This window comes from Burkholderia sp. BCC0097 (genome assembly GCF_902832985.1).
GTDB lineage: Bacteria > Pseudomonadota > Gammaproteobacteria > Burkholderiales > Burkholderiaceae > Burkholderia > Burkholderia orbicola.
Genome location: NZ_CADFDM010000007.1, coordinates 113,129 through 224,985, shown reverse-complemented (window position 1 = coordinate 224,985; position 111,857 = coordinate 113,129). Strand labels below are relative to the sequence as shown.

The window sequence follows — 111,857 nt, the reverse complement described above, 5'->3', positions numbered from 1 at the left end:
TCGGCACGTTGCACGGGCTGCTCGAAGCGACCGCCGACGATTTCGAGGCGCACCCCGGCATCGGCCCCGCACGCTCCGCGCGGCTCGTCGCGGTCACCGAGATCGCGCGGCGCATGCTGGTGGAGAAGGTGGAAGAACGGATGCAGATCGACTCGCCCGGCGCCGTCGAGGATTGTTTGCGACTGAAGATCGGCACGCGCCAGTACGAAGTGTTCATCGCGGTCTATCTGGACGCGCGCAACCGCCTGATCGACATGGAGGAAATCGCGCGCGGCTCGCTCACGCGCATGGCGGTCTATCCGCGCGAGATCGTGCGCCGCGCGATGAAACATAACGCCGCGGCGCTGATCGTCGCGCACAACCATCCGTCGGGCGCGGTGCAGCCGAGCGCGGAAGACCGCCGCCTGACCCGCGTGCTGAAGGACGCGCTCGAACTCGTCGACGTGCGGCTGCTCGATCATGTCGTCGTCGGCGTCAGCGATACTTTCTCGTTCGCGCGGGCCGGTTGGCTGTAGACTGTGGCGCGGCGGCCCATCCCAGGGCGCCGCAACGACGAAGCGAAATTAGGTTTGATTTTTCTGAACTTTTTCTGCTAGAATCGTCGTCTGTCTTTTTTCCAACCAGTTCTAGCCATCGAAGGGCCTTGTCTGTAAGGGCTACGGCGTTCTGAGTGCAGCCATGGATCACGTGGCGGTGCGATGGAACCTTCACCGGCGATCGAACCCCGAATTTAGCGTATTAGGAGTGCTCTCATGGCACGCGTATGCCAAGTAACTGGGAAAGCGCCGATGAGCGGCAACAACGTTTCCCACGCCAACAACAAGACGAAGCGCCGCTTCCTCCCGAACCTGCAAAACCGCCGGTTTTGGGTTGAGAGCGAAAACCGCTGGGTGCGCCTGCGCGTCTCGAACGCCGGCCTGCGCCTGATCGACAAGAACGGCATCGATTCCGTGCTCGCTGACCTGCGCGCACGCGGCGAAGCCTAAGCCCAAGGAGCACAATCATGGCAAAAGGCGCCCGCGACAAGATCAAGCTTGAGTCGACCGCTGGTACGGGTCACTTCTACACGACCACGAAGAACAAGCGCAACATGCCGGAAAAGATGGCGATCAAGAAGTTCGATCCCGTCGTCCGCAAGCATGTGGAATACAAAGAAACCAAGATCAAGTAATCTCCGGTTTCTGCCAGCCTGACGGCGACCGAAAAGCCCCGCACATGCGGGGCTTTTTGTTTTGCGCGTGTTTTGCGCGCACGCTCGAGCCCGACGCGGTATGCTCTCCCCTTTCCGCGGCTGCGGCCGCCGGAACGCACAAGATCAAAAGCGTAACGATGGAGATGCAGCATGAAATTCGACGTGGCGATCGTCGGCAGCGGCCTGGCAGGGCTGTCGGTCGCACTCAACCTGGCCAGCACGCGACGTGTCGCACTGATCGCGAAACGTTCGATGATGGAGGGGGCGAGCGATAACGCGCAAGGCGGCATCGCGGCGGTCCTCGACTCGGCGGACAGCATCGAGAACCACGTCGACGACACGCTGGTCGCCGGTGGCGGCCTGTGCGACGAAGGCGCGACGCGCTACATCGTCGAGCACGGCCGCGAAGCAATCGAATGGCTGATCTCGCAAGGCGTACCGTTCACGAAGGACGACGCGGCTGAACTCGGCTTTCACCTGACGCGCGAAGGCGGCCACAGCCACCGGCGGATCATCCATGCGGCCGATGCGACCGGCCATGCGGTGCTCGCGACGCTGTCGGAGCGGGCGCGCCAGCATCCGAACATCACGTTCTTCGAAAACCACCACGCGATCGACCTGATCACGTCCGACCGGCTCGGCCTGCCCGGCCGCCGCTGTCACGGCCTGTATGCGCTCGACGTCGACAACGACCGCACGATCACGATCGAGGCGCCGCACACCGTGCTTGCCACCGGCGGCGCCGGCAAGGTCTACCTGTACACGACGAACCCCGACACCGCGACCGGCGACGGCATCGCGATGGCATGGCGGGCGGGATGCCGCGTGTCGAACATGGAATTCATCCAGTTCCACCCGACCTGCCTGTTCCACCCCTATGCGAAGTCGTTCCTGATTTCGGAGGCCGTGCGCGGCGAAGGCGGCCTGCTGAAGCTGCCCGACGGCACCCGCTTCATGCCCTCGCACGATCCGCGCGCCGAGCTCGCGCCGCGCGACATCGTCGCACGCGCCATCGACTTCGAGATCAAGAAGCGCGGGATCGACTGCGTGTATCTCGACATCAGCCATCAGCCGGAAGCGTTCCTGCGCGAACATTTCCCGATGATTCATGCGCGCTGCCTCGAATTCGGCATCGACATCGCGAAACAGCCAATTCCCGTCGTGCCGGCCGCGCACTATACGTGCGGCGGCGTCGTCACCGATCTCGCGGGGCGCACCGATCTCGCCGGCTTGTATGCGGTCGGCGAAACGTCGTACACGGGGCTGCACGGCGCGAACCGGCTCGCGAGCAATTCGCTGCTCGAATGTCTCGTGATCGGTCGCGCGGCAGCCGAGGCCATCGAGGCGGCCGGCTTCGACGCCGACACACCGGCCACGCTGCCCGCGTGGGACGAAAGCCGTGTGTCGGACGCGGACGAGGAAGTCGTCGTCGCACACAACTGGGACGAACTGCGCCGCCTGATGTGGAACTACGTCGGCATCGTGCGCACCGACAAGCGCCTCGAACGCGCGAAACATCGCCTGTCGCTGCTGCGCGACGAGATCCACGAGTACTACGCGAACTTCCGCGTGACGCGCGACCTGCTCGAACTGCGCAACCTCGTCGACGTGGCCACGCTGATCGTCAAGAGTGCGCACTCCCGCCGCGAAAGCCGCGGGCTGCACTACAGCCGCGACTGGCCGCATACGCTGCCGAAGGCATTGCCGAGCGTGCTCACGCCGCGCGTGCGCCGCTGAGCGGCGCGCCGCCCTTCCCGGCCGCGGCCGCAGCACAAGAAAAAAGCCGTTGGCGTTTGCGCGCCAACGGCTTTTTGTCTGATCGGATGACGTTCGGTCAGTCGACGATCCGCATCGAATAGTCGGTCGCCCGCACATCCTTCGTCAGCGCGCCGATCGAGATCCGATCGACGCCCGTCTCCGCGAACGCACGCACCGTATCGAAATTGACGCCGCCGGAGACTTCGAGCACGGCCTTGCCATCCGACACGCGCACCGCTTCGCGCATCATGTCGAGCGTGAAGTTGTCGAGCAACACCGACTGCGCTCGATGCGCGAGCGCCGTGTCGAGCTGCGCGAGCGTCTCGACTTCGATCTGCACCGGCACACCCGACTCCAGCGCGAACGCCGCATCGAGCGCCTCGCCGACACCGCCTGCCGCCGCGATGTGGTTCTCCTTGATCAGGATGCCGTCGTACAGCGCGAGCCGCTGATTCTCGCCGCCGCCCACGCGCACTGCGTACTTCTGCGCGAGCCGCAGCCCCGGCAGCGTCTTGCGCGTATCGAGGATCTTCGCGCGCGTGCCTTCGACGCGCTCGACGTAACGGCGCGTCGCGGTCGCGACGCCCGACAGCAGTTGCAGGAAGTTCAGCCCGTTGCGCTCGGCCGTCAGCAGCGCGCGCGCCGGCCCTTCGAGTTCGCAGACGGTCGAATCAGGCGTCATCCGGTCGCCTTCGCGATAGCGCCATTGCACGATGATCGACGGATCGATCCGGGCAATCACACCCTCGAACCACGGTACGCCGCACAGCACGGCTTCCTCGCGCACGATGATCCGTGCGCGGCGGCGCTCGCCGGCCGGCACGAGCCGCCCGGTCTGGTCGCCGGTGCCGACGTCTTCGGCGATCGCGTCGCCCACGTTGCGCGCGATCGCTTCGTCGAATGCCGCGCCGTATTGGGCGCGGACGGCTTCGAACAGCGGGGATACGGCGTTGCTCATGCCGCCCCCACGTTCGCGAACAGCGACTGGTCGCGCTGCAGATCACCGCTCGCCTGCACGCGCTTCTTGTGCGCGGCCGCGAATTCGAGCATCCGGTCGATCGGCAAACGCGCGCGCTCGCCGATCGCGGGATCGACGAAGATCTCGTTGTGACCGCGTTCGAGCACGTCGGCGAGGTTCGCGAGGCCGTTCATCGCCATCCACGGGCAGTGCGCGCAGCTCTTGCAGGTCGCGCTGTTGCCGGCCGTCGGCGCGGCGATGAAGGTCTTGCCGGGCGCGGCCAGCTGCATCTTGTGCAGGATGCCGAGATCGGTCGCGACGATGAAGCGCTTCGCGTCGAACTTGACGGCCGCGTCGATCAGTTGCGTGGTCGAACCGACGACGTCGGCCTGCGCCACGACGTTTTCCGGCGACTCGGGATGGACGAGCACCTTCGCGTCCGGATATTCGGCGCGCAGCAGGTCGAGCTCGATGCCCTTGAATTCGTCGTGGACGAGGCACGAGCCCTGCCACAGCAGCATGTCCGCGCCGGTCTTCTTCTGGATATAGCTGCCGAGATGGCGGTCCGGCGCCCAGATGATCTTTTCGCCGCGCGCGTGCAGGTCGGCCACGATCTCGAGACCGATCGACGACGTGACCATCCAGTCCGCGCGCGCCTTCACGGCCGCGCTGGTGTTCGCGTAGACGACGACGGTACGGTCCGGATGCGCATCGCAGAATGCCGAGAATTCGTCGACCGGGCAGCCGAGGTCGAGCGAACAGGTCGCGTCGAGATCGGGCATCAGGATCCGTTTGCTCGGGCTCAGGATCTTCGCGGTTTCGCCCATGAAGCGCACGCCGGCGACGACCAGCGTCTGCGCGTCGTGGTCGCGGCCGAAGCGGGCCATTTCGAGCGAATCGGCTACGCAGCCGCCCGTTTCGTCGGCCAGTTCCTGCAGTTCGGCATCCACGTAGTAGTGGGCGACCAGCACGGCCTTTTCACGGATGAGCAACGCCTTGATGCGTGCCTTCAGCGCAGCGCGCTCGTCGGCGGACGGCGCGTCGGGCACCTTGGCCCATGCCTGTCCGACGCCGCACACGGTCCCTGCTGCGACGGGCCGGTCGTACTCGACGGGTTTGATCGTCGATTGCATCTCCATATCTCCTGTCGGAGGGAGTAAGTGCTTTAGCACTTACTCCCTCCCCATGCTACGCGGTCGGCCGGAGTAAGCGTTTAAACGCTTACTCCGGCCCCAAGCCTCATACCAATCCCGGCGCCACCGATCTTTCAAAAACCGGCGGCCCAAATGAAAAAACCCCGCCAACGCGGGGTTTGTGACGTCCTGAGATTCTAATCGATTTCGAATCAGGCGTAGCGACGCAGGCGTGTCGCGAATTCCTGCAGCGCCTTGATGCCGCTTTGTTCTGCGCGATGGCACCAATCCTGCAATTGCGCGAGAAGCTGTTCGCGCGAGGCGGTCGAACGATCCCAGATCGCGGCAAGATCCTGGCGCAGCTGGAAGTACGTATGCAGCTTCTGGCTGTTCGCGAAGATTTCCGGCAGCAGCTTCTTCTGCGGCTCGTCGAGGCCGTCGGCGTCCTTGTGGAACCACTTGCGGGCACCGCGCATCAGCTGGTACTTCTCGCTCGACCCGAGTTCCTTCAGGTGCGCGAGCTCCTGGCGATACGCACGCTTCACGGCCTTGCCGTAACGCGCCATCACTTCGTAGCGGTTCGACAGCACGGCCTGCAGCGTTTCCTGGTCGAGCACCGTCTTCGGCTTGTTCAGGCGCGGCGTCGGCGCGACCTTCTTCACCTTCGCGAGACCGAATGCCGACATGATGCGGATGTACATCCAGCCGATGTCGAACTCGTACCACTTGTTCGACAGCTTCGCCGACGTCGCGAACGTGTGGTGGTTGTTGTGCAGCTCTTCGCCGCCGATCACGATGCCCCACGGGAACAGGTTCGTGCTCGCATCGGCCGAGTTGAAGTTGCGATAGCCCCAGAAGTGGCCGAAGCCGTTCACGACGCCCGCGGCCCAGAACGGAATCCACACCATCTGCACGGCCCACACGGTGAGGCCGAGCACGCCGAACAGCGCGACATCGATCACCATCATCATGCTGATGCCGAGAATCGGGTACTTCGAGTAGACATTGCGCTCGAGCCAGTCGTTCGGCGTGCCGTGGCTGAACTTGCGCATCGTCTCTTCGTTCTTCGCTTCCGCGCGATACAGCTCGGCGCCCTCGAGGAACACCTTCCAGATGCCGCGCGTCTGCGGGCTGTGCGGATCTTCCTCGGTCTCGCACTTCGCGTGGTGCTTGCGGTGAATCGCCGCCCACTGGCCGGTCAGCATGCCGGTGGTCATCCACAGCCAGAAGCGGAAGAAGTGGCTCGCGATCGGATGCAGCTCCAGCGCGCGGTGCGCCTGGCAGCGGTGCAGGTAGACGGTCACGCCGATGATCGTGACGTGCGTGACGGCGAGCGCGAACAACGCGACTTGCCACCACGAAAAATGCAGGAGCCCGTGGGAAAGAAAATCGAGCACAGAATTCAACAAGGCAGTTACCCGTGATGAGAGCGACGCCACGCTGGCGTCAGAAGAATGAAAGCATACCGCGTGTAGACCAGAATTTTACTTCAACCGTTCCAAGTCTTTGTAAAAAATGAATATTTTCTTGCCCTGACGCAACCCGCGCGGTCCACGTGCGGACTGGGAAAGGCCCGCGATCCGGTTTCGACCGCGGGATCGGTACGATTGACCGCCCGCGCCCGTTATGCGGCCGGCGCGTGCCCGTCCAGCGCACCGTTGGCCGCCGCCGGATCGCGCCCCGGCGCCGCGCCCGCCGCGGGAAAACCGTCCGGCAGCCCGACCACGCGCACTTCGCGCTGCGGAAACGGAATCGAGATCCCGTGCTCGCTGAACAGCCGCCAGATGTTGCGGTTCACGCTCGAGCGCACGCCCGACGTGCCTTTGGCGGCATCCTCGATCCAGAAACCGAGCTCCAGGTCGATCCCGTCCGCGCCGAAACTCACGAGGTACGGGGTCGGCGCGGGCTCGGTCAGCACGCGCGGCACGTCCTTCGCGGCGTCGGCAAGCAACGCGAGTGCCTGCTCGACGTCGCTCGTGTACGCAATCTGCACCGCGACCTTCGCATAGCCGCGCGTCAGGTACGACGACTGGTTCTGCACGACGTCGGTGATCAGCTTCTCGTTCGGGATCAGCGTCTCGTTGCCGTCGAGGCCGCGCACGACCGTGTAGCGCGTGCGGATCTGCGTGACGACGCCCTGCAGCCCGCCGACGCTGATCGCGTCGCCCAGCCGCAGCGAGCGGTCGAGCAGGATGATGAAGCCCGACACGTAGTTGCTGGCGATCTTCTGCAGCCCGAACCCGAGGCCGACGCCCACCGCGCCGCCGAACACGCCGAGCACCGTCACGTCGATGCCGACGAGCGACAGCCCGATCAGGATCGCCGCGAACACGAGCAGCGCGCGGCCGACCCGCGACAGCACGACCTTCAGGTTCGCGTCGAGCGTGCTCGCGCGCGACAGGCGATCCTCGAGCACCGAGCCGAGCCACATCGCGACCATCAGCGTCACGCACACCCACAGCGCGCCGGAGATCACCGACAGCAGCGTGAGGTGCGCGGTCGCGACCCGGAACTGCACGCTGTCGAGCCAACCGAGCACGTCGCGCTGGATGCCGAGTACGGTCATCACCATCGCGGCCCACACCACGGTCGACACGATCTTCTCGACGATCGACAGCCACGCGTGCGTGTGGCCGTCGCGCGCGAACACGCGCCGGGCGAAGAAGAACAGCACGTAGATCAGCCCGATGCCGAACAGCGGCACGAGCGCGAGGGACAGCAGCGACGTCGACATGAACGGGTCGAACGCGAGCTGCGCGCCGCCGACGAACACGCTGCCGAACAGCGGAAACAATGCACGCTTCAGGCTTTGCGCACCCGCGCCGGGCGCACGCCCGGCTGCCCGGCGCCGCGCGTCGATCCGGCCGTGCACGAAGCGCGCGGCCACCCACGCGAAACACAGCGCACCGATGAGGATCGCCGCCTGCCAGATCATCACCGGCTGGTGGAAATCGCGAATCACCGAGGCCAGCCGGTGCGACAGCAGGCGGCTCTGCAAACTCTCCATCGTCCGTCCGGGCAGTCGTTACTGCGCGGCGCGGCGCTCGAGCACCGCGGCGAAGAAGCCGTCGGTCGCGTGACGGTGCGGCCACAACGACAGGTAGTCACCCGTCTCGAGCTCGATGCGCTGGTCGGCCAGCACCTGCTGCGCCGGCACCAGCGTGAACTCCGGATGATCGGCCAGGAACTGTTCGACGATGCGCTCGTTCTCGGCGTCGAGCACGCTGCAGGTCGCGTAGACGAGCCGCCCGCCCTTCTTCACGAGCCGCGCGGCGCTCGCGAGGATCGACGCCTGCTTCGGCGTCAGCTCGTCGATCGCCGTACGCGTCTGGCGCCATTTCAGGTCCGGATTGCGGCGCAACGTGCCGAGCCCGCTGCAAGGCGCATCGACCAGCACGCGGTCGATCTTGCCGGCGAGCCGCTTGATCTTCGCGTCGTGCTCGCTGTCGATCAGCACCGGGTTCACGTTCGACAGCCCGCTGCGCGCGAGGCGCGGCTTCAGCTTCGCGAGACGCTTCTCCGAGATGTCGAACGCATAGAGGCGCCCGGTCGAGCGCATCATCGCGCCGAGTGCGAGCGTCTTGCCGCCCGCGCCCGCGCAGAAATCGACGACCATCTCGCCGCGGCGCGGCGCGACGAGCGAGCACAGCAGCTGGCTGCCTTCGTCCTGCACCTCGATCGCGCCTTCCTCGAACAGCTTAAGACGCGTCAGCGCCGGCTTGCCGACCACGCGTACGCCGAACGGCGCGAACGGCGTCGCGCCCGCTTCGATGCCGCTCACCCGCAGCGCTTCGATCACCTGGTCGCGGGTCGCCTTCTGCGCGTTGGCGCGCAGGTCGAGCGGCGCCGGGTAGTTCAGCGCGGCGGCGAGCTGCGCGAGTTCCTCGGCGTCGAAACGCTCAGACAGCGCCTGGTGAATCCAGTCGGGCAAGTTAGTGCGAATGCGCACGGGCAGGCTCGCCGGATCGATCTTCGACACGTGCTCGAGCCACGCGGACTCGGTGTCGGACAGGAACGGCTTCAGCGCATTGCGGCCCATCGTCTGCATCAGGCCGAGCAGCGTCAGGCGCCGCGCGGGCGTGCCCGTGCCGCTCTCGGCGAGATGCGAGAACTCCATCTTCCGGCGCAGCACCGCGAACACGGCCTCGGCGATCACGCCGCGCTCGGCATGCCCGAGCTTCGGGTGCGCGCGGAAGAACCGGCTCGTCGTCGCGTCGGCGGGGCCGGCGAACTTCAGCACCTCGGCGAGCAGGGTTTCGGTCTGGCCAATCAGGAATCCGTGCAGCTTCATACGCCCTCACTCGTTTCGGTTTGCGGTTGATCCGCGAAAATCCAGCGCGCCTCTTCGGGCGCGACCACTGCACGGCCGTCCTCGAGGCGCAGGCGCCCCTCGACGAACCAGCGCACCGCACGCGGATACAGCACGTGCTCGACCGTCAGCACGCGCCGCGCGAGGGCGGCCGCGTCGTCGCCGGCACGCACCGGCACCGCGCCCTGCGCGACGATCGCGCCGCTGTCGAGCTCGGGAATGACGAAATGCACGCTCGCGCCATGCAGCGCGACGCCCGCATCCAGCGCCTGCTGGTGCGTGTGGATGCCCTTGAAGCTAGGCAGCAGCGACGGATGGATGTTGAGCAGCCGGCCTTCGTATCGTCTGACGAATGCGGGCGTGAGGATGCGCATGAAGCCGGCGAGGACGACGAGATCGGGCGAGAAACGGTCGATCTCGGCGGCGAGCGCCGCGTCGAAGCTGTCGCGGCCGTCGAACGACCGGTGGTCGACCACCGCCGTCGCCACCCCGTGCGACGCGGCAAAAGCCAGCCCGGCCGCGTCGGGCCGGTTGGCGATCACGGCGGCAATCTCGGCCGGCCAGCGTTCCTGCGCGCACGCGCGGACGATGGCCTCCATGTTGCTGCCGCGACCGGAAATCAGGATCACGAGTTTTTTCATCCGCGAATTTTACCATTCGCCCTCGCGTTTCCCGCCTTCTCGGCCGTCGGCCCGCCCGAACGTTTATAATCTTCTGCTTTGCGGCCTTCCACCGCCCATTCCCCGACGCTGCATCCGCTATCGTGAAAGTCTTCCGCGGCCTGCCCAACGCCGAGAGCCGCGCCCCGTGCGCGCTGACGATCGGCAACTTCGACGGTGTCCATCGCGGCCACCAGGCCCTGCTCGCGCGCGTGCGCGCGGCAGCGGACGCGCGCGGCCTGCCCGTGTGCGTGATGACGTTCGAGCCGCACCCGCGCGAATTCTTCAATCCGGCCGGCGCGCCGCCGCGCATCGCGATGCTGCGCGACAAACTGGAAGCGTTGCGCGACCACGGCGTCGACCGCGTCGTCGTCGAGCACTTCAACCACACGTTCGCGAGCCAGTCGCCGCAGGCGTTCGTCGAACGCACGCTGGTGAACGGGCTGCACGCGCGCTGGATGATGGTCGGTGACGACTTCTGCTACGGCGCGAAGCGCGCGGGCACCTTCGACACGCTGAAGGCGGCCGGCGAGCTGCACGGCTTCGAGGTCGAGCAAATGGGCACGGTGGCCGGCAGCGACGGCACGCGCATTTCCAGCTCCGGCGTGCGTGCGGCGCTCGCCGCGGGCGATCTCGACGCGGCCGCGCAGGCGCTCGGCCACGGCTACGCGATCAGCGGCCACGTCGCGCACGGGCTGAAGCTCGGCCGCGATCTCGGCTTCCCGACGCTGAACCTGCCGATCCAGCACAAGCGGCCGGCGCTCGCGGGCATCTTCGTCGTGCAGGTGCACGGCCTCGGCCCCGAGCCGCTGCCGGGCGTCGCGAGCCTCGGGCTGCGCCCGACCGTCGACGATTCGGGCCGCGTGCTGCTCGAAGTCCATCTGCTCGACTGGCACGGCGATGCGTACGGCAAGCTGATCCGTGTCGAATTCCTGAAGAAGCTGCGCGACGAGGCGAAATTCGACGATCTCGAGGCGCTGTCGCGCGCGATCGCGCTGGACGTCGCGAATGCGCGCGCGTACTTCATCGAGCGCGACCGTGCGCCGGGCAGCCGCGCGACCGGCTTCGCGACGTCGGCCACCGACCGAATTAGCTGATCCGGACGGCGGCGCCGCGCGCCGCACCCTCGCGCCGCCCTCGCGCGCGCCTACCCGATTCACGACGCCCGAGCGTCCCCGATTTAGATAGCGATCCCATCATGAGCAACAAGAAAGCCGATTCGAAACCGCAGGCCAAGTATCCGGTCAACCTGCTCGACACGCCGTTCCCGATGCGCGGCGACCTGCCCAAGCGCGAGCCGCAGTGGGTCAAGGAGTGGGAAGACCGCGGCATCTACGAGAAGATCCGCGCGGCCAGCAAGGGCCGGCCGAAGTTCATCCTGCATGACGGCCCGCCCTATGCGAACGGCGACATCCACCTCGGCCACGCGGTGAACAAGATCCTGAAGGACATCGTCGTCAAGTCGCGCAACATGGCCGGCTTCGACGCGCCGTACGTGCCGGGCTGGGATTGCCACGGGATGCCGATCGAGATCCAGATCGAGAAGCAGTTCGGCAAGTCGCTGCCGGCGGCCGAAGTGATGAGCAAGGCGCGCGCGTACGCGACCGAGCAGATCGAGAAGCAGAAGGTCGGCTTCAAGCGCCTGGGCGTGCTCGGCGACTGGGCCAACCCGTACAAGACGATGAACTTCGTGAACGAGGCGGAGGAAATCCGCGCGCTCGGCAAGATCATCGAGAAGGGCTACGTGTATCGCGGGCTGAAGCCGGTGAACTGGTGCTTCGACTGCGGCTCGGCGCTCGCCGAAGCGGAAGTCGAGTACAAGGACCGCACCGACCCGACGATCGACGTGATGTTCGCGTTCGCGGAACCGGAAAAGACCGCGCACGCGTTCGGCCTGCCGGCGCTGCCGCGCGCCGAGGGCGGCATCGTGATCTGGACCACCACGCCGTGGACGATCCCCGCCAACCAGGCGCTGAACCTCCATCCCGAAATCATCTATGCGCTGGTCGACACCGAGCGCGGTCTGCTGATCATCGCGCAAGAACGCGTTGAAGCCTGCATGACCGACTTCAAGCTGACGGGCCGCGTCATTGCGACCGCGCCCGGCGTGAAGCTCGCGAACCTGCGCTTCCACCACCCGCTCGCATCGGCCCACCCCGGCTACAAGCGCACCGCGCCGGTCTACCTCGGCGACTACGTGACGACCGACACGGGTACCGGCGTCGTGCACTCGTCGCCCGCGTACGGTATCGAGGACTTCCAGTCGTGCAAGGCGCACGGGATGACCGATTCCGACTTCATCAACCCGGTGATGGGCGACGGCCGCTACATCGAATCGCTGCCGCTGTTCGGCGGCCTGTCGATCTGGGACGCGAACCCGAAGATCGTCGACGCGCTGCACGCGGCCGGCTCGCTGCTGCGCAGCGAGAAGTACACGCACAGCTACATGCACTGCTGGCGCCACAAGACGCCGATCATCTACCGCGCGACGTCGCAGTGGTTCGCCGGCATGGACGTGACGCCGCAAGACGGCGGCAAGACGCTGCGCGAAACCGCGCTCGAAGGCGTCGACGCGACCGCGTTCTACCCGTCGTGGGGCAAGCAGCGCCTGTTCAGCATGATCGCGAACCGTCCGGACTGGACGCTGTCGCGCCAGCGCCAGTGGGGCGTGCCGATGGCGTTCTTCGTGCACAAGGAGACCGGCGAGCTGCACCCGCGCACGCTCGAGCTGCTCGAGGAAGTCGCGAAGCGCGTCGAGCAGTCGGGCATCGAGGCGTGGCAATCGCTCGACCCGCGCGAGCTGATCGGCGACGACGCGAACCTGTACGAAAAGAACCGCGACACGCTCGACGTGTGGTTCGACTCGGGCACGACGCACTGGCACGTGCTGCGCGGCTCGCACAAGGATCAGCTGCAGTTCCCGGCCGACCTGTACCTCGAAGGCTCGGACCAGCATCGCGGCTGGTTCCACTCGTCGCTGCTCACCGCATCGATGATCGACGGCCGCGCGCCGTACAAAGGCCTGCTCACGCACGGCTTCACGGTCGACGGCGAAGGCCGCAAGATGAGCAAGTCGCTCGGCAACGGCATCGACCCGCATGAAGTCGCGAACCGCCTCGGCGCGGAAATCATCCGCCTGTGGATCGCGTCGACCGACTACTCGGGCGAGCTCGCGATCTCCGAGGAAATCCTGAAGCGCGTGACGGAAGGCTATCGCCGCATCCGCAACACGCTGCGCTTCCTGCTCGCGAACCTGTCGGATTTCGACTTCGCGCAGCACGCGGTGCCGGTCGACGAATGGCTCGAGATCGACCGCTATGCGGTCGCGTTCTCGCAGCAGTTGCAGACCGAACTGCTCGGCCACTACGAGAAGTACGAATTCCACCCGGTCGTCGCGAAGCTGCAGACGTACTGCTCGGAAGACCTCGGCGGCTTCTACCTCGACGTGCTGAAGGATCGCCTGTACACGAGCGCCGCCGATTCGCGCGCGCGCCGCTCCGCGCAGACCGCGCTGTACCACCTGACGCACGGCCTGCTGCGCGTGCTCGCGCCGTTCCTGTCGTTCACTGCGGAAGAAGCGTGGAAGGTGTTCCAGCCGGCGAGCGACACGATCTTCACGGAAACCTACTATGCGTATCCGGAAGTCGCCGGCTCGGCCGCGCTGATCGAGAAGTGGGCGCTGCTGCGCGACGTGCGCGGCAACGTGACGAAGGCGCTCGAGGAAGCGCGCACCGCGAACCGCATCGGTTCGTCGCTGCAGGCCGAAGTGGCCGTGCATGCGAGCGGCGCGCGCTACGACGCGCTGACGAGTCTCGGCGACGACCTGAAGTTCGTGCTGATCACGTCGGCCGCGACGGTCGTCAAGGTCGACGACGAAGCGCAGGAAAGCGTCGACGTGGCCGCGTCGAAGTACCAGAAGTGCGAGCGCTGCTGGCACTACCGCGAAGATGTCGGCGCGCACGCCGAGCATCCGACGCTGTGCGGCCGCTGCTTCTCCAACCTGTTTGAAAACGGCGAAATCCGGAGCGCTGCGTAACCATGGCGAAGACCCTGTCGAAACCGGCCAGCGGCGCGCTCGCGCCCTGGCTCGGCATTTCGCTGATCGTGATCCTGTTCGACCAGCTGTCGAAGATCGCGATCCTCAAAACGTTCGCGTACGGCGCGCAGCATGCGCTGACGTCGTTCTTCAACCTCGTGCTGGTGTACAACCGCGGCGCCGCGTTCGGCTTCCTGTCGACCGCGAGCGGCTGGCAGCGCTGGGCGTTCACCGCGCTCGGCGTCGGCGCGACGCTCGTGATCTGCTTCCTGCTGAAGCGCCACGGCCACCAGCGGCTGTTCAGCGTGTCACTCGCGCTGATCCTCGGCGGCGCGCTCGGCAACGTGATCGACCGGCTCGTCTACGGCCACGTGATCGACTTCCTCGATTTCCACCTCGGCGCGTGGCACTTCCCGGCGTTCAACCTCGCCGATTCCGCGATCACGGTCGGCGCGGTGCTGCTGATCTACGACGAGCTGCGACGCGTGCGCGGCTCGCGCTGAGCGCGCATACTCCGTGTCGACGGCCGGCTTCGCGCCGGCCGTTCCGTTTGATCCCAGGAGGCCTGAGTTGGCACACGCAGAACTTGCAGGAAAACACCTCGTTCTCGGCCTGACGGGCGGCATTGCCTGCTACAAGATCGCCGAACTCACGCGGCTGCTCGTGAAGGCCGGCGCGACCGTGCAGGTCGCGATGACCGACGCCGCCACCCAGTTCATCACGCCCGTCACGATGCAGGCGCTGTCGGGCCGGCCCGTCTATACGAGCCAGTGGGACGCGCGCATCGACAACAACATGGCGCACATCGACCTGTCGCGCGAAGCCGACGCGATCGTGATCGCGCCCGCGTCGACCGATTTCCTCGCGAAGCTCGCGCACGGGTTCGCCGACGATCTCCTGTCGACGCTGTGCGTCGCGCGCGACTGTCCGCTGCTCGTCGTGCCCGCGATGAACCGCCAGATGTGGCAGAACCCGGCCACGCAACGCAACGCCGCGCAACTGCGCGCGGACGGCGTATCGGTGCTCGGCCCCGATTCGGGCGCGCAGGCATGCGGCGAAGTCGGCGACGGCCGCATGCTCGAGCCCGAGGCGATCTATGAAGCGATCGTCGCGCATTTCGCGCCGAAGGTGCTCGCGCACCGCCGCGTGCTGATCACGGCCGGCCCGACGTTCGAACCGCTCGACCCGGTGCGCGGCCTGACCAACCGCTCCAGCGGCAAGATGGGTTTCGCGCTCGCGCGCGCCGCGCAACAGGCCGGCGCCGACGTGCATCTCGTCGCCGGGCCGGTCGCGCTCGACACACCGTGGGGTGTGTACCGCCAGGATGTACAGACCGCGCAGCAGATGTACGACGCGGTGATGCATGCAGTGGCCGACGCCGACATCTTCATCGCGGTAGCCGCCGTTGCCGACTGGCGCGTCGACCAGCCGGCCGAGCACAAGATGAAGAAGACGGCCGACCGCAAGATGCCAGCGCTCGCGTTCGTGGAGAATCCCGACATCCTCGCGTCGGTCGCCGCGCTGCCCGACGCGCCGTTCTGCGTCGGCTTCGCGGCCGAAAGCGGCGACCTCGACGTGCACGGCGACGAGAAGCGCAAGCGCAAGAACGTGCCGCTGCTCGTCGGCAACCTCGGCCCGCTGACGTTCGGCCGCGACGACAACGAAGTCGTGCTGTTCGAGGCCGCGGGCCTCACGCGCCTGCCGCGCGCGCCCAAAGACGAACTCGCGCATGTGCTCGTCGCGGAAATCGCGAAGCGCCTGCCCGACAACCGCCTGATCTGATCCCCGCGCGGCGGCGCTTGCCGCCGCGCCCTTCTCCGACCGATTCGACGACCGCATGAAACTCGACCTGAAGATTCTCGACGCGCGCATGCGCGACTACCTGCCCGCCTATGCGACCACCGGCAGCGCCGGCCTCGACCTGCGCGCGTGCCTCGACGCACCGGTCACGCTGCAGCCGGGAGAAACCACGCTCGTGCCGACGGGCCTCGCGATCCACCTTGCGGACCCCGGCTATGCGGCGCTGATCCTGCCGCGCTCGGGCCTCGGCCACAAGCACGGGATCGTGCTCGGCAACCTCGTCGGCCTGATCGACTCCGACTATCAGGGCCAGCTGATGGTCTCGACGTGGAATCGCGGCCAGACCGAGTTCGTGCTGAACCCGTTCGAACGCCTCGCGCAACTCGTGATCGTGCCGGTCGTGCAGGCGCAGTTCAACATCGTCGACGAATTCACCGAGAGCGATCGCGGCGAAGGCGGCTTCGGCAGCACCGGCCGCCACTGAGTTACGCGGCATGAAAAAAGGGGCCACGCCGAGTGGCCCCTTTCCTTTTCACGCGCCGTCACTTGCCGGCGGGCTGCGCAATCCGCGCGGACGCCGGTTCGCGGCGCCGCGCCTGCGCGATGCTCGCGTAGACGACCATCGCGACCAGCACGCCGAGCAGCACCGCCGACGAGCCGACCGTGCCGAGCGCAAGCCCGCCCTTCGCGACCGGCTTCGTCAGCAGGTCGCCGACCGTCGCGCCGAACGGACGCGTGAGCACGAACGCGGCCCAGAACAGCAGCACGCCGGAGATTCGCGTGAAGTAGTGCGCGAGCACGATCGCCGCCAGCAGGCCGCCGATCAGCAGCGCGCCGCCGCCGAAGCCGAGCCCCGAGCTGTCCGCGAGGAAGTCGCCGAGCGCGGTGCCGAGCGTGTTCGAGAACAGGATCGCGATCCAGTACAGCAGCTCGACCTTGCGCGTACGGATCAGGTCGACCGACAGCGATTCGCCGCTGAGGCGCCAGACCGCGAAGATCGCCAGCAGGATCGCGACGAGGATCGACGCGCCGGCCGCATAGCCGAGGCCGAGCGTGCGATCCATGAAGTCGGACATCGTCGTGCCGGCCGTGCTCGTCGCGACGATCACGGCCCAGTAGATCGCCGGGTGATAGCGCGTCGTCCTGAGCTGGGCGCCCAGCGTCGCGAGGAAGAAACCGAACAGCAGGATCGAGCTCACCGCGTAGCCGACGTTCAGCGTCATCGACAGCAGGTCGCCACCGGTTTCGCCGAGCGTCGTCGCGCAGATCTTCATGATCCAGAACGCGAGCGTGATTTCGGGCAGTTTGTTCATTCGAACCCCTTTTTGCAGGAAGCGGCGCGCCGGTGCGGATCGGCATGCCATGCAGACAGGATCGAATGTAGTCGCCGCTCGCTTAACGGAACCTTAGCGAACGTGACGAACGGCAGCGAGTGCTCACGCCGGCGCGGTCAGCGCGCGTGCTGGTGCCGGTAATGCAGCGCGTAGGCGAGCGTCAGCAGCACGGCGAACACGACGCCGACCACCATGGTCATCCGGAATTCGCGTGTGAAAGCGGTCGTCAGCAGGATCGCGGCGACGAGCCCCGCGCCGAGCAGGCTGCCGACCGGGTGCCCCCACATCCGGAACGCGAGCGCGGGCCCGCGATACCGCGCACGGAACCGCAGGTGCGTGACGAAGATCATCAGCCACGTGAACAGCGCGCCGAACATCGCGATCGCCATCATCACCGTGAACGCGGTGTCGGGCGCGAGCGCGACCAGCACGGCCGCCACCGCAACGCCGCTCGTCGAGATCCACAGCGCCGCCCGCGGCACGCCGTTCGCGCCGAGCCGGCCGAACACCGCGGGCGCGAGGCGCGCGCGCGACAGGCTGAACATCATCCGCGTCGTCACGTAAAGCTGGCTGTTCATCGCCGACAGCGCGGCGATCAACAGCACGAAATTGATCACGCCGGCCGCATACGGCACATGCGTCGCGGCCATCACCTTCACGAACGGGCTTTCGTCGGTGCCGGCCTGCGTCCACGGCACGATCGCCAGCATCAGCGCGAGCGTCAGCAGGTAGAACAGCACGAGCCGGAACACGGTCGAGCGGAATGCGCGCGTGACCGCGTGCTGCGGATCGCGCGCCTCGCCGGCCGCGATCGCCACCGCTTCGATGCTCATGTAGCTGAAGATCGCGACGATCACCGCGACCCAGGTACCCCACGGCCCCTTCGGCATGAAGCCGCCGTGCGCGGTGTAGTTCGCGAAGCCGATGCCCGATGCGGCCGGCGCCGCCCACACGAGATAGGCGCCAAGCACGATGAACACGACGATCGCCGCGATCTTCAGCAGCGAGAACGCGTATTCGACCGTCCCGTACAGCGTCACGCTCGCGAGGTTCACCGCGATCAGCAGCGCGGAGAAGCCAATGACCCAGTACCAGCCGGGCACGGCCGGGAACCAGTACTTCATGAACACCGCGATCGCGCTGATCTCGGTGCCGATCGCGAACACGACCGCGAACCAGTACGCATAGCGCACCAGGAAGCCCGCAAGCGGGCCGACGTAATGCTCGGCATAGGCGCCAAACGAGCCGGCCGTCGGATGCGCGACGGTCATTTCCGCGAGCGCGCCCATCAGCAGCAGCGCGATCAGCGCGCCGATCGCATAGGACACCAGCACGCTCGGGCCGGCGAGCCCGATCGCGAACCCGCTGCCGAGGAACAGCCCCGTGCCGATCGCGCCGCCGATCGCGATCATCGCCATCTGCCCCGACGTCAGCGCGTGGCGCAACCCTTGTTCGCGCGCGACGATAGCGTCGAACGATCGTTGTTGTTGTGTCACTGCGTTACCACTCCCCTGCACCACCATCGCGCCGCCGGCGCCGGATAAAACGAAACGGCGCGGAGAACTTCCCGCGCCGTTCGCATGAACAACGAATTATCGCTTACTCGACTTCGACCGTCTCTTCGTTCGGCTTGTGCGGCGGATTCGCCAGCTTGTCGAACGACAACTGCACCTTGTCGCTTTCGTCGACGTCGACCGTCACGTGGCCGCCGTTGAGCAGCTTGCCGAACAGCAGTTCGTCGGCCAGCGCGCGCCGGATCGTGTCCTGGATCAGCCGCTGCATCGGCCGCGCGCCCATCAGCGGGTCGAAGCCGTGCTTCGCGAGATGCTTGCGCAACGCGTCGGTGAAGAGCGCGTCGACCTTCTTCTCGTGCAACTGTTCCTCGAGCTGGATCAGGAACTTGTCGACCACGCGCATGATGATTTCCTCATCGAGCGAGCGGAAGCTGATGATCGAATCCAGCCGGTTGCGGAACTCCGGCGTGAACAGGCGCTTGATGTCGGTCATCTCGTCGCCGGTTTCGCGGCGCGTCGTGAAGCCGATCGTCGCCTTCTGCATCGACTCGGCGCCCGCGTTCGTCGTCATGATGATGATGACGTTGCGGAAATCCGCCTTGCGGCCGTTGTTGTCCGTCAGCGTGCCGTGGTCCATCACCTGCAGCAGCACGTTGAAGATGTCCGGATGCGCCTTCTCGATTTCGTCGAGCAGCAGCACGCAATGCGGCTTCTTCGTGACGGCTTCGGTCAGCAGGCCGCCCTGGTCGAACCCGACATAGCCCGGCGGCGCGCCGATCAGCCGGCTCACCGCATGACGCTCCATGTACTCCGACATGTCGAAGCGGATCAGCTCGATGCCGAGCGTGAACGCGAGCTGGCGCGCCACTTCGGTCTTGCCGACCCCCGTCGGGCCGGAGAACAGGAACGCGCCGATCGGCTTGTCCATCTTGCCGAGGCCCGCGCGCGCCATCTTGATCGAGGCCGCGAGCGCGTCGATCGCCGGATCCTGGCCGAACACGACGCTCTTCAGGTCGCGATCGAGCGTCTGCAGCTTGCTGCGATCGTCCTGCGACACGCTTTGCGCCGGCACGCGCGCGATCTTCGAGATGATTTCCTCGATCTCGCTCTTGCCGATCGTCTTCTTCTGCTTCGACTTCGGCAGGATGCGCTGCGCGGCGCCCGCCTCGTCGATCACGTCGATCGCCTTGTCCGGCAGGTGACGGTCGGTGATGAAGCGCGCCGACAGCTCGGCCGCGGCCGACAGGGCGCCCGACGAGTACTTGACGCCGTGATGCTCCTCGAAGCGCGACTTCAGCCCGCGCAGGATCGCGACCGTCTGCTCGACGCTCGGCTCCGTCACGTCCACCTTCTGGAAGCGCCGCGACAGCGCCGCATCCTTCTCGAAGATGCCGCGATACTCGGTGAACGTGGTCGCGCCAATGCACTTGAGCGTGCCCGACGACAACGCCGGCTTCAGCAGGTTCGATGCATCGAGCGTGCCGCCCGACGCGGCGCCCGCGCCGATCAGCGTATGGATTTCGTCGATGAACAGGATCGCGTGCGGGCGCTCCTTGAGCTCCTTCAGCACCGTCTTCAGCCGCTGCTCGAAATCGCCGCGATATTTGGTGCCCGCCAGCAGCGCGCCCATGTCGAGCGAGTACACCTGCGCGTTCGCGAGGATGTCCGGCACTTCGCCGCGCGTGATGCGATACGCGAGCCCTTCCGCGATCGCGGTCTTGCCGACGCCGGCTTCGCCGACGAGCAGCGGGTTGTTCTTGCGGCGACGGCACAGCACCTGCACGACGCGCTCGACCTCCGGCTCGCGACCGATCAGCGGATCGATGCGGCCGTCCTTCGCCATCTGGTTCAGGTTCTGCGTGAACTGCGCGAGCGGGGTTTCCTTCTGCGCGTTCGCGTCTTCGCTTTCCGCATTCGCATCGGTCGACTTCGCGGCTTCGCCGCTGTTCGTCTTCGCGATGCCGTGCGAAATGAAGTTCACCACGTCGAGACGCGTGACGCCCTGCTGCTGCAGGTAGTACACGGCGTGCGAATCCTTCTCGCCGAAGATCGCGACCAGCACGTTCGCGCCGGTGACTTCCTTCTTGCCGTTCGACGTCGACTGGACGTGCATGATCGCGCGCTGGATCACACGCTGGAAACCGAGCGTCGGCTGGGTATCGACATCGTCGGTACCCGGGACGGTAGGTGTGTTGTCGTGGATGAAATTGCGCAGGTTCTGACGCAAGTCCTCGATGTTGGCCGCACACGCGCGCAACACCTCGGCTGCCGTCGGATTATCCAGCAGGGCCAGCAGCAGGTGCTCGACCGTAATGAATTCATGGCGCGCCTGGCGTGCTTCCATGAACGCCATGTGCAGGCTGACTTCCAATTCCTGGGCAATCATGCTTCCTCCATCACGCACTGCAGCGGATGCCCTGCCTGCCGCGCATGGGTAACGACTTGCTCAACCTTGGTCGACGCGATGTCCCGCGTATAGACCCCACATACCCCTCGCCCTTCGCGATGGACCTTCAGCATGATCTGCGTGGCCGTCTCGCGATCCTTCTTGAAATACTCCTGGACCACCATGACGACGAACTCCATCGGCGTGAAGTCGTCGTTGAGCAGCACCACCTTGTACATCGAAGGCGGCTTGAGCTTCTGCTGCTTGCGTTCCAGGACGGTGCTGTCCTGCTTGTCCGGGATAATCGCCATACACCCATTCTAAACAACTCGGACAGGCCCGCAATCCTGCCATTACCCGACCGACCGGCCGGCGCCCTCCCCGGTGTCCCGGAACACGCGATCGTCTTCGCGCCATACGAAAGCCGGCTGCGGTGCCGGCTTTCACGCATGGCGCGGAACACGAACCGTCAGGGGGAAGCTCACCGGAACGTCGTGTCCGCATCCAGTATCCCACAAGCCGGGACGACTCGAACGCGTGTCACTCGAGCCTGGTATATGAGCCGATTATGCGGCTTTTCAAGCCCCCGCGCTTGGTCACATGCTGCAAAGCAAAGCCGGAAAAACCCTGAAAATGGGTTCTTTACAACGACCCTCTAAACGTCTAAAAATTCCACTTGACACTCCAATAAAGAGCGCCAACAATCAAGCTGGCACTTTTTTCAATTTGCCGATTGGCGAAACGAAAGAGGCCGAGGTGAGCTTGTGAGGGGGGAACGGCCGTATTTTGGTCGTTTAGCTTTTCGAGCGTGCTCGTGGTAAGTAGCAGCGACTGTGTGACAGGGGAAGTAGGAAAATGGCAACTGGTATCGTTAAGTGGTTCAACGACGCGAAGGGCTTCGGTTTCATCACTCCCGACGAGGGCGGTGAGGATCTGTTTGCGCACTTCTCGGCTATCACCATGAATGGCTTCAAGACGCTGAAGGAAGGCCAGAAGGTGAGCTTTGACGTCGTTCAAGGACCGAAGGGCAAGCAAGCGTCGAACATCCAGGCCGCATAAGGCATCGGATATCGGACGAAGAAACCCGGCGCACAGCGCCGGGTTTCTTTTTTTGTGGCCGGCCAATCGATAATCGATTGGCCGGCCTTTTCGTTCAATCCCGATAATTGAACACACATTGTCTTGTCACGCATGCAGATCGGATATCGAATCCGCATGTGAAACATATCCGCGGCTTCGTTACACGACCTTCAGCGTACCCATCATGCCGAGATCCTCGTGTTCGAGAATGTGGCAATGAAACATGCGCTCGCCGGGCATGTCTTGCGTGACGAGCAGCGACACGGTTTCACCGCTGCGCACGTTCACGGTATCGCGCCACGCGCGGAACGGCTCGCTCGTGCGCGAACCGGCCGACGTCCGCTCGATCACCTGGAACTGCGTGCCGTGCAGGTGGAACGGGTGGTCCATGTCCGTCGTATTGCGGATCTCCCAGCGCTCGACGTCGCCGCGGCGGCTCGTCAGCGTCGCGCGGTGCGGCGCGTAGGTGTCGCCGTTGATCGTGAAGCGCATGCCTGCCGGGCGGCCGTGCGCCGCGCCCTTCATCATCGCGTCCATGTCCATTTCCTCGCCGAACGCGACCGTCTTGTGCGCGACCGGTTCGCCCAGCGGCGGTACCGCGCGCAGCGTGGCAGGCAGTGCGCGGGCCTCGGCGGGCGCAAACGCGACATCGGCCAGCGCCTGCGCCGGATCGGGCGGCAGGCTGCCGTGGCCGTCGTCGTGCGACATCGCCATCTTGCGGCGGTCGTACTCGGCCGCCTGCAGCACCGCGCGCGACGCGCGGTCGCCCGCGCGCACCAGCAGTTCCGCCCGCTCGCCCGGCGCGATCAGCAGCGACGTCACGCGCCGCGGCGCGTCGAACAACCCGCCGTCGGTGCCTGCGTGCTCGAACACGCGGCCGTCGTCGAACGCGATGCGCAGGTAGCGCGCGCTGCATGCATTCCAGACACGCCAGCGCTCATCGCTCGCGACGTCGATGCGCGGCCGGCGCGCGCCGTTGACCAGCACGAATTGACCTTCCCGGCCGTTCATCCAGTCCATCATGTCGTTCGGCGCAATCGTGCCGTCGCGTGCAAGCTTCAGGTCCGACACGAACAGGTGACGCTCGGGCCAGCCGGCTAGCGGATCGTCCGCGGCGCGCACGACGAACGGGCCGGCCAGCCCGCGGAACACTTGCTCGGCGGTCATCATGTGCGGATGCGGGTGGTACCAGTAAGTCCCGGCGCTGCCCTTCGGCAGCGTGAAGCGATACACGCGCGACGCGCCGGGCGCAACGGGATCGGACGGATTGCCGTCCTGGTCGGGCGGCACGGGCAGGCCGTGCCAGTGGATCGTCGACGGCTGCGGCAGCTTGTTCACGAACCGGATCTCGACCGTATCGCCCTCGCGCACGTCGATCAGCGGGCCGACCACGGGGCCTTGCGTACCCGCGCCGAACTGCCAGAACGTCGTCGGCCGCGCGCCGCGCAGCAGCGGTCGCGCCACCGGTTGAGCGACCAGCGTCGCCCGGAACGTGCCGGGCTCACGGCTTTCGTTGGCGAGCGTGCGCAACGTCGCGAGCGGCGCGCCGGCCGGCAGCGCGTCGGCGGCCGCGAGCGCGGCCGGCGCGGGCTGGCCGTGCGCCGACATCCCTGACATACCCGACATGCCCGGCATGTCGTCCATCGAATCCATGCCGGCCATGCCCGCGTGACCGGCATGCTGCGCCGACGCGGTGCGTGCGAACAGCGACGCGGCCGCGACGCCGATGGCGCGCGACAGGAAGGTTCTCCGTCTCATCAATCGATCCTCGTTGTTCATGCAGCGCCGCGCGACAGCCGCGACGGTCGCGTCATCATAACCGCAGGGCCGGATCGAAAAACGCCGCCACCGGGCAGGCGGCAATACGCCGCGGCAAGCATCGTCACCGCGGAGGGACAGCGCCCTGATCGGCGCCGCCGGGCGGTGCCTTGGCAACCATCGTTACTTATCTGTCGCCCTTTGCGCCCTCAGCAAACACGCTTTGCGCCTTCCAACCCGGCCCTGGCATACGCGCTCGCGGCCTCGATGGTCCGCAAACCCACCTATTTTTCACGATGCGGAACAAGTCACTGCGTTATAAAAATTCGTGATGCAGAGCACAAATTTCCCGTTTCGCGATGCCGAAAAACGTTCCGCAATACAAAACGACGCAAATAAATTATTGTTTTTAAAACAGAATTTTTGTTTCGAGAAGCCGTTCTACATGCACCATCCGAGCGGGGCGCGGACGTAGACTTTGTTCCATGCACTGACGCTTCGCCACGACGTTCGACACGGAACCCGGCGCAAGCAGCCAGTCGGGCCACAGCCGGCCGAGCCGGCAGGCGGCACAACAGAATCGCTCGTGATCAGAAAGGGAGAACGGAAATGAAGGGATTTCGCTTTGGTTCAGCGCTCGGGTCGTTCTACATCCTGCCGGCAAACGGCGGCTGGGAAGCGACGTTCGGCAACGCCTCGCTCGGCGCGTTCTCGTGCCCGGAAGTCGCGGCCGACCGCATCTCCCGCGGCGACTGCGCGCAACCGTCCGAACTGGACACGGCCACGCTCGAAGTGCCGGACGAAATCGCCGAATGGGAAATCGTTCACGTCTGAATGGCAAGCCTCCAACGACAAACGCCCCGGGCGACCGGGGCGTTTTTCTTGTGTGCCGGGCGGCGAACGGTTCAACCCGCCGCACCGGCACATGTACGGGCTCGCGCGCTGGCGCGGCCGGCGTCAGGCGAGCGCGTCGACGATGCCGTTCAGCGTCGCGCTCGGGCGCATGGCCTGGCTCGTCAGCTCGACGTTCGGACGGTAGTAGCCGCCGATCGCCTGCGGCTTGCCTTGTGCGGCCGCCAGTTCTTCCAGGATGCGCGCTTCGTTGTCGGACAGCGCCTTCGCGACACCCTCGAACTGCGCCTTCAGCGCGGCGTCCTCGGTCTGCTCGGCCAGCGCCTGCGCCCAGTACAGGCACAGATAGAAGTGGCTGCCGCGGTTGTCGAGGCCACCGACCTTGCGCGCCGGCGACTTGTTCTCGTCCAGGAACTTGCCGGTCGCCTGGTCGAGCGTCTTCGCAAGCACGAGCGCCTTCGGGTTTTGATAAGCGTTGCCGAGGTGTTCGAGCGACGCGGCCAGCGCGAGGAATTCGCCGAGCGAATCCCAGCGCAGGAAGCCTTCCTCGACGAACTGCTGCACGTGCTTCGGCGCGGAACCGCCCGCACCCGTTTCGAACATCCCGCCGCCGGCCATCAGCGGCACGATCGACAGCATCTTCGCGCTGGTGCCGAGTTCCATGATCGGGAACAGGTCGGTCAGGTAGTCGCGCAGCACGTTGCCGGTGACCGAAATCGTGTCCTTGCCCGCGCGGATGCGCTCGAGCGAGAACCGCGTGGCGTCGACCGGCGTCATGATGCGGATGTCGAGGCCGTTCGTGTCGTGATCCTTCAGGTAGCGTTCGACCTTCGCGATGATCTGCGCATCGTGCGCGCGCGCCGGGTCGAGCCAGAACACGGCCGGGGCGCCGGTCGCGCGGGCGCGGTTGACCGCAAGCTTGACCCAGTCCTGCACCGGTGCGTCCTTCGTCTGGCACATGCGCCAGATGTCGCCCGACTCGACCGCGTGCTCGAGCAGCACGTTGCCGGCTTCGTCGATGACGCGCACGACGCCGTCCGCCGGGATCTGGAACGTCTTGTCGTGCGAACCGTATTCCTCGGCCGCCTGCGCCATCAGGCCGACGTTCGGCACGCTGCCCATCGTGACCGGATCGAACGCGCCGTGCTGCTTGCAGTCTTCGATCACGGCCTGGTACACGCCCGCGTAGCAGCGGTCCGGAATCACGGCCTTCGCGTCATACAGCTGACCGTCCGGGCCCCACATGCCGCCCGAATCGCGGATCATCGCCGGCATCGATGCGTCGACGATCACGTCGCTCGGCACGTGCAGGTTCGTGATGCCCTTGTCCGAGTTGACCATCGCGAGGCGCGGGCGCACCGCGTACTCGGCCTTGACGTCGGCTTCGATCGCTTCGCGCGTGTCGGCCGGCAGGTCCTTCAGGCGCGCGTACAGGTCGCCGATCCCGTTGTTCGGGTTGAAGCCGGCCTTCGCCAGCACGTCCGCATGCTTCGCGAGCGCGTCGCGGTAGAACACCGACACGAAGTGACCGAACAGGATCGGGTCCGAGACCTTCATCATGGTCGCCTTCAGGTGCACCGAGAACAGCACGTCCTGCGCCTTCGCGTCGGCGATCTGCGCTTCGATGAAGCTGCGCAGCGCGTTGCGGCTCATCACCGACGCGTCGATCACTTCACCGGCCTTCACGGCCGTCTTTTCCTTCAGCACCTTCTTCGCGCCGTCGGCCGTCGTGAGTTCGATCTTCACGCTGCCGGCATCGGCGATCAGCGCCGACTTCTCGCTGCCGTAGAAGTCGCCTTCGGTCATGTGCGCGACGTGCGCCTTCGACGTGGCCTTCCACGCGCCCATCTTGTGCGGATGCTTGCGTGCGTAGTTCTTGACCGACAACGGCGCGCGGCGGTCGGAGTTGCCTTCGCGCAGCACCGGGTTCACCGCGCTGCCCTTGATCTTGTCGTAGCGCGCCTTGACGGCCTTCTCTTCGTCGGTCGACGGATCTTCCGGATAGGCCGGCAGCGCGTAGCCCTGCGCCTGCAGTTCGGCGATCGCGGCCTTCAGCTGCGGCACCGATGCGCTGATGTTCGGCAGCTTGATGATGTTCGCTTCCGGCTTCAGCGTGAGCTGGCCCAGTTCGGCCAGATCGTCGGAACCCTTCTGCTCCGACGGCAGGACGTCTGCGAATGCCGCGATGATGCGGCCGGCGAGCGAGATGTCGCGCGTTTCGACGGCGACGCCGGACGAACGCGTGAAGGCCTTGACGATCGGCAGCAGCGAGTAGGTCGCGAGCGCCGGCGCTTCGTCGGTGAGGGTGTAGATGATCTTGGGCGAAGTGGACATGGTGGTCAAAGCATTGCTACGTGATTGTGGGACTGAGGAGCGCCGGCGGTAACCGGCGGGGAGCGACCGGGTCGATCGCGAAAGGGGCGCCGGCTCAGCCGGGCGGTGGTGTTGCGAGGGCCGTCATGGTCTACCTTGCAGGGCTTGCGGGCCGCTTCGCGGCGCCGCGGCCCGCATGCCGGGCCGCCCTGCCAACAAACCTGCCATCCACGAAACGCTCCGGCGCCGGCAGTCAGCGCCGGGGCGGCCGGCACCGTGCCGGCCCACCCCGGAAGGGGTCTTACATGTTCTCGATCAGCACTTCGCCGAAGCCGGAGCACGACACCTGCGTCGCGCCTTCCATCAGGCGCGCGAAGTCGTACGTGACGCGCTTCTGCAGAATCGACTTCTCCATCGCGGCGATGATCGTGTCGGCCGCTTCCGTCCAGCCGAGGTGGCGCAGCATCATTTCCGCCGACAGGATCTCGGAACCGGGGTTCACGTAATCCTTGCCCGCGTACTTCGGCGCCGTGCCGTGCGTCGCCTCGAACATCGCGACCGAATCCGACAGGTTCGCGCCCGGCGCGATCCCGATGCCGCCGACCTGCGCGGCCAGCGCGTCGGAGATGTAGTCGCCGTTCAGGTTCAGCGTCGCGATCACGTCGTATTCGGCCGGGCGCAGCAGGATCTGCTGCAGGAACGCATCGGCGATCGAATCCTTGATCACGATCTCGTTGCCCGTCTTCGGGTTCTTCACGCGCATCCACGGGCCGCCGTCGATCAGCTCGCCGCCGAATTCCTTCTGCGCGAGCGCGTAGCCGGCGTCACGGAACAGGCCTTCCGTGAACTTCATGATGTTGCCCTTGTGCACCAGCGTGACCGACTTGCGATCGTTGTCGATCGCGTACTGGATCGCCTTGCGCACGAGACGCTCGGTGCCCTCGGTCGACACGGGCTTGACGCCGATCCCCGAGGTTTCCGGGAAGCGGATCTTCTTCACGCCCATCTCGTCCTGCAGGAACTTGATGACCTTCTTCGCCTGCTCGGAGCCCGCGGCCCATTCGATGCCCGCGTAGATGTCTTCCGAGTTCTCGCGGAAGATCACCATGTCGATCTTCTGCGGCTCGCGCACCGGCGACGGCACGCCCTTGAAGTACTGGACCGGGCGCAGGCACACGTAGAGATCGAGCTCCTGGCGCAGCGCGACGTTCAGCGAACGGATGCCGCCGCCGACCGGGGTCGTGAGCGGCCCCTTGATCGACACCACGTATTCCTTCAGGACCTGCAGCGTTTCGTCCGGCAGCCACACGTCCGGGCCGTACACCTTGGTCGCCTTCTCGCCCGCGAAAATCTCCATCCAGTGGATCTTGCGCTTGCCCTTGTAGGCATGCGCGACCGCCGCATCGACGACCTTGATCATGACCGGGGTGATATCGAAGCCCGTACCGTCGCCTTCGATATAGGGAATGATCGGCTGATCGGAAACGTTGAGCGAGAAGTCCTTGTTGACGGTGATCTTGTCACCGCCCTCCGGAACCTTGATGTGCTGATACGGCATGATCGACTCCAGTGACGTGGCTGAGCAGGTGATGCTGGTCGAAGCTGCGCGCGCGGCGGGGGCGCGGCATGGCCACCCCGTGACGGCAACAGCGAGCCGCTATTCTAGCGCCCCAACCGGGCACTTCGGCGCGAACCGCGGCACTGCGTATCAAGACCTCACTTATGTCTTATATAAGACAGAGGACTTGCCGTTCCGTATTATGCATTAAGATTCCGCCATTTGCCATAGACCGCCCGCCCCCGCTCCCTGCGGGGCGCCGGGCGGGCGCCCCGCCATGAACCTGATCGCCCTCAACAAGCCGTTCGGCACGATTTGCCAGTTTTCCGCGCACGAGACGCGGCCGTCGCTCGGCGACTGGGTCAAAACGCCCGGCGTGTATGCGGCCGGCCGGCTCGACGCGGACAGCGAGGGGCTGCTGCTGCTCACCGACGACGGCGGGCTGCAGGCCCGCATCGCGGAGCCGCGCCACAAGCTGGTGAAGCGCTACTGGGCGCAGGTCGACGGCGCGCCGGGGCCGGCCGACCTGAAGGCGCTCGCCCGCGGCGTCGACCTCGGCGACTATGTGACGCGCCCGTGCCGCGCCGAATTCATCGAGCCGCCCGACACGCTGTGGCCGCGCAATCCGCCGATCCGCTACCGCGCCGCGATCCCGACCACGTGGATCGAGCTGGCGATCACCGAGGGCAAGAACCGGCAGGTGCGCCGGATGACGGCGGCCGTCGGCTTCCCCACGTTGCGCCTGGTGCGCGTCGGCATCGGCGCACTGGACATATTCGCGCTCGGCATTGCACCGGGAGAAACGATCGCGCTGCCGCCGCGCGCGCCGTGGGACGGTTTCGCGCCCGCCGGATGACGAATCCGGGACGTGCGCATTTTTCGTCATCTTTTTCGTCAACCGCCTGCGGAGATCGTGCGTTAAACCACGCAGATGCCAACCTTAGCTATCCGGCATTGGCAGCCGAACCCGTGTTTGCGTCACGAAAGCGACGTTTTATTCGAATACGATTCGGCGCCCGCAGCGCAAAGAGAAATTTCTCGAAGCGTCTGTCAACCGAAAGGTGGATGGCACCGTTAGACGACATGACTCCTATTGCCGGGTCATTTGGTTAATTAACTAAAGCTGAGGAACACAACATGAACAAACTGATCGCCGCTCTGGTCGCTGGCCTCTTCGCAACGGCTGCTTTCGCACAAGCTTCGGCTCCGGAAGCTGCTCCGGCAGCAGCAGAAGCTGCTTCGGCACCGGCTAAGCACGCTGCCAAGAAGCACCACGCTGCCAAGAAGCACCACAAGGCATCGAAGAAGGCTGCAGCAAGCGACGCAGCAGCACCGGCAGCTGCTTCGAACTAAGTAAGCTGGCTGTAATAACGCAGTCAAGAACACGCAGTCTTGCCGTTCTTACGGCGTTGAAAGGCAGATCACCGCAAGGCGATCTGCCTTTTTCTTTTTTGTGCCCGCCGGCGCGCATCGCGTACCATGCGGGTCTCGTTTTCCAGACAGGAGCCATGCTGTGCACTTCTCCCTGCGCCCGTCGCTCGGCCGCCTTGCGCGTGCCGCCGTGTTTCCCGCCGCGCTCGCCGTCTTCGCACTCGGCATGCAGGCCGCCAGCGCGCAAGTGCCGCCCGGCGCCAAGCAGCCGAGCGAGTTCCCGCGCGTGAAGCTGCGCGCCGGCATGTACGTGATCGACGCGGCCGTCGCCGCGAACGACGCCGACCGCGAACAGGGGCTGATGTACCGTTCGCAGCTCGCGCCGAACGAAGGCATGCTGTTCGTCTTCAACGAGAACGCCGTGCACTGCTTCTGGATGAAGAACACGCTGATTCCGCTGTCGATCGCGTTCATCCGCGCGGACGGCACGATCACCGACATCGACGAGATGCGCGCGGAAACCACCGACAACCACTGCCCGCGCAACAACGGCGTCTATGCGCTCGAGATGAGCAAGGGCTGGTTCGCCGCGAAGGGCATCAAGCCCGGCATGAAGCTCGACGGCCTGCCGCGGGCCCAGTAACCGCAACGGTCCGCGCGGCGGCATCGCGCCACGCCCCGACCGAACAGCCGGCCGCCCGTCATTTCCTGTCGGGCGCCGGTTTTTTTTCGTCCGCCCGCGGCGCTCGCCTTGATTCGGCACCCGCTGCCCGCATCTGCAAAAGCCACGGACAAGCGCTATCCTTTAAGTCTCGCTAGTTCCAGCCCGGGCCGGCACCCAATCAGCCGGCCCGCTTACGATCCGAACCACCAGGAGGTTCACGTGCCCCGCAAAACCCCCATCGAGCGCTATCGAAATATCGGGATCAGCGCTCACATCGATGCCGGCAAGACCACGACGACCGAGCGCATCCTGTTTTACACCGGTGTGAGCCACAAGATCGGTGAAGTGCACGACGGCGCGGCCACGATGGACTGGATGGAGCAGGAGCAGGAACGCGGCATCACGATCACGTCGGCGGCGACCACGGCCTTCTGGAAGGGCATGGCCGGCAACTATCCGGAGCACCGGATCAACATCATCGACACGCCCGGGCACGTCGACTTCACGATCGAAGTCGAGCGCTCGATGCGCGTGCTCGACGGCGCGTGCATGGTCTACGACTCGGTCGGCGGCGTGCAGCCGCAATCGGAAACCGTGTGGCGCCAGGCCAACAAGTACAAGGTGCCGCGCATCGCGTTCGTCAACAAGATGGACCGGATCGGCGCCGACTTCTTCCGCGTGCAGAAGCAGATCGGCGAGCGCCTGAAAGGCGTCGCCGTGCCGATCCAGATTCCGATCGGCGCGGAAGATCATTTCCAGGGCGTCGTCGACCTCGTGAAGATGAAGGCGATCGTGTGGGACGACGAAAGCCAGGGCGTGAAGTTCACCTACGAGGACATCCCCGCGAACCTCGTCGAGCTCGCGCACGAATGGCGCGAGAAGATGGTCGAGGCCGCCGCCGAAGCGAGCGAGGAACTGCTCGAGAAGTATCTGCACGACCATGAATCGCTGACCGAGGACGAGATCAAGGCCGCGCTGCGCCAGCGCACGATCGCGAACGAGATCGTGCCGATGCTGTGCGGCAGCGCGTTCAAGAACAAGGGCGTGCAGGCGATGCTCGACGCGGTGATCGACTACCTGCCGTCGCCGGTCGACGTGCCCGCGATCCTCGGCCACGACTTCGCCGATCCGGAAAAGCCGGCGGAGCGTCATCCGAGCGACGACGAGCCGTTCTCGTCGCTCGCGTTCAAGATCATGACCGACCCGTTCGTCGGCCAGCTGATCTTCTTCCGCGTGTATTCGGGCGTCGTGGAGTCGGGCGATACCGTGCTCAACGCGACGAAGGACAAGAAGGAGCGGCTCGGCCGGATCCTGCAGATGCACGCGAACGAGCGCAAGGAAATCAAGGAAGTGCGCGCGGGCGACATCGCGGCGGCCGTCGGCCTGAAGGAAGCGACGACGGGCGACACGCTGTGCGATCCGCAGAAGCCGATCATCCTCGAGAAGATGGAATTCCCGGAGCCGGTGATCTCGCAGGCCGTCGAGCCGAAGACGAAGGCCGACCAGGAAAAGATGGGCCTCGCGCTGAACCGTCTTGCGCAGGAAGATCCGTCGTTCCGCGTGCAGACTGACGAAGAGTCCGGCCAGACCATCATTTCGGGGATGGGCGAGCTCCACCTCGAAATCCTGGTCGACCGGATGAAGCGCGAGTTCGGCGTCGAGGCGACGGTCGGCAAGCCGCAGGTCGCGTATCGCGAAACGGTGCGCACGACGGCGGCCGACGTCGAAGGCAAGTTCGTCAAGCAGTCGGGCGGTCGCGGCCAGTACGGTCATGCGGTGATCACGCTGGAGCCGAACCCCGGCAAGGGCTACGAGTTCCTCGACGAGATCAAGGGCGGCGTGATTCCGCGCGAGTTCATCCCGGCCGTCGACAAGGGCATCATCGAGACGCTGAAGAGCGGCGTGCTCGCGGGCTACCCGGTCGTCGACGTGAAGGTGCATCTGACGTTCGGTTCGTACCACGACGTCGACTCGAACGAAAACGCGTTCCGGATGGCGGGCTCGATGGCGTTCAAGGAAGCGATGCGCAAGGCGAAGCCGGTGCTGCTCGAGCCGATGATGGCCGTCGAGGTCGAGACGCCCGAGGACTTCATGGGCAACGTGATGGGCGACCTGTCGAGCCGGCGCGGCATCGTGCAGGGGATGGAGGACATCGCGGGCGGTGGCGGCAAGCTGGTACGCGCCGAGGTGCCGCTCGCGGAAATGTTCGGCTATTCGACGTCACTGCGTTCGGCCACGCAGGGCCGCGCGACGTACACGATGGAGTTCAAGCACTACGCGGAAACGCCGGCGAACGTGTCGGAAGCCGTGATCAACGCCAAAGTGAAGTAAGCGCGGCTCGCTCGCTGGCGCATGCGTTCAAAGCCCGTCCGGTTCGTTCCGGACGGGCTTTTTTCTTCCGGCGCGCATCGCGTTCGTGGCTTTTTGATCGGCGCGCCGAGCTTTTTTTAGCGTGCCACAATGGATGGCGATTCGTCAGATGGAACCCGCCCGATGCCGCCCACCCCTGCCCTGCGCCGCCTGCTGACCCTCTATGCCGGCCTGATCGCCGCGAACGTCGCCGTCTGGCTGTGGGCGCTCGCCGTGCTGCGCGATCATCCGCTGCTGTTCGGCACCGCGGCGATCGCGTACGGGCTAGGGCTGCGCCATGCGGTCGACGCGGATCACATCGCCGCGATCGACGTCGCGACGCGCAAACTGATGCAGGACGGCCAACGTCCGGTGAGCGTCGGCCTGTTCTTCTCGCTCGGCCATTCGACGATCGTGATCGCCGCGACGCTCGGCATCGCGCTGACCGCGTTCGCGTTGCGCGACCGGTTCGATGCGTTCCGCGACATCGGCGGCACGATCGGCACGGCGGTATCGGCCACCTTCCTGCTGGTGCTCGCGTGCGTGAACCTGATGATCCTGCGCGACGTGTGGCGACGCTATCGCGGCGCTTCCGGGCACACGCACGACGGCGCGCACGATCATCGTCCCGTCGGCCTCGTCTCGCGGTTGCTACGGCCGTTGTTCCGGTTCGTGTCGAAGAGCTGGCACATGTATCCGGTCGGCGTGCTGTTCGGGCTCGGTTTCGATACTGCAACCGAAATCGGCCTGCTCGCGATTGCCGCCGCGCAGGCGAGCCAGGGGCTGCCGATCTATACGGTCATGCTGTTCCCCGCGCTTTTCACCGCCGGCATGACGCTGATCGACTCGACCGACAACGTGCTGATGATTCAGGCGTACGGCTGGGCGATGGACGATCCGCAGCGCAAGCTGCTCTACAACGCGAGCATCACGTTCGTGTCGGCGGCCGTCGCGCTGGCGATCGGCGGGATCGAAGCGGCCGGCCTGCTGGCCGACAAGCTGTCGCTGACGGGCCCCGTGCGCGACACGCTCGATGCGCTCGGCGAACGCTTCGGCTCGATCGGCTATGGCATCGTCGCGCTGTTCCTCGTCTGCTGGATCACGTCGATCCTGTTCCACCGCTGGCAACGCGCGGCCGACGCGCCGGCGCGCTGAACGACGCCCCGACGTTTCATTCCGGAAACAAAACCCTCCCCAACGACGTTGCATGCGTGGTCACGCGACTGCGCCCGCCTTGCGCCACGGGCCCGCGCGGCCGGTGGCACGAATCTCGCAGAGTGGGATGCGCACGGCGGGCCCGCGTGCCGATCCGCGTTCGCGGCCAGCGTCAGGCGCTGGCCCGAAGGCCATCGGCCGACGATAGGACAACGAATCTTTTAAGCCCCCCTGCACCACACGTGAATAGTCGCGCGGCAACGAGGCATCGCGCGCATGGGGAGGCCATGATGCATAAGACGAAACAACCGTTCCGCACGGCGGGACGGCGCCCTCGTGCAACCTTGCTGGCCGCGGCCGCTTTGGCGTGCTGCTGCTCGTATGCCGTCGCACAGAACACCACACCTGACTCCGTGTCCGACGCAAATGCCAGCGCGGACACCATCATGACGCTGGTCGAGAACGCATCGCCGTGCGCCGCCAATCCGGCTGCGTGCGCGGTGCACGTTTATGCCGGGCGGGGCGTCGGTAATGGCGGTGCCGGTGCGGGCGGCAGCGGCAGCGGCAATGGAAACGGTAGCGGCGGAAACAACGGGAACGGCGCCGTCGGACCTGCCGGCGTCGGCGGAACGACCGGTGGTACCTCAGGCAGTACGAGCGGCACGGGCCGTGGAGGCAATGCGTCCGGCAACGGTGGCTCGGGTGGCGGGACCTCGGGTGGCGGTACTTCCGGTGGCGGTACTTCAGGCGGCGGCACTTCGGGTGGTGGCACTTCGGGTGGTGGCACTTCGGGTGGCGGCACTTCGGGTGGTGGCACTTCGGGTGGCGGTACTTCCGGTGGAGGCACTTCAGGCGGCGGCACCTCGGGTGGCGGCACTTCGGGTGGCGGCACTTCGGGTGGCGGCACTTCGGGTGGCGGCACTTCGGGTGGCGGCACTTCGGGTGGCGGCACTTCGGGTGGCGGCACTTCGGGTGGCGGCACTTCGGGTGGCGGCACTTCGGGTGGCGGTACTTCGGGTGGCGGTACTTCGGGTGGCGGTACTTCGGGTGGCGGTACTTCGGGTGGCGGTACTTCCGGTGGAGGCACCTCGGGTGGCGGTGGCCACGGTGGTGGTGGCGATGGTGACGGCGGTGGTCACGGCCATGGCGGCGGCCATGGTGACGGCGGTGACGGTCACGGCAACGGCGGCGGCCATGGTGACGGCGGTGGCGGTCACGGTGGCCATGGTGACGGCGGTGGTGGTCACGGCAATGGCGGCGGCCATGGTGACGGCGGCGGTGGCCACGGCAATGGCGGCGGCCATGGTAACGGTGGCGGTGGCAACGGCAATGGCGGCGGCCATGGCAACGGTGGCGGTGGCGGTGGCGGCGGCAACGGCGGTGGCAACGGCGGTGGCAACGGCGGCGGCGGCGGCGGCGGCGGCCATGGTAACGGCGGTGGTGGCCACGGCAACGGCGGCGGCAACGGCAATGGCAACGGCAGCGGCGGAGCCGGCAATGGCGGCGCCAACGGCGTCGGCAACGGCCGCGGCAATGGCGGCAACAGTGGCAATGCCGGCGGCGGCAACGGTAACGGCGGCGGAAGCGCAGGTAACGGCGGCGGGAGCGGCGGCGCCAACGGCACCGGCGGCCACGGCAATGGTGGCGGCAACGGTAACGGCAATGGCAGCGGCGGCGCCGGCAACGGCGGTGCCAACGGCGTCGGCAACGGCCATGGCACCGGCAACGGCAATGGCGGCGGTCACGGCAACGGCGGATCGTCCGGCGGCAACCACTGACCCGACGCGTTGCCCGGCCGAAGTCGGTCAGAGCATCTCGAGCGCGCGCTTGCTGCGCGGCGGACGGAAATATGCGTCAAGCTGCGCGCGCTCGTCATCGCTGAACACGACATCGAGCGCGGCGCGGTTGTCACGCACGTGCTCGATCCGCGCCGCCTTCGGAATCGCGAATACGCCCGGCTGCGCGAGCACCCATGCCAGCGCGACGCGCATCACCGACACGCCGCGCAGCCGCGCGATCTCGTCGAGCGGCGAGCGTTTCGGCAGCCGCCCGTGATCGACCGGGCTGTACGCCATCGCAGGAATCCGATGATCGGCCAGCCACGGCAGCAGGTCGAATTCCGGACCGCGTCGCGCGATGTTGTAGAGAATCTGGTTGGTTGCGCACGCACCGCCGCCCGCCTCGTCGACGAGCTCGGCCATGTCGGCCGTATCGAAGTTGCTCACGCCCCAGTGGCGGATCTTGCCCGCGCGCTGCAACGCGTCGAAGCCCTCGACCGTTTCCGCGAGCGGCACCGACCCGCGCCAGTGCAGCAGGTACAGGTCGAGGCGATCGGTACGCAGGCGCTTGAGGCTCGCGTCGCACGCGGCGACGACGCCGCGCCGGCTCGCATGGTGCGGATAGACCTTGCTGACGAGGAACACGTCGTCGCGCAGGCCGGCGAGCGCGTCGCCGACGAGTTCCTCGGTCGCGCCGTCGCCGTACATCTCGGCGGTATCGACCAGCGTCATCCCGAGTTCGATGCCTTCGCGCAGCGCGGCGATCTCGTCCGCGCGCCGCGCCGGACGCTCGCCCATTTCCCAGGTACCCAGGCCCAGCTTCGGAATCGTCTCGCCGTTCGGCAAGACGACCGTGGCGATCGTGTCTGTCATGCGTGTCCTCGTCGCGGATTCGTGGCCGCTCACCGCGGCCGAAGCATCGGATACGACGCATCAGTGTAGTCAATCGGTGCGCCCCCGGCCTATTACGCGGCAAAAACCGGCTATAACGGCGCGGCATGATGACTTAGAATGGCCGCAACCTGATCGATACCCATTGTATGAAGGCACCCACGGACGACCGCTGGCAGGATCTGCGCCCCGACCCCGACAACGATACGCCGCTCTACCTGCAGCTCGCCCGCAAGCTCGGCGATGCGATCCACGACAACCGCTGGACGGCCGGCGAAGCGCTGCCTTCCGAGCGTGTGTTGTCCGAGGCGCTCGGCGTGTCGCGCATCACCGCGCGCAAGGCGATCGCGCTGCTCGTCGAGCAAGGCCTGATCCGCCGTACCCAGGGCGCGGGCAACTTCATCCAGCCGCGCTACGAAGATCCACTGTCGCGGCTGTCGAGCTTCAGCGAGATGCTCGAGCGCCGCGGTTTCAAGCCGAGCTCGCAGTGGCTCGCGCGCGAAATCCAGCCCGCCAACCGCGACGAAGTGATCCAGCTCGGACTGTCGCCGGCCGCATCGGTTACGCGCCTGAAACGCCTGCGTCTCGCCGACGGCATCGTGATGGCCGTCGAGAACTCGACGTTCCCCGCGACGCTGATTCCCGATCCGCAGGCGATCGTCGGCTCGCTGTACAGCTATCTCGAAGCGCGCGGCACACCGATCGTGCGCGCGCTGCAGCATTTCCGCGCGGTCAACGCGACCGACGAGATCGCCGAGCAGATGGGCATCGCCCCGCACGACGCGCTGCTGCTGATCACGCGGATCGGCTATACGTCCGACCAGCGCGCGATCGAGCTGACCGATACCTACTGCCGCAACGACTACTACGATTTCGTCGTCGAGCTGCGCAAGTAACGCGAGCCGCGCCACCGGCCCTCACAGCCAGCGCGCGTCGTCGGTGCCGAGCGGCACGGGCGGCCGCGCGAACGACGGCGGCGTCGCCGACAAGCGCTCGGCCGGCCGCACGGTGTCGAGCGCGCCGAACGGCGACGCGATACGGTCGATCCGGTCGCGCACGTCGGCCAGCGCGAGATCGGGCGCCTGCAGCCCGTCCGGCACCGCGCCGAACGACTGCAGCCAGCGCCCCGTCTGCGCGAGCGACATCCGCACGTGCCAGCTTCCCCCTTCGCGCGCCCGCCGGGCGAGCGCGATCATCGCGCCGAACGCCGCGAGATACCCCGTTGCATGGTCGAGCGCCTGGCACGGCAGATGGCGCGGCCCGCTCGCCTGCGCGGCCTGCTGCTCGTGCCATGCGATTCCGCTCGCCGACTGCACGAGGCTGTCGAACCCGCGCCGCTGCGCCCACGGCCCTGCATGCCCGTACGCCGATACCGACACATAGACGATGCCGGGCCGCCGCGCCGCCAGCGCCTGCGGCGTGAAACCGCGCGCGGCGAGCGCGCCGGGGCGGTACGACTGCAGAAACACGTCCGCGTCGCGCGCCAGGGCGTGCAGCGTATCGACGCCTGCCGCGTCGCGCAGATCGATCCACGTCGAACGCTTGCCGCGCCCGTTGTCGATCACGAGCGGCGCGATGTTCGGCAGGTGCGGACCGTTGACGAGCAGCGTCTGCGCGCCGTGCGACGCCAGCGTGCGGCCCGCGACCGGCCCCGCGATGATGCGCGTGAGATCGAGCACGCGCACGCCGGCCAGCGGCTGGCTCGCCTCGCCGCGGCCGATCGGCTCGGCCGGCGCGTCGCCGATCCGCTCGATCTCGAACAGCGGCAGCGACGCGATCGCACGCGCCTGCTCGTGCGCCGCCCATTCGTCAGGGGTTCTGATCAATGCCGCGCACAGGCCGGCCTCGGCCAGCGCGGTATCGAGCGCCGCGCCGTCCCAGGTACGGATCGCCGCGGCGACGTCGGCGGGCTGCGGGCCGCAGCCGAGTACGTCGAGAATACCGTGCAGGTGATGCGGAAAATTCGCGTGCAGTTGAATCCAGCGCCCGTCGCCCGTCTCGAAGAAGCCGGTCACCGGATGACGCAATTCCGGCGGCGGCCCGTCGTCCACGCGCAGGTAGCGTTCGCTGCGGAACGCCACGAGCGCGTCGCGCACCGACACGTCGACCGATTGCGCCACGCCCGTCCGCAGCCGATGACACTCGGCTGCCGCGAGCCCGGCTGCGGCGATCGTCGCGGCGGCGAGCGTGCCGACATGAAACGTCGACGGTAGCGTCGGGTCCTGCCCGGTCACGGTCGTGCGGGCCAGCGCGTCGCATTCGCCGCGTGCGAGTTGCCAAAGATGCGCCAAGGCGGAATCGGGTGTCATGGTGAAGGAAACGCCGTTGAGGAGACGGAATCGAGTCTAGAATTCGCGACAGGCGCGATCAATCTTGATTGCGCGAATCAATACATAACGAATAGTTGTAGCGCGCCGGCGCTTCATGCGCGGCGACAGGAGCTACCGGCATGACATCCGTCACTGCGCAGGAAGCGGCCGGCATGCTCGGCGTCAGCGTGAGCACCCTTTACGCGTACGTGAGCCGCGGCTTGCTGCACTCGCTGCCCGACGGCGCGACCAAGCGCCGCCGTTACGACGCCAACGAAGTGCGCGTGCTCGCGCGCCGCCGGGCCGACGCGAAGCGCGCGGGCGGCGTCGCCGAACGTTCGCTCGACTGGGGCGTGCCGGTCCTGGAATCGCGGATCACGCAGATCGCTGACGGTCGCCTGCGCTATCGCGACACCGATGCGATCGCGCTGGCCGACACGGCGACACTCGAAGAAACGGCCGCGCGGCTGTGGGACTGTCCGCCCGCGCGGCTGGCCGCCGCGTCGCTCGCGTCGACCGGTTTCGACGCGGCGCAGTGGGACGACTGGGCGCGTCGCTGGGCGCACCTCGCGCCGCTCGAACGCACGCTGGTGCTGCTGCCGGCCGCCGCCGCGTCGCTGCCGCGCCTGTGGGCGCAGGGGCGCGACGCACAGCTCGATTCCGCGGCGCTGCTGCTGCGCGTCGCGACGGCCGCGCTCGCCGGCATCGCGCCGGGCGACGCACCCGTGCACCAACAGCTCGCCGCCGCGTGGCGCGTGCGGCGGCGCAATGAAGCCGACCTGCTGCGGCGCGCGCTCGTGCTGTGCGCCGATCACGAACTGAATCCGTCGACCTTCGCGGTGCGCTGCATCGCGTCGACCGGCACCCATCTGTTCGGCGCGATCTCGGGCGGGCTCGCGGCGCTGTCGGGGCCGCGCCACGGCGGCGAGACGTTTCGCGCCGGCACGCTGCTCGACGAAGCCACCCGCGCCGCCGATCTCGATCGCTACCTCGCGCTGCGGCTGGCGCGCGACGAACGCGCGGACGGCGGCCGCACTGCCCTGTCCGGCTTCGCACACCCGCTGTACCCCGACGGCGACCCGCGCGCGCGGGCGCTGCTCGATGCGCTGCACGCGGCGGCGCCCGAGCGGCCGGCGCTGCGCGCGGCGCACGCGCTCGCCGCACGCGTCGAAGCGGCGACGGGCCTGCGGCCGGCGATCGATTTCGCGCTCGCGGTGCTGGAGCGCACGCTCGCGCTGCCCGACGGCGCGGCGTTCACGCTGTTCGCGGCCGGCCGCACGGCCGGCTGGATCGCGCATGCGCTCGAACAGTACGCGGACGGGAAGCTGATCCGCCCACGCGCCCGCTACGTCGGCAGTGACGCGGCCGCGTGACGCCGGCCGTCACGCCACGCGGCGAACGGGCGCCACCACGCAGGCGCGGTGCGCACGGCCGGCGCCGCGAGCGGGCCGAATGCGAACGTCGCGCCGCGCGGCCCGGCGCTGACCCACGCGCGCATGCCGGGCAGCAAGGTCAACGATGCGCCCGCGCCCAGCCAATGATCGTCGGGCCGGCCTTCGACGGTCACCCACACGTCGCCCTCGGCCACCTCGAGCAGCGTGCGATCGACGATCCGCCATCGTCCGGCCGGTTCGTCGCCGTCCATCACGTAAAGTCGCAGTTCGCGCATGGCAGCCTCCTGGTCGCACGAGTTCGATGACGCCAGTATTTCGGACAGTGACGGCACACGGACAGATACGGCCGCAGACACTTTTGGCTGAACTGTACTGGCCGGCCGATGGGGACAGGCTTCCCGCGGGCCGGCCCGGGCCGACCCGGCCGGCGGCCGCACGACATACCGCGCCGAACCTGCACGGCGCGGCGGCTTTCCCTACAATGTCGGCTGTCCCGCGCCACCGCCCCCGCCGTCATGTTCCAACGCCCGCCCGCCGCCGCTCCCGGCGAAAAGAACCTCACCGTAATGCTCTGGCTCGTTGCGACGGGCTTCTTCATGCAGACGCTCGACGCGACGATCGTCAACACGGCGCTGCCGTCGATGGCCGCGAGCCTCGGCGAATCGCCGCTGCGAATGCAATCGGTCGTGATCGCATACTCGCTGACGATGGCGGTGATGATCCCCGTGTCGGGCTGGCTCGCCGATACGTTCGGCACGCGGCGCGTGTTCTTCAGCGCGATCCTGGTGTTCTCGCTCGGCTCGCTGCTGTGTGCGAACGCGCATACGTTGACGCAGCTCGTCGCGTTCCGCGTCGTGCAGGGCGTCGGCGGCGCGATGCTGCTGCCGGTCGGGCGGCTCGCGGTGCTGCGCACGTTCCCGGCCGAGCGCTACCTGCCCGCGCTGTCGTTCGTCGCGATTCCGGGCCTGATCGGCCCGCTGATCGGGCCGACGCTCGGCGGCTGGCTCGTGAAGATCGCGTCGTGGCACTGGATCTTCCTGATCAACGTGCCGGTCGGCGTCGCGGGCTGCATCGCGACCTTCTACTCGATGCCCGACTCGCGCAACCCGGCCGCCGGCCGCTTCGACCTGAAGGGCTATCTGCTGCTGACGATCGGCATGGTCGCGATCTCGCTGTCGCTCGACGGGCTCGCCGATCTCGGCATGCAGCATGCGGCCGTGCTGGTGCTGCTGATCCTGAGCCTCGCGTGCTTCGTCGCGTACGGGCTGTACGCGGTGCGCGCGCCGCAGCCGATCTTCTCGCTGGAGCTGTTCAAGATCCACACGTTCAGCGTCGGGCTGCTCGGCAACCTGTTCGCGCGGATCGGCAGCGGCGCGATGCCGTACCTGATCCCGCTGCTGCTGCAGGTGAGCCTCGGCTACTCGGCGTTCGAGGCCGGGCTGATGATGCTGCCGGTCGCGGCGGCCGGCATGTTCTCGAAGCGGATCATCACGCGGCTGATCACGCAGCACGGCTATCGCAAGGTGCTGCTCGTGAACACGATCATGGTCGGCGTGATGATGGCGAGCTTCGCGCTGATGCGCGACACGGTGCCGGTGTGGGTGAAGGTCGTGCATCTCGCGCTGTTCGGCGGCTTCAACTCGATGCAGTTCACCGCGATGAACACGCTGACGCTGAAGGATCTCGGTACCGGCGGCGCGAGCAGCGGCAACAGCCTGTTCTCGCTCGTGCAGATGTTGTCGATGAGCCTCGGCGTCACGGTCGCCGGCGCGCTGCTCGCGACGTTCACCGGCATGCTGCGCACCGTGACGCCGAGCAACACGCTGCCGGCGTTCCATGCGACGTTCATCTGCGTCGGGATCATCACGGCCGCGTCCGCGTGGATCTTCGCGCAGCTCGCGCCGGAGATCCGCAGCACCGCGCGCAAGACCGACCCGTCCGAGCGCGCGTGACGCCCGGCGCGCGCCGAATCGGGCCGGAACGCACCATCGCGGTGCAACACGGCCCGGCGCGCGTGCGCGTACCGACCGCGCGACGGCAGCCGCACGCGACGCCCTGCCGTGCATGCTTCTTGCTCGCCTATTCTGTGGGTAAACTGGCAGTCTTCCTTCGGCCGACATCATGAGCATGATCGAAATCGATCCCCCCGGCTTTCAGCCGCCCCGCCCGGTCGCCGGCGACGACGGGAACCGGCGCACCGTGCTGTACGGCGGCTACACCGTGTTCAGCGTGTTTCAGCCGGTTTTCTCGGTGTCGCACCGGCGCGCGATCGGCTATCACGCGTCGCTGCGCGCGCACGACGAGGAAAGCCGCCAGGTGGCGTCGCACGAGGTGTTCACGCAGGCGGCGCGGCGCGGCGACCTGCTCGAGCTCGGCCGGCTCGCCGAATCGTTGCATCTCGGTAACTTCCACGCGTTCGACAGCCACGACGAATGGCTCTTCCTGAGCCTGCATCCGGCCGCGCTGATGGACACCATCTACGGCGACGCGCTGCTCGCGAATCTGAAGGCGCTCGGGCTGCCGCCGCACCGCGTGGTGCTCGAGGTGCCCGAGCAGGCCGGCGGCGAGACGCCGCGCTATGCGGCGATCATCGACGGGCTGCGCAAGGCCGGCTTCCTGATCGCGCTCGTCGGGTTCGGCGCGAAGCATTCGAACATCGATCGCGTGTGGCATTTGCATCCCGACATCGTCACGCTCGACCGCGGCATCCTCGCGCAGGCGAGCGAGCACTCGCATCTCGAACGCGTGCTGCCGGGACTCGTGTCGTTGCTGCACGAATCCGGCCAGCTCGTGCTGATGGGCGGGCTCGCGACCGAACGCGACGCGCTGATCGCGCTCGAATGCGACGTCGATTTCGTGCAGGGCCAGTACTTCGCGGGGCCGAGCGTCGATCCCGTGCAGCCGCAGGCCGCCGCGGGCTGCATGGATACGCTGTCGGCCGCGCTGCGGCTGCGCGTCGCGCAGCGCGAACGCACGCAGGCGGAACGGCTCGCGCCGTACGTGGCCGCGCTCGAGGACGCGAGCCGCAAGCTCGGCGCGGGCGAATCGCTCACCGATGCGGCGGCCGCCGTGCTCGGGCTGCCCGAGACCGCGCGCTGCTTCCTGCTCGACGCGTCGGGCCGCCAGATCGGCGACAACGTGCTCGCGCGCGGCAGCGTGTCGCAACGTGCGAAGCGCTTCCGCCCGCTGCTGCATTCCGAAGGCGCGAGCTGGGAACGCCGCCCGTACTTCATCGACGCGATGCGCGCGCCCGGCGGCGTGCATCTGACGCCACCCTACCTGTCGATCAACGAGGCGCACCTGTGCGTGACCGCGTCGATCGCCGCACCGGCCACGACCGGCATGCAGGTGCTCTGCGTCGACATCAACTGGGAAGCGGCACTCAGCCGCGAGTGAGTTCGCCGGCGCGGCGCGCTCACGCGTCGCCGCCCGCCTTGCGCACGATCAGCCGGTGCACGCGCTTGCCGGACGACGCGCTGACCACTTCGTGTTCGTCGATCACGTGCACGCCCGCGCCCAGCGCCGCATGCATCCGCGCCGAGTCGAGCGGTGTATAGAGGCGGCCACGTTCGTCGCGCAACATGCCGCCTCCGGCCACCCGCCAGCTCAGGTACAACGTGCCGCCCGGCATCAGCAGATCGGCCAGCCGCGCGGCAGCAGCCGCTGCGTCCGCCTGTTCGAGATGCATGACGACCGTTTCGCACAGCACGTTGCGAAACGCGCCGGACGGTACGCCGCCCAGCGCCGGCAGCGCGGCCAGTTCGAACGTCAGATCGCGATGGCGCCGCCGCGCCTCGTCGAGCAGCGCGGCGCTCGCGTCGTAGCCGCGCACGTCGAAGCCGCGCGACGCGAGCCAGGCCGTGTCGCGCCCCGCGCCGCAGCCGACGTCGGCGGTCAGCCCCGGCGAGAAATGCTGTTCGAGCAGCGCATACATGTCGTCGGGCGCAGCCTGGTCGAGCCAGTCCTGCGCGTATTGCGCGGCATGGGCGTCGTAGGCATCGAGAGTCGGGCGATCCACCATGGCGATTGCTCCGCAGGGGCGTCGGATGACGCACTCCGCATCTTAGTCGTTGCGGCCGGCCCGCACCGCCGGCAAGCGCCGCGAAGCCAGCCTACGCGGCCGGCACATGGCCCTCACGCGGCGCCTGCGCGGCCAGATCGGCCCACAGCGCGTCGCCGCGCCACGCCGGACGCGTCGCCGCGCTTTCCGCTTCGTGGACGAGCGCGCACAGCCGCGCATTGACCGGCGCCGGCGCGTCGAAGCGCCCGGCCAGCCGCACGATTTCGCCGTTGATCCATTCGACTTCGGTCGCCCGGCGCATCGCGAGATCGTCGGACATCGACGAGCGCGCCAACGGATCGATCGCGAGCATCCGGCCGCCGAGCACGCGGAAAGCCGCATCGGGCAGATCGAGCATCGCCGGAATCCATGCGGCCGGCAGCGGCGTCAAGCGTGCAGGCCGGATCGCGGCCCGCGCCAGCCAGTGCAGCGCCTCGCGCTGGGCCAATGCGACGCAGCGCCGGTACGTGCGTTGGGCGAGTTCGTCGCGCAGCGGCAGGTTCGCGAGCGCATTGACCGCATTGTTCAGGTTGAGCAGCAGCTTCGCCCACTGCACGGCGCGCATGTCGCGATGCAGCACGAGCGGCAAGCCGGCGCGCGCGAACAGGCCAGTGAACGGCTGCAGCGAGGGCGACGCGTCGACCGCCAGCCTCCCGGCCGAGCCCTGGTGAAACGCGCCGGGCCCGCGCTCGATCACGTTGAACGGCACCATGCCGGCCAGCACGGTCGCTTGCGGAAGTACGTCGCGCAGCACGTCGGCGTTGTGCAGGCCGTTCTGGAAGCTGATCACGGTCGTGCCCGGCCGCAGCACGCCGGCCAGTTGCGCGGCGGCCTCGCGCGTGGCGGCCGACTTCACCGCGACCAGCACGAGCCGCGCGTCGGCCGCCGCGGCCGGATCGACGGCGAATCGGACATCGGCCGGCGCGAGCGCCCCGCGATAGCCGCGCCGGTCGGTCAGCGTGAGTCCGTGCAGATGAATCGCCTCACCGATGCGCGCGCGGCCGACGAGCGTGACGTGCGCGCCGGCTGCCGCGAGGCGGCCGCCGAGATAGCAGCCGACCGCGCCCGCGCCGAATACGCAGACCGGCCCGGCCGACGCATCAGACATGCGAATGCGCGCCGCCATGCACGGGGCCCGCGCGCCGCTCGACTTCGCGGCGCACGTCGCCGCGCAGCCCCGCGAAGAACGCGACCTCGGCGACGACGAACAGCGGCCCGACGATCAGGCCGGCCAGATCGTCGACGAACGCGGGCTTGCGGCCTTCGAACCAGTGCCCGACGAACTGCACGATCCAGCCGACGACGAACGCGCCGATGCCGATCGCGAGCCATTGCGCGGTCGGCAGCGGCGCCAGCGACTGCGCGGCCCACAGGCCGAGCGCGAGCAGCACGGTCATCGCGATCCCGAACCGCAGGTCGAGACGCAGGTAGAACAGCGCGGACACGACGGCGAGCAGCAGCGCCGGCGACAGCGCGATGCCGGCCAGCATCCCGAGCGCCGGCCGCGACAGCAGCACCTCGACCGCGAACACGATCATCGGGATGCCGACCAGATGCGTCGCGATGTTGCGCGCGTCGCGATGGTAGGCCGCATACTGGGAAAGATGGTCCTCGAGGGTCTTCATGGCGTCTCCTGATCGGTTATCGAGCGCTATGATGCGCGTCACGCCCGAGAACCTCTGTCAGCTACCCGACATCGCGTGCCCATGCCTTCTTCGCTCGCCCCGTACCTGCCGCAGATCGAAGCGAACCCGTGGTTCGCCGGGCTGCCGCCCGCGCTGCGCGCCGACCTGATCGCCCGCGCGACGCTGCGCCGCCTGCCGTCCGGCCACGCGCTGTTCCGGCGCGGCGACCCGCCGTGCGGGCTGTACGCGGTACTGGCCGGTTCACTCACGATAGGTGCGGTCGATCCGCAGGGCAAGGAAGCGCTGCTGACGGTGGCCGAGCCGGTCACCTGGTTTGGCGAGATCGCGTTGTTCGACGGCCAGCCGCGCACGCACGACGCCATCGCGCTCGACGATGCGCTGCTGCTGCACGTGCCGCAGGCCGCGCTGCTCGCGATCCTCGATACCACGCCGCAATACTGGCGGCAGTTCGCGCTGCTGATGGCGCAAAAGCTGCGCCTGAGCTTCCTGACCGTCGAGTCGATGAGCGTGATGCCGGCCGCGCAGCGGCTCGCCGCGCGGCTGCTGATGATCGCCGAAGGCTACGGCGGCATCAGCGCCGGGCGCACGCATATCCGGCTGTCGCAGGAAACGCTCGCGTCGATGCTGTCGCTGACGCGGCAGACCACCAACCAGTTGCTGAAGGCATTGCAGGCCGACGGCGCGGTGCGGCTGCACGTCGGCGAGATCGAGCTCGTCGACATCGACGCATTGCGCCGCGCGAGCGGGCTCGGCGACGGCGCGTCCTGAACGCCGCGCAACGGCCTCTGTCGGCCTTTGTCGACTGCTGCGCGCTGCCCCGCGACCGCCGAGTTGCGCTATCGTGGCGGCTCCTTCCGTCCGCCGCGCGCACCGCCTTGAACACGTCGACCGTCCCCGCCCCCGCCCGTCATCCGTGGCCCGTCTTCATTGCGTTCCTGCGGCTCGGCCTCACGTCGTTCGGGGGACCGGTCGCGCATCTCGGCTACTTTCGCGCGGAATTCGTCACGCGGCGCGGCTGGCTCACCGAGCGCACCTATGCCGATCTCGTCGGGCTGTGCCAGTTCCTGCCGGGGCCGGCGAGCAGCCAGGTCGGAATGGCGATCGGTCTCGCGCGTGCCGGCTATGCCGGCATGTTCGCCGCGTGGCTCGGTTTCACGCTGCCGTCGGCGCTGCTGATGATGCTGTTCGCGCTCGGCGTTCACGCGACGGGCGCGCCGATCGAAGCCGGCGCGCTGCACGGGCTGCGCATCGTGTCCGTCGCGGTGATCGCGCAAGCCGTATGGGGCATGGCGCGCACGCTGTGCCCGGATGCACGGCGCGTCACGCTGATGGCCGCGGCCGCCTGCGTCGCGCTGCTCGCGCCGGCCGCCTGGACACAGATCGCGGTGATCGTCGTGGCTGGCGCCGCCGGTCTCGTGCTGCTGCCGCAACCGGCGCGCGACGCGCACGAACCGTTGCCGCTGCACGTGTCGCCCCGCGCGGGCGTGCTGTGGCTCGTGCTGTTCGCGGCGCTGCTCGTCGCGCTGCCGTTCGCGGCCCGCGTGCTGCGCTCCGATACGCTCGCCGTCGTCGATGCGTTCTTCCGCACGGGTGCGCTCGTGTTCGGCGGCGGCCACGTGGTGCTGCCGCTGCTGCAGGCGGCCGTGGTCGCGCCCGGCTGGGTCGGCGATTCGGCGTTTCTCGCCGGGTATGGCGTCGCGCAGGCCGTGCCGGGGCCGCTGTTCACGTTCTCGGCATTCCTCGGTGCGTCGCTGCGCGATGCGCCGAACGGCTGGCTCGGCGGCACGATCGCACTCGTGTCGATCTTCGCGCCGTCGTTCCTGCTCATCGCCGGCACCGCACCGTTCTGGGAACGCCTGCGCCGCAGCGCGCACATGCAGGCCGCGCTCGCCGGCGTGAACGCGGCCGTCGTCGGGCTGCTGCTCGCCGCGCTCTATCACCCGGTCTGGACCGACACGATCGTCGCGCCCCGCGACCTGGCCGCCGCGCTGGTCGCCTTCGTCGCGCTGGTGTTCTGGCGCGTGCCGCCGTGGGCCGTCGTGATCGCGAGCGCGGCGCTCGGCTGGCTGCTCGGCATCGCCGGCTGATCCGGCGGACGCGGCACGTTCGGGGCGCGCCAAAAACAAAAAGCCCTCGAAACGAGGGCTTTTCTTCGATGCCGCGCGCCGTGGCGGCGCGCAGGCGCCGGACTTACGCGAAGTTCTTCGCGGCGAAGTCCCAGTTCACGATGTTCCAGTACGCTTCGACGAACTTCGGACGGGCGTTGCGGTAGTCGATGTAGTACGCGTGTTCCCACACGTCGATCGTCAGCAGCGCCTTGTCGGCGGTCGTCAGCGGCGTGGCGGCGTTGCTCGTCGACACGATGTCGAGCGAACCGTCGGCCTTCTTCACGAGCCATGCCCAGCCCGAACCGAACGTGCCGACCGCGGCCTTCGTGAACGCTTCCTTGAATGCGTCGTACGAACCCCACTTCGCGTTGATCGCGTCGCCCAGCGCGCCCGTCGGTGCGCCGCCGCCGTTCGGCGACAGGCTGTTCCAGAAGAACGTGTGGTTCCAGACTTGCGCGGCGTTGTTGAAGATGCCGCCCGACGACTTCTTCACGATCTCTTCCAGCGGCAGGTTTTCGAATTCCGTGCCCGGGATCAGATTGTTCAGGTTCGTCACATATGCCTGATGGTGCTTGCCGTAGTGATACTGGATCGTCTCGAGCGAGATGGTCGGCGCGAGTGCGTCTTCAGCGTACGGGAGCGGCGGGAGCGTATGAGCCATGGCGATTCCTTCGTTGAGTATGTAGGGAGGCTGTGTTGGATGCTGCCGAGCGTCCGATTGTAGGCGAGGACGAATAACCCCGCAAACTCACGGGCCATTTATCCGCGGTATGCGGAAAAGCGCCGCTGGCGCGACGTCCGGCAGGACGACCCGGACGATGCGCAGCATTCGTGCCCGGCCGCGCCGCATGCGTTGCAGCGATCCTCGCGTGTCGCGCGCGCCGCTTCTTACGTCAGATCGTATCGGTCAGCCGCGGCTGCACGTCGGCGAGCGACACGTCCGCCGAGCCTTCGGCGAGATGCACGGTCAGGCGCCGCTGCGGCTTCAGCGCGTTCGGCGCGCGCACCGCGCGGCCCGTCTGCGCATCGATCAGCGCCGCATAGCCGCGCTCGAGCGTGCGCTGCGGGCTCAGCACCTCGAGCCGAGCGGCACAGGCTGACACACGCGCCGTGTCGCGCTCGTGACGGCGCTGCAACGCGCTGGCGAGACGCTGCGACAGCCCCGCGAGCGCATGGCGCGCCTGCGACGCATCGGGCCGCGCGCGCTGCCAGCGCAACTGCGCGAGCGCGAAACGCGCACGGGCATCGCGCACCGGCCGCGACGCCGCCGATGCCAGCCGCACCGCGAGCTGCTCGACGTGCGTGCGCTGCCGCTGCAGCCGCTCGGCCGGACTCACGAGCCGGCGCGCGAGCCAGTCGAGCTGCTGCGCGCGCTGTTCGAGCCGGCGCGCCATGCCGCGCGCGAGCGCACGCTGGCGCTCGTCGACCTCGCGCAGCAGCAGCGCCCGCTGCGGGCTCGCGAGTTCGGCCGCGCCGGTCGGCGTCGGCGCGCGCAGGTCGGCCGCGAAGTCGGCGATCGTGAAATCGGTTTCGTGCCCGACGCCGCTGACGACCGGCAGCTCGCTCGCCGCGATCGCGCGCGCCAGCGCTTCGTCGTTGAACGACCACAGATCCTCGATCGAGCCGCCGCCGCGACAGACCAGCAGCACGTCGACCTCGCGCCGCGCATTCGCGGTCGCGACGGCCGCGACGAGCTTTTCGGCGGAACCGGCGCCCTGCACGGGGGCCGGATAGACGATCACCGGAATATGCGGCGCACGCCGGGCGAGCGTGGTCAGCACGTCGCGCAGCGCGGCGGCCTGCAGCGACGTGACGATGCCGATCGCGCGCGGGTGCGCCGGCAGCGGCCGCTTGCGCTCGGGGGCGAACAGGCCCTCGGCCTCGAGCTGCGCCTTCAGCCGCAGGAATGCCTCGTACAGGCGCCCCTGCCCGGTGCGCCGCACGGCTTCGACGTTGAGCTGCACTTCGCCGCGCGGCTCGTACATCGTGACGACCGCGCGCACCTCGATGCGATCGCCTTCGCGCGGCGTGAATTCCGCGTACTGGGCGCGGCCGCGGAACATCACGCAGCGCATCTGCGCCTGCTGGTCCTTGATCGAGAAATACCAGTGGCCGCTCGCGGCGCGTGTGAAATTCGACACTTCGCCGGAAATCCACAGCAACGGAAACGAGCGCTCGAGCATCGTCGAAATCGCACGATTGAGCGCCGAAACGGGAATCACTTCGTCGCCGCCGCGCGTGGCGCCGGGGGCGGAAAAAGGGGAATCGGAAAGCATGGGCGGTCGGATGAATGCTGGCGGCGTCACGATAGTCCGACACGCGCGCGGCGTCCAGCGCCGCCGCATTCGCCCCCGCGCACGGAAGGTGTCCACACTCTGGCATTCGTCCGCGTAAAACGCTCGGAAACCGCTAAAAAAACCAGACGATTCTCTGTAACACCTTGATTTTTATAATTTTTTAAACCTTTCAGAATGATTCTCATCCGATTCGAGGCCCGCCGGACGGGCGTTTGAGGCAATCGACCGGGGAGTTCTTCACAGAGTTATCCACAAGGCGCCGCGATCCGGCCCCGCACGCTGCGGCGGCCGGTCGCGCTTGCCGCGCCGGCGTGCGGCGCGCTAGAGTGCCGCCTTCCACGGACCCAGCGGCATGCGCCGCCCAACGGAGAATCCGCCTTGACGAATCCGTCCCTCGCCGCGGCGCACGACGCGCCGCGCCCGGCCCGATGAGCGCGCCCGGCGGCCCGCTCGCGCGACTCGAAGCGCGCCTGACACGCGAATGGCAGCGGCGCGGCGCGCTCGCGTGGGCGCTGACGCCGTTCGCCTGCGTGTTCGGCCTGTGCGCGGCGCTGCGGCGCACCGCTTACGCCCGGGGCTGGAAGCAGCCGGTCGACGTCGGCGTGCCGGTGGTCGTGGTCGGCAACGTGACCGTCGGCGGCACCGGCAAGACGCCGACCGTGATCGCGCTCGTCGACGCGCTGCGCGCCGCCGGCTTCACGCCCGGCGTCGTGTCGCGCGGCTACGGCGCGAACGTGAAGGCGCCGACCGCCGTCACGCCGGCGTCGCGCGCGGGCGCGGCCGGCGACGAACCGCTGCTGATCGCGCGCCGCACCGGCGCGCCCGTGTGGGTGTGCCCCGACCGCGTCGCGGCCGCGCAGGCGCTGCGCGCCGCGCATCCGGACGTCGACGTGATCGTCAGCGACGACGGCCTGCAGCACTACCGCCTCGCGCGCACCGTCGAGCTGGTCGTATTCGACCACCGGCTCGGCGGCAACGGCTTCCTGCTGCCGGCCGGCCCGCTGCGCGAGCCGCTGTCGCGGCACCGCGACGCGACGCTCGTCAACGATCCGTACAGCGGCGCGCTGCCGCCGTGGCCCGACACCTACGCGCTCGCGCTGACGCCGGGCGCCGCGTGGCACCTCGACCAGCCCGCGCTGCGCCGCCCGCTGTCGCAATTCGCGCACGAGCGCGTGCTCGCCGCGGCCGGCATCGGCGCGCCGGAACGCTTCTTCGCGACACTGCGCGCGGCCGGTCTCGCGCCGGCCACCCGCGCGCTGCCCGACCATTACGCGTTCGCCGACAATCCATTCGTCGACGATGCCGTCGATGCGATCCTGATCACCGAGAAGGATGCAGTAAAATTGGGCGCTTCCTGGCGCGACGCCCGACTGTGGGTGGTCCCCGTCGAAGCCGCGCTCGACCCTCGCCTCATTGCCCTCGTTGTGGAGAAACTCCGTGGACGCTCGCCTGCTTGAAATCATTGTGTGCCCTATCTGCAAAGGCCCGCTCCACTACGACCGTGCCGCGCAGGAGCTGATCTGCAACGCGGACAAGCTCGCGTACCCGATCCGCGACGGCATCCCCGTGATGCTGGTCGACGAAGCGCGCCAGACCGTCGAAGGCACGCCGGTCGATCCGGCCGGCCGCTGAACCGCCGCGCCGCTCGCCCGGCGCCCCGATTCGACACCGTGACGGCCCGGCCCCGGCCGGGCCGCCGCACTCCGCCGGGCGACCGGCTTCCGGCGTCGCCCGCCCCGTTCTTCCCAGCGCTCCCCCGATGACTCACCCGCCCCCCTTCATCGCCGTCATTCCCGCCCGGCTCGCGTCGACGCGGCTCCCGAACAAGCCGCTCGCCGATCTCGGCGGCAAGCCGATGGTCGTGCGTGTCGCCGAGCGCGCGCGCGAAGCGGGCGCGCAGCAGGTGCTCGTCGCTTCCGACGCGCAGAGCGTGCTCGACGCGGCGCGCGATCACGGCTTCGAAGCGGTGCTCACGCGCGCCGATCATCCGTCCGGCACCGACCGGCTCGCGGAAGTCGCGGCGGCCTTCGGCTGGCGCGACGACACCGTCGTCGTCAACGTGCAGGGCGACGAGCCGCTGATCGACCCCGTGCTCGTGCGCGACGTAGCGTCGCACCTGGCCGCGCATCCGGCGTGTGCGATCGCGACCGCCGCTCACCCGATCCACGACGCGGCCGACGTGTTCAATCCGAACGTCGTGAAGGTCGCGCTCGACGCGCAGAGCGTCGCGCTGTACTTCTCGCGCGCGCCGATTCCGTGGAGCCGCGACGCGTACCAGCCGCACTGGCCGAACGTCGCGGCCATGCCTGCACCGGCTTTCCCCGTCTATCGGCACATCGGCCTCTATGCGTATCGCGCGCGTTTCCTGCGCACCTATCCGTCGCTCGCGCAGGCGCCGATCGAACAGGCCGAGCAGCTCGAACAGCTGCGTGCGCTGTGGCACGGCGAGCGCATCGCAGTGCTGATCACCGAATCCGCGCCCGAAGCCGGCATCGACACGCCGGCCGATCTCGCACGCGTGCAGGCCCTTTTTCAGCCGGGTTCAAAATAACCCGTGGCATAATCAGGCGATTGTGCGAGCCGTCCGCGACCAGCGCGTCCTCGCTTGACCCCGCCCGTGGCCCTGCCGGCAGCCGCGCGTCGCCTTGGCCGACGCGCCGCATCAGACCGGTCCGCCACGCGCCGGGCGAGCCCCGCGCCCGCTGTCGCCGACGCCTTTGTGTCTCGCCACACGAATCTACATACTTGGAGATATCACCATGCGTTTGATCCTGTTGGGCGCGCCCGGCGCGGGAAAGGGCACCCAGGCAAACTTCATCAAGGAAAAATTCGGCATTCCGCAAATCTCGACGGGCGACATGCTGCGCGCGGCCGTCAAGGCCGGCACGCCGCTCGGCGTCGAGGCGAAGGGTTACATGGATGCCGGCAAACTCGTGCCGGACGCGCTGATCATCGGCCTCGTCAAGGAGCGCCTGAAGGAATCCGACTGCGCGAACGGCTATCTGTTCGACGGCTTCCCGCGCACGATCGCGCAGGCCGACGCAATGAAGGAAGCCGGCGTCGCGATCGACTACGTGCTCGAGATCGACGTCCCGTTCTCGGAAATCATCGAGCGCATGAGCGGCCGCCGCACGCACCCTGCATCGGGTCGCACGTACCACGTCAAGTTCAACCCGCCGAAGGTCGAAGGTCACGACGACGTGACGGGCGAACCGCTGATCCAGCGCGACGACGACAAGGAAGAAACGGTCAAAAAGCGTCTCGAAGTGTACGAAGCGCAGACCAAGCCGCTGATCACGTACTACGGCGACTGGGCGCAGCGCGGCGAGGAAAACGGTCTGAAGGCGCCGCAGTATCGCAAGATCTCGGGCCTTGGCACCGTCGACGAAATCCGCGAACGCGCGTTCGACGCACTGAAGTAAGCAGCGCGTCGCGCACCCGCAAGCCGCCCGGACCGGGCGGCTTTTTTTTCGCCTGTCGCGATTTGCACGACCCTGCGGCACGCGCGCAAGAAAAACGCCCGCGATGCGGGCGTTTTTTCCATGTACAAAAAGCAGCGCGCAGGCGGCTCAATCCTCGCCGTCGCGCTGCATCCGTTGCCGCAATTCGCTGACCTGCGACTCGACGACGGTCGCGTCTTCCGCCTCGGGCCGCTCGCCGAGATACTGCTCGAGATCCTCGAGCGCGGGGCGCAGGTAGTCGAGCCGCGCATACGCGAAGCCGCGGTCGCGCACCTCGTCGAGCTGCTCGGGCAGCAGGATCACGAGCCGCTGCTGCACCGCGAGCAGCCGCTGCCAGCGCTCCGTCTGCAGATAGATCGTCTTCAGGTTGCGCAGCATCCGCGCGATGATCTCGCGGTTCGTCGCGGGCTGCAGCAGCGCGCGCAACGCGCTGTCGACCGCTCCCGCCGCCCGCGCGACGTACGGCTCGAGCATCTCGACCATCTCGGCTTCGGACAGCGAATGGCCGTTGGTCGGATCGATGATCAGGTCGCCATCCGGCAGCGTCACGCGCAGCAGGAAATGCCCGGGGAACGATACGCCGCGCGCCGGCACGCCGATCTGCTCGGCGAGCTCCAGGTACAGCACCGACAGCGAGATCGGGATCCCGCGCCGCCGTTTCAGCACGGCGTTCAGGTGGCTGTTATCGGGGTCGTAGTAATCGTTGTGATTGCACGCGAAGCCCAGCTCGCGAAAGAAGAAGTCGTTCAGCGCGGCGACGCGGCCCTTCAGGTCCGTATCGTCGGCGAGCCGCCGGCGCAGCCGCGCCGCCAGCATGTCGAGTTCGGCCAGCGTGCCCTGCAGGTCGAGGTCGGGATACGCGTCCTGCGCCAGCGACAGCGCGGCTTCCGTGACGGGCAGACTGTCGTCGTCCGCCACGAGCGTGCTGAAGTAGTCGAGGACGCGGGTCATTGCGGTCGTCACTTGGCGCGCCTTCTGAAGTAAGCGTATTTGAAGCCCATCACCCACAACATACCGAAATATAGTGCAGCAAACAGCACGAGGCACGCAGCCATCAGCGCAATGCGATCGAGCGGCTGCGCGCGCATGCCGGTCCAGTCGAAACTGATCGCGCACCAGTGCATCAGGCCCGCGAGCACGAGCGCCGCGCCGACGAGCTGCACGAAGAAGCGCAGCCAGCCCGGCGACGGCTGGTAGATGCCGCGCTTGCGCAGCCCGAGGAACAGCAGCAGCGAATTCAGGCACGCGCCGACGCCGATGCTCAGCGTGAGGCCCGCGTGGCCGATCAGCGGCACGAACACGTAGTTCGACAGCTGTGTGACGATCAGCACGCCGATCGCGATCTTCACCGGCGTCTTGATGTCCTGCTTCGCATAGAAGCCCGGCGCGAGGATCTTGATCAGGATGATGCCGACGAGGCCGATCCCGTAGGTCGCGAGCGCGCGCGCGACCATCGTGACGGTATGCGCGTCGAACCTGCCGTAGTTGAACAGCGTCGCGGTGAGCGGCGTCGCGAAGAAGAACAGCGCGAGCGCGCTCGGCGCCGCGAGCAGGAACGTGACGCGCAGGCCCCAGTCGAGCAGCGCCGAATATTCGTGCGAATCGGCGTCGACGTGCGCCTTCGACAGGCTCGGCAGCAGGATCGTGCCGAGCGCGACGCCGAGCAGCGCCGTCGGGAACTCCATCAGGCGGTCGGCGTAATTGATCCACGACACGGCGCCCTGCCCGAGCCGCGACGCGATGTTGGTGTTGATGATCAGCGACAATTGCGCGACGGACACCGCGAACGTCGCCGGCACCATTTTCGCGAGCACGCGCTTCACGCCCGGATGACGCAGCGCGCGCAGCGGGTTCAGGCCGATCAGCGGCACCATGTCGATCTTCTTCAGTCCCGGCAACTGCACGAGAAACTGCAGCACGCCGCCGACGATGACCGCCCACGCGAGCGCGTAGACCGGCACCTTCAGGTGCGGCGCGACGAACACGGCCGCGGCGATGAATGCGACGTTGAGCAGCACCGGCGCGAACGCGGGCAGCGAAAAGCTCTTGTACGTGTTCAGCACGCCCGACGCGAGCGTGGTCAGCGAAATGAACACGATGTACGGGAACATGATCCGCGTCATCGTGACCGCGAGCGGAAACGCCTGGCCGTCGCTGTGCAGGCCGGACGCGACCGCGAACACGACCCACGACGCACCGGCGATCCCGACGACCGACAGCACGGCCAGCGCCCACGCGAGCACGGTGGACATCGCGTCGACGAGCGCCTTCGTCGCATCGTGCCCCTGCTGGTTCTTGAACTCGGCGAGGATCGGCACGAACGCCTGCGAGAACGCGCCTTCGGCGGACAGGCGGCGCAGCAGGTTCGGGATACGGAAGGCGACGTAGAACGCGTCGGTGTATTGACTGGCGCCGAACGCACGGGCGATCAGCGTCTCGCGGGCCAGTCCGGTCACGCGCGACAGCAGCGTGAAGCCGCTGACCGTCAGAAGGGCTCGGAATAGATTCATGGGGCGCTTATTATACGGGCGTTGGGCGACCCGGCCACCGGCCGATGCCGAAAAGCGCATTGGCCGCCGACGGCCCTATCCGGCCGGCATCACGTTGAACTTGCCACTCGCTTGATTTTGTTGCTATAATCGCCTGTTTCTGGGCTCGTACATGCACGGCAACTGCCGTTTTCATGTCCCGGCCTCGGTTAAAATCACCGTTTTTTTATGCGCCCCTGGGCAATCGTTCTCAGGGGACGGATCGAAAAGCAGCGCTTGGCCGTCAGGCTCCAAGCTCTGGAAACAGGACAGGATAAGGAACCGTCATGGCTAACTCCGCACAAGCACGCAAGCGCGCCCGCCAGGCCGCGAAGGCAAACTCGCACAACTCGGCGCTGCGCTCGAAATTCCGTACCGCGATCAAGTCGGTTCGCAAGGCTGTTGAAGCCGGCGACCAGGCAAAGGCTGCCGAGCTGTTCAAGGCTGCCGTGAAGACGATCGACACGATCGCCGACAAGAAGATCGTTCACAAGAACAAGGCCGCTCGCAGCAAGAGCCGCCTGGCCGCAGCCGTCAAGGGCCTGCAGGCAGCAGCGTAACTCCGGTGCGCCCGCTCAGGCGGGCGCTCCTGTTTCCTGCGATCACGAAAAAGCCCGCCTAGGCGGGCTTTTTTGTCGCCTGCCGCCTGCGCATAGTGCGCGGCGGCAGTACTTGCCTGGCGGGCGGGCGCAACCCGCGCCCTCGCCCTTCGGCATCACTCACTTCTTCGTGTTGTAGTCCGGCAATTCGCACGCCTCGGTCACGACGAGGTTGTTGTCCTTCGCGAAATTCAGCACGAAATCGAAAGCCATCGGCTCGATGTCGCGCAACCGCGAATCGAGGATCACGCATTTGAGGTCGCCGAGCATCGTCGGGCGCACGTACAGCGAATACTTGAGACGCGCATTCGGCCCGCTCGCCCCCGGCCCGAAACAGGCCATCACACCGGCCAGACGTTCCGACCAATCGCTCGGGCGAAACTTTTTCCCGTCTTTCGTGATGCCCTGGATGAAAAATTCGGTCGGAGGGGTTTCAGCCATGTGGTTACCCAAGTGACGGCCCGGCGATGTCCAGGCAACGGCGCCTGGATACGCGAACACAAAGCTGGAGAGGCGGCGGCACGAGCCGATCGATATCCCGAAAACGGGGCGTCGATGCGCGCCGCCGGTGGACTGCACCGGATGTGTGCAGCGCACGGCTTGTGTCCGGCAGAGCGCGAAAAGCCTTGCCTGCCGGGCTGGAGAAAACTTTCGAATTATACCGCAGCGCGCCATCGCGCGTCGTCCCGACGGCCGTCTTCCCGCACCGTGGATCGGGCGCGGCGATCCTGCCCCGCGTCGCTCCACGGCTCGTCAAAGCACAGAAAATCCTTTATGCTGCTTTGAGTTATCCACACCCGACGGCGGCGCCGTCCGGCCTCGCGGCCGGGTGAGACCCGCCGTATTTCGTTTCATGACCGCCAAAACCATTCGTCACTACCTGCAGTTCAAGGATTTCTCGCTGGAAGACTACGAGTACGTGCTCGAACGCACGGGTATCCTGAAGCGCAAGTTCAAGAACTACGAAACCTATCACCCGCTGCACGACCGCACGCTCGCGATGATCTTCGAGAAGAGCTCGACGCGCACGCGCCTGTCGTTCGAGGCCGGGATCTTCCAGCTCGGCGGCCACGCCGTGTTCATGAGCACGCGCGACACGCAGCTCGGCCGCGGCGAGCCCGTCGAGGATTCCGCGCAGGTCATCTCGCGAATGGTCGACATCATCATGATCCGCACGTTCGAGCAGGACGTGATCACGCGCTTCGCGCAGAATTCCCGCGTGCCGGTGATCAACGGGCTGACGAACGAATACCACCCGTGCCAGGTGCTCGCCGACATCTTCACGTACTACGAGCACCGCGGCCCGATCGCCGGCAAGACCGTCGCGTGGGTCGGCGACGCGAACAACATGCTCTACACGTGGATCGAGGCCGCGCAGATCCTCGGCTTCAAGCTGCGCCTGTCGACGCCGCCCGGCTATGCGCTCGACATGAAGCTCGTGTCGCCCGACAGCGCGCCGTTCTACGAGGTGTTCGACGATCCGAACGAAGCGTGCAAGGGAGCCGATCTCGTGACGACCGACGTATGGACGAGCATGGGCTTCGAAGCCGAGAACGAGGCGCGCAAGCAGGCGTTCGCCGACTGGTGCGTCGACGAGGAAATGATGGGCCACGCGAATCCGGATGCCCTCTTCATGCACTGCCTGCCCGCGCACCGCGGCGAGGAAGTGACGGCCGGCGTGATCGACGGCCCGCAGAGCGTCGTGTGGGACGAAGCGGAAAACCGCCTGCACGTGCAGAAGGCGCTGATGGAGTTCCTGCTGCTCGGTCGCCTCAAGCACTGACGCGCCGCCCAACGCACACACGTAAAAAAGCGCCGGTCGATGATCGGCGCTTTTCGTTTGAGTGCGCCAAAACCGGCGCGCATTGCGTTACAGGCAGACCGGCTCCGCCTCCAGCTCGACGCCGAACCGCGCGCGCACGTCGGCCTGGATCGCCCGCGCCAGCGCCAGCACGTCGGCGCCCGTCGCGCCGCCGCGATTGACGAGCACGAGCGCCTGGCGGTCGTGCACGGCCGCCGCACCGAGCGCGCGCCCCTTCCAGCCGCAGCGGTCGATCAGCCAGCCGGCCGCGAGCTTCACCTGCCCGTCCGGCTGCGGATACGACACGACCTCCGGCGCGCGGGCGCGCAGCGCATCGAATTGCGCGGCGTCGATCACCGGATTCTTGAAGAAACTGCCCGCGTTGCCGAGTACCAGCGGATCGGGCAGCTTCGCGCGGCGGATCGCGACGACCGCCTCGAACACGTCGCGCGGCGTTGCCGCATCGGGCGTGATGCCGCGCGCGTCGAGCTCGCGTGTGACGTCCGCGTAGCCGAGCCGAGGCGTCCATTGCTTCGGCAGCCGGAACGTCACCGCGACGATCGCGAACCGGCCGCGCCCTTCCCGCTTGAAGAAACTGTCGCGGTAACCGAACGCGCAGCGCGCGGCGTCGAAGCGCTCGCGGCGCCCCGTCGCCAGCTCGACCGCGACCAGCGAATCGAAATACGCCTTCATCTCGAGGCCGTACGCGCCGATGTTCTGGATCGGCGCGGCGCCGACGGTGCCCGGGATCAGCGCGAGATTCTCGAGGCCCGGCATCCCGTGCTCGAGCGTCCACGCGACGAACGCGTGCCAGTTCTCGCCGCCGCCGGCCTCGACGTACCACGCGTCGTCGTCCTCGCGCAGGATGCGGCGGCCCGCGATCTCGTCGAGCAGCACGACGCCGTCGAAATCGCGCGTGAACACGATATTGCTGCCGCCGCCGAGCACGAGTTGCGGCAGGTTCGCGACCCGCGGGTCGCGATGCAGCGCCTCGAACTGCGCCGCCTGCGTGATGCGCGCGGCGAAGCGCGCGCGCGCGGCGATGCCGAACGTGTTGTGCACGGCGAGCGGATGGTCGGGAAGCAGCGACAGGGCGGAATCGTCAGGAGGCATCGGCATTCGCGGTCACGTCGGCCCGAGGCGCGGCGCATGGCCGGCCTTGGGCAAACGGAGGGGCATCGGTAAAATGGCAAATAGTCCGCAATTATAGCGAGTGCCCGCGCGCGAGCCGGGCGCCCGCATCTCAAGGGAGAATGCCATGCCATCGTTCGACGTCGTTTCCGAAGCGAACATGATCGAAGTGAAGAACGCCATCGAGCAGTCGAACAAGGAAATTTCGACGCGCTTCGACTTCAAGGGCTCCGACGCACGCGTCGAGCAGAAGGAACGCGAGCTGACGCTGTTCGCCGACGACGATTTCAAGCTCGGCCAGGTCAAGGACGTGCTGATCGGCAAGCTGGCCAAGCGCAACGTCGACGTGCGCTTCCTCGACTACGGCAAGGTCGAGAAGATCGGCGGCGACAAGGTCAAGCAGGTCGTCACCGTGAAGAAGGGTGTGACGGGCGACCTCGCGAAGAAAATCGTGCGCCTCGTGAAGGACAGCAAGATCAAGGTGCAGGCAAGCATCCAGGGCGACGCGGTGCGCATCTCGGGCACGAAGCGTGACGACCTGCAGAGCACGATCGCGATGCTGCGCAAGGACGTGACCGACACGCCGCTCGACTTCAACAACTTCCGCGACTGACCGGCCGCCGGCCCGTCGCGTCATCCGGCCGGGCCCCGCCCACGCGGCGCGCCCGGCGCGCGGCCGGCGCCGCGTTTCTCAGGCTTTCCCGCCGTCCTGCGCGCCGCCGTCCGCGGCCGCCTTCTTCTTGTCGCCGATCCGGCTCTCCTGCCCCGCGAGCAGCTTCGAAATGTTGCCGCGGTGACGCCACACGAGCAGCACGCTCATCGCGAGCACGGCCCAGGCGACCGGGTTATGGCCCGGTGTGCCGAACAGGAACACGTCGAACACCGGCGCGAACACGGCCGCCACCAGCGCTGCAAGCGACGAATAGCGGAAGAAGAATGCGACGATCAGCCAGGTCAGCGCGGTCGCGAGCCCGAGCACCGGGTGCACGGCGAGCAGCACGCCGGCCGCGGTCGCGACGCCCTTGCCGCCCTGGAAGCGGAAGAACACCGGGTACAGATGGCCGAGGAACACGGCGATCGCGACCCACGCGATCGCGACGTCGGGCAGGCCGAAGTGCCGGGCGAGCCAGACGGCGATCCAGCCCTTGAACGCGTCGCCGACGAGCGTCAGGATCGCGGCCTTCTTGTTGCCGCTGCGCAGCACGTTGGTCGCGCCGGGGTTCTTCGACCCGTACGAGCGCGGGTCGGCCAGGCCCATCACGGAGCTGACGACGACGGCGAACGACACCGAACCGATCAGGTAGGCAACGAGGGCGGCGAGCAGGATCTGCATGCGGAGGACTCTTCTTTCAACGTATCGGGAAAGGGACGGCCGTGCGCGGCAAGCCGGCAGGCCGAAACGGCGCCCATTCTACCGAACGGGCGCGGGGTGCCACGAAGGTGAAACCCTCAGTCGACGCTCGCGCACTGCACCGGCTGCGCGCCGAGCAGCGACGTGAGCACCGCCGGCGCGAGGCTGACGAGGTAGCCGCGCCGGCCGCCGTTCAGGTAGATCGTCGGCAATGCGAGGATCGTCGCCTCGACGTAGACGGGCATCGTCTTGCGCGTGCCGAACGGCGACGTGCCGCCGACGAGATAGCCCGAATGGCGGTTCGCGACCTCGGGCTTGCACGGCTCGACGCGCTTCGCGCCGATCTGCCGCGCGAGATTCTTCGTCGACACGGTGCGGTCGCCGTGCATCAGCACGATCAGCGGCTTCGCGTGCTCGTCTTCCATCACGAGCGTCTTCACGACGCTGTGCTCGTCGACGCCGAGCTGGCGCGCCGATTCGCCGGTGCCGCCGTGCTCGACGTAGTCGTACGGATGCTCGCCGAATGCGACGCCATGACGGCGCAGCAGCTGGGTCGCAGGGGTTTCGGACACGTGTCTGGATTTGCTCATGGCGGCATTTTAATGGCGAACGATCGCCGGGCGCGCAGTGGCGAGCCCGCGCCGACGGTATACTCGCGGCCCGTTTTCCGCCGGCCCGCCGCGTCGCCGTCACGATTGCACCCATCATCATTGCAGACATCGTGAAGCGCTATTGCCCGATTGGCTGATTGTGGCGCGCGTCTCGCCATGGCACGATCGTTCGCAAATATCGTCGGCCGCCGCCGGCCCTTCATCTGGAGACGCCATGTCCTCGCCCGTCCGTTCATCCGAATCGCTCGACGTCGATGCGCTGCTCGCCGCGCTGCCGCGCCGCATCGCCGACGTGCCCGCGCACCGGGCCGCGCAATCGCCCGCGCAGCCGGCGCTGATCGAGGATGCGCGCCGCCTGTCGTACGGCGAGCTGGCGCGGGCCGTCGACGCGGCGGCCGCGCGGCTGGCGAGTCTCGGCGTACAAGGCGGCGACCGCGTGATGATCGTCGCCGAAAACTGCGTCGCGCAGATCGTGCTGCTGTTCGCCGCCGCCCGCCTCGACGCGTGGGCGCTCGTGTCGAACGCGCGGCTGTCGGCCGCCGAGCTCGACGCGATCGCCGCGCATGCGCGCCCGAAGCTGATCGCGTTCACGACCGACGTATCGCCCGACGCGCGCGCCCATGCCGAGCGGCTCGGTGCCACGCCGGCCGCGGCGCTGCCGGTCGACATCGGCGCATGGTCGTATCACGTCGACGCGAGCGCGCCCGCCGAGCCGGTGGCCACCGGCAGCGCCGCACAATGCGCGGCGCTGATCTACACCACCGGTACGACCGGCACACCGAAAGGCGTGATGCTGTCGCACCGCAACCTGCTGTTCATCGCGGCGACGTCGAGCGCGCTGCGCCGCGTGTCGCCGGACGACGTCGTCTACACGGTGCTGCCCGTGTCGCACGTGTACGGCCTCGCGTCGGTATGCCTCGGCAGCCTGTATGCGGGCGCGACGCTGCGGCTCGCGCCGCGCTTCTCGCCGGAAGCCGTCCGGGTCGCGCTCGCCGAAGAAGGCGTGACGATCTTCCAGGGCGTGCCCGCGATGCATGCGAAGCTGCTCGAGCACCTGCACACGCACGGCCATGCGTGGCGCGCGCCGCGGCTGCGCTTCGCGTATTCGGGCGGCTCGCCGCTCGATGCGAACCTGAAGGCCCGTGTCGAGCACGTGTACGGCGTGCCGCTGCACAACGGCTACGGGATGACCGAAAGCAGCCCGACGATCACGCAGACGCCGCTCGACGCGCCGCGCAAGGACAGTTCGGTCGGCGTGCCGATTCCGGGCGTCGACGTACGGATCGTCGCGCCGGACGGCAGCGACGTGCCGCCGGGCGAAGTCGGCGAGATCCGCGTGCGCGGGCCGAACGTGATGCTCGGCTACTACCGCAACGCGGACGCGACGCGCGCGGCCATGTCGGCCGATGGCTGGCTGAGCACCGGCGATCTCGCGCGGCAGGAAGCGGACGGCGCGGTGACGATCGCGGGCCGTAGCAAGGAGCTGATCATCCGCTCGGGCTTCAACGTGTATCCGGTCGAGGTCGAGCAGGTGCTGAACGCGCATCCGGACGTCGTGCAGGCGGCCGTGATCGGCCGCGCGATCGACGGCAACGAGGAAGTGCTCGCGTTCGTCGAGCTGGTGCCGGGCGCGGCGGCGGACGAGGCGGCCTTGCACGCATGGTGCGCGGACCGGCTCACCGCTTACAAACGCCCCGCGCACATCCGCGTGCTCGATGCGCTGCCGGCCGCGTCGACCGGCAAGGTGCTCAAGCACCGGCTGCGCGAACTGGTCTGACGCGGCCGCCCTACGCGGGGGAACCCGCACCGGCGCCCCACCACGCCACGCCGCACCGCATGCCCGCGTCGCGCGTCAGCCGCGCGGGTGGTGCTGCGCGTGCAGCGTCCTGAGCCGCTCACGCGCGACGTGCGTATAGATCTGCGTGGTCGAGATGTCGCTGTGGCCGAGCAGCAACTGCACGACGCGCAAGTCGGCGCCGTGGTTCAGCAGGTGCGTCGCGAACGCGTGCCGCAACGTGTGCGGCGACAGGTGCGCGCGCACGTCGGCGTGCTGCGCGTGACGCTTGATGATGTTCCAGAACTGCTGACGCGTCATCCCGTCGCCGCGGGCGGTCACGAACAGCGCATCGGCCGCGCGTGCGCCGAGCAGCGCCGGCCGCGCGTCGCGCAGGTAGCGTTCGATCCAGCCGTGCGCGACTTCACCGAACGGCACGAGCCGCTCCTTCGAGCCCTTGCCCATCACGCGCACGACGCCTTCGTTGAGGCCGACCTCGACCGTCTTCAGCGTCACGAGCTCGCTCACGCGCAGCCCGCTCGCGTACATCAGCTCGAGCATCGTGCGATCGCGCAGGCCGAGCGGCGTGCCGATGTCGGGCGCGCCGAGCAGCGCCTCGACCTGCGCCTCGGACAGCGTCGACGGGAACCGGGCCCCCTGTTTCGCGGACGTGATCCGCAGCGTGGGGTCGGCGCTCGCGCGATGCTCGCGCACGGCCCAGCCGTAATAGCGGCGGAACACGGACAGGCGCCGGTTCGACGACGTCGCCTTGCCGTCGCTGCGCGCGGCGATATAGCCCGTCACCATCGCCTCGTCGGCCGAGTCGAGCGGCGCGTCGTGCGTCGCGGCCAGCCATTGGGAAAACAGCGCCAGGTCGCGCCGATACGCATCGAGCGTGTTGCGCGCGAGCCCGTGCTCGAGCCACAGCGCATCGCAGAACACGTCGATCGACGCGCGGCTCGCGAGCAGCGCGGGCGATGCCGCGACGGCGTCGGGGCCGGCTTCGGGGGTCGTCAAAGGTTCGCTCATCATCAGTACGGCACGCCCTCGTGCGTCAGCAGCCAGCGCTTCACTTGCTGGTAATAGCCGTTGTCGTCGTGGTTCGCGAATCCGCCGAGACCACCCGCCGCGACGACGCGATGGCACGGAATCACGAGCGGGAAATAGTTCGCGCCGCACGCCTGGCCGACCGCGCGCGGCGCGCTGCCGATCCGCTTCGCGACCTGGCCGTAGGTCAGCACCGTCCCGGGCGGGATATCGCTGATCACGTCCCACACCCGGTGCTGGAATGCGCTGCCGACGTCGGCGAGCGGCAGGTCGAAGCGTGCGGACGCGCGCTCGAAATAACGTTCGATCTGCTTCACGGCGCGCTTCGCGAGCGCCGAATCCGGATCGACCGACTTCATCGATTCGGGCAGATAGACGATCTCGCGCACCACCGCGGCATCCGTGCGGATGCCAACCTTGCCGAACGGCGCGTCGATGACTGCGTTGAACATTGAATTCTCCTGACCGGGGATGCGCGCGGCCCTACGCGCGCGCCGACGACACTTTACGCCGCCTTCATGCGGCCCGCAGCGCCCATTCGACATGCTCGCGCACGACCGGCGACGGATCGTCGGCCCGGGCGCGCAGCGCGGCGACGATCGCATCGCGCGCGGGCGGCGCGAGCCGGTCCGCGCCGGCGCGCAGTGCATTGCCGAGCCCGACCGCGAGATTGCGCAGCCAGCTTTCGTAGCCGATGCGCCGGATCGCGCTGCCCTGCATCCGCGTGTCGAATGCCTCCGCGTCCCACGCGAACAGCTCGACGAGCGTCGCCCGGTCGAGGCCGTGCCGCACGTCGAAATCGGCGACGGGCGCGGCCTGCGCGAACTTGTTCCACGGGCACACGAGCTGGCAGTCGTCGCAGCCGTACACGCGATTGCCGATCATCGGCCGCAGCGGCTCGGGGATGCTGCCTTTCAGTTCGATCGTCAGGTACGAGATGCAGCGGCGCGCATCGACACGGTACGGCTCGACGATCGCACCGGTCGGGCACGCATCGATGCAGCGGGTGCAGCTGCCGCAGTGCGCGCCGGGCGTCTCGGGCGCGGTGTCGGGCGACGTGTGCGCGTCGGTCGGCAGCGGCAGGTCGACGTAGATCTCGCCGAGAAAGAACAGCGAGCCGGCATCGCGCTGCAGCAGCAGCGTGTGCTTGCCGCGCCAGCCGACCCCGGCCTTCTGCGCGAGCTCGACCTCGAGCACGGGCGCCGAATCGGTGAACACGCGGTAGCCGAACCCGCCGATCTCGTGCTCGATGCGCTCCGCGAGCGTCTGCAGCCGGTGGCGCAATACCTTGTGATAGTCGCGGCCGCGTGCATAGATCGACACGACGGCCGCCTGCGGATCGTCGAGCCGCGCCCGTTCGCGCGCGCGCCAGTCGTGCGGCACGAGCGCGCCCGGCTCGCCGCCGGCCGCGTCGGCCGCGAGCGTGTGGGCCGGCAAATAGGCGAGCCGCACGGAGATCACGCGTCGCGTACCGGCCACAAGTTCGGCCGGCCGCGCGCGTTTCATCCCATGTTTCGCCATATAATCCATTTCGCCGTGGTAGCCGGCTTCCAGCCAGGCGGCGAGGCCCGCTTCGGCATCCGAGAGATCGGTATCGCTGATGCCGATCGCGCCGAAACCCAATTCGCGCCCCCACGCCCTGATGCGCGCGGCGAGCGCAGTCAACGCCGCATCGTCGAGCGCGCACGGCGCCGCGCCTTCGCCATGAGTCGAAGGCCTGTCGGATGCAGCGCGTTCCGGTAGTCGGTTCATCGCACTATTTTACGAGAATGCCAGCCACGTCCAGCCAACCGCCTCATGCCACGTTGCCCGCCCCGCTCGCGGAGCGCGTGGTCGCGCTCGCCGACGAAGCGGCAACCGAGGCCTTCGGCACCCGCTTCGCGCACGCACTCGACGCGGCGCGCCTCGAGCTCGACCGCGCCCATGCGTTCGACGGGCTGCAGATCCAGCTGGTCGGCGATCTCGGCGCGGGCAAGACGACCCTCGTGCGCGCGATCCTGCGCGGCCTCGGCCACCAGGGGCGCGTGCGCAGCCCGACCTATACGCTCGTCGAGCCTTACGCGCTCGAACGCAGCGATGGGGAACTCGAGGTCTATCACTTCGATCTGTATCGATTCAACGATCCGGCCGAATGGTCCGACGCAGGCTTTCGCGAATATTTCAATTCCACCGCGATTTGCCTCGTCGAATGGCCGCAACAGGCGGGCGCCCTGCTCGGCGTGCCCGATCTGGTTTTCTCGCTCGACGTGGATGGCGACGGCCGTGCCCTCACCGTCCGGGCGTACAGCGCTTCAGGAAAGGCATGTCTCGAAAGATGTTGATCAAACCGTTCCGCTCGATCGAATCGGCGGCCACCGCGACGCACAACTGGCGGCGCCGTCAGATCCTGCGCGCGGGGGCGTCGACGCTGGTGCTCGGTCTCGTCGCGCCGCGGCTCGCGCACGCGTCGTCGGTGCTCGGCGTGCGCGTGTGGCCCGCACGCGATTACACGCGCGTCACGATCGAATCCGACCAGCCGCTGCAGAATAGCCAACAGCTGCTGCAGGGTCCCGACCGTCTCGTCGTCGATCTGAGCGGCCTCGACCTCGACCAGGCGCTGCGCGACCTCGTATCGAAGATCGCGCCGAACGATCCGCAGATCCAGTCGGTGCGCGTCGGCCAGTATCAGCCGCACGTCGTGCGGATGGTGTTCGACCTGAAAGGCTCGGTGAAGCCGCAGGTGTTCACGCTGCCGCCCGTCGGCACCTACAAGTACCGGCTCGTGTTCGACCTGTATCCGGCCGTCGCGCCCGATCCGCTGTCGGACCTGATCGCGCAGACGGAACGCAAGGAACAGGCGCTCAACGACACCGCGCGCGCGCAGCAGATGCAGCCGCCGTCCACGCTGTCCGGCCCGGGCACCCCGCCGCCCGGCGCGGGCGACAACAGCGACGCGTTCTTCCAGCGTTTCGCGCAGAACACGCCGGCCACGCCGCACGCGCCGCCGGCCGCCGGCACGCCGTCGACGCCCGCGAAGCCGGCCGTCAAGCCGCCGCCCGTCATCGCGCGCCGCGACGACAGCGACGACGGCGACGACACCTACAAGTTCACCGCGCCGAAATCCGGCAAGGGCGGCACCGTGCGCCTGCTGACGGTCGCGATCGACCCCGGCCACGGCGGCGAGGACCCGGGCGCGATCGGCGGCGGCGGCACGTACGAGAAGCACATCGCGCTCGACATCGCGAAGAAGCTGCGCGCGAAGATCGACGCCGCACCGAACATGCGCGCGATGATGACGCGCGACGCCGATTTCTTCGTGCCGCTGAACGTGCGCGTGCAGAAGGCGCGCCGCGTCGGCGCGGATCTCTTCGTGTCGATCCACGCGGATGCGTTCACGACGCCGTCCGCGCGCGGCTCGTCGGTGTTCGCGCTGTCCGACCACGGCGCGACGAGCGCCGCGGCGCGCTGGATGGCGAACAAGGAAAATTCGTCGGACCTGATCGGCGGCATCAACATCAAGACGGCGGACGCGGCGGTGAACCGCGCGCTGTTCGACATGTCGACGACCGCGCAGATCCGCGACTCGCTGCGCTACGGCAACTACGTGCTGAAGGAAGTGGGCGGCATCAACAAGCTGCACAAGGGCTCGGTGGAGCAGGCCGGGTTCGCGGTGCTGAAGGCGCCCGACATTCCGTCGATCCTCGTCGAGACCGCGTTCATCAGCAACCCGGACGAAGAGCGCCGGCTCAACGACGACAGCTATCGCGACGAGATGGCCGATGCGATCTTCCGCGGCATCAAGCGTTATTTCGCCGCGAATCCGCCGCTCGCGAAGAGCCGGATGGCCTGAGCGCCATTACTCCCCAGCCGCCGGCACGCAGCGCGTGCCGGCGCGTCACGACGCCGCGAAGCGGCTCAGCAGTTTCCCGCCGAACACGTTCACCGCGAGCCCGCCCATCACGAGCGCGGCGCCGATCAGCTGCGATTGCGTCAGATGCTCGTCGAGCAGCAGCGCCGACGACGCGAGCCCGATGATCGGCACCAGCAGCGAGAATTGCGCGACCTGCGCGGCCGGGTAGCGCGACAGCAGGCGGCTCCACAGCCCGTAGCCGAGCAGCGTCGCGACGAACGCCAGATAGACGACCGCGAAGATCGACGCGCCGTTCAGCCCGGCGAGCGCGGTCGCGATCCGCTGCGGCCCTTCGAACCACAGCGACAGCAGGAAGAACGGCACGGGCGGCACGAGGCTTGCCCACACGACGAGCGACACGAGGTTCGCCTTGCCGACCTTCTTCGTGACGATATTGCCGACGGCCCACATCGCGGCCGAGCAGATCGTCAGCAGGAAGCCCGCGAGCGTCATCGCGCGGCCGCCCTGCGCGGCGATCACGACGAGCCCGCCCGCGGCGATCGCGAGCCCGACCAGGTTCTGCACGCGCAGCCGCTCGCCGAGGAACAGCATCGCGAACACCAGCGTGAAGAACGCCTGCGACTGCAGCACGAGCGACGCGAGGCCGGCCGGCATGCCGACGTACATGCCGGTGAACAGGAACACGAACTGGCCGAGCTGGATCGTCGCGCCGTACAGCACCAGCAGCCGCCAGGAAATCCGCGGCCGGCGCACGAAGAACACCGCGGGCACGGCCGCGAGCGTGAAGCGCAGCGCGCCGAGCAGCATCGGCGGCATGCCGTGCAGGCCGACCTTGATCACGACGAAGTTCACGCCCCATGCGAGGATCACGACCAGCGCGAGCAGCAAGTCCTTCGGGGCCATCATCGGCGTCTCCTCGATTGTCGGATTGTCGGTATGAAGCCGGTCAGTCTACCGGGTTTCGCCGCCCGGCCCGATACCCGCGCGGCCTGCATGGAATCGGCGGCGGACGCGGCGGCTTGTGCAATGCAGCGGCTTGCGCGACGCGATGAATGCCGCACGACGCGTGCCTGCGCGGGTGCATCGCGCCACGCGCGTTTCGCGTTCCTCCGTCACGCGCACCGCCGCGCCGCCAGTACAATGACCGGCAATCCCGCCGCTCCCCACGAGGCCCGCCATGACCGATTCGATCAAAGCCCTGTTGAAGCCGCACGTGCGCGACATCGGCAACCTGCAGGTGCGCCGCACGCTGCCCGCGCTCGCCGCACGCCTCGTCGGCCCGTTCATCTTCTTCGATCACATGGGGCCCGCCGCGCTGCCCGCCGGCACGGGGCTCGACGTGCGCCCGCATCCGCACATCGGGCTCGCGACGGTCACCTACCTGTTCGACGGCGCGATCCTGCACCGCGACAGCCTCGGCTCGCTGCAGGAAATCGTGCCGGGTGACGTGAACTGGATGACGGCCGGCCGCGGCATCGTCCACTCCGAGCGCACGCCGGACGCGCAGCGCGCGAGCGGCCACACCGTGCACGGCATCCAGACCTGGGTCGCGCTGCCGCAGGCGCACGAGACGACCGAGCCGTCGTTCGAGCACCACGCGGCCGACACGCTGCCCAAGCGCGACGAAAACGGCGTGGCGCTGACGGTGATCGCCGGCGACGCGTTCGGGCTGCATTCGCCCGTGACGACGTTCTCGCGCACGCTGTACGTCGCGGCCGAATTCGCGGCCGGCGGCCAGCTCGAACTCGATGCATCGCACGAGGAGCGCGCGGTCTACGTGGTCGACGGCGAACTCGCGATCGACGGCACGCCGGTACCGGCCGAACAGATGGCCGTGCTCTCGCCGGGCGCGACGGTCACGCTGACGAGCGGCAGCGGCGCGCGCGCGATGCTGCTCGGCGGCGAGCGGATGGACGGCGAACGCTTCATCGAGTGGAATTTCGTCGCGAGCAGCCGCGACGCGATCGAGCGGGCGAAAGCGGCGTGGACGCGCCAGGAAATGGGCAAGGTACCCGGCGAGACCGAGTGGATTCCGCTGCCCGAAGCGAAGCCGCGTTGAAAAAGCGGCGCGCCGCCCCCATCCTGACGATATTCGAACGGAAGAGAACGACATGGACACCACGCTTGCCACATTCGAGAAAGACGTCATCGAGGCGTCGCTGGACACGCCCGTGCTGGTCGACTTCTGGGCGCCGTGGTGCGGCCCCTGCAAGACGCTCGGCCCGCTGCTGGAAAAGCTCGAGGCCGATTACGCAGGCCGCTGGAAGCTCGTGAAGGTCAACGTCGACGAGAACCAGGAACTCGCCGCGCACTTCCAGACGCGCAGCATCCCGCACGTGATCGCGTTCGCCGACGGGCGCCCGGTCGACCAGTTCGTCGGCGTGCTGCCCGAGGGCCAGTTGCGCGCGTTCCTCGACCGGCTGCTGCCGGCGGCCGAGGAAGCCGAGCGCCGCGCCGCGCAGTATGCGATGGCCGAACAGCGCTTCGACGATGCGCTCGCCCACCTCGAAGCGGCGCTCGCACTGAACCCCGGTTACGACGACGCGCGCCTCGACCTGATCGAGTTGCTGCTCGCGCGCAACGAGGTCGACGCCGCGCGCGCGGAAACCGAGCGCCTGTCGCCGCAAACCGTGCAGAACGGCGATCCGCGCTACCAGGCGATCAAGACCCGTTTCGACGCGCTGGACGCCACGGCCGACCTGCCGCCGACCGATGCGCTCGAAGCGCGCATCGCGGCGAATCCGGCCGATCTCGACGCGCGCTTCGACCTCGCGCAGAGCCTGATCGCGCGGCGCGCGTACGAAGGCGCGCTGGAGCAGCTGCTGGAAATCGTGACGCGCGATCGCGCATACGGCGACGACCTCGGCCGCCGCACGATGATCTCGGTGTTCGAACTGGCCGGCGATCGCCCCGACCTCGTCGCCGCGTGGCGACGCAAGCTGAGCATGGCGCTCAACTGATGTACAAGCAGCCGGGCCTCTCGTGGCCCGGCTGACCTGCCGTATCGCTCGACGCGCGTTACCCGCGCCGCAGCATCACCCTTTCCTGCCCGCGCGTTGCACGCTCAGCCGGCCGCCTGTGCCGCGATCGCCCGCAGCGCATGCGCGGCCGCCGCGAAACCGAAGCTCGCGGTCACGCACACGCTCGAACCGAAGCCCGCGCAGTTGAGCCCCGCGACGTGCGCGGCCGCGGACGGCTCCGTGCCGTCCTCGATGTCGCAGGCCGCCGCTTCCGGGTAGATCAGCGGCTCGTCCGAATACACGGCGCTGACCTTGAAACGCGCCTTCGGCCCGCGCGGAAAACCGTGCTGCTTGCGCAACTGCGCACGCACCTTCGACAGCAGCGGATCCTGGATCGTCAGCGCGAGATCGTCGATGCGGATGCGCGTGGGGTCGAGCTGCCCGCCCGCGCCGCCGACCACGATCAACGGCTGCCGTTTCGCGACGCACCACGCGATCAGCGCGACCTTCGTGCGTACGCTGTCGATCGCGTCGATCACGTAGTCGAAGCCGCCGCCGAGCAGCGCGTCGAAGTTGTCGGGCTCGACGAAATCCTCGATCCGGTTCACGCGGCACGCGGGGTCGATCAGCGCGATACGCTCGGCCATCGCGTCGACCTTCGGCTTGCCGTAATTGCCGTCGAGCGCATGGATCTGCCGGTTCGTGTTGCTCTCCGCGACGTTGTCGAGATCGATCAGCGTCAGCGTGCCGACCGCGTTGCGCGCGAGCGCCTCGGCCACCCACGACCCGACGCCGCCGATCCCGATCACCGCGACGTGCGCCCGCTCGAACGCGGCCGCCGCCGGCGCGCCGTACAGGCGCGCGACGCCGCCGAAACGCCGCGCGCGATCCACGTCAAGCTGGATTTCCGGTGGCGGGGTAAGATCAGAAGAACTGGGCGGGGCAGCGTCGGCGGAGGACATGGCAGCAAGGAAAACGTAAGTCGTGCAGCCCTCTATTCTGCCTGAACTCCCCGCTCCCACGCGCCACTGTGCACGCACGATTCTCGCGCGTTCGCTATACTGGCCCCAGATTGAAGCGTTTGCATAACATGACGACTCTCGCCGATCTCCGCATCAACTATTCACGCGCTTCGCTCGACGAAGCCGATGCCGCCCCCGACCCCTTCGCCCAGTTCGATCGCTGGTTCAAGGAGGCGCTCGCCGCCAAGCTGCCCGAGCCGAACACGATGACGCTCGCGACGGTCGGCGCCGACGGCAGGCCGTCGGCCCGAATCGTGCTCATCAAGGGCGTCGACGAACGCGGGTTCGTCTTCTTTACCAATTACGAAAGCCGCAAGGGTCACGATCTCGCCGTGCATCCGCAAGCCGCGCTGCTGTTCTACTGGATCGAGCTCGAGCGCCAGGTGCGCATCGAAGGCCGGATCGAGAAAACCAGCGCGGAAGAAAGCGACCGCTATTTCGCGTCGCGCCCGCTCGGCTCGCGCATCGGCGCATGGGCGTCGGAGCAGAGCGCCGTGATCGACAGCCGCGCGACGCTCGAAGCGCGCGAGAAGGCCGTCAGCGAACGCTACGGCGACAACCCGCCGCGCCCGCCGCACTGGGGCGGCTATCGCCTCGTGCCCGACTCGATCGAGTTCTGGCAGGGGCGCCCGTCGCGGCTGCACGACCGCCTGCTCTATACGCGCGACGCGGCGGCGGCGTCGGGCTGGACGATCTCGCGCCTGTCGCCGTAAGCGCGGCGCCGGCGCGCGCCGGTCGTGTCTCGTGTTGCATCCGGGTGCCCGCGCCGCAAGCGGCGGGCGCCGGTCAGGATACTTGGCTGTATTCGATTCAACGAACAAACGGAGAATCCAAATGTTCTGGGAAAAGAAGCTGGCACAGTGGGCGGATGAAGTACGGGCGAAAGCGAACATACCGGCGCGACTCGTGCTGTGGAACGGCGATCAACTCGATTTCGGCACCTTCAGCGCACCGCAGGTGACGCTGAAGGTGAACAGCGCGTCGGCGTTGCCGCTGCTGCTCGAACCGAGCCTCGACAATCTCGGCGAGGCGTACGTGAAGGGCAAGATCGACATCGAAGGCAAGCTGTCGGACATCATCAACATCGGCTACTCGCTCGCGCGCAGCACCGTGACGAGCGCCAGCAAGCTCGCACGCGTGAAGCGCTATTTCAATCACACGAAGAGCACCGACAAGAAGGCGATCCAGTACCACTACGACGTGTCGAACGAGTTCTACCAGCTGTGGCTCGACGAGAACATGGTGTACTCGTGCGCGTACTTCGAGAACGGCGACGAGGATCTCGCCACCGCGCAGATCAAGAAGATCGACCACATCCTGACGAAGATCCAGTTGCAGCCCGGCCAGCGCCTGCTCGACATCGGCTGCGGCTGGGGCGCGCTCGTGCTGCGCGCCGCGCAGAAGTTCGGCGCGACGTGTCTCGGCGTGACGCTGTCGCAGAACCAGTTCGACCTCGCGACCGCGCGCGTGAAGGCGGCGGGGCTGGAGGACAAGATCGAGATTCGTCTGCAGGATTACCGCGAGATCGAAGGCCAGTTCGACCGGATCACGAGCGTCGGGATGTTCGAGCACGTCGGCCGCAAGAACCTGCCGCTCTACTTCTCGCGCGTGCGTGAACTGCTCGCCGACGACGGCATCGCGATGAACCACGGGATCACGTCGACCGATGCGGAAAGCGGCGAAACGGCGCTCGGCGGCGGCGAATTCATCGATCGCTACGTGTTCCCGGACGGCGAGCTGCCGCACATCAGCCTCGCGCTCGAAGCGGCGCAGCGCGGCGGACTCGAGGCGGTTGACGTCGAAAGCCTGCGCCGGCACTATGCGCGCACGCTCGATATCTGGACGGAAAACTTCGAAGCGAAAGCCGAGGAAGCGAGAAAGCTCGTCGACGACGAAAAATTCCGTATCTGGCGCGTGTATCTTGCCGGCTGCGCGTATGCGTTCGAGCACGACGACGTGTCGATCTTCCAGATCGTGTGCCGCAAGGCCGGACGCAGCGCGAAAACGCTGCCGTGGTCGCGGCGCTACATGTACGAACACGCGCTGCCGCGCTAGGCGGCGCATCACGCTGGGCATGCATGGGTGACGGCAGGACGCGGCGCAAGGCGCCGCCGCAACGACAGCAGCGCGACGACGCCGACGAGTCGCACGCCGACGGACAGTTCGACCTGTTCGGCGTGCCGACGGATGCCGCACGTGCGTCACCAGCGGACGACGAGCGCTCCGCCAGCCCCGATGAGCACGTGATGCCGGACACGCGGAAAGACGCACAACCGGCACCACCCCCTGCCCGTACGATCTCCCGTCCCGCCGACGACGAACCTGCGCCATCATCCGGCATGCTGTGGGACGAACCGTCCCCGCCGGCAGCGCCATCGAAGAAAGGCCGCCGCAAACGTGGCGTGCTTCCCGCACCGGTCCCGGCGGACGTCGCCGACGCCGCGGCAGGCCTGCCGCCGAACGTGCGGCTCGGCACGTCGTCGTGGTATTTCCCCGGCTGGAACGGCATCGTCTACGACGGCGATTTCGCGCAGACGAAGCTGTCGCGCGAAGGGCTCGAAGCGTACGGCGCGCATCCGCTGCTGAGGAGCGTGAGCCTCGATAGATCGTTCTACGGTCCGCTGTCGGTGGCCGATTACCTGCGCTACGCGCAGCAGGTCCCCGACGATTTCCGTTTCGTCGTGAAGGCGCCGGCCGCGGTGACCGATGCGGTGATCCGCGGCCGGCGCGGCGAGCCGTCCGGGCCGAACCCGACTTTCCTCGATGCCCAGCTCGCGACCCGCGAATTCGTCCAGCCGTGCCTCGACGGGCTCGGCCGCAAAGCCGGCGTGCTGGTGTTCCAGTTCTCGCCGCTGCCCGACCAACTGCTCGCGGAACCGGCCGCGCTGATCGACCGGCTCGCCGCGTTCTTCGCGGCGCTGCCGCCGCTGCCGCCGGATGCCGACGGCACGCGCTACGCGATCGAGATCCGCGACGCGTGCCTGCTCACGCCGCGCTTCATCCGCGCATTGGCCACGCTCGGCGTGCGCTACTGCGTCGGCCTGCACGCGCGGATGCCCGACCCGCTGCGCCAGGCCGCCGCGCTCGCGCTGCTCGACGGCGACGCGCCGGGCCCGCTGATCGTGCGCTGGAGCCTGCACGGCGGTTTCAAGTACGAGCAGGCGAAGGCGAAATACGAGCCGTTCGACAAGCTCGTCGACGAGGATCCGGCCACACGCTCGGCGCTCGCCGAACTGGCCGCGCGCTACGCGCTGGCCGGGCAGCCGGTGATCATCACGATCAACAACAAGGCGGAAGGCTCCGCGCCGCTGTCGTGCATCGCGCTCGCACGCGAAATCGCCGCCGCGTGCGCACAGTGGCGTAACGAGGCGGCGTGACCGCGGTTTCCGCCGCCGCCGACGCTTACGCGCCGCGCAGCGACTTCAGCCGGTGCGAGAACTTCTGCCGGAATTTCGCGAGCTTCGGCCCGATCACGACCGAGCAATAGCCCTGCCCCGGGTTGCGCGCGTAATAGTTCTGATGGTAGTCCTCGGCCGGCCAGTAGTTGCCGTCGAGCGGCACGACCTGCGTGACGATCGGCTGGCCGAACACCTGTTCGCGTTCGAGCTCGGCAATCACGTCGAGCGCCGTGTCGCGCTGCGCATCCGAATGCGTGAACACGACCGACCGGTACTGCGTGCCGACGTCGTTGCCCTGCCGGTTCAGCGTGGTCGGATCGTGCGTCGCGAAGAAGATCTCGAGGATCTCGCGATAGCCGATGCGTGCCGGATCGAACGTCACGTTGACGACTTCCGCGTGGCCGGTGTCGCCTTCGCAGATGTCGCGATAGCCGGGATTGCGCGTATGGCCGCCCGCGTAACCCGACTGGACGGCCGTCACGCCGTCGACGTCGAGAAACACGGCCTCCGTGCACCAGAAACACCCGCCTCCGAGCGTCGCGGTTTCAAGCATCTCGTTCCCCATGAAATCAGTCCCTCGTGGATGACGGCAGCCGGCACGCCAGTGCCGGCGCCATCGTTTCGCATCGCCGCTGCCCGCCCGCGAGGCGGGAGGCAGCGGCACTTCACCAAGTATCTCACTCGTGCGCGCAACTGGCAGATCGGACAGGGCGCCGCACGCGCCCCGCCGCGTGTTTCTCGTCTACACTTAGGCACGCGCAAGCGGCGGCCAACCCGTCGCACCCGCGCAGCGTCCGATGCATGCCCGCCCCCGATGCCCACATCATCTGCCGGAACATCGATATGCACGCCTTAACAGACATCGCCCGCGTCGCGGGCCCCGTCGCCGCTACGTCCATCGCGCCATCGCGATGGTGCACGCCCGTTTCACCGAGTGCGCGGCGCGCCAACCTCTCGCCTTTTCCCGCTTTCACGACCTGATGCACGGCATCGCGCGCGTCGCCGACGCGGGCGTCCGCCTGGCCGATCGCCGCGCCGGCATGATGCGCGCCGCGCGGCCACCGCAGTCCGCACGCCCGCAACGAACGGCCGTGCGTCCACGATTCGACACCATTCAGAGGACATCACCATGAGCATGCGGCCCGACCCGACGTTTCACGCTTCGCCCGAGCTTGCGATGCAGGCGCCGGCGGAGGAGTTTGCCTATACGTTGTTGCTGAGCCCCGATTTTTCCAGACCCGACGCGCTCGCGGTGATCGACGTGAAGCCCGGCTCGTCGACGTACGGCAAGATCGTGCACACGGTGACGATGCCGAACACCGGCGACGAGTTTCACCACTTCGGCTGGAATGCGTGCTCGTCGTCGCTGTCGCCGCTGACCGGCCATGCGTTCCTCGAACGCCGCTTCCTGATCATCCCCGGCCTGCGTTCGTCGCGCATCTACGTGATCGACACGAAGCCGCATCCGACGCAGGCGCGCATCCACAAGATCATCGAGCCCGACGAGATCTTCGCGAAGACCGGCTATTCGCGGCCGCACACCGTGCATTGCGGGCCCGAGGGCATCTACGTGAGCACGCTCGGCGGCGCGGGCAAGGACGGCACCGACGGCGCGCCCGGCATCTTCATCATGGATTGCGAGACCTTCGACGTGCTCGGCCGCTGGGAGATCGATCGTGGCCCGCAGGACAAGCATTACGACTTCTGGTGGAACCTGCCGCGCGACTACATGGTGTCGAGCGAATGGGCGCTGCCGCCGCAATTCGAGAACGGGATCGTCCCCGAGGATCTGCTCGCGAACAAGTACGGGCACCGGCTGCATTTCTGGGACCTGCGCGCGCGGCGCAACGTGCAGACGATCGACCTCGGCGCGCAGCACCAGATGGCGCTCGAGGTGCGGCCCGCGCACGACCCGGTGCGTGAATACGGATTCGTCGGCGTCGTGGTCGATACGACCAATCTCGAAGGCTCGATCTGGACCTGGTGGCGCGAAGGCGGCAAGTTCCATGTGAAGAAAACCGCGACGATCCCGGCCGAACCGGCCGCGGCCGACGAGTTGCCGCCGCTGCTGCAAGGATTCGGCGCGGTGCCGCCGCTCGTGACCGACATCGACCTGTCGCTCGACGACCGCTTCCTGTACGTGTCGTGCTGGGGCACCGGCGAGATGCGCCAGTACGACGTGTCGGACCCGCACCACCCGGTGCTCGCGGGGTCGGTGCGCATCGGCGGCATCGCGCGCCGTGCGCCGCACCCGAACGGCCGCACGTTCGCGGGCGGCCCGCAGATGGTCGAGATCAGCCGCGACGGCCGGCGCGTGTACTGGACCAACTCGCTCTATTCGACGTGGGACGACCAGTTCTATCCGGACGGCGTGCCGGCCGCGCAGGTGCTCGCGCATGCGGGGCCGGACGGCGGGCTGACGCTCGCCGACGACTACTGGGTCGAATTCCCCGACGGCTATCGCGCGCACCAGATCCGGCTCGAAGGCGGCGACTGCTCGACCGACTCGTTCTGCTATCCGTCGGTCAAGCGTTGAGCGCCGGTCTTTCCGCGCCGCTCGGGTTGTGGGCGGCCGTGCTCGCGAGCGGCGTCTATCACGGGCTCAACCCGGCGATGGGCTGGCCGCTCGCGGTATCGAACGCGCTGATGACGCGCCGCGGCGGCGCGCTCGTCGCGGCGCTCGGCTATCTCGCGCTCGGCCATGCGCTGGCCGTCTTCGCGGTGATGCTGCCGTTCGGGCTGCTTGCGGCGCTGCTCGCGTGGCAGACGGCGATCCGGATCGGCGCGAGCGCGCTCGTGATCGGCTTCGGCGCGGTGTTGCTGATCCGGCGCCGGCATCCGCGGGCGCTCGCGCGAATTCCGCCTGCGCGGCTCGGCCTGTGGTCGTTCGCGGTCGCGCTCGCGCATGGCGCGGGGCTGATGCTCGTGCCGATCTACCTCGGCCTGTGCGGGCTCGACCGGGATGCCGGCCACCGCGCGGCGGCGAGGCTCGTCGATGCGCATCTCGGGATGGCGCTCGTCGTCGCGGCCGTGCATGCAGCCGCGATGATCGCCGCCGGCGGCGGGCTCGCGTGGCTCGTGTACCGCTATCTCGGGCTGAAGTTCGTGGCGCGGAGCTGGTTCAATCTCGATGCGGTGTGGGCGTCGAGCCTGATCGTGACGGGAGCGCTGTCACTCGGGCTGGCGGCGGCGCGATAGTGCGGGCAGCGATGCCCGGTTCGTGCAATGCGGCACCGAATGGAATGGCCGCACCGTTAAAAAACGTGACGGAACGGCGTTGCCGGCCGCGCGCCGCAGTGTTCGCTACGTCACCCTGCTGTCGCGACGCGCCGCCCGACCGGGCCCGGCGCCCCCGATTCCGCTAAAATCGGGCCATGCGCATCCCTTCCCAATCGACCGCGTTGTCATTCTTCGTCCGCCGCGCCCGTCGCGCCCGTGTCGTGTCGCGCCCGCCCGTCCCGTTCCGGATGGCTGCCCGATGAGCCACGCCAATCCGCCGGATTTCGACGCGGCCGCCTTCCGGCAGGCGCTCGGCCAGTTCGCGACGGGCGTGACGGTGATCACGACGCGCGCGCCGTCCGGCCAGCTGATCGGCATCACCGCCAGCTCGTTCAATTCGGTGTCGCTCGATCCGCCGCTCGTGCTGTGGAGCCTCGCGCACAAATCGGCGTCGACGCCGGTGTTCCGCGGCAACAGCCATTACGTGGTGAACGTGCTCGCGGCGTCGCAGCTCGACCTGTGCAAGCGCTTCTCGACCTACAAGGGCGACCGCTTCGAAGGGATCGCGCATGCGGCCGGCAATTCGGGGATGCCGGTGCTCGACGGCGCGCTCGCGTGGTTCGAATGCCACAACCGCAGCCGCTACGACGAAGGCGACCACGTGATCTTCGTCGGTGAAGTGGAGCGCTGCGGCGTGCGCGCGGTATCGGAAACGGCCCCGCCGCTCGTGTTCCACGGCGGCGGCTTCCACGGCCTCACACCGCTTTGATCGCTCCCGTGCGCGCCAGCCCGACCGGCGCGCCGGCTTCGTCCTTCAGCGTCTGCAGCACGATGTTCGACCGGATGTCCATCACGCCCGGCGCCTTGTACAGGCGGTTCAGCACGAAATCCGAATAGTGCTTGAGGTTGTGCGCGAGCACGCGCAGCAGATAGTGGCTCTCGCCCGTCACGACGAACGCGCCGACCACCTCCGGCCATTCGCGCAGCGCTTCCGCGAAGCGCTCGTGCCATTGATTCTCTTCGTTGCGCATCGACACCTGCACGAACGCCTCGAGCTCGAAGCCGAGCTTCTCGCGGCTCAGGCACGCGCGATAGTGCTCGATCACGCCCTGCTCCTCGAGCAGGCGCATGCGACGCAGGCAGGCGGATGGCGAAAGCGAGATGCGTTCGGCCAGGTCGAGATTGCTGATTCTGCCCTCCTCCTGCAGTACCGCCAGAATCCGGCAGTCGGTGGCATCGAGCGTGATCGCGTGCATTTTTGGTCCCCGTTTTCCCTCTGAGTCGAATTATCTGCCAATCCGGCGGATTGTCCATGTTTATTTCGCAAGCACTTTCTGCGAGCGTCCACCTATCATTCGAAGGATCGAATCACGCCTCGTCATGCCATGGACACACTCTGGGACATCTCGCCGCCGGTCAGCCCCGCCACCCCCGTGTGGCCGGGCGATACGCCGGTTGCCGTCGAACGCGTATGGCGGATGGAGGCCGGCTCGCCGGTCAACGTCGCGCGCCTGACGCTGTCGCCGCACACGGGCGCGCACTGCGACGCGCCGCTGCACTACGATGCCGACGGCGCGCCGATCGGCGCGGTGCCGCTCGACACCTATCTCGGCCCGTGCCGCGTGATCCACTGCATCGGCGCATCGCCGGTCGTGCGGCCGACCGATGTGGAAGCCGCGCTCGACGGCGTGCCGCCGCGCGTGCTGCTGCGCACGTATGCGCGCGCCGCGGTCGAACAATGGGATAGCGCTTTCTGCGCGGTCGCGCCCGATACCGTCGACCTGCTCGCCGCGCACGGCGTGAAGCTGATCGGCATCGATACGCCGTCGCTCGACCCGCAGGAATCGAAGACGATGGACGCGCATCACCGCGTGCGCGCGCACCGGATGGCGATCCTCGAAGGCATCGTGCTCGACGACGTACCGCCCGGCGACTACGAACTGATCGCGCTGCCGCTGAAGTTCGCGACGCTCGACGCAAGCCCCGTGCGCGCGGTGCTGCGCGCGCTGCCGGCGCACGCTTCCTGATTACCCGACCTACATCCCCACATCATGATGATCAAGACCCGTGAAGATGCGCTCGCGCTCGACCGCGACGACCCGCTGGCCCCGCTGCGCGACCAGTTCTCGCTGCCCGACGGCGTGATCTACCTCGACGGCAACTCGCTCGGCGCGCAGCCGCGCGCGTCGGCCGCCCGCGCGCAGCAGGTGATCGGCGCCGAATGGGGCGAAGGCCTGATCCGCAGCTGGAACACGGCCGGCTGGTTCGCGCTGCCGCGCCGCCTCGGCGACAAGCTCGCGACGCTGATCGGCGGCGCGCCCGGCGAAACGGTCGTGACCGACACCATCTCGATCAACCTGTTCAAGCTGTTGTCGGCGATGCTGCGCCACCAGTCGGAGCGCGCACCCGAGCGCCGCGTGATCGTGTCGGAGCGCTCGAACTTCCCGACCGACCTGTACATCGCGCAGGGGCTGATCGAGCAGCTCGGCGGCGGCTACGAGTTGCGCCTGATCGACGATCCGGCCGACCTGCCCGGCGCGCTCGGCGCGGACACGGCCGTCGCGATGATCACGCACGTGAACTACCGCACCGGCTACATGCACGACATGCCGGCCGTCACGCAGCTCGTGCACGACGCGGGCGCGCTGATGCTGTGGGATCTCGCGCACTCGGCCGGCGCGGTGCCGGTCGACCTGAACGGCGCACGCGCGGACGGCGCGGTCGGCTGCACGTACAAGTACCTGAACGGCGGGCCCGGTTCGCCCGCGTTCGTGTGGGTGCCGCAGCGCCATCTCGCGCATTTCTCGCAGCCGCTGTCGGGCTGGTGGGGCCACCGTGCGCCGTTCGCGATGCAGCCGGGCTTCGCGCCCGATCCGGGCATCGCGCGCTTCCTGTGCGGCACGCAGCCGATCGTGTCGATGTCGATGGTCGAATGCGGGCTCGACGTGTTCCTGCAGACCGACATGGACGCGATTCGCCGCAAGTCGCTCGCGCTGACCGACGCGTTCATCGCGCTCGTCGAGGCGCGCTGCGCGGGCCTGTCGCTGAAGCTCGTCACGCCGCGCGCGCATCACCAGCGCGGCTCGCAGGCGAGCTTCGAGCATCCGCACGGCTACGAAGTGATGCAGGCGTTGATCGCGCGCGGCGTGATCGGCGACTACCGCGAGCCATACGTGCTGCGCTTCGGCTTCACGCCGCTCTATACGCGCTTCGCCGACGTGTGGGATGCGGTCGAGACGCTGCGCGACATCCTCGCCACCGACGCGTGGAAGGCACCCGAGTTCGCCGAACGCGGCGCGGTGACCTAACCGGTTCTGCGCGGCGCGCCGCCGTTGCATGCCGCCGTTGCATGCGAAGCGCGCCACGCGTTCGTCATTCAAATCTGGAGAAAGTCGTGAATTCTGGTCATATGCAGCCCCCCGGCGGCGACGCGCCGGCAGGCTGCCCGTTCTCGGGCGCACGCGCCGCACAATCGGCGCAAGCCGCGCACGAAGCCCCGCACGTGCCGGGCGAGGCCGACGCTCAAGCCGGCTGGCACAACGCGCAGCTCGATTTCTCGAAGTCGATGAGCTACGGCGACTACCTGTCGCTGAATTCGATCCTCGACGCGCAGCATCCGCTGTCGCCCGATCACAACGAGATGCTGTTCATCATCCAGCATCAGACGAGCGAGCTGTGGATGAAGCTCGCGCTGTTCGAATTGCGCGGCGCGCTCGATGCGGTGCGCACCGACGCGCTGCCGCCCGCGTTCAAGATGCTCGCGCGCGTGTCGCGCATCCTCGAGCAGCTGGTGCAGGCGTGGAACGTGCTGTCGACGATGACGCCGTCCGAGTATTCGGCGATGCGGCCGTATCTCGGCCAGTCGTCGGGCTTCCAGTCGTACCAGTATCGCCAGCTCGAATTCCTGCTCGGCAACAAGAACGCGCAGATGCTGCAGCCGCATGCGCACCGGCCCGACATCCTCGAACAGGTGCGCGCGACGCTCGAGGCGCCGTCGTTCTACGATGAAGTCGTGCGACTGCTCGCGCGGCGCGGCTTCCCGATCGCGCCGGAACGGCTGGAGCGCGACTGGACCCAGCCGACGCGGCACGACGAGACGGTCGAGGCCGCGTGGCTCGAGGTCTATCGTCATCCGCAGCAGCACTGGGAGCTGTACGAGATGGCCGAGGAACTCGTCGATCTCGAGGATGCGTTCCGCCAGTGGCGCTTCCGTCACGTGACGACGGTCGAACGCATCATCGGCTTCAAGCAGGGCACCGGCGGCACGAGCGGCGCGCCGTACCTGCGCAAGATGCTCGACGTCGTGCTGTTCCCCGAGCTCTGGCACGTGCGCACCACGCTGTAACGCACGCCTCGCGCCCGCCGTCACGACGATCACGACGACGTGCGGGCGAGCGCCTCCCCTTCGCGCGGCTGCTCCGCCGCCCGCGACAGCCGCGGAATGTGCCGCCGCATCGCGAGCAGCGCGATGCACACCACCCCCATCGCGACGGCCAGCATCGTCAGGTACGCGCCCGCGCCGCCCGCCGTGATCACGATCGCGCCCGCGAACGCGCTGAGGATCGCGCCGAGCCGGCCGAACGCGAGCGCGCTCGCGGTGCCCGTCGCGCGCACGGCCGTCGGATAGATGTACGCGCACAGCGCATACATCGTCGACTGCACCGCGTTGACGAACAGCCCGTGCAGACCGAGCCCGACGATCAGCCAGCCGGTATGGCGGCTGGCATCGACGCCCATCAGCCATACCGCGCTTGCCGCGCCGCCGATGCTGCACAGCGCGAGCGGCCAGCGCGACCCCGCATGCGCGATCGCCCACGCGCACAGCAGCGCGCCGATCACGCCGCCGAGGTTGTACGCGGTGAGGCCCGAGCCCGCGACCGACACGCTCAACCCGCTCGCCGCGAGCATCGTCGGCAACCAGCTGAACGCCGCGTACACGGCGAGCAGGCACATGAAGAACGCGCACCACAGCGCGATCGTGTCGCGCGCCTGGCCGCTCGCGAACAGCGCGCCGAACCCGCCGCGGCTGCCCGGCGCACGGGCGTCCTTCGTATCGGTGAACACGGTGCCCGGTGCGACCGGCCGCTGCATCCGCGCGAGCAGCGCGCCGAGTTCCGGCCAGCGTGCGGGGCGCCGCGCGAGATAGCGCGGCGATTCGGGCAACGCGCGCACCAGCACGAAGCCGAGCACGAGCGGCAACGCGCCGCCCGCGAAGAACAGCCCGCGCCAGCCGTAGCGCGGCAGCACCTCGTGCGCGAACAGGCCGGCCAGCATCCCGCCGAGCGGCACGCAGACGATCGTCGCGGTCACCATCATCGTGCGGCGCCGCGCGGGCGTGTATTCGGCGGTCATCGTCGTGGCCGTCGGCAGCGCGCCGCCGATCCCGAGCCCCGCGCAAAAACGCAGCATCGCGATCGTCGCGACGTCGGGCGCGAACCCGATCGCGCAGGTCGCGATGCCGAACAGGAACACGCTGCCGATCACGGCCTGGCGGCGGCCGAAGCGGTCCGCGACGATCCCCGCGCAGGCGCTGCCGATGCCCATCCCGACCAGTCCCGCCGCGACGGCCGGCGCGAACGCGCCGCGCGTGATGCCCCATTCGCGGATCAGCACCGGAATCGCGAAACCGATCAACTGGCCGTCAAAGCCGTCGAGCACGATCGCGAGCGCGGCGAGCAGCACTACGCAGCGCTGCATCGGCGTGAACGGGCCGTCGTCGAGCGTCGTGCCGATGTCGATCGACGGCGGCCGCCGTTCATTCAGTGCGTCGGGCGTGCTCATGCGGCCTCCCGGACGCCGCGCGTCGGCGGCAAGATGCGCGAACGGTGCGCGACAAGACAACGGCATTCGATGGTTTTCATGGCGTCTCCGGTTGTCCGGGCTGGCGCGCGCACGCGTGCCCGAATCTCATGCTGTGCAGTCGAGCGGCGCCCATCGATCGGCGCCGGTGTCTCGTCCCACCCTTCACGATCCGGCGCCACCGCCCCGCGGGTGCGGCATCCGTATCGTCATGCGGCGCCAGCCGGCCGCCGGCCTGCTGCTCAGTTCGCCCGTGCGTCGATCAACCGGACCAGTGCGAGCAGCGTCTCCGCGTGCGGCACCGCCACGCCCGCTTCGCGTGCGGCGGCGACGACCTTGCCGCTGATCGCATCGATTTCGGTGCGACGGCCCGCGAGCACGTCCTGCAGCATCGACGGGCGATGGCCGCGATGGTCGCGGATCGCATGCTCGACGTTGCGCGCGATACGCTCGCCGTCGACCGCAATGCCCTTCGCGCGCGCGACGGCGGCCGTCTCGGCCGCGATCGCCAGCGCGAGCCGCGGCCCGTCGTGATGATGGCCGAGCTGGTCGACGGTGCAGCCCGTCGTCGCGCACAGCGTGTTGAGCGCCGCGTTGAACGCGACCTTCTCCCAGATCGCGGCCCATACATCGGCGTCGAGCGTGCACGCGAGCCCCGCGCGCGACAGCGTGTCGGCCACGGCTGTCGCAAATGGACGTGCCGCCCCGTCTGCCGTCATCATCCGGATCGTGCCGGCGCCGTGCGAGCGCACGTGCGCAGGGCCGGCCGCATCGGCCGGCCACGTCGTCACGCCGACCAGGATGCGCTCGAGCGGCACGAACGCGTTCAGCGTCTCGACGTTGCCGAGCCCGTTCTGCAGCGTCAGCACGAACGTGTCCGAGCTCAGCAGCGCGCGCACGCCGTCGAGCGCCGCCCGCGTATGCAGCGATTTCGTGAAAACGATCAGCAGATCGAACGGTGTGTCGAGTGCTGCGGCCGCGTGCGTATTCGCGGCTTCCGGCCGCACGGCCTGCAGCGTGCGAACGCGCCGGTCGCCGCGGTCGTCGTCGATGCGCAGCCCGTCGCGGCGGATCGCATCGAGATGCGCATCGTTCACGTCGATCAGCGTGACGGCTTCGCCGCTTTCGGCGAGCCGCCCGCCAAACAGCGAGCCCATCGCGCCCGCGCCCAGAATTGCAATTCTCATCGTCGGCGGCCTCGTCAGAACGGATAGTGGCGCGGGGCCGTCTGCACGGTGATCCAGCGCAGGTCGGTGAACGCGGCGATGCCGGCCTTGCCGCCGAAGTGGCCGAAGCCGCTGTCCTTCACGCCGCCGAACGGCATCTGTGCCTCGTCATGCACGGTCGGGCCGTTCACGTGACAGATGCCTGCCTCGATGCGCGCCGCGACGCGCAGCGCCCGCGCGACGTCGCGGCTGAACACGGCCGACGCCAGCCCGAACGCGTTGTCGTTCGCGCAACGGATCGCGGCCTCCTCGCCGTCGACGCGCACGATGCCCTTCACCGGGCCGAACGATTCTTCCGCGTAGATGCGCATCGCCGGCGTCACGTGGTCGAGCAGCGTCGCGGGAAACAGCGTGCTGTCTGCCTTGCCGCCGCACCGCAGCGTCGCGCCGTGCGCGAGCGCATCGTCGATCAGCGCGTTGCAGCGCTCGACGGCCTTCGTGTCGATCAGCGAACCGAGCACGACGGGCCCGTTGCGCGGATCGCCGAGCGGCAGCGACGCGGCCTTGTCGGCGAGCTTCGCGACGAACGCATCGGCGATCGAGGCGTCGACGACGATGCGCTCGGTCGACATGCAGATCTGCCCGGAATTCGCGAATGCGCCGAATGCGGCCGCGGCAACCGCCGCGTCGAGATCGGCATCGTCGAGCACGACGAACGGCGCCTTGCCGCCGAGCTCCAGCACCGACGGCTTCAGGTGACGCGCGCACGCTTCGGCGACGATCCGGCCGACCCGCGTCGAGCCGGTGAAATTCACGCGGCGCACGGCCGGATGCGCGATCAATGCATCGACGACGGCGCCCGCATCGTCGGGCGCATTCGTCACGAAATTGACGACGCCCGGCGGCAGTCCGGCCTCCTGCAGCGCCTCGACGACCAGCCCGTGCGTGACGGGGCACAGCTCCGAGCCCTTCAGCACGACCGTGTTGCCACACGCGAGCGGCAGCGCGAGCGCGCGCGTCGCGAGAATCACCGGGGCATTCCACGGCGCGATGCCGAGCACGACGCCGGCCGGTTGCCGCACGCCCATCGCGAGCGAGCCCGGCACGTCGGACGGGATCAACTCGCCGCCAACCTGCGTGGTCAGCGACGCGGCCTCGACGAGCCCGCTCGCCGCGAGCTGCACGTTAAAGCCGGCCCACAGCGCGGACGCACCCGTCTCGGCCGCCATCGCGGCGACGAACTGCTCGTGCTTCGCTTCGAGCGCGGCGGCCGCCTTCAGCAGCAATGCGCGCCGCGCGCCGGGGCCGAGCGCGGCCCAGCCGGGAAACGCGCGGGCAGCCGCGTCGGCCGCCGCGCGCGCATCGTCGACGGTGCACGCGGGCGCTTCGGACGCGACTTCGCCGTCGAGCGGGTTGCGGCGCACGAAGGTCGCGCCGCCGGACGAGTGGCGGCGTTCGCCGCCGATCAGCATCGCTACGGTTTGCATGGAATCTCCGGAAAGACGCGCGCGGCGCGTCAGGCAATCTCGACTTCGACGACGACCGGCGTCGCCGCGCGCAGCGCGTCGGTCAGCGCATCGCGCAGCCTCGCCGCTTCGGCGACGCGCACGCCGCGACAGCCCATTCCTTGCGCGAGCACGACGAAATCCAGGTCGGGCAGATCGGTGCCTTGCACCGGATCGTCGGGGCCGAAGCCGAACACGGGCGCGAAATCCTGCAGCGCCGCGTAACGCCGGTTGTTCAGGATCACGAACGTGATCGGCAGCTTCAACTGCGCGGCGCTCCACAGCGCCTGGATCGAATACAGGCTCGAGCCGTCGCCGATCAGCGCGATCACGCGCCGGCCCGGCTGCGCGAGCGCGACGCCGACGGCGGCCGGCATCCCGTAGCCGAGCCCGCCGCTGTCCATCGTGTAGAACGTGCCACTGCGCGTGAACGGCAGATGTTCCTGCATCACCGGCCGCGCGCTCGGCGCCTCCTCGACGACGATGTCGTGCGCGTCGCGCACGTCGGCGAGCGTCTGCAGCGCGAACGCGGCCGACATGCGTTCGCCGGCAGCAGGCGCGTCGACGCGCATCCGCGGCGCGCGCGGCTCGGGCATCGGCCGCTCGGGCGGCGCGGGCCGCGCCAGCAGATCGCGCGCGGCGAGCCGCAAATTGCCGACCACCGCATCGCCCGACGGCGTCCACGCGGCGACGCCCGGATCGTCGACGAGCTGCACGAGCGTCGCGCCCGGCGGCACGTGCGGGCCGAAGCCCTCGATGTGATAGGTGAACGCAGGCGCGCCGAACGCGAACACGAGATCGTGCCCGTCGAGCCGCGCGACGATCTTCTCGCGGATCGCGGGCAGAAAGCCGGCGAACAGCGGATGATCCTCGGGAAAGCTGCAGCGCCCCGACATCGGCGCGACGTACACGCGCGCCCGGTGCCGCTCGGCGAGGCGCACGACGTCGTCCCATGCGCCCGCGCGATCGACGGCCGCGCCGACCACGAACGCCGGGCGGCGCGCCGCGTCGAGCGCGTCGCCAAGCCGCGCGAGCGCGTCGGGATCGGGCCGCACGATGCTGCTCACGTCACGGCGCGGCAGCAATTCGGCCGGCTGATCCCAGTCGTCGACCGGAATCGACACGAACACGGGGCCGCGCGGCTCCTGCATCGCGATGCGGTACGCCCGCGCGAGCGCGGCCGGCACGTCCTGCGCGCGCGCCGGCTCGATGCTCCATTTCACGTACGGCTTCGGCAGCTCGGCGGCCTGCGTCGCGCCGAGGAACGGATCGAACGGCAGAATCGCGCGCGCCTGCTGGCCCGCGGTGACGATCAGCGGTGTGCGGTTCTTGAACGCGGTGAAGAGATTGCCCATCGCGTTGCCGACGCCCGCCGCCGAATGCAGGTTGACGACCGCCGCATTGCCGGTGGCCTGCGCGTGCCCGTCGGCCATCCCGACCACGACGGCCTCCTGCAGGCCGAGCACGTAGCGGAAATCGGCGGGGAAGTCGCGGAACATCGGCAGCTCGGTCGAGCCGGGATTGCCGAACACGAGGTCGATGCCGAACTGGCGGAACAGGTCGATCACGGCGTCGCGAACCGTGACGGGTGCGGCGGAATGGGACGGGGTGCCGGACATGCTCGGGCGTCTCCTCGATGGCTTGGCGGTTTCCACAGTATCGAAGCGCAAGCCATTCACGGATACTGTATTTTCTGCGAAAAGCCATTACGTTCCAGCATGACTTTCGATCTCCGGCAATTGCGTGCGTTCACCACGATCGTCGCGTGCGGCAGCCTCGGCCGCGCGGCCGACGCGCTGCACGTCACGCAGCCGGCGCTGAGCCGGATCCTGAAGCGGCTCGAGGATCAGGTCGGCGCGCCGTTGTTCGAACGCCATTCGAAGGGCGTGCAGCTCACCGCGTTCGGCGAAGCGTTGCTGCCGCACGCGACGCTGCTGCAGCACGAGGCCGAGCATGCGCGCGAGGAACTGGACGCGATGCGCGGACTCGCGAAGGGCACGATCAAGGTCGGCACGGTGGGCAGCATCGCGAGCCTCGTGCTGCCGGTCGCGGTCGGCCGCGTGCTCGATCGCTGGCCGAACCTGCGCGTCGAAATCATCGAAGGCGTGTGGGACCGGCTCGCCGAAGGGCTGATCAAGCACGAGATCGATCTTGCGCTGTCCGCGCACGGACCCGATACCGACGAGATCGTCGCGATTCCCGAGTGCCGCTGGGAAGACCGCAGCCATATCGTTGCGGCGCCGCACCATCCGCTGCGCACGCTCGGCCGCGCGCCGACGCTCGCCGACACGCTGCACGCGCGCTGGGCGATTCCGCCGCGCGGCACCGCGCCGTTCGACCACATGCGGGCGACCTTCGACGCGCACGGGCTCGCGCTGCCCGACATCGCGGTCGAGACGCGCTCGGTGACGACGCTGAAAAGCCTCGTCGCGCATGCCGGCTTCCTGAGCTGGATGGCCGAGCCGATGTACGGCGCCGAGCAGCGCGCCGGCACGATCGACACGCTGCCCGTGCGCGAGGTCGTCGCGGTGCGCACGCTCACCGCTTTCCGGCGCCGCCACGGCATCCTGCCGGGGCCAGCGGGCAAGCTGCTCGAGGAACTCGTCGCATTGACGCGCGAAGGTCGCTGACAACACTTTCCGCACCGGCCGCCCGTTCGCCCCCTCCCCGCGCTGCCCGCACGCCGCCGCAGCGCACCATCGAAATGCCGTTTCCCCGCCTTGACTTTCGCTCGTCCGAATACGATCATTCGCTCACACAAAGAGCAAATGATCGTATTCGACAGCAATGATCGCAACAGGAGACACCGGTTGACGTCCTCGTCCGCCTAAAGGCGGAGGATTCCCACATCTGGCGATGCACGTCCGCATCGGAGAATGTTCAACGCAGCGTTGGTATCTCGATCATGCTCGACACCACAGTCACTGCAGGCCCACTCTCTTATTCTCAGTCCCGCGATACCTTTCGGCCGCGTCGTGCTGTCTTTCGATCCGCACGACGAACAGGACTGGGTCGAACCGCTTTCGTCGACTTCCTCGAACGTAGCCCCGTGCGCGATCGCTTTGTAGCGGAGCTTGTTTCGGAAGGACGACCAGGACGCGTCGTAGACGCTCTTCGCCATCCTGGTTCTGGCGAGTTTTGCGGCCGACACGTTGCCGACAGCGATGTAATCGAAGCGCCGCACCAGATCGAGCGCGAGCTTGTGTTGGAAATCGCCACGGGCGTTCGCCACCTTGGCGTGCAGCTTCGCGATATGCCGCTTGTGCTTTCGCGCCCGCTGCGCTTTCGCGAGCTTTTCCGCCGCGCGTCGGCCGAACCGGTCATTGGGCAACTTCTCGCCGGTCGAAAGTGTGGCGAAGTCTTTCAGGCCGAGATCGATGCCGACGCCGGAACGGATCGGGCGGGCCTGCACATCCGGCATCTCGATCACGATGTTCAGAAACCAGTTGCCGCTTGCATCCTGCGCAAAGTTGGTTCCGTGCTTGATCTTGCCTCCGGGAAGCGGTCGGCTGTTGAACACGCGGAAGGTGTTGCCGGCAAAGCGGAACGCATCGCCTTCGCGCTTCAGGTCTCGGCCCTTCATCGGCACCCAGCCGAGCGACTTCCTGCCGCGATAGCGCAGGTAGGGCCGACGGTGCTGACTGCGCGACTTCGCGTATTGCTCGCACGTCGCATTGACCGTGCCGGAGTGAATACCGAGTTCCTTGCTGCTGCCGGTCGTCAGCACGTTCAGGTCGAATCCTGTAGGACACTTCTTGCCCCACTTGAGCGCGTGCTTCTGCGTGTCGTTGCAGAAGTTCCAGACGTAGTTCACCGCACGGCTCTGCTTGTTGAGCAGCCCATTGAGCGACTTCACGCGGTAGCGGTAGACAAGGATCATGCCGGTGATCCTAACCCGTGGACGAAGCTGCCTGTCAACAGCACGCCTTTCCTTCCCGCTATCCGCCCCGTAGGAAGTGCCCTTCGGCGAAATGGCGGGGTTTCTCGGAGAAAATTCTGATGACCGAATCGCCCGCCGCCCACGCGCCCGTGCTGCTGCACATCGGCGCGGGCTCGTTTCACCGCGCGCACCAGGCGTGGTATCTGCATCGCGTGAACGCGGCCGTGCCGGCCGACGAACGCTGGTCGCTGACTGTCGGCAACATCCGCGACGACATGCGCGCGACGATGGACGCGCTCGCCGCGCAGCACGGTGCGTACACGCTCGAAACCGTCACGCCGCAAGGCGAGCGCGCGTACGAGACGATCCGTGCGATCACGCGCGTGCTGCCGTGGTCGATCGACCTCGCCGCGCTGATCGACGCCGGCGCCGATCCGGCGTGCCGGATCGTGTCGTTCACCGTCACCGAAGGCGGCTACTACCTCGACGAACACAACCGGCTCGACATCGCGAACGCCGATCTCGCCGCCGACCTGCAGGGCGCGCGCACGACGCTGTACGGTGCGCTCGCCGCGCTGCTCGCCGAACGCGTGAAGCGCGGCGCGGGCCCGCTCACGCTGCAAAGCTGCGACAACCTGCGCAACAACGGCGCGCGGTTTCGCGCGGGGATGCGCGAATTCCTCGAACGGCGCGGCGAAGGCGGCCTGCTCGCGTGGTTCGATGCGCACGTCGCGACGCCGAGCGCGATGGTCGACCGCATCACGCCGCGCCCGACCGCCGACGTGCGCGAGCGCGTCCTCACGGCCACCGGCGTCGACGACGCGTGCCCGGTGATGGGCGAATCGTTCATCCAGTGGGTGATCGAGGACCGCTTCGCGGCCGGTCGCCCGCGCTGGGAGCTGGCCGGCGCCGAACTCGTCGACGACGTGCATCCGTACGAGGAAGCAAAGATCCGCATCCTCAACGCGACGCATAGCTGCATCGCGTGGGCCGGCACGCTCGCGGGTCATACGTACATCCACGAAGGCACGCACGACCCGGCAATCCGCCGCTTCGCGCACGACTACGTGACACAGGACGTGATCCCGTGCCTCACGCCGAGCCCGCTCGATCTCGCGCGCTATCGCGACGTCGTGCTGGAGCGCTTCGGCAACCCGTACGTGCTCGACACGAACCAGCGGGTCGCGGCCGACGGTTTCTCGAAGATCCCGGGCTTCATCGCGCCAACGCTCGTCGAGTCGTTCGCGCGCGGCGCGGCGCCCGTCGCCACCGCCGTGCTCCCCGCGCTGTTCCTGCGCTTTCTCGAGCGCTGGGCGCGCGGCACGCTGCCGTATGCGTACCAGGACGGCGTGATGGACGACAGCAGCGCACGCGCGATCGTCGAAGCCGACGACCCGGTCGTCGCGCTGTGCGCGAACCGCGCCTTGTGGGGCTCGCTCGCCGGCAACGCGGCGCTGTTCGACGCGCTGCGCGCCGGGCTCGCGCGCGTCGACGCCTGGCTCGCCGCCCGCTGATGACCCGCGTGCGGCGCCCGGCCGCGCCGCCGGGCGAACCCGCTTGGCACAGGCCGTGCGGCACGGCTAAAGTAGCGGCTCCTCACTGACCGAACGGATCGCTCATGTATCTCGGCATCGACCTCGGCACCTCCGAAGTGAAGGTGCTGCTGCTCGCCCCGGACGGCGCGGTCGTCGGCACCGCCGGCTCGCCGTTCAGCGTGTCGCGGCCGCATCCGCGCTGGGCGGAACAGCATCCGGACGACTGGTGGCAAGGCACGCTCGCCGCGCTCGCGGCGCTGCGCGAACGGCACCCGCAGGCGTTCGCGCAGGTGCGCGGCATTGGCCTGTCGGGCCAGATGCACGGCGCGGTGCTGCTCGGCCGCGACGATCGCGTGCTGCGCCCCGCGATCCTGTGGAACGACATGCGCAGCGCCGACGAATGCGCGCTGCTCACCGAACGCGCCCCCGATCTCCATGCGCTGGCCGGCAACCTCGCGATGCCCGGCTTCACCGCGCCGAAACTGCTGTGGGTCGCGAAGCACGAACCCGACATGTTCGCGGCGACCGCGTGCGTGCTGATGCCGAAGGACTACCTGCGCTTCCGGCTGACCGGCGCGAAAGTGTCCGATCCGTCGGACGCGGCTGGCACGCTGTGGCTCGACGTCGCGCGCCGCGACTGGTCCGATGCGCTGCTCGCCGCGTGCGGGATGACGCGCGGGCAGATGCCGCGCATCGTCGAGGGCAACGCGCCGTCCGGCACGCTGCGCGCGGACGTCGCACGCGAGTTGGGGTTATCCGAGGCCGTGCTGGTCGCGGGCGGCGGCGGCGACAACGCGACGAGCGCGCTCGGCATCGGCGCGATCCACGCGGGCGACGGCTTCGTGTCGCTCGGCACGTCCGGCGTGCTGAGCGTGGTCGGCGACCGCTTCATGCCGAATCCCGCGTCGGCCGTGCATGCGTTCTGTCATGCGATTCCCGATCGCTGGCAACTGATGAGCGTCGTGCTGTCCGCCGCGAGCTGCCTGCGCTGGGTCTGCAAGCTGACCGGCACCGACGAGCCCACGCTGCTCGCCGAAGTCGAGGCGCTCGACCCCGACGCGCTCGCCGCCGCTCCGCTGTTCCTGCCCTACCTGTCGGGCGAGCGCACGCCGCACAACGATGCGTACGCGCAGGGCGTGTTCTTCGGCATGACGCACGCGACCGACCGCGCGCACCTCGGCTACGCGGTGCTCGAAGGCGTGACACTCGGCCTCGCCGACGGCCTCGACGCGCTGCACGCGGCCGGCGTCGAGACCGACCAGTTGTCGCTGATCGGCGGCGGCGCGCGCAGCGCGTTCTGGGCGCAACTGATCGCCGATGCGCTGAACGTGCGCACGCGTCAGCACGGCGGCGGCGAAACCGGCGCGGCGCTCGGCGCGGCACGGCTCGGCTGGCTGGCCGTCGGCGGCGATCCGCAGACGGTGCTGACCAAGCCGCCGGTGCGCGCCGAATACGCGCCGGACGCCGCCCGCCACGCGCGGCTGCGCGAACGCCTCGATGCATTCCGCACGCTGTACCGTCACGTGCGGCCGCTGTACGAACCGTCGCGCGCACGGCTCGCGTAGGCGCGCTCCGTCGCACGGCCGGCCGCCGGCCAGCCGCGCGACATGCGTTACAGTGGATGCCGTCATGCGGCCCGCCGGCCGGCCCGCGGGGCGGCCCCCAGATCCGAACCGAATCGCTATCGTGTCCAAGTCCTCAGAAAAACTCGATCTCGCCACGCGCGCCGCGTGGCTCTATTACGTCGCGGGCGACACGCAGAACGAAATCGCCGAAAAGCTGCAGGTGTCGCGCCCCGTCGCGCAGCGCCTCGTCGCGTTCGCGGTCGAGAAGAACCTGATCCGCGTGCGCGTCGACCATCAACTCGCCGACTGCCTCGATCTCGGCGCGCAACTGTCGAAACGCTACGGCCTCGCGATGTGCGAGGTCGTGCCCGTCGACGCCGATGCGCCCGACGCGATCGACCGCAAGCTCGCGGTCGCCGGCGCGCAGGTGATGGAGCGCTACCTGAACGAAACCCGGCCGATGGTGATCGCGGTCAGCAGCGGCCGGACGCTGAAGGCCGCGGTCGCGCAGATCGCGCAGATCGACCGCCCGCAGCACCGGCTCGTGTCGATGGTCGGCGCGATCGCGGCCGACGGCTCGTCGAACCGCTACGACGTCGCGCAGTACATCTCCGAGAAAACCGGCAGCAAGCACTTCCTGCTGCCCGCGCCGCTGTTCGCGGACAGCGACGCCGAGCGCGCGCAGTGGTGCAATCACCGGCTGTACCGGATCGTCGAGACGCTGTCGGGCGAGGCCGACGTCGCGTTCGTCGGGATCGGCAACATCGGCCCGCACTGCCCGCTCTACGAAGACGGCTTCATCACCGAACAGGAACGCGACGAGATGACCGCGCTCGGCGCGGTGGCCGAACTGCTCGGCGTGCCGATCGACGCGCAGGGCACGCAGATCACCGTGTCGACCAGCGCGCGCGTGACGAGCGTCGCGCTCGCCACGCCGCCGAAGCTGCCGACGATCGCGTTCGCCGGCGGCCCGAAGAAACACGACGCGGTGATTGCCGCGCTGCGCGGCGGCTGGCTGTCGGGGCTCGTCACCGACGAAGCCTGCGCGCGTGCGGCGCTGGCCGCGAAGGCGGCCTGACGCGGCCTGAGCCATCGCATGCGCCTGCTCAGGCCGCGCGCGGCGCCGGAAACGCATGCTGGCGGGCGCACCACGCGCCGACCCACGCCAGCGCCAGCAGCGCGACGAGCACCCACGGAATCGCACCGGCGCCCGTCGCGCCGAGCAGCATGCCGCCCGCGATGCCGCCGCCGGCGATCGCGAGATTCCAGACCGTCACGAGCATCGACTGCGCGACGTCGGCCGACTCCCCCGCCGCGTTCGCGGTGGCCGTCTGGAACAGCGTCGGCGCGCCGCCGAACGCGAGCCCCCACAGCACGACGCCCGCATAGACGATCGTCATCCCCGACCCGGCGCCGAGCATCGCCGCCGCCAATGCGAACAGCGCGATGCTCGCGAGCGTCAGCCGCCGTTGCGCGACGCCGATCCATGCGCCCGTCAGCGCGATGCCGACCAGCGACGCGACACCGAACACGAACAGCACCACATCGACCTGCGCGCTCATCCGCACGCCCGCAAGGAACGGCGCGACGTACGTGTACAGCATGTTGTGCGCGAGCACGTACGCGAACATCACCGTGAGCACCGGCCGCACGCCGGGCAGCGCCATCACGCCGAGCACCGGCTCGCGCGCGCCGGCCTGCTGGCCCGGATAGTCGGGCACGCGCAGGCGAATCCAGCCGATCAGCGCCAGCGCCGCGACCGTGATCCCGGCGAACGCGACGCGCCAGCCGAACATCGCGCCGAGCGCCGTGCCGGCCGGAATGCCGATCGACATCGCTGCCGGTATGCCGAGCATCGCGACCGCGATCGCCCGGCCGCGCAGCGACGGCTCGACCAGCCGGCTCGCGTAGCCGGCCAGCAGCGCCCACAGCAGCCCGGCCGACATCCCCGCGACGAACCGTGCGGCCAGCGTGAGCGCGTAGTACGGCGACGCGGCCGTCAGCGCGTTCGACACGACGAAGCCGGCCAGCGCCGCGAGCAGCAACCGCCGCCGGCGCATCGCGCGCGTCGCCGCGACGAGCGGGATCGCCGCGACGATCGAACCCAGCGCATAGACGGTCACCAGTTGACCGATCAGCGCCTCGGTCACGTGCAGGTCGGCGCTCATCAGCGGCAGCAGGCCGGCCGGCAACGCTTCGGTAAGCACCGTGATGAAGCCGGCGGTGGCAAGCGCGAGCAGGTTCGCGACGGGCAGACGTGCACGAGCCGGCGCGGACGAATCTGCCGCACGATCGACAGCGCGGTCGGAGACGGATACGCACTCGCTCATGCCGCGCTCCGGTCGTCGACGCCATACACCGCATCGCGCACGTCGGTGACGATGCGCCCGTGCATCCCTTCGTACAACGTATTGGTCAGCGCGACGACCGTCAGCCCGGCTGCGCGGTCGACGAACCACGCGTGCCCGTACGCACCGCCCCAGCGCCAGGTGCCGACCGACTCCGGCGACTGCGCGGCCACCGGGTCATGCAGCACGGAAAAACCGAGCCCGAAGCCGAATCCCGGCGCATCCGGCAAGTCGTGCGCGCCCGGCTGCACCCGCGCCATCTCGTCGACCCAGCGCGGTGCGAGCCAGCCGTCGAGGCCCGTGCGCAGCGTATCGAGCAGCGTCAGGCAATCGTGCGCGGTGCCGACCATGCCCGCGCCGCCCGACGGCCACGCGGTCGCATCGAACGCGCGCGCCGGCTCGAAGCGGATGCCGACCGTGCCGTCGAACACCGGCACGAGATCGTCGTCGGCCATCCGGCGCGGCACGTCGGGCGTACTGACGTAAGGCGTCGCCAGACGCGCCGCGTCATGCGTGAAAAATGCCGTGTCGGTCATCCCGAGCGGCGTCGTCACGAGCGCCGCCACGGCGTCGGCGAGCGGCCGGCCGTCGACCGCCTCGATCAGCGCGCCGACCACGTCGGTCGCAAGCGAGTAGCCCCACGACGTGCCGGGCGCGAACTGCAGCGGCACGCCGGCGATGCGCCGCACGTTCTCGGCGAGCGACAGGCTCGCGCGATCCATCCCGTCGGACACGCCCGCACGCGCATACGGGCCGTCGGCGTCGGCTTCGAGAAAGCGATAGCCGAGCCCGGCCGTATGCGACAGCAGATGCCGCAGCGTGATGTTCGCCGGCGTGCCGTCGGCTAGCGTCGGCGTGAACGCGGGCAGCCAGCGCGCGACCGGTTCGTCGAGCCCGATCTTCGATGCCGCGACCAGCCGCATCGCGGCGGCCGTCACGATCGGCTTGGATATCGACGCGAGCCGGAACAGCGTGTCCTCGCGCATCGGCGTGCCGGCTTCGCGATCGGCCAGCCCGGCCGCGCGTGCATAACGCAATTCGCCGTCGCGCGCGACCAGCACGACCGCGCCGACCGCGCGCGCATCGGCCAGCGCGCGGTCGAGCACGGCATCGAGCCGGTCGCGCAGCGCGGCATCCGGTTCGGCGCGGCGGGCGGTGACAGGCAGTGATGACATGGCGTGACCTCGAACAGTGAAGGAACGCCCATCGTAGGGAGCCGGCACGAGAAGAAAAATCGGGTTAGAGTTCCGGACACTCCGGACATGGGTGTCCGCAATCGGGAACCTGCATGGAAAATCTTGGCGGTTTCGTCGTGTTCGTCCAGGTCGCGGAAACACGCAGCTTCGTCGCGGCCGGCCGCGCGCTCGGACTGTCGGCGTCGGCGATCGGCAAGCGTATCGCGCGGCTCGAGGCGCGCCTGAACGTACGGCTCTTTCACCGCAGCACGCGCAGCATCACGCTGACGGCCGAGGGCGCGCGCTTTCTCGAACGATGCCGGCGCGTGATCGCCGAAATCGACGCGGCCGAGCGGGAACTGACGCAGAGCGTCGAGGCGCCGCGCGGGCGGCTGCGCGTGAGCCTGCCGACGATCGGCACGTTGCTGTTGCCGGTGCTCGCCGATTTCATGGCCGCGTATCCGGAGATCGAACTCGACATCGATTTCAGCGACCGGATCGTCGACGTGATCGACGAAGGCTTCGACGTGGTACTGCGCACCGGCCATCCGACCGATTCCCGGCTGTCGTCGCGGCTGCTCGGCCACTTCCGCCAGCACCTGGTCGCGTCGCCCGACTATCTCGAACGGCACGGCACGCCGCGCACGCCGGCCGACCTCGCGCAGCACCGCTGCCTGCATTACCGATTCCCGAGCAGCGGCAAGCTCGAGATCTGGCCGCTGCGCGCGCCGCGCGCCGGCACGCCGCCGGAGGTACCCGTCTCGATGGTCAGCAACAACGCCGAGACGCGCCTGTGCTGCGCGCTGCGCGGGCTCGGCATCGCGTGCCTGCCCGAGTTCTTCGTGCGCGACACCCTCGCCGACGGCAGGCTGCGCGCAGTGCTCGACGATCACGTCGCGAGCCGCACGCCGTTCTACGTGCTATGGCCGTCGGGCCGCCATCCGCTGCCCAAGCTGCGCGCGTTCGTCGACTACATGGCCGAGCATTTGCGGCTGTAACCGGCGCGCGGCCGTCAAGCCGCCTTCGCGTGCGCGCTGAGCCGCCGGAACGCCTGCCCGTTTTCGTCGAACAGGTGACAGTGCTCGGCCTGCGCATGCACGCGCAGCGCTTCACCGGTGCGGTACGTGTCGAGCGGCGGAATCCGTGCGATCAAACCGTCCGGCGCGACGGCCGACTCCGCATACAGATATGCGGCGTCACCCAGCGACTCGACGGCCATGGTCCGCGCGGCGACGCCTGCCGCCGCCGCATCGACCAGCAGATGCTCGGGCCGCACGCCGACGGTCACCGCGGCGCCGCGCTGCAGCCCCGCCGCGTCGACCGCGACCCGCTGCGTCTCGCCGCTGTCGAAGCGCACGAGCACGCCGCCCGCATCGGCCGATTCGACCGTGCCCTTCAGGAAGTTCATCTTCGGCGAGCCGATGAAGCCCGCGACGAACTGGTTCGCCGGCGCGTGATACAGCGCGTTCGGCGTGCCGACCTGCTGCACCGCGCCGCCCGACAGCACGACGATCTTGTCGGCGAGCGTCATCGCCTCGACCTGATCGTGCGTCACGTAGATCATCGTCGTCTTCAGCTCGTCGTGCAGCCGCGCGAACTCCAGCCGCATCTTCACGCGCAGCGCGGCATCGAGGTTCGACAGCGGTTCGTCGAACAGGAACACCTTCGGCTTGCGCGTGATCGCGCGGCCGATCGCGACGCGCTGCCGCTGGCCGCCCGACAGCTGCTTCGGCTTGCGGTCGAGCAGGTGATCGATGTGCAGGATCTTCGCGGCCTGCTTCACCGCCTGGTCGATCTCGGGCTTCTTCGCGCCGGCGAGCTTCAGGCCGAACGCCATGTTGTCGTACAGCGTCATGTGCGGGTACAGCGCATACGACTGGAACACCATCGCGATGCCGCGCTTCGCGCTCGGCACGTCGTTGACCTTCGCGCCGTCGATCAGCAGGTCGCCGTTCGAAATGTCTTCCAGGCCGGCGATCATCCGCATCAGCGTGGATTTGCCGCAGCCGCTCGGGCCGACGAACACGACGAATTCGCCGTCGGCGATGTCGAGGTTCACGTTGCGCAGCACTTCGGTGTCGTCGTAGCGCTTCGCGATGTTGCGCAGGAGCACGCTTGCCATGATCTGTCTCCGTTCGTTCGTGATGCGCCGCGTTGAAAGCGGCGCGCCTTCGTTCCTGATTGCTAGTTCGGCAGCACCGCGCCCGTCGCCTGCCAGCGCGCGACGTAGCCGGGCAGCTCGTGCATGTCGTCGAATACGTGACGCGCGCCGATACCGCGCAACGCGTCGATCTGCGCCGCCGACGCGTGCCCGCCGCCGACGAAGCCGAGCACGGTCATGCCGGCCGCGGCGGCCGCGGTGATGCCGGTCACGCTGTCCTCGACGACCAGGCATTGCGCGGGCACCACGCCGAGCGCGCGTGCGGCTGCCAGATACACGTCGGGCGCCGGCTTCGGCCGCGCGACCGAATCCGCGCAGAACAGCCGGCCGCCGAAAAAGCGCGCGAGGCCGGTGCGCGCGAGCGCCGCTTCGACGTACGCGCGATAGCTGTTGCTCGCGCACGCCGTCGTCAGGTCGATCGCGGCCAGCGCCGCATCGATGCCGTCGACCATCGGCGCGTTGACGGCCGCGGCCTCGACCGCGCGACGGATCGCGTCGACGTCGTCGGCCGACAGCGTGCGGCCGACCGCGTCGCTCGCGCCGGCCAGCACGCGCTCGATGCGCAGCCCGAGCAGCGGCATCACGGCCGGCCGCGCATCGACGCCCGGCCAGCGCGCATCGAGTTCGCGCACGATCACGTCGGCGGCCACGGCCTCGCTGTCGATCAGCACGCCGTCGCAATCGCAGATCAGCACGTTGACGCCGTGACCGGCCGCGCCTTTGCTTGCGCCGCTCATTTAACCGCCCCGAACGTGAGCCCGCGCACGAGCTGCTTCTGCGACAGCCAGCCGACGATCAGGATCGGCGCGACCGCGAGCAGCGAAGCGGCGGACAGCTTCGCCCAGAACAGCCCTTCGGGGCTCGAGTACGACGCGATGAACACCGTCAGCGGCGCGGCATTCGAGCTCGACAGGTTGATGCTCCAGAACGCCTCGTTCCACGACAGGATCACGAGCAGCAGCGCGGTGGACGCGAGCCCCGGCAGCGCCATCGGCATCAGCAGGTAGACGATCTCCTGCCACGTCGACGCGCCGTCGATGCGCCCGGCCTCCAGGATGTCCTTCGGGATCTCGTTGAAGTACGTGAAGGTCATCCACACCGCGATCGGCAGGTTGATCAGCGTGTAGACGATCACGAGCCCCGACACCGTATCGAGCAGCCCCGCGTTCTTCCACAGCAGGTAGATCGGCACCAGCACGCCGACCGACGGCATCATCTTGGTCGACAGCATCCACAGCAGCACCTTCTGCGTGCGGTGGTTCGGGAAGAACGCCATCGCGTACGCGGCCGGCACCGCGAACAGCAGCGAGATCACCGTGACGCCCGCCGAGATCAGGATCGAATTCCACGCGAACCCGAAGTAGTTGCTGCGCGCGAACACCTCGCGGAAGCTGTCGAGCGTCGGCATGAAGAACAGCGTCGACGCGTACGCCTGCTGTTCGGTCTTGAACGCGGTGATCGCCATCCAGAAGATCGGGAAGAACAGCAAGAGCGCGATCAGCCACGCGAGCGTGCCGGGCAGCGCGCGCCGCACGAGGTCGAACACGGCCGGCGTGCGCCGGCCTGCCAAGGTCAGGTCGCTCATTTTTCGTACTCCCCTTTCAGATTGCGCGCGAGCATCCGCACGAGGAAGAACGACACGACGTTCGCGACCACGACGGCGATGATGCCGCCCGCGGATGCGAGGCCGACGTCGAACTGCTGCAGGCCGAGCGCATAGATCAGGTACGACAGGTTGGTCGTCGCATCGCCCGGGCCGCCGCCGGTCGTCGTATAGATTTCCGCGAAGATCGACAGCAGGAAGATCGTCTCCATCATCACGACCACGGCGATCGCGCGCTTCAGGTGCGGCAGCGTGATGTAGAAGAACATCGCGATCGGGCCGGCGCCGTCGATGCGCGCGGCCTCCTTCTGCTCCTGGTCGAGCGACTGGATCGCGGTAAACAGGATCAGGAACGCGAACGGCAGCCACTGCCACGCGACGATGATGATCACGGCGGTTAACGGGTAATCGGCGAACCAGTCGATCGGCGTCATCCCGAGCGCGCGCATCGCGTTCGCGACGAGCCCGTACACCGGATGAAGGATCATGTTCTTCCAGATCAGCGCGGAGACCGTCGGCATCACGAAGAACGGCGCGATCGCGAGCAGGCGCGCGACGCCCTGCCCGTAGAACTTGCGGTCGAACAGCACGGCCATCAGCACGCCGCCGATCACGGTGATCGCGAGCACCGCGCCGATCAGCACCAGCGTGTGCCAGATCGCCGGCAGGAACGACGGATCGGTCGCGAGGAAACGGTAGTTGTCGAGCCCGGCGAAGCCCTTCACGTCCGGGTTCAGCAGGTTGTAGCGCGAGAACGAATACCAGATCGTCATCGCGAGCGGAATCGACATCCACAGCAGCAGCACCGCGACGGACGGCGACACGAGCCAGCTCGCGCCGCCGCGCGCACGGCGCGGCGCGCCGGGCGGCGACGACGCGTCGCCGACCGACGGCGCGTGAGCGTGACTCAGGGGAAGACGCAGGTGACGCATGATCGGAGTCCCTCCGGTTGATGCGCGGGCGCGAACGGCCTGCCCGCCTGTCAGCCTAGCCGGCCCGCGCCGTGTACCACGGCGCACGATGCGGGCCGCGCGACGGCTTGCGCGTTACTTCTTGTAGCCGGCCTGGCGCACCGCGCGGTCGGCCGCTGCCTGTCCGGCGGCGAGCGCCTGGTCGACCGACATCTGGCCCGCCACCGCACCGGCGATCGACTGGCCGACCACCGTGCCGAACGACTGGAATTCAGGAATCCCGACGTACTGCACGCCCGTATACGGCACCTTCTTCAGCGACGGATCGTTCGGGTCGGCCGTCTCGATCGCCTTCAGCACGAAGTCCGAGAACGGCGCGGCGGCCTTGTACTCGGCGCGCTGATACGTCGACGTACGCGTGCCCGGCGGCACCGACGCCCAGCCTTCGTCCTTGCCGACCATCTCGATGTACTGCTTCGACGTCGCCCACGCGATGAACTTGCGCGCGGCGTCCTGCTGCTTCGACGTCTTCGGCACGGCCAGCGCCCACGCCCACAGCCAGTGCGAGCCCTTCGGCGTGACGGCGACCGGCGCGGCCGCGAAGCCGATCTTGTCGGCCACCTGCGACTGCTGCTTGTTGTAGAGCATCCCGGCCGCGACCGTCGCGTCGATCCACATCGCGCACTTGCCGGACGCGGTCAGCGTCAGGTTCTCGTTGAAGCCGTTCGAGCTCGCTCCGGGCGGGCCGTTCTTCTTCAGCAGGTTCACGTAGAAATTGATCGCCTTCTTCCATTCGGGCGACGTGAGCTGCGCGTTCCAGTTCTCGTCGAACCAGCGCCCGCCGAACGTGTTCACGACCGTCGACACGTACGCCATGTTCTCGCCCCAGCCGGCCTTGCCGCGCAGGCAGATCCCGTAGGTGCCCTTCGACTTGTCGGTCAACTTGTCCGCGAATTCGGCGATCTGGTCGTAGGTCGGCTGGTCGGGCATCTTCAGCCCCTTCGCCGCGAACAGGTCCTTGCGGTAGAACGTCATCGAGCTTTCGACGTAGAACGGCAGCGCGTAGAGCTGGCCGTTGTACGACAGGCTGTCGCGCGCGGTCTTCACGATGTCGTTCAGGTCGTAGTCGGCCGGCAGCCCCGTGATCGGCGCGAGCCAGCCGCGCTTGCCCCACTGCGGCGTTTCATAGGTGCCGATCGCCATCACGTCGAACTGGCCGCTGCCGGTCGTGATGTCGGTCGTCGCGCGCTGGCGCAGCACGTTCTCCTCTAAGATCACCCAGTTCAGCTTGATGTCGGGGTTCGCCTTCTCGAACGCGGGCGACAGCTTCTTCAGCTCGATCATGTCGGGGTTGTTCAGCGTCGCGATCGTCAGCGTGCCGGCGGACGCCGCGCAGGCCGCCGTCGCGAGCGCGGCTCCGGCGAAACAGCGTGCGGCGGCGTCGAGCATCTTTCGTTGCATGGCATGTCTCCTGTGATTGTTCGAAATGTCGTCGGTCCTGCTTCGGTGTTGCGTCGTTTCCTTCGCGGCCCGTCATGCCGGCCGCTGCATGCCGCACGCGCGCGCATAGTGCGCGATCACGTCGCGTATCCGGTGGCGCACCCACGCGCGCGGCTCTTTCGCGAGGCCGCCCGCGCGACACGCCGCGTAGACGTCCGGCAGCCACTGCGCGACGAGCGTCTCCGGCACCGGCTGCCGCGCGAGGTTGTCGAACAGCTGCTCGACCGCGGCCGCGACGGCCGGCTGCAGCCAGTAATAGCGGATGCGGTCGCTGTAGCTGAACTGGCGCGCGAGCCGCTGCGCGGTCTCGTCGCCGCGGTAGTACGGCGCCCAGTGTTCGGGCTGCGCGCGCATCGCCGCATCGACGACGTCGCGCAACCGCGAGCGCCGCGCGACGTCGTCGATCAGCGCGTCCTCGATGAACGTCAGCGCGAACAGCGCCTCGCGCAGCGCGAACGTCAGCGCGGGGCCGACCTTCAACACCGCGAAATGGTCGCGCACCAGCGCGGCGAGCGCGGCTTCGGTCTGGTAATCGGTCGAATGCGCTTCGAACACGAGGCGCGGCGTCTTCAGGATACTCGCGCCGAGCGACGCCGCCTTGGCGCTGTCGTAGTCGAGCACGTGGCGATCGTCGAAGTCGACGCCCGGCTGCGCGACGATCGCGACGACGCGCGTCCACGCGTCGTCGAGCCCGGCCGCCGAGAACGCGCGGTGGTGCGCGTCGAGCGTCGCGGCGACGCTGTCGCCGCGCGTGACCGCGATCTGCGCGATCGCATCGTTACTCGCGTCGCCGCTCACCTCGCCGCCCGGCGTCGGCACCTCGGTGCCGATCACGTAGACGGGCGCGATGCCGGCGCGCGCCGCCGCGTCTTCCGCGACACGGCACAGCTCGGCCGCGCGCGCGGCGATCGTGCGATCGTCGAGCCGTGCCGGATCGTCCGCGCACGCCATGCTCGCATCGAGGTGGATCTTTTCGAAACCGGCTTCGACATACGCGGCGACCATCGCAGCGGCTTCCCGCATCGCGTCGGCCGCGCGACGATGCCGCCACGGGTTCGGGCCGAGATGGTCGCCGCCGAGCACGAGCGCCGACGGCGCGAGCCCGCAGCGCGCGGCAATCGCATCCACGTCGCGACGAAAATCGGCCGGCGTCATGCCCGTATAGCCGCCGAGGTGGTTCACCTGATTGCAGGTCGCCTCGATCAAGAGCGGCGAGCCGTCCGCACGCGCGGCTTCGCACGCGGCCTCCAGCACCAGCCGGTGCGCGCTGCAGATCGAATAGATGCCGCGCTGCGCGTCCGCGCGGTTCGCGTCGAAGATCATCCGCAGCACGGTGTCCGCGTGCGCGGTGCGCGGGCGTTCGGCAACGGTCGTCAGGCCGGACATGCGATCCCCCGTTCGGTCAGGAAGCGGTCGATCTCGGCCGCGCTGCTGTTGCCTTCCATCGGGCCGCGCCGCGTGACCGCGATCGCGCCGGCCGCGTTCGCACGGCGCAGCGCGACGTCAACGGCCGCGCCCGCGACGAGGCTCGCGACCAGCGTGCCGCCGAAGCAGTCGCCGGCGCCGGTCGGATCGACTTCGTCGACCGGGAACGCCGGCGCTTCGGCACGGTGGGCGCGATCGAACGCGACGCTGCCTTGCGCGCCGCGTTTGAGCACGACCCGCTCGAGCAGCGGATGCGTCGCGAGCAGGCCCGCGATCGCGCGCTCGGCCGGCTGCGGGCCGCAGAAGAACGGCAGGTCGGCTTCGCTCGGCAGGAACAGGTGGCACGCGGCGAGCATCTCGTCGAGCGCCGCGCGCATCGGGCGGAAACTCAGCATCTCAGGCCGCACGTTCGGATCGAACGACACCTTGGCGCCAGCGCGCGCGGCCTCGATCACGCCGCGCTGCACCGCCGCGATCGCCGATTCGCTCGTCAGCGACGAGCCCATCACGTGAAAGTAGCGGCAGCCGTCAAACATCGTGGTGTCGACGTCGGACGCATCGACGCACGCCGCGGCACTGGTCGACAACGTGAAAACGAAACTGCGCGAGCCGTCGTCGCGATACGCGACGAACGCGGTGCCGGTCGGGCGGGCGACGCGACGAATGCGCGCGACGTCGACGCCGTCTCGGGCGAGCCGCGCGACGATCGCATCGCCGAACGCGTCGCGGCCGACGCAGCCCGCATACGCGACGCGCGCACCGAGCCGCGCGGCCTGGTCGGCGAAGATCGCCGGCGCGCCGCTCGGGAACGGTCCTTCGAACAGGCCCGGCGTATCGAAGCCCTGGCCGCGCTCGGCGGCGACGAATTCGGCCAGCAGTTCGCCGGCGACGACGATCTCGGCCATCAGGCGAGCCCTCCTCGTGCGACGGCGGCCGCTGCGTCGCGGGCAGGCCGCCGGGTGGCGCGTGCGAGCGGCGCCACGTCAGCTCATCCAGTTGCCGCCATCGACGTTCAACGTCTGGGCGGTGATGTAGTCGGCATCGGCCGACGCGAGGAACAGCGCGGCGCCCGTCAGGTCGCCCGGCACGCCCATGCGGCCGAGCGGCACGGCTTCACCGACGAGCCGCTTCTTCTCGCCGAGCGGCCGGTTCTCGTAGCGCGCGAACAGCGCATCGACCTGCTCCCACATCGGCGTGTCGACCACGCCCGGCGCGATGCCGTTCACGTTGATCCGGTGCGGCGCGAGCGCGAGCGCGGCCGACTGCGTATAGCTGATCACCGCGGCCTTGGTCGCGCAGTAGTGCGAAACGAGCGCCTCGCCGCGACGGCCGGCCTGGGACGACATGTTGACGATCTTGCCGCCGCGCCCCTGCTCGACCATCCGCTGCGCGACCGCCTGCATCAGGAAGAACAGCCCTTTCACGTTGACCGAGAACAGCCGGTCGAACACGTCCCACGATTCGTCGAGGAGCGGGCGCATGTCGAACAGCGCCGCGTTGTTGAACAGGATGTCGACGCCGCCGAAACGCTCGACCGCCGTCGCGACGATCCGCTCGATGTCGTCGCGGCGCGTGACGTCGGCCGTGACGGCCACCGCGCGGCCGGGGTTGGCCTCGATCAGCCGCGCGAGCGAGCCGCCTGCCGGCTTCACGTCGACGAGCACGCAGCGCGCGCCCTCGTCCAGATAGCGTTGCGCGACCGCCTCGCCGATGCCGCTTGCGGCGCCCGTCAGGATCGCGACCTTGTCTTCCAGTCTCACTGGCTGTCTCCGGTTCGTTCTGTTGCACGACGGTCGAGGTGAGCGAACGCTCGTCTACCGATCAATTGCTCTGTTAGTGATCGAATGATCGGATACGCGATACGCGCTGTCAAGACGACGTGACGGCTTTCTATGACGCGCTGCGGCAAGGGGGCGCACGACGACGCCCCGCCGTGCCCGCGCGGCAAGGCGCGGGACGCTCGGTGCGGCGCGGTGGTATCGACGATGAAGGGGACGGAGCGCGGGCGGAACGAGGCGGAAAACGGAATTCGCGCTGCACGACGCGACGATACGTTATATCATCGCCGTACTTTGTTTCATCGCCTGCTTCACGCCATGGCTACCTCATCGTCCATTGACGCCCGGCTGTCCCGGGCCGACGCATTCGCCGCCGAGCACGGGCTCGCGTGGACGCCGCTGCGCCGCCAGGTCTACGAACGCGTGCTGGCCGCACAGCGCCCGATCGGCGCGTACGACCTGCTTGCCGAACTCGAACCGCAGCGCGGCCGCGTGCCGCCGACGACCGTCTATCGCGCGCTGGATTTCCTCGTCGAGCACGGCTTCATCCACCGGATCGAGTCGAAGAACGCGTTCTTCGCCTGCTGCGAGATCGGCGTGCCGCACGAAGGCCAGTTCCTGATCTGTGATTCGTGCGGCGACACCGTCGAGATTCCCGGCGGCGACCTCGCGAAGCAGTTGTCCGCGAGCGAGCCCGCGCACGGTTTCGAAGTCCACCACCAGGTCGTCGAGCTGAGCGGCCTGTGCGGGCACTGCAAGCGCAAGCCCGCGCAGCGCTGACGCCGAATCGCGCGGCGTGCGCGCCGCCCTTCCAACGAGGAGTTCCATGTCCATTGCCCTGAAGCGCGCGCCGCGGCGCGCCCTGTCGCCTGTCCGCTGGCTGGCCGCCGCCGTCGCCGCGCTGTCGTTCACCGCGCCCGTGGTCGCGCAGGCCGCGACCGTCAACGTCGTCGCCGCGGAGAATTTCTACGGCGACGTCGCGTCGCAGATCGGCGGCCGCCACGTCGCGGTCACCAGCATTCTCAGCAATCCGGATCAGGATCCGCACCTGTTCGAAGCGAGCCCGAAGACGGCCCGCGCGCTCCAGCACGCGCAGGTCGTGATCTACAACGGCGCCGACTACGATCCGTGGATGGGCAAGCTGCTCGGCGCGTCGAAACAGGCGAAGCGCGCGACGATCGTCGTCGCCGATCTGGTCGGCAAGAAGGCCGGCGACAACCCCCACCTGTGGTACGACCCGGCGACGATGCCGGCGGCCGCACGCGCGATCGCGGCCGAGCTGGGCCGCGCCGACCCCGCGAACAAGGCCGAATACGATGCGAACCTGCAGAAGTTCGTCGCGTCGCTGAAGCCTGTCGACGACAAGGTCGCCGCACTGCGCGCGAAGTACAAGGGCGTGCCCGTGACGGCCACCGAGCCCGTGTTCGGCTACATGTCGGACGCGATCGGCCTCGACATGCGCAACCAGCGCTTCCAGCTCGCGACGATGAACGACACCGAAGCCAGCGCGCAGGACGTCGCCGCGTTCGAGGGCGACCTGCGCAAGAAGCAGGTGCGCGTGCTGATCTACAACAGCCAGGCCGAGGAGCCGATGACCAAGCGCATGCTGAAGATCGCGCGCGACGGCGGCGTGCCGACCGTCAGCGTCACCGAGACACAGCCGGCCGGCAAGACCTTCCAGCAATGGATGAGCGGCCAGCTCGACGCGCTCGGCAACGCACTTTCGGCCGGCAAGTAACAGACCACCGTAACCCCATGACCGCCACTCCCCACGCACTCGCACTCGATCGCGTCACGCTCGAACTGGGCGGCCGCACGATCCTGCGCGACGTCAGCTTCTCGATCGAGCCCGGCGAATTCGTCGGCGTGCTCGGGCCGAACGGCGCGGGCAAGACGACGCTGATGCGCGCGGTGCTCGGCCTCGTCCCCGTGTCGGCCGGCACGCTGTCGGTCGGCGGCGTGCCGGTCGCGCGCGGCAACGCATCGATCGGCTACATGCCGCAGATCAGGAGCGGCCTCGCGAACCGCCGGATGCGCGGCTACGATTTCGTCGCGATGGCCGCCGACGGCCACCGCTGGGGCCTGCCGCATACGAACGCGGCCACGCGCCGCGACGTCGATCGCGTGCTCGACCTCGTCGGCGGCCCGTCGCTCGCCCGCCGGCCGCTGTCCGAACTGTCGGGCGGCGAACGGCAACGCCTGCTGCTCGCGCAATGCCTGCTCGGCAATCCGAAGCTGCTGCTGCTCGACGAGCCGCTGATCAGCCTCGACCCGAACCACCAGCGCGGCGTCGTCGAACTCGTGCGCAACGTGCAGCGCGAGCTCGGCATCACCGTGCTGTTCTCCGCGCACGAACTGAACCCGCTGCTGAATGCGCTCGACCGCGTGCTGTATCTCGGCAACGGCGTCGCGGCGCTCGGCACCGTCGACGAGGTGATCACGAAGCCCGTGCTGTCGCGCCTCTATGGATCGCCGATCGACGTGATGCGTGTAAACGGCAAGATCTTCGTGATGTCCGGCGACGTCGAGGTCGAAAAGCACGATCACGAACACGAGGACGACGACGGCCATTCGCACGGCGGGGGCGGCGGCCACGGCCATCATCACCACGGACACGCTCATCCCGGGCATTCGCACGATGTTTGAATACGACTTCATGATCAACGCCTTCGCGGCGTCGGGAATCGTCGCGGTGCTCGCGGGCATCGTCGGCTATTTCCTGGTGCTGCGCGGGCAGACCTTCGCCGGCCACGCGCTGTCGCACGTCGGCTTCACCGGCGCGACGGGCGCGGTGCTGCTTGGCATCTCGCCGATCTGGGGGATGGTCGGCTTCACGCTCGCGGCAGGAATCGGGATGGGCGCGCTCGGCGAAAAGCTCGCGGGCCGCGACGTCGCGATCGGCGTGATCCTGTCGGGCGCGCTCGGCTTCGGCCTGTTGTTCCTGCACTTCTACACGTCGTTCGCGACGCAGGTCACCGCACTGCTGTTCGGCAACGTGCTCGCGGTCAGCCACGACACGCTCGCGGTGCTCGCAGGCATCGGCGCGGTGAGCCTCGCCGCGCTCGCGTTGATCGCGCGGCCGTTGTTGTTCGCATCGCTGCAGCCCGAACTGGCCGAAGCCAAGGGCGTGTCGCTGCGCACGGTGTCGATGCTGTTCCTCGCGGTGTGCGCGCTCGCGGTGGCCGCGGCGACGCAGATCGTCGGCGTGCTGCTCGTGTTCACACTGCTGGTCGGGCCGGCGGCGGCGGCGCAGAACGTGTCGACGCGACTGTCGACGGGCGTGCTGCTCGCCGCGCTGTTCGCGCTGTTCGAAGCGTGGGCCGGCATCGTGCTCGCGTATCACACCGACTGGCCGACGAGCTTCTGGATTACGGCGCTGTCGGCGCTGGTGTATGGGGCGAGCCTGTTGCGCAGGGCATGATGACTTGCATGCGCGCGAATGGTGCTACGTGATCGTTTTCCATGCGCACACAACCGTTGCCGCGAGCATCAGGAACCCGACCCACGGCTTGGCACCTGTGGCCCTGGACCTCGCGAGCAACACGACCTGTGTGATCGCAACGACCATGAGCAATGCATAGCTGACCAGCGTACGGTCGCCAGCTTCGTCCTTGATCGCGTCGATCGCGATGGACGGATCGACTTCATGCATCCACGCATACTTGTTCCCGGTGATCGTGACAACAACGAGCAATCCGATGACGCATGCGACATGAATGACGAAGCGAAGGAGACGAGCCATGTTTGCATCCCGATGCCTTACCGCATGAGCCGAACGAAGCGTGACCAATGCGTAACGATGAAGTTACCGTAGCTGGTATTTTGTCTTATTTGCTCGAGGGACAATCCGCTTCCTCGGTTGTAGCGCGCGCCGATGATGCGAATTTGATCCATCGAGAACGGATATTGAAGCCCGTCGCGCTTCGCCAATTGGCTCAGATGACGCGCAACCACATCGATATTGAAAATATCGCGCTGAAGGCAGTGGGCCAAACTCCGGAATTGCGACGCTGACATTTGCGACGGGTCCATTCCGAGTGTTTGTGCTGCCGTGCGAAGCTGCATGCTCACCGGGCCGAACGATGTCATCGC

At 68.2% G+C, this 111,857-nt stretch carries 106 protein-coding genes (2 of these 106 running past the window's edge); 55 read left to right on the top strand and 51 right to left on the bottom strand.

Annotated features, from left to right (window positions below):
• The 4 genes from radC to nadB all read left to right on the top strand — a co-directional run.
• Positions 1 to 515, top strand: the 3' portion of a protein-coding gene (gene radC, locus HWX07_RS24160; RefSeq protein ID WP_175877925.1) for a DNA repair protein RadC. It extends 259 nt beyond the left edge of the window; 515 of the gene's 774 nt are visible here — the last part of the coding sequence; its start codon lies off the left edge, out of view; the stop codon is at positions 513 to 515.
• 237 nt (positions 516 to 752) lie between these two features.
• Positions 753 to 986, top strand: coding sequence for a 50S ribosomal protein L28 (rpmB, locus tag HWX07_RS24155; protein WP_004186391.1), 234 nt, complete (start codon positions 753 to 755; stop codon positions 984 to 986).
• A gap of 17 nt (positions 987 to 1,003) precedes the next feature.
• Positions 1,004 to 1,171, top strand: a complete 168-nt coding sequence (gene rpmG / locus HWX07_RS24150) for a 50S ribosomal protein L33 (RefSeq protein ID WP_006478046.1) — start codon at positions 1,004 to 1,006, stop codon at positions 1,169 to 1,171.
• A gap of 171 nt (positions 1,172 to 1,342) precedes the next feature.
• A complete protein-coding gene (nadB, locus tag HWX07_RS24145) occupies positions 1,343 to 2,929 on the top strand; it encodes an L-aspartate oxidase (protein WP_011546008.1) in 1,587 nt (528 codons plus the stop codon).
• A 97-nt stretch (positions 2,930 to 3,026) separates the two neighbouring features.
• On the opposite strand, the gene nadC is transcribed toward nadB, so the two are convergent.
• The 6 genes from nadC to purN all read right to left on the bottom strand — a co-directional run bounded on the left by nadC (position 3,027) and on the right by purN (position 9,991).
• Positions 3,027 to 3,908 (bottom strand): carboxylating nicotinate-nucleotide diphosphorylase, encoded by an 882-nt coding sequence (gene nadC, locus HWX07_RS24140; protein ID WP_175877924.1) that lies wholly within the window; start codon positions 3,906 to 3,908, stop codon positions 3,027 to 3,029.
• Complete coding sequence (gene nadA, locus HWX07_RS24135) at positions 3,905 to 5,041, bottom strand: quinolinate synthase NadA (protein WP_175877923.1); 1,137 nt, start codon at positions 5,039 to 5,041, stop codon at positions 3,905 to 3,907. The genes nadC and nadA overlap by 4 nt, the downstream gene beginning before the upstream one ends.
• 212 nt (positions 5,042 to 5,253) lie before the next feature.
• The gene (locus tag HWX07_RS24130; RefSeq protein WP_089488751.1) at positions 5,254 to 6,450 is read right to left on the bottom strand and encodes an acyl-CoA desaturase; all 1,197 of its coding nucleotides are present in this window, start codon (positions 6,448 to 6,450) and stop codon (positions 5,254 to 5,256) included.
• Positions 6,451 to 6,665: 215 nt separating this feature from the next.
• On the bottom strand, positions 6,666 to 8,048 hold the full coding sequence (locus tag HWX07_RS24125; protein WP_175877922.1) for a mechanosensitive ion channel domain-containing protein: 1,383 nt from the start codon (positions 8,046 to 8,048) through the stop codon (positions 6,666 to 6,668).
• Between the two features lie 18 nt (positions 8,049 to 8,066).
• On the bottom strand, positions 8,067 to 9,332 hold the full coding sequence (locus HWX07_RS24120) for an RsmB/NOP family class I SAM-dependent RNA methyltransferase (protein WP_011546011.1): 1,266 nt from the start codon (positions 9,330 to 9,332) through the stop codon (positions 8,067 to 8,069).
• Positions 9,329 to 9,991, bottom strand: coding sequence for a phosphoribosylglycinamide formyltransferase (gene purN / locus HWX07_RS24115; RefSeq protein WP_027812397.1), 663 nt, complete (start codon positions 9,989 to 9,991; stop codon positions 9,329 to 9,331). The genes HWX07_RS24120 and purN overlap by 4 nt, the downstream gene beginning before the upstream one ends.
• A 122-nt stretch (positions 9,992 to 10,113) precedes the next feature.
• Between purN and HWX07_RS24110 the strand changes: the two genes are divergently transcribed.
• The 5 genes from HWX07_RS24110 to dut all read left to right on the top strand — a co-directional run bounded on the left by HWX07_RS24110 (position 10,114) and on the right by dut (position 16,329).
• On the top strand, positions 10,114 to 11,106 hold the full coding sequence (locus HWX07_RS24110; RefSeq protein ID WP_175877921.1) for a bifunctional riboflavin kinase/FAD synthetase: 993 nt from the start codon (positions 10,114 to 10,116) through the stop codon (positions 11,104 to 11,106).
• Positions 11,107 to 11,207: 101 nt separating this feature from the next.
• Positions 11,208 to 14,045 (top strand): isoleucine--tRNA ligase, encoded by a 2,838-nt coding sequence (gene ileS / locus HWX07_RS24105; RefSeq protein ID WP_175877920.1) that lies wholly within the window; start codon positions 11,208 to 11,210, stop codon positions 14,043 to 14,045.
• A 2-nt stretch (positions 14,046 to 14,047) separates the two neighbouring features.
• Positions 14,048 to 14,548, top strand: a complete 501-nt coding sequence (gene lspA, locus HWX07_RS24100) for a signal peptidase II (RefSeq protein ID WP_124677943.1) — start codon at positions 14,048 to 14,050, stop codon at positions 14,546 to 14,548.
• Between the two features lie 67 nt (positions 14,549 to 14,615).
• On the top strand, positions 14,616 to 15,827 hold the full coding sequence (gene coaBC, locus HWX07_RS24095; RefSeq protein WP_124477347.1) for a bifunctional phosphopantothenoylcysteine decarboxylase/phosphopantothenate--cysteine ligase CoaBC: 1,212 nt from the start codon (positions 14,616 to 14,618) through the stop codon (positions 15,825 to 15,827).
• Positions 15,828 to 15,882: 55 nt separating this feature from the next.
• Positions 15,883 to 16,329, top strand: coding sequence for a dUTP diphosphatase (gene dut, locus HWX07_RS24090; RefSeq protein ID WP_006488961.1), 447 nt, complete (start codon positions 15,883 to 15,885; stop codon positions 16,327 to 16,329).
• A gap of 58 nt (positions 16,330 to 16,387) precedes the next feature.
• Here dut and HWX07_RS24085 read toward each other — a convergent pair whose 3' ends face one another.
• From HWX07_RS24085 to clpS, 4 genes are all read right to left on the bottom strand, one after another.
• A complete protein-coding gene (locus tag HWX07_RS24085; RefSeq protein ID WP_175877919.1) occupies positions 16,388 to 17,158 on the bottom strand; it encodes a hypothetical protein in 771 nt (256 codons plus the stop codon).
• Between the two features lie 137 nt (positions 17,159 to 17,295).
• On the bottom strand, positions 17,296 to 18,675 hold the full coding sequence (locus HWX07_RS24080) for an amino acid permease (protein WP_175877918.1): 1,380 nt from the start codon (positions 18,673 to 18,675) through the stop codon (positions 17,296 to 17,298).
• A 103-nt stretch (positions 18,676 to 18,778) separates the two neighbouring features.
• The gene (clpA, locus tag HWX07_RS24075; RefSeq protein ID WP_175877917.1) at positions 18,779 to 21,079 is read right to left on the bottom strand and encodes an ATP-dependent Clp protease ATP-binding subunit ClpA; all 2,301 of its coding nucleotides are present in this window, start codon (positions 21,077 to 21,079) and stop codon (positions 18,779 to 18,781) included.
• Entirely contained in the window at positions 21,076 to 21,390 is a 315-nt protein-coding gene (gene clpS / locus HWX07_RS24070) for an ATP-dependent Clp protease adapter ClpS (RefSeq protein ID WP_006398529.1), read from the bottom strand. The genes clpA and clpS overlap by 4 nt, the downstream gene beginning before the upstream one ends.
• 289 nt (positions 21,391 to 21,679) lie before the next feature.
• Between clpS and HWX07_RS24065 the strand changes: the two genes are divergently transcribed.
• Positions 21,680 to 21,847: a hypothetical protein gene (locus HWX07_RS24065; protein WP_155123336.1), complete on the top strand. Its 168-nt coding sequence runs from the start codon at positions 21,680 to 21,682 to the stop codon at positions 21,845 to 21,847.
• 87 nt (positions 21,848 to 21,934) lie between these two features.
• A complete protein-coding gene (locus HWX07_RS24060) occupies positions 21,935 to 22,138 on the top strand; it encodes a cold-shock protein (RefSeq protein ID WP_006478030.1) in 204 nt (67 codons plus the stop codon).
• Positions 22,139 to 22,318: 180 nt separating this feature from the next.
• Here HWX07_RS24060 and HWX07_RS24055 read toward each other — a convergent pair whose 3' ends face one another.
• Complete coding sequence (locus HWX07_RS24055) at positions 22,319 to 23,917, bottom strand: multicopper oxidase family protein (RefSeq protein ID WP_175877916.1); 1,599 nt, start codon at positions 23,915 to 23,917, stop codon at positions 22,319 to 22,321.
• A gap of 609 nt (positions 23,918 to 24,526) precedes the next feature.
• Between HWX07_RS24055 and HWX07_RS24050 the strand changes: the two genes are divergently transcribed.
• The gene (locus tag HWX07_RS24050; protein WP_006478028.1) at positions 24,527 to 24,751 is read left to right on the top strand and encodes a hypothetical protein; all 225 of its coding nucleotides are present in this window, start codon (positions 24,527 to 24,529) and stop codon (positions 24,749 to 24,751) included.
• 123 nt (positions 24,752 to 24,874) lie between these two features.
• Here the strand turns inward: HWX07_RS24050 and HWX07_RS24045 are convergent, their stop codons facing one another.
• Both HWX07_RS24045 and icd read right to left on the bottom strand, forming a co-directional pair.
• A complete protein-coding gene (locus tag HWX07_RS24045) occupies positions 24,875 to 27,103 on the bottom strand; it encodes an NADP-dependent isocitrate dehydrogenase (protein WP_175877915.1) in 2,229 nt (742 codons plus the stop codon).
• A 280-nt stretch (positions 27,104 to 27,383) separates the two neighbouring features.
• Positions 27,384 to 28,640 carry an NADP-dependent isocitrate dehydrogenase gene (gene icd, locus HWX07_RS24040; protein WP_006478026.1) on the bottom strand — a complete coding sequence of 419 codons (1,257 nt, stop codon included), beginning with the start codon at positions 28,638 to 28,640 and terminating at the stop codon, positions 27,384 to 27,386.
• Between the two features lie 277 nt (positions 28,641 to 28,917).
• Between icd and HWX07_RS24035 the strand changes: the two genes are divergently transcribed.
• The 6 genes from HWX07_RS24035 (at position 28,918) to HWX07_RS37020 (ending at position 35,957) form a co-directional block, all read left to right on the top strand.
• Entirely contained in the window at positions 28,918 to 29,496 is a 579-nt protein-coding gene (locus HWX07_RS24035; RefSeq protein WP_027809969.1) for a pseudouridine synthase, read from the top strand.
• 281 nt (positions 29,497 to 29,777) lie between these two features.
• Complete coding sequence (locus HWX07_RS24030; RefSeq protein WP_011352970.1) at positions 29,778 to 29,993, top strand: hypothetical protein; 216 nt, start codon at positions 29,778 to 29,780, stop codon at positions 29,991 to 29,993.
• A gap of 160 nt (positions 29,994 to 30,153) precedes the next feature.
• Entirely contained in the window at positions 30,154 to 30,654 is a 501-nt protein-coding gene (locus HWX07_RS24025; RefSeq protein WP_175877914.1) for a DUF192 domain-containing protein, read from the top strand.
• Between the two features lie 240 nt (positions 30,655 to 30,894).
• Positions 30,895 to 33,006: an elongation factor G gene (gene fusA / locus HWX07_RS24020; protein WP_175877913.1), complete on the top strand. Its 2,112-nt coding sequence runs from the start codon at positions 30,895 to 30,897 to the stop codon at positions 33,004 to 33,006.
• A 162-nt stretch (positions 33,007 to 33,168) separates the two neighbouring features.
• Positions 33,169 to 34,179, top strand: a complete 1,011-nt coding sequence (locus HWX07_RS24015) for a HoxN/HupN/NixA family nickel/cobalt transporter (protein WP_175877912.1) — start codon at positions 33,169 to 33,171, stop codon at positions 34,177 to 34,179.
• 290 nt (positions 34,180 to 34,469) lie between these two features.
• Positions 34,470 to 35,957 (top strand): hypothetical protein, encoded by a 1,488-nt coding sequence (locus HWX07_RS37020; RefSeq protein ID WP_244130033.1) that lies wholly within the window; start codon positions 34,470 to 34,472, stop codon positions 35,955 to 35,957.
• A 27-nt stretch (positions 35,958 to 35,984) separates the two neighbouring features.
• Here the strand turns inward: HWX07_RS37020 and HWX07_RS24005 are convergent, their stop codons facing one another.
• A complete protein-coding gene (locus HWX07_RS24005; RefSeq protein ID WP_175877910.1) occupies positions 35,985 to 36,830 on the bottom strand; it encodes an aldo/keto reductase in 846 nt (281 codons plus the stop codon).
• A gap of 167 nt (positions 36,831 to 36,997) precedes the next feature.
• Between HWX07_RS24005 and HWX07_RS24000 the strand changes: the two genes are divergently transcribed.
• The gene (locus HWX07_RS24000) at positions 36,998 to 37,744 is read left to right on the top strand and encodes a GntR family transcriptional regulator (protein WP_006489667.1); all 747 of its coding nucleotides are present in this window, start codon (positions 36,998 to 37,000) and stop codon (positions 37,742 to 37,744) included.
• A 21-nt stretch (positions 37,745 to 37,765) separates the two neighbouring features.
• Here the strand turns inward: HWX07_RS24000 and HWX07_RS23995 are convergent, their stop codons facing one another.
• Complete coding sequence (locus HWX07_RS23995) at positions 37,766 to 39,157, bottom strand: CoA transferase (protein WP_175877909.1); 1,392 nt, start codon at positions 39,155 to 39,157, stop codon at positions 37,766 to 37,768.
• A gap of 140 nt (positions 39,158 to 39,297) precedes the next feature.
• Between HWX07_RS23995 and HWX07_RS23990 the strand changes: the two genes are divergently transcribed.
• Entirely contained in the window at positions 39,298 to 40,530 is a 1,233-nt protein-coding gene (locus HWX07_RS23990) for a citrate/2-methylcitrate synthase (RefSeq protein ID WP_175877908.1), read from the top strand.
• Here the strand turns inward: HWX07_RS23990 and HWX07_RS23985 are convergent.
• On the bottom strand, positions 40,503 to 40,826 hold the full coding sequence (locus HWX07_RS23985; RefSeq protein ID WP_175877907.1) for a DUF2917 domain-containing protein: 324 nt from the start codon (positions 40,824 to 40,826) through the stop codon (positions 40,503 to 40,505). The two genes, HWX07_RS23990 and HWX07_RS23985, sit on opposite strands and share 28 nt — an antisense overlap.
• 240 nt (positions 40,827 to 41,066) lie before the next feature.
• On the opposite strand from HWX07_RS23985, the gene mdtD reads away from it, so the two are divergent.
• On the top strand, positions 41,067 to 42,503 hold the full coding sequence (gene mdtD, locus HWX07_RS23980) for a multidrug transporter subunit MdtD (protein WP_175877906.1): 1,437 nt from the start codon (positions 41,067 to 41,069) through the stop codon (positions 42,501 to 42,503).
• A gap of 169 nt (positions 42,504 to 42,672) precedes the next feature.
• Positions 42,673 to 43,947, top strand: coding sequence for an EAL domain-containing protein (locus HWX07_RS23975; protein ID WP_175877905.1), 1,275 nt, complete (start codon positions 42,673 to 42,675; stop codon positions 43,945 to 43,947).
• Positions 43,948 to 43,966: 19 nt separating this feature from the next.
• On the opposite strand, the gene HWX07_RS23970 is transcribed toward HWX07_RS23975, so the two are convergent.
• From HWX07_RS23970 to HWX07_RS23960, 3 genes are all read right to left on the bottom strand, one after another.
• Positions 43,967 to 44,572, bottom strand: a complete 606-nt coding sequence (locus HWX07_RS23970; protein WP_175877904.1) for a methyltransferase domain-containing protein — start codon at positions 44,570 to 44,572, stop codon at positions 43,967 to 43,969.
• A 91-nt stretch (positions 44,573 to 44,663) separates the two neighbouring features.
• Positions 44,664 to 45,719 (bottom strand): 2-dehydropantoate 2-reductase, encoded by a 1,056-nt coding sequence (locus HWX07_RS23965; RefSeq protein WP_175877903.1) that lies wholly within the window; start codon positions 45,717 to 45,719, stop codon positions 44,664 to 44,666.
• Entirely contained in the window at positions 45,712 to 46,236 is a 525-nt protein-coding gene (locus HWX07_RS23960) for an Mpo1-like protein (RefSeq protein ID WP_175877902.1), read from the bottom strand. The genes HWX07_RS23965 and HWX07_RS23960 overlap by 8 nt, the downstream gene beginning before the upstream one ends.
• 81 nt (positions 46,237 to 46,317) lie before the next feature.
• Here HWX07_RS23960 and HWX07_RS23955 point away from each other — a divergent pair, with 81 nt between their 5' ends.
• Together HWX07_RS23955 and chrA are read left to right on the top strand one after the other, a co-directional pair.
• Positions 46,318 to 47,025 (top strand): Crp/Fnr family transcriptional regulator, encoded by a 708-nt coding sequence (locus tag HWX07_RS23955; RefSeq protein WP_175877901.1) that lies wholly within the window; start codon positions 46,318 to 46,320, stop codon positions 47,023 to 47,025.
• A gap of 107 nt (positions 47,026 to 47,132) precedes the next feature.
• Positions 47,133 to 48,344, top strand: a complete 1,212-nt coding sequence (chrA, locus tag HWX07_RS23950) for a chromate efflux transporter (RefSeq protein WP_175877900.1) — start codon at positions 47,133 to 47,135, stop codon at positions 48,342 to 48,344.
• A 103-nt stretch (positions 48,345 to 48,447) separates the two neighbouring features.
• Here the strand turns inward: chrA and sodB are convergent, their stop codons facing one another.
• Together sodB and xseA are read right to left on the bottom strand one after the other, a co-directional pair.
• Positions 48,448 to 49,026, bottom strand: coding sequence for a superoxide dismutase [Fe] (gene sodB, locus HWX07_RS23945; protein ID WP_011546040.1), 579 nt, complete (start codon positions 49,024 to 49,026; stop codon positions 48,448 to 48,450).
• A 232-nt stretch (positions 49,027 to 49,258) separates the two neighbouring features.
• Complete coding sequence (gene xseA, locus HWX07_RS23940; RefSeq protein WP_175877899.1) at positions 49,259 to 50,641, bottom strand: exodeoxyribonuclease VII large subunit; 1,383 nt, start codon at positions 50,639 to 50,641, stop codon at positions 49,259 to 49,261.
• Positions 50,642 to 51,090: 449 nt separating this feature from the next.
• Between xseA and lpxK the strand changes: the two genes are divergently transcribed.
• From lpxK to adk, 4 genes are all read left to right on the top strand, one after another.
• Positions 51,091 to 52,119, top strand: coding sequence for a tetraacyldisaccharide 4'-kinase (gene lpxK / locus HWX07_RS23935; protein ID WP_175877898.1), 1,029 nt, complete (start codon positions 51,091 to 51,093; stop codon positions 52,117 to 52,119).
• Positions 52,100 to 52,294: a Trm112 family protein gene (locus tag HWX07_RS23930; protein ID WP_006482216.1), complete on the top strand. Its 195-nt coding sequence runs from the start codon at positions 52,100 to 52,102 to the stop codon at positions 52,292 to 52,294. The genes lpxK and HWX07_RS23930 overlap by 20 nt, the downstream gene beginning before the upstream one ends.
• A gap of 127 nt (positions 52,295 to 52,421) precedes the next feature.
• A complete protein-coding gene (gene kdsB, locus HWX07_RS23925) occupies positions 52,422 to 53,213 on the top strand; it encodes a 3-deoxy-manno-octulosonate cytidylyltransferase (RefSeq protein WP_175877897.1) in 792 nt (263 codons plus the stop codon).
• 208 nt (positions 53,214 to 53,421) lie between these two features.
• Positions 53,422 to 54,084 (top strand): adenylate kinase, encoded by a 663-nt coding sequence (gene adk, locus HWX07_RS23920; protein ID WP_006482212.1) that lies wholly within the window; start codon positions 53,422 to 53,424, stop codon positions 54,082 to 54,084.
• A gap of 147 nt (positions 54,085 to 54,231) precedes the next feature.
• Here adk and HWX07_RS23915 read toward each other — a convergent pair whose 3' ends face one another.
• Both HWX07_RS23915 and murJ read right to left on the bottom strand, forming a co-directional pair.
• A complete protein-coding gene (locus HWX07_RS23915; RefSeq protein ID WP_175877896.1) occupies positions 54,232 to 55,074 on the bottom strand; it encodes a SirB1 family protein in 843 nt (280 codons plus the stop codon).
• An 8-nt stretch (positions 55,075 to 55,082) separates the two neighbouring features.
• On the bottom strand, positions 55,083 to 56,633 hold the full coding sequence (murJ, locus tag HWX07_RS23910; protein ID WP_027812763.1) for a murein biosynthesis integral membrane protein MurJ: 1,551 nt from the start codon (positions 56,631 to 56,633) through the stop codon (positions 55,083 to 55,085).
• Between the two features lie 305 nt (positions 56,634 to 56,938).
• On the opposite strand from murJ, the gene rpsT reads away from it, so the two are divergent.
• Positions 56,939 to 57,211 (top strand): 30S ribosomal protein S20, encoded by a 273-nt coding sequence (gene rpsT, locus HWX07_RS23905; protein ID WP_006482211.1) that lies wholly within the window; start codon positions 56,939 to 56,941, stop codon positions 57,209 to 57,211.
• Between the two features lie 159 nt (positions 57,212 to 57,370).
• Here rpsT and HWX07_RS23900 read toward each other — a convergent pair whose 3' ends face one another.
• A complete protein-coding gene (locus tag HWX07_RS23900; RefSeq protein ID WP_011546046.1) occupies positions 57,371 to 57,691 on the bottom strand; it encodes a DUF3579 domain-containing protein in 321 nt (106 codons plus the stop codon).
• A gap of 412 nt (positions 57,692 to 58,103) precedes the next feature.
• On the opposite strand from HWX07_RS23900, the gene argF reads away from it, so the two are divergent.
• Positions 58,104 to 59,033, top strand: a complete 930-nt coding sequence (gene argF, locus HWX07_RS23895; protein ID WP_006482207.1) for an ornithine carbamoyltransferase — start codon at positions 58,104 to 58,106, stop codon at positions 59,031 to 59,033.
• An 87-nt stretch (positions 59,034 to 59,120) separates the two neighbouring features.
• Here argF and murB read toward each other — a convergent pair whose 3' ends face one another.
• Entirely contained in the window at positions 59,121 to 60,170 is a 1,050-nt protein-coding gene (gene murB, locus HWX07_RS23890) for a UDP-N-acetylmuramate dehydrogenase (protein ID WP_175877895.1), read from the bottom strand.
• A 139-nt stretch (positions 60,171 to 60,309) separates the two neighbouring features.
• Between murB and HWX07_RS23885 the strand changes: the two genes are divergently transcribed.
• Entirely contained in the window at positions 60,310 to 60,795 is a 486-nt protein-coding gene (locus HWX07_RS23885; RefSeq protein ID WP_006478013.1) for a YajQ family cyclic di-GMP-binding protein, read from the top strand.
• Positions 60,796 to 60,873: 78 nt separating this feature from the next.
• On the opposite strand, the gene plsY is transcribed toward HWX07_RS23885, so the two are convergent.
• Both plsY and ybaK read right to left on the bottom strand, forming a co-directional pair.
• Positions 60,874 to 61,515 (bottom strand): glycerol-3-phosphate 1-O-acyltransferase PlsY, encoded by a 642-nt coding sequence (gene plsY, locus HWX07_RS23880; RefSeq protein ID WP_175877894.1) that lies wholly within the window; start codon positions 61,513 to 61,515, stop codon positions 60,874 to 60,876.
• 116 nt (positions 61,516 to 61,631) lie between these two features.
• Positions 61,632 to 62,123, bottom strand: coding sequence for a Cys-tRNA(Pro) deacylase (gene ybaK / locus HWX07_RS23875; protein ID WP_175877893.1), 492 nt, complete (start codon positions 62,121 to 62,123; stop codon positions 61,632 to 61,634).
• Positions 62,124 to 62,358: 235 nt separating this feature from the next.
• Between ybaK and HWX07_RS23870 the strand changes: the two genes are divergently transcribed.
• Positions 62,359 to 63,921 carry an AMP-binding protein gene (locus HWX07_RS23870; RefSeq protein WP_175877892.1) on the top strand — a complete coding sequence of 521 codons (1,563 nt, stop codon included), beginning with the start codon at positions 62,359 to 62,361 and terminating at the stop codon, positions 63,919 to 63,921.
• 75 nt (positions 63,922 to 63,996) lie between these two features.
• Here the strand turns inward: HWX07_RS23870 and xerD are convergent, their stop codons facing one another.
• From xerD to queG, 3 genes are all read right to left on the bottom strand, one after another.
• Entirely contained in the window at positions 63,997 to 64,947 is a 951-nt protein-coding gene (xerD, locus tag HWX07_RS23865; RefSeq protein ID WP_175877891.1) for a site-specific tyrosine recombinase XerD, read from the bottom strand.
• Positions 64,948 to 64,949: 2 nt separating this feature from the next.
• A complete protein-coding gene (locus HWX07_RS23860) occupies positions 64,950 to 65,417 on the bottom strand; it encodes a methylated-DNA--[protein]-cysteine S-methyltransferase (RefSeq protein ID WP_012329099.1) in 468 nt (155 codons plus the stop codon).
• Positions 65,418 to 65,481: 64 nt separating this feature from the next.
• On the bottom strand, positions 65,482 to 66,717 hold the full coding sequence (gene queG, locus HWX07_RS23855; RefSeq protein WP_175877890.1) for a tRNA epoxyqueuosine(34) reductase QueG: 1,236 nt from the start codon (positions 66,715 to 66,717) through the stop codon (positions 65,482 to 65,484).
• A 17-nt stretch (positions 66,718 to 66,734) separates the two neighbouring features.
• On the opposite strand from queG, the gene tsaE reads away from it, so the two are divergent.
• Together tsaE and HWX07_RS23845 are read left to right on the top strand one after the other, a co-directional pair.
• Positions 66,735 to 67,286 (top strand): tRNA (adenosine(37)-N6)-threonylcarbamoyltransferase complex ATPase subunit type 1 TsaE, encoded by a 552-nt coding sequence (gene tsaE / locus HWX07_RS23850; protein WP_034174436.1) that lies wholly within the window; start codon positions 66,735 to 66,737, stop codon positions 67,284 to 67,286.
• Positions 67,268 to 68,794, top strand: coding sequence for an N-acetylmuramoyl-L-alanine amidase (locus tag HWX07_RS23845; RefSeq protein WP_124702175.1), 1,527 nt, complete (start codon positions 67,268 to 67,270; stop codon positions 68,792 to 68,794). The genes tsaE and HWX07_RS23845 overlap by 19 nt, the downstream gene beginning before the upstream one ends.
• 45 nt (positions 68,795 to 68,839) lie before the next feature.
• Here the strand turns inward: HWX07_RS23845 and HWX07_RS23840 are convergent, their stop codons facing one another.
• A complete protein-coding gene (locus HWX07_RS23840) occupies positions 68,840 to 69,718 on the bottom strand; it encodes an EamA family transporter (protein WP_175878158.1) in 879 nt (292 codons plus the stop codon).
• 274 nt (positions 69,719 to 69,992) lie between these two features.
• Here HWX07_RS23840 and HWX07_RS23835 point away from each other — a divergent pair, with 274 nt between their 5' ends.
• Both HWX07_RS23835 and trxA read left to right on the top strand, forming a co-directional pair.
• Entirely contained in the window at positions 69,993 to 70,874 is an 882-nt protein-coding gene (locus HWX07_RS23835; RefSeq protein ID WP_175877889.1) for a pirin family protein, read from the top strand.
• A 52-nt stretch (positions 70,875 to 70,926) separates the two neighbouring features.
• Complete coding sequence (gene trxA, locus HWX07_RS23830) at positions 70,927 to 71,775, top strand: thioredoxin (RefSeq protein ID WP_011694383.1); 849 nt, start codon at positions 70,927 to 70,929, stop codon at positions 71,773 to 71,775.
• A 104-nt stretch (positions 71,776 to 71,879) separates the two neighbouring features.
• Here the strand turns inward: trxA and HWX07_RS23825 are convergent, their stop codons facing one another.
• Positions 71,880 to 72,737 (bottom strand): tRNA threonylcarbamoyladenosine dehydratase, encoded by an 858-nt coding sequence (locus HWX07_RS23825; protein WP_175877888.1) that lies wholly within the window; start codon positions 72,735 to 72,737, stop codon positions 71,880 to 71,882.
• Positions 72,738 to 72,865: 128 nt separating this feature from the next.
• Here HWX07_RS23825 and pdxH point away from each other — a divergent pair, with 128 nt between their 5' ends.
• The 3 genes from pdxH (at position 72,866) to HWX07_RS23810 (ending at position 76,174) form a co-directional block, all read left to right on the top strand.
• Complete coding sequence (pdxH, locus tag HWX07_RS23820) at positions 72,866 to 73,510, top strand: pyridoxamine 5'-phosphate oxidase (RefSeq protein WP_011546060.1); 645 nt, start codon at positions 72,866 to 72,868, stop codon at positions 73,508 to 73,510.
• A gap of 121 nt (positions 73,511 to 73,631) precedes the next feature.
• Complete coding sequence (locus HWX07_RS23815; protein ID WP_089468306.1) at positions 73,632 to 74,852, top strand: cyclopropane-fatty-acyl-phospholipid synthase family protein; 1,221 nt, start codon at positions 73,632 to 73,634, stop codon at positions 74,850 to 74,852.
• A 23-nt stretch (positions 74,853 to 74,875) separates the two neighbouring features.
• Positions 74,876 to 76,174, top strand: coding sequence for a DUF72 domain-containing protein (locus tag HWX07_RS23810; RefSeq protein WP_175877887.1), 1,299 nt, complete (start codon positions 74,876 to 74,878; stop codon positions 76,172 to 76,174).
• A 25-nt stretch (positions 76,175 to 76,199) separates the two neighbouring features.
• On the opposite strand, the gene msrA is transcribed toward HWX07_RS23810, so the two are convergent.
• The gene (msrA, locus tag HWX07_RS23805) at positions 76,200 to 76,760 is read right to left on the bottom strand and encodes a peptide-methionine (S)-S-oxide reductase MsrA (protein WP_043888519.1); all 561 of its coding nucleotides are present in this window, start codon (positions 76,758 to 76,760) and stop codon (positions 76,200 to 76,202) included.
• Positions 76,761 to 77,106: 346 nt separating this feature from the next.
• On the opposite strand from msrA, the gene HWX07_RS23800 reads away from it, so the two are divergent.
• From HWX07_RS23800 to HWX07_RS23785, 4 genes are all read left to right on the top strand, one after another.
• Positions 77,107 to 77,328, top strand: coding sequence for a hypothetical protein (locus tag HWX07_RS23800; protein WP_154234414.1), 222 nt, complete (start codon positions 77,107 to 77,109; stop codon positions 77,326 to 77,328).
• Positions 77,325 to 78,731 (top strand): selenium-binding family protein, encoded by a 1,407-nt coding sequence (locus tag HWX07_RS23795; RefSeq protein WP_175877886.1) that lies wholly within the window; start codon positions 77,325 to 77,327, stop codon positions 78,729 to 78,731. Before HWX07_RS23800 ends, HWX07_RS23795 begins: the two co-directional genes overlap by 4 nt.
• On the top strand, positions 78,728 to 79,393 hold the full coding sequence (locus HWX07_RS23790) for a hypothetical protein (protein WP_175877885.1): 666 nt from the start codon (positions 78,728 to 78,730) through the stop codon (positions 79,391 to 79,393). The genes HWX07_RS23795 and HWX07_RS23790 overlap by 4 nt, the downstream gene beginning before the upstream one ends.
• A gap of 280 nt (positions 79,394 to 79,673) precedes the next feature.
• Positions 79,674 to 80,183: a flavin reductase family protein gene (locus tag HWX07_RS23785; RefSeq protein ID WP_006477993.1), complete on the top strand. Its 510-nt coding sequence runs from the start codon at positions 79,674 to 79,676 to the stop codon at positions 80,181 to 80,183.
• Here HWX07_RS23785 and HWX07_RS23780 read toward each other — a convergent pair.
• Positions 80,170 to 80,670, bottom strand: coding sequence for an Lrp/AsnC family transcriptional regulator (locus HWX07_RS23780; RefSeq protein ID WP_006477992.1), 501 nt, complete (start codon positions 80,668 to 80,670; stop codon positions 80,170 to 80,172). The genes HWX07_RS23785 and HWX07_RS23780 overlap by 14 nt on opposite strands.
• A 129-nt stretch (positions 80,671 to 80,799) precedes the next feature.
• On the opposite strand from HWX07_RS23780, the gene kynB reads away from it, so the two are divergent.
• From kynB to kynA, 3 genes are all read left to right on the top strand, one after another.
• Entirely contained in the window at positions 80,800 to 81,441 is a 642-nt protein-coding gene (gene kynB / locus HWX07_RS23775) for an arylformamidase (RefSeq protein WP_175877884.1), read from the top strand.
• Positions 81,442 to 81,471: 30 nt separating this feature from the next.
• Entirely contained in the window at positions 81,472 to 82,722 is a 1,251-nt protein-coding gene (gene kynU, locus HWX07_RS23770; RefSeq protein WP_175878156.1) for a kynureninase, read from the top strand.
• 101 nt (positions 82,723 to 82,823) lie between these two features.
• Positions 82,824 to 83,759, top strand: a complete 936-nt coding sequence (kynA, locus tag HWX07_RS23765; RefSeq protein ID WP_175878157.1) for a tryptophan 2,3-dioxygenase — start codon at positions 82,824 to 82,826, stop codon at positions 83,757 to 83,759.
• 29 nt (positions 83,760 to 83,788) lie between these two features.
• Here kynA and HWX07_RS23760 read toward each other — a convergent pair whose 3' ends face one another.
• The 4 genes from HWX07_RS23760 to mdlC form a co-directional block, all read right to left on the bottom strand.
• A complete protein-coding gene (locus HWX07_RS23760; RefSeq protein ID WP_175877883.1) occupies positions 83,789 to 85,195 on the bottom strand; it encodes an MFS transporter in 1,407 nt (468 codons plus the stop codon).
• Between the two features lie 260 nt (positions 85,196 to 85,455).
• A complete protein-coding gene (locus HWX07_RS23755) occupies positions 85,456 to 86,400 on the bottom strand; it encodes a 2-dehydropantoate 2-reductase (RefSeq protein ID WP_175877882.1) in 945 nt (314 codons plus the stop codon).
• Positions 86,401 to 86,414: 14 nt separating this feature from the next.
• Positions 86,415 to 87,866, bottom strand: a complete 1,452-nt coding sequence (locus tag HWX07_RS23750) for an aldehyde dehydrogenase (protein ID WP_175877881.1) — start codon at positions 87,864 to 87,866, stop codon at positions 86,415 to 86,417.
• A 29-nt stretch (positions 87,867 to 87,895) separates the two neighbouring features.
• Positions 87,896 to 89,503: a benzoylformate decarboxylase gene (gene mdlC, locus HWX07_RS23745; protein WP_175877880.1), complete on the bottom strand. Its 1,608-nt coding sequence runs from the start codon at positions 89,501 to 89,503 to the stop codon at positions 87,896 to 87,898.
• A 99-nt stretch (positions 89,504 to 89,602) separates the two neighbouring features.
• Here mdlC and HWX07_RS23740 point away from each other — a divergent pair, with 99 nt between their 5' ends.
• Positions 89,603 to 90,514 (top strand): LysR family transcriptional regulator, encoded by a 912-nt coding sequence (locus tag HWX07_RS23740; RefSeq protein ID WP_175877879.1) that lies wholly within the window; start codon positions 89,603 to 89,605, stop codon positions 90,512 to 90,514.
• Between the two features lie 197 nt (positions 90,515 to 90,711).
• On the opposite strand, the gene HWX07_RS23735 is transcribed toward HWX07_RS23740, so the two are convergent.
• Entirely contained in the window at positions 90,712 to 91,764 is a 1,053-nt protein-coding gene (locus HWX07_RS23735; protein ID WP_175877878.1) for an RNA-guided endonuclease TnpB family protein, read from the bottom strand.
• Positions 91,765 to 91,883: 119 nt separating this feature from the next.
• Here HWX07_RS23735 and dalD point away from each other — a divergent pair, with 119 nt between their 5' ends.
• From dalD to HWX07_RS23720, 3 genes are all read left to right on the top strand, one after another.
• Positions 91,884 to 93,278, top strand: coding sequence for a D-arabinitol 4-dehydrogenase (dalD, locus tag HWX07_RS23730; protein WP_175878155.1), 1,395 nt, complete (start codon positions 91,884 to 91,886; stop codon positions 93,276 to 93,278).
• Positions 93,279 to 93,382: 104 nt separating this feature from the next.
• Positions 93,383 to 94,864: a xylulokinase gene (gene xylB / locus HWX07_RS23725; RefSeq protein ID WP_175877877.1), complete on the top strand. Its 1,482-nt coding sequence runs from the start codon at positions 93,383 to 93,385 to the stop codon at positions 94,862 to 94,864.
• 64 nt (positions 94,865 to 94,928) lie between these two features.
• Positions 94,929 to 95,942 carry a sugar-binding transcriptional regulator gene (locus HWX07_RS23720; protein ID WP_175877876.1) on the top strand — a complete coding sequence of 338 codons (1,014 nt, stop codon included), beginning with the start codon at positions 94,929 to 94,931 and terminating at the stop codon, positions 95,940 to 95,942.
• Positions 95,943 to 95,970: 28 nt separating this feature from the next.
• On the opposite strand, the gene HWX07_RS23715 is transcribed toward HWX07_RS23720, so the two are convergent.
• Both HWX07_RS23715 and HWX07_RS23710 read right to left on the bottom strand, forming a co-directional pair.
• Positions 95,971 to 97,194, bottom strand: a complete 1,224-nt coding sequence (locus tag HWX07_RS23715) for an MFS transporter (protein ID WP_175877875.1) — start codon at positions 97,192 to 97,194, stop codon at positions 95,971 to 95,973.
• Positions 97,191 to 98,387 carry a serine hydrolase domain-containing protein gene (locus tag HWX07_RS23710; RefSeq protein ID WP_175877874.1) on the bottom strand — a complete coding sequence of 399 codons (1,197 nt, stop codon included), beginning with the start codon at positions 98,385 to 98,387 and terminating at the stop codon, positions 97,191 to 97,193. Before HWX07_RS23710 ends, HWX07_RS23715 begins: the two co-directional genes overlap by 4 nt.
• A 113-nt stretch (positions 98,388 to 98,500) precedes the next feature.
• On the opposite strand from HWX07_RS23710, the gene HWX07_RS23705 reads away from it, so the two are divergent.
• A complete protein-coding gene (locus HWX07_RS23705) occupies positions 98,501 to 99,385 on the top strand; it encodes a LysR family transcriptional regulator (protein WP_175877873.1) in 885 nt (294 codons plus the stop codon).
• Positions 99,386 to 99,399: 14 nt separating this feature from the next.
• On the opposite strand, the gene ugpC is transcribed toward HWX07_RS23705, so the two are convergent.
• The 8 genes from ugpC to HWX07_RS23665 all read right to left on the bottom strand — a co-directional run bounded on the left by ugpC (position 99,400) and on the right by HWX07_RS23665 (position 107,747).
• The gene (ugpC, locus tag HWX07_RS23700; RefSeq protein ID WP_175877872.1) at positions 99,400 to 100,509 is read right to left on the bottom strand and encodes a sn-glycerol-3-phosphate ABC transporter ATP-binding protein UgpC; all 1,110 of its coding nucleotides are present in this window, start codon (positions 100,507 to 100,509) and stop codon (positions 99,400 to 99,402) included.
• A gap of 62 nt (positions 100,510 to 100,571) precedes the next feature.
• Complete coding sequence (locus tag HWX07_RS23695; protein ID WP_175681590.1) at positions 100,572 to 101,285, bottom strand: HAD family phosphatase; 714 nt, start codon at positions 101,283 to 101,285, stop codon at positions 100,572 to 100,574.
• Positions 101,282 to 102,133 (bottom strand): carbohydrate ABC transporter permease, encoded by an 852-nt coding sequence (locus HWX07_RS23690; RefSeq protein WP_011546080.1) that lies wholly within the window; start codon positions 102,131 to 102,133, stop codon positions 101,282 to 101,284. Before HWX07_RS23690 ends, HWX07_RS23695 begins: the two co-directional genes overlap by 4 nt.
• Positions 102,130 to 103,083 (bottom strand): sugar ABC transporter permease, encoded by a 954-nt coding sequence (locus HWX07_RS23685; protein ID WP_089468319.1) that lies wholly within the window; start codon positions 103,081 to 103,083, stop codon positions 102,130 to 102,132. The genes HWX07_RS23690 and HWX07_RS23685 overlap by 4 nt, the downstream gene beginning before the upstream one ends.
• Before the next feature lie 114 nt (positions 103,084 to 103,197).
• Positions 103,198 to 104,523, bottom strand: a complete 1,326-nt coding sequence (locus HWX07_RS23680) for a sugar ABC transporter substrate-binding protein (RefSeq protein ID WP_053525355.1) — start codon at positions 104,521 to 104,523, stop codon at positions 103,198 to 103,200.
• A 72-nt stretch (positions 104,524 to 104,595) separates the two neighbouring features.
• On the bottom strand, positions 104,596 to 105,948 hold the full coding sequence (locus HWX07_RS23675) for a D-tagatose-bisphosphate aldolase, class II, non-catalytic subunit (protein ID WP_175877871.1): 1,353 nt from the start codon (positions 105,946 to 105,948) through the stop codon (positions 104,596 to 104,598).
• Complete coding sequence (locus HWX07_RS23670) at positions 105,936 to 106,892, bottom strand: sugar kinase (protein WP_175877870.1); 957 nt, start codon at positions 106,890 to 106,892, stop codon at positions 105,936 to 105,938. Before HWX07_RS23670 ends, HWX07_RS23675 begins: the two co-directional genes overlap by 13 nt.
• A 78-nt stretch (positions 106,893 to 106,970) precedes the next feature.
• Positions 106,971 to 107,747, bottom strand: coding sequence for an L-iditol 2-dehydrogenase (locus HWX07_RS23665; RefSeq protein ID WP_048988957.1), 777 nt, complete (start codon positions 107,745 to 107,747; stop codon positions 106,971 to 106,973).
• Between the two features lie 336 nt (positions 107,748 to 108,083).
• Here HWX07_RS23665 and HWX07_RS23660 point away from each other — a divergent pair, with 336 nt between their 5' ends.
• From HWX07_RS23660 to HWX07_RS23645, 4 genes are read left to right on the top strand one after another with little or no spacing between them, the layout of a single operon-like run.
• Positions 108,084 to 108,545 carry a Fur family transcriptional regulator gene (locus HWX07_RS23660; RefSeq protein ID WP_011546084.1) on the top strand — a complete coding sequence of 154 codons (462 nt, stop codon included), beginning with the start codon at positions 108,084 to 108,086 and terminating at the stop codon, positions 108,543 to 108,545.
• Between the two features lie 46 nt (positions 108,546 to 108,591).
• Entirely contained in the window at positions 108,592 to 109,503 is a 912-nt protein-coding gene (locus HWX07_RS23655; RefSeq protein ID WP_175877869.1) for a metal ABC transporter solute-binding protein, read from the top strand.
• A 17-nt stretch (positions 109,504 to 109,520) separates the two neighbouring features.
• Positions 109,521 to 110,411 carry an ABC transporter ATP-binding protein gene (locus HWX07_RS23650; protein ID WP_012329132.1) on the top strand — a complete coding sequence of 297 codons (891 nt, stop codon included), beginning with the start codon at positions 109,521 to 109,523 and terminating at the stop codon, positions 110,409 to 110,411.
• Complete coding sequence (locus HWX07_RS23645; RefSeq protein ID WP_089435841.1) at positions 110,404 to 111,186, top strand: metal ABC transporter permease; 783 nt, start codon at positions 110,404 to 110,406, stop codon at positions 111,184 to 111,186. Before HWX07_RS23650 ends, HWX07_RS23645 begins: the two co-directional genes overlap by 8 nt.
• A gap of 24 nt (positions 111,187 to 111,210) precedes the next feature.
• On the opposite strand, the gene HWX07_RS23640 is transcribed toward HWX07_RS23645, so the two are convergent.
• Together HWX07_RS23640 and HWX07_RS23635 are read right to left on the bottom strand one after the other, a co-directional pair.
• Complete coding sequence (locus tag HWX07_RS23640) at positions 111,211 to 111,507, bottom strand: hypothetical protein (RefSeq protein ID WP_175877868.1); 297 nt, start codon at positions 111,505 to 111,507, stop codon at positions 111,211 to 111,213.
• A gap of 17 nt (positions 111,508 to 111,524) precedes the next feature.
• A protein-coding gene (locus tag HWX07_RS23635; protein ID WP_175877867.1) for a hypothetical protein crosses the window boundary here: on the bottom strand, positions 111,525 to 111,857 show its 3' portion. Its footprint extends 327 nt past the window's final position; 333 of the gene's 660 nt are visible here — the last part of the coding sequence; its start codon lies off the right edge, out of view; the stop codon is at positions 111,525 to 111,527.

Bases quoted from the DNA above. Each gene is read 5' to 3' on its own strand.
- rpmB (WP_004186391.1), top strand. From the start codon at position 753: ATGGCACGCGTATGCCAAGTAACTGGGAAAGCGCCGATGAGCGGCAAC.
- rpmG (WP_006478046.1), top strand. From the start codon at position 1,004: ATGGCAAAAGGCGCCCGCGACAAGATCAAGCTTGAGTCGACCGCTGGT.
- nadB (WP_011546008.1), top strand. From the start codon at position 1,343: ATGAAATTCGACGTGGCGATCGTCGGCAGCGGCCTGGCAGGGCTGTCG.
- nadC (WP_175877924.1), bottom strand. From the start codon at position 3,908: ATGAGCAACGCCGTATCCCCGCTGTTCGAAGCCGTCCGCGCCCAATAC.
- nadA (WP_175877923.1), bottom strand. From the start codon at position 5,041: ATGCAATCGACGATCAAACCCGTCGAGTACGACCGGCCCGTCGCAGCA.
- HWX07_RS24125 (WP_175877922.1), bottom strand. From the start codon at position 8,048: ATGGAGAGTTTGCAGAGCCGCCTGCTGTCGCACCGGCTGGCCTCGGTG.
- HWX07_RS24120 (WP_011546011.1), bottom strand. From the start codon at position 9,332: ATGAAGCTGCACGGATTCCTGATTGGCCAGACCGAAACCCTGCTCGCC.
- purN (WP_027812397.1), bottom strand. From the start codon at position 9,991: ATGAAAAAACTCGTGATCCTGATTTCCGGTCGCGGCAGCAACATGGAG.
- ileS (WP_175877920.1), top strand. From the start codon at position 11,208: ATGAGCAACAAGAAAGCCGATTCGAAACCGCAGGCCAAGTATCCGGTC.
- lspA (WP_124677943.1), top strand. From the start codon at position 14,048: ATGGCGAAGACCCTGTCGAAACCGGCCAGCGGCGCGCTCGCGCCCTGG.
- dut (WP_006488961.1), top strand. From the start codon at position 15,883: ATGAAACTCGACCTGAAGATTCTCGACGCGCGCATGCGCGACTACCTG.
- HWX07_RS24085 (WP_175877919.1), bottom strand. From the start codon at position 17,158: ATGAACAAACTGCCCGAAATCACGCTCGCGTTCTGGATCATGAAGATC.
- clpA (WP_175877917.1), bottom strand. From the start codon at position 21,079: ATGATTGCCCAGGAATTGGAAGTCAGCCTGCACATGGCGTTCATGGAA.
- clpS (WP_006398529.1), bottom strand. From the start codon at position 21,390: ATGGCGATTATCCCGGACAAGCAGGACAGCACCGTCCTGGAACGCAAG.
- HWX07_RS24065 (WP_155123336.1), top strand. From the start codon at position 21,680: ATGCTGCAAAGCAAAGCCGGAAAAACCCTGAAAATGGGTTCTTTACAA.
- HWX07_RS24060 (WP_006478030.1), top strand. From the start codon at position 21,935: ATGGCAACTGGTATCGTTAAGTGGTTCAACGACGCGAAGGGCTTCGGT.
- HWX07_RS24055 (WP_175877916.1), bottom strand. From the start codon at position 23,917: ATGAGACGGAGAACCTTCCTGTCGCGCGCCATCGGCGTCGCGGCCGCG.
- HWX07_RS24050 (WP_006478028.1), top strand. From the start codon at position 24,527: ATGAAGGGATTTCGCTTTGGTTCAGCGCTCGGGTCGTTCTACATCCTG.
- HWX07_RS24045 (WP_175877915.1), bottom strand. From the start codon at position 27,103: ATGTCCACTTCGCCCAAGATCATCTACACCCTCACCGACGAAGCGCCG.
- icd (WP_006478026.1), bottom strand. From the start codon at position 28,640: ATGCCGTATCAGCACATCAAGGTTCCGGAGGGCGGTGACAAGATCACC.
- HWX07_RS24035 (WP_027809969.1), top strand. From the start codon at position 28,918: ATGAACCTGATCGCCCTCAACAAGCCGTTCGGCACGATTTGCCAGTTT.
- HWX07_RS24030 (WP_011352970.1), top strand. From the start codon at position 29,778: ATGAACAAACTGATCGCCGCTCTGGTCGCTGGCCTCTTCGCAACGGCT.
- HWX07_RS24015 (WP_175877912.1), top strand. From the start codon at position 33,169: ATGCCGCCCACCCCTGCCCTGCGCCGCCTGCTGACCCTCTATGCCGGC.
- HWX07_RS37020 (WP_244130033.1), top strand. From the start codon at position 34,470: ATGCATAAGACGAAACAACCGTTCCGCACGGCGGGACGGCGCCCTCGT.
- HWX07_RS24005 (WP_175877910.1), bottom strand. From the start codon at position 36,830: ATGACAGACACGATCGCCACGGTCGTCTTGCCGAACGGCGAGACGATT.
- HWX07_RS24000 (WP_006489667.1), top strand. From the start codon at position 36,998: ATGAAGGCACCCACGGACGACCGCTGGCAGGATCTGCGCCCCGACCCC.
- HWX07_RS23995 (WP_175877909.1), bottom strand. From the start codon at position 39,157: ATGACACCCGATTCCGCCTTGGCGCATCTTTGGCAACTCGCACGCGGC.
- HWX07_RS23990 (WP_175877908.1), top strand. From the start codon at position 39,298: ATGACATCCGTCACTGCGCAGGAAGCGGCCGGCATGCTCGGCGTCAGC.
- HWX07_RS23985 (WP_175877907.1), bottom strand. From the start codon at position 40,826: ATGCGCGAACTGCGACTTTACGTGATGGACGGCGACGAACCGGCCGGA.
- mdtD (WP_175877906.1), top strand. From the start codon at position 41,067: ATGTTCCAACGCCCGCCCGCCGCCGCTCCCGGCGAAAAGAACCTCACC.
- HWX07_RS23975 (WP_175877905.1), top strand. From the start codon at position 42,673: ATGAGCATGATCGAAATCGATCCCCCCGGCTTTCAGCCGCCCCGCCCG.
- HWX07_RS23970 (WP_175877904.1), bottom strand. From the start codon at position 44,572: ATGGTGGATCGCCCGACTCTCGATGCCTACGACGCCCATGCCGCGCAA.
- HWX07_RS23965 (WP_175877903.1), bottom strand. From the start codon at position 45,719: ATGTCTGATGCGTCGGCCGGGCCGGTCTGCGTATTCGGCGCGGGCGCG.
- HWX07_RS23960 (WP_175877902.1), bottom strand. From the start codon at position 46,236: ATGAAGACCCTCGAGGACCATCTTTCCCAGTATGCGGCCTACCATCGC.
- HWX07_RS23955 (WP_175877901.1), top strand. From the start codon at position 46,318: ATGCCTTCTTCGCTCGCCCCGTACCTGCCGCAGATCGAAGCGAACCCG.
- sodB (WP_011546040.1), bottom strand. From the start codon at position 49,026: ATGGCTCATACGCTCCCGCCGCTCCCGTACGCTGAAGACGCACTCGCG.
- xseA (WP_175877899.1), bottom strand. From the start codon at position 50,641: ATGCTTTCCGATTCCCCTTTTTCCGCCCCCGGCGCCACGCGCGGCGGC.
- lpxK (WP_175877898.1), top strand. From the start codon at position 51,091: ATGAGCGCGCCCGGCGGCCCGCTCGCGCGACTCGAAGCGCGCCTGACA.
- kdsB (WP_175877897.1), top strand. From the start codon at position 52,422: ATGACTCACCCGCCCCCCTTCATCGCCGTCATTCCCGCCCGGCTCGCG.
- adk (WP_006482212.1), top strand. From the start codon at position 53,422: ATGCGTTTGATCCTGTTGGGCGCGCCCGGCGCGGGAAAGGGCACCCAG.
- HWX07_RS23915 (WP_175877896.1), bottom strand. From the start codon at position 55,074: ATGACCCGCGTCCTCGACTACTTCAGCACGCTCGTGGCGGACGACGAC.
- murJ (WP_027812763.1), bottom strand. From the start codon at position 56,633: ATGAATCTATTCCGAGCCCTTCTGACGGTCAGCGGCTTCACGCTGCTG.
- rpsT (WP_006482211.1), top strand. From the start codon at position 56,939: ATGGCTAACTCCGCACAAGCACGCAAGCGCGCCCGCCAGGCCGCGAAG.
- HWX07_RS23900 (WP_011546046.1), bottom strand. From the start codon at position 57,691: ATGGCTGAAACCCCTCCGACCGAATTTTTCATCCAGGGCATCACGAAA.
- argF (WP_006482207.1), top strand. From the start codon at position 58,104: ATGACCGCCAAAACCATTCGTCACTACCTGCAGTTCAAGGATTTCTCG.
- murB (WP_175877895.1), bottom strand. From the start codon at position 60,170: ATGCCGATGCCTCCTGACGATTCCGCCCTGTCGCTGCTTCCCGACCAT.
- HWX07_RS23885 (WP_006478013.1), top strand. From the start codon at position 60,310: ATGCCATCGTTCGACGTCGTTTCCGAAGCGAACATGATCGAAGTGAAG.
- plsY (WP_175877894.1), bottom strand. From the start codon at position 61,515: ATGCAGATCCTGCTCGCCGCCCTCGTTGCCTACCTGATCGGTTCGGTG.
- ybaK (WP_175877893.1), bottom strand. From the start codon at position 62,123: ATGAGCAAATCCAGACACGTGTCCGAAACCCCTGCGACCCAGCTGCTG.
- HWX07_RS23870 (WP_175877892.1), top strand. From the start codon at position 62,359: ATGTCCTCGCCCGTCCGTTCATCCGAATCGCTCGACGTCGATGCGCTG.
- xerD (WP_175877891.1), bottom strand. From the start codon at position 64,947: ATGAGCGAACCTTTGACGACCCCCGAAGCCGGCCCCGACGCCGTCGCG.
- HWX07_RS23860 (WP_012329099.1), bottom strand. From the start codon at position 65,417: ATGTTCAACGCAGTCATCGACGCGCCGTTCGGCAAGGTTGGCATCCGC.
- queG (WP_175877890.1), bottom strand. From the start codon at position 66,717: ATGAACCGACTACCGGAACGCGCTGCATCCGACAGGCCTTCGACTCAT.
- tsaE (WP_034174436.1), top strand. From the start codon at position 66,735: ATGCCAGCCACGTCCAGCCAACCGCCTCATGCCACGTTGCCCGCCCCG.
- HWX07_RS23845 (WP_124702175.1), top strand. From the start codon at position 67,268: ATGTCTCGAAAGATGTTGATCAAACCGTTCCGCTCGATCGAATCGGCG.
- HWX07_RS23840 (WP_175878158.1), bottom strand. From the start codon at position 69,718: ATGGCCCCGAAGGACTTGCTGCTCGCGCTGGTCGTGATCCTCGCATGG.
- HWX07_RS23835 (WP_175877889.1), top strand. From the start codon at position 69,993: ATGACCGATTCGATCAAAGCCCTGTTGAAGCCGCACGTGCGCGACATC.
- trxA (WP_011694383.1), top strand. From the start codon at position 70,927: ATGGACACCACGCTTGCCACATTCGAGAAAGACGTCATCGAGGCGTCG.
- HWX07_RS23825 (WP_175877888.1), bottom strand. From the start codon at position 72,737: ATGTCCTCCGCCGACGCTGCCCCGCCCAGTTCTTCTGATCTTACCCCG.
- pdxH (WP_011546060.1), top strand. From the start codon at position 72,866: ATGACGACTCTCGCCGATCTCCGCATCAACTATTCACGCGCTTCGCTC.
- HWX07_RS23815 (WP_089468306.1), top strand. From the start codon at position 73,632: ATGTTCTGGGAAAAGAAGCTGGCACAGTGGGCGGATGAAGTACGGGCG.
- HWX07_RS23810 (WP_175877887.1), top strand. From the start codon at position 74,876: ATGGGTGACGGCAGGACGCGGCGCAAGGCGCCGCCGCAACGACAGCAG.
- msrA (WP_043888519.1), bottom strand. From the start codon at position 76,760: ATGGGGAACGAGATGCTTGAAACCGCGACGCTCGGAGGCGGGTGTTTC.
- HWX07_RS23800 (WP_154234414.1), top strand. From the start codon at position 77,107: ATGGTGCACGCCCGTTTCACCGAGTGCGCGGCGCGCCAACCTCTCGCC.
- HWX07_RS23795 (WP_175877886.1), top strand. From the start codon at position 77,325: ATGAGCATGCGGCCCGACCCGACGTTTCACGCTTCGCCCGAGCTTGCG.
- HWX07_RS23785 (WP_006477993.1), top strand. From the start codon at position 79,674: ATGAGCCACGCCAATCCGCCGGATTTCGACGCGGCCGCCTTCCGGCAG.
- HWX07_RS23780 (WP_006477992.1), bottom strand. From the start codon at position 80,670: ATGCACGCGATCACGCTCGATGCCACCGACTGCCGGATTCTGGCGGTA.
- kynB (WP_175877884.1), top strand. From the start codon at position 80,800: ATGGACACACTCTGGGACATCTCGCCGCCGGTCAGCCCCGCCACCCCC.
- kynA (WP_175878157.1), top strand. From the start codon at position 82,824: ATGCAGCCCCCCGGCGGCGACGCGCCGGCAGGCTGCCCGTTCTCGGGC.
- HWX07_RS23760 (WP_175877883.1), bottom strand. From the start codon at position 85,195: ATGAGCACGCCCGACGCACTGAATGAACGGCGGCCGCCGTCGATCGAC.
- HWX07_RS23755 (WP_175877882.1), bottom strand. From the start codon at position 86,400: ATGAGAATTGCAATTCTGGGCGCGGGCGCGATGGGCTCGCTGTTTGGC.
- HWX07_RS23750 (WP_175877881.1), bottom strand. From the start codon at position 87,866: ATGCAAACCGTAGCGATGCTGATCGGCGGCGAACGCCGCCACTCGTCC.
- mdlC (WP_175877880.1), bottom strand. From the start codon at position 89,503: ATGTCCGGCACCCCGTCCCATTCCGCCGCACCCGTCACGGTTCGCGAC.
- HWX07_RS23740 (WP_175877879.1), top strand. From the start codon at position 89,603: ATGACTTTCGATCTCCGGCAATTGCGTGCGTTCACCACGATCGTCGCG.
- HWX07_RS23735 (WP_175877878.1), bottom strand. From the start codon at position 91,764: ATGATCCTTGTCTACCGCTACCGCGTGAAGTCGCTCAATGGGCTGCTC.
- dalD (WP_175878155.1), top strand. From the start codon at position 91,884: ATGACCGAATCGCCCGCCGCCCACGCGCCCGTGCTGCTGCACATCGGC.
- xylB (WP_175877877.1), top strand. From the start codon at position 93,383: ATGTATCTCGGCATCGACCTCGGCACCTCCGAAGTGAAGGTGCTGCTG.
- HWX07_RS23720 (WP_175877876.1), top strand. From the start codon at position 94,929: ATGCGGCCCGCCGGCCGGCCCGCGGGGCGGCCCCCAGATCCGAACCGA.
- HWX07_RS23715 (WP_175877875.1), bottom strand. From the start codon at position 97,194: ATGAGCGAGTGCGTATCCGTCTCCGACCGCGCTGTCGATCGTGCGGCA.
- HWX07_RS23710 (WP_175877874.1), bottom strand. From the start codon at position 98,387: ATGTCATCACTGCCTGTCACCGCCCGCCGCGCCGAACCGGATGCCGCG.
- HWX07_RS23705 (WP_175877873.1), top strand. From the start codon at position 98,501: ATGGAAAATCTTGGCGGTTTCGTCGTGTTCGTCCAGGTCGCGGAAACA.
- ugpC (WP_175877872.1), bottom strand. From the start codon at position 100,509: ATGGCAAGCGTGCTCCTGCGCAACATCGCGAAGCGCTACGACGACACC.
- HWX07_RS23695 (WP_175681590.1), bottom strand. From the start codon at position 101,285: ATGAGCGGCGCAAGCAAAGGCGCGGCCGGTCACGGCGTCAACGTGCTG.
- HWX07_RS23690 (WP_011546080.1), bottom strand. From the start codon at position 102,133: ATGAGCGACCTGACCTTGGCAGGCCGGCGCACGCCGGCCGTGTTCGAC.
- HWX07_RS23685 (WP_089468319.1), bottom strand. From the start codon at position 103,083: ATGCGTCACCTGCGTCTTCCCCTGAGTCACGCTCACGCGCCGTCGGTC.
- HWX07_RS23680 (WP_053525355.1), bottom strand. From the start codon at position 104,523: ATGCAACGAAAGATGCTCGACGCCGCCGCACGCTGTTTCGCCGGAGCC.
- HWX07_RS23675 (WP_175877871.1), bottom strand. From the start codon at position 105,948: ATGTCCGGCCTGACGACCGTTGCCGAACGCCCGCGCACCGCGCACGCG.
- HWX07_RS23670 (WP_175877870.1), bottom strand. From the start codon at position 106,892: ATGGCCGAGATCGTCGTCGCCGGCGAACTGCTGGCCGAATTCGTCGCC.
- HWX07_RS23660 (WP_011546084.1), top strand. From the start codon at position 108,084: ATGGCTACCTCATCGTCCATTGACGCCCGGCTGTCCCGGGCCGACGCA.
- HWX07_RS23655 (WP_175877869.1), top strand. From the start codon at position 108,592: ATGTCCATTGCCCTGAAGCGCGCGCCGCGGCGCGCCCTGTCGCCTGTC.
- HWX07_RS23650 (WP_012329132.1), top strand. From the start codon at position 109,521: ATGACCGCCACTCCCCACGCACTCGCACTCGATCGCGTCACGCTCGAA.
- HWX07_RS23645 (WP_089435841.1), top strand. From the start codon at position 110,404: ATGTTTGAATACGACTTCATGATCAACGCCTTCGCGGCGTCGGGAATC.
- HWX07_RS23640 (WP_175877868.1), bottom strand. From the start codon at position 111,507: ATGGCTCGTCTCCTTCGCTTCGTCATTCATGTCGCATGCGTCATCGGA.